Source organism: Salipiger sp. PrR007 (assembly GCF_010499845.1).
GTDB lineage: Bacteria > Pseudomonadota > Alphaproteobacteria > Rhodobacterales > Rhodobacteraceae > Salipiger > Salipiger pacificus_A.
On the sequence record NZ_JAAGOZ010000061.1, the window covers coordinates 1 to 107,750 of the forward strand.

A 107,750-nucleotide genomic window follows, 5' to 3' on the forward strand; every position below is an offset into this window, starting at 1 on the left:
CAACATCCCGATGGCGGCGTCGTGCAGGAAATCCTCGTCGACGAGGGCGACACCGTCGAGGAGGGCGAGGTTCTGGTCAAGCTCGACCCGACCCTGCTGCAGTCCGAGTTGAACATCGTCGAGGGCCAGTACTTCGAGCTCGTCGCCCGGCGCGCCCGCCTACAGGCCGAGCGCGACAATGCCGACGAACTGGCCTTTGACGAGACACTGCTCAAGGTGGCCGAATACGACGACGAGGTCGAGGATCTGATCGAAGGTCAGCGCAATCTGTTCTTCGCCCGGCTGGAGTCGCTGCAGCGCGAATCCGATCAGCTGGCCAAGCGCCGCGACCAGATCGTCAACCAGGTCGAGGGCATCGACGCCCAGCAGACCGCACTGAAAAGCCAGCTTGCGCTGATCGAGCGGGAACTTGGCGACCAGCAGTCGCTGCTCGACCGCGGCCTCGCCCAGGCCAGCCGCGTGCTTGCCCTGCAGCGTGAAGAAGCCCGGCTCGCTGGCGAGGTCGGCGATCTCACCGCCCAGAAGGCCGAAGCCGAAGGGCGGACCACGGAGATCGACATCGAGATCCTGAAGCTCTCGACCACCCGCCGCGAGGAGGCGATCACCCAGCTGCGCGACATGCAGTACCGCGAGCGCGAGCTGGCCGAGCAGCGCTCCGCCCTGCTCGAGAAGCTCAAGCGGATGGAGATCCGCGCCCCGGTGAGCGGCGTGGTCTACGGGCTGACCGTCTTCGCGCCGCGCTCGGTGATCCGGGCTGCCGATCCGGTACTCTACCTGATCCCGCAGGACCGTCCGCTGGTGATCACCGCCCAGGTGCCGCCGATCCACATTGACCAGGTCCATGTCGGCCAGCAAGTGACCTTGCGGTTCTCGGCGCTCGACCAGCGCCGCACGCCCGAGACGTTCGGCACGGTGACGCAGATCTCGGCGGATGCCTTCACCGACCAGAACACCTCGTCCAGCTTCTACCGCGCCGAGATCATGCTCGACGAGGGCCAGATCGAAAGGCTGCCCGAGGGCTCGACCCTGGTACCTGGGATGCCGGTCGAGGCCTTCCTGCGCACCGCGGATCGTACGCCGCTCGCCTACCTGGTGAAACCCTTCACCGATTACTTCTCGAAGGCGTTCCGCGAGTAACCTCGGGAAGAACTTTTGATCAGGGGCCGCATCCATCTGGATCGCGGCCCCTTTTCTTTGCCACCGCTCGGGTCTAGCGTCCGCTCACATCCAAAGGAGGCCCCCATGACCGACATCACCGCCCGCCTTGAAGAGCTCGGCCTGACCCTGCCCGACGCCCCTGCCCCCGCGGCCAACTACGTGCCCTACGTACAGAGCGGCGCGATGCTCTACGTTTCGGGACAGATCAGCATGGACGAGAGCGGGCTGATCACCGGCAAGCTTGGCGAGACGCTGGATGTCGAGGCCGGCGCCAAGGCTGCGCAGCGCTGCGCCCTGGCGCTCATCGCCCAGGCCAAGGCGGCCTGCGGCGGCGACCTGTCGAAGCTCAAGCGCGTGGTGAAGCTGGTTGGCTTCGTCAACTCCACCCCCGAGTTCACCGACCAGCCCAAGGTGATCAACGGCGCCTCGGACCTGATGGTCGCGGTCTTCGGCAAGGCCGGCAAGCACGCCCGTTCCGCGGTCTCCGCGGCGGCGCTGCCCATGGGGGTGGCGGTCGAGATCGAAGCGGTCTTCGAGCTCGCCTGATGGCCGGACTGCCCGCCGCCTTCCTCGAGCGGCCCATCGCGCACCGTGCCCTGCACGACCTCGGGGTGGGCCGTCCCGAGAATTCCCGCGCCGCCATCTCCGCCGCCGTCGCGGCGGGCTACGGCGTCGAGATCGACCTGCAGCTCTCCTCCGACGGGGTGGCCATGGTGTTTCACGACGAGCGGCTCGAGCGGCTGACCGGCGCGCGCGGCCTGCTCGGCGCGCGAAATGCGGCCGAATTGTCCTCGCTGACGCTCAAGGGCGGCGAGGAGGGCATCCCGACGCTCGTCGAAGTCCTCGAGCTGGTCGCCGGCCGCGTGCCCCTGCTCATCGAGATCAAGGACCAGGATGGCGCGCTCGGTCCGGACGTCGGCACGCTGGAGAAGGCCGCGGCGGACGCGCTGCGCGGCTACGAGGGGCCCGTGGCGGTGATGTCCTTCAACCCCCACTCCATGGCCCGGATGGCGCGGCTCGCGCCGCAGGTGCCGCGCGGTTTGACCACCGACCGTTTCGACCCCGAGAACTGGTCCGGCGTCCCCGGCTGGCGTCTCGAGGAGCTGCGCGGCATCCCCGATTACGCCCGTACCGGTGCCTGCTTCATCTCGCACAGCTGGAAGGACCTCGCCGCGCCGCGCGTCGCCGAGCTGAAGGCACAAGGCGCCGCGATCCTCTGCTGGACCATCCGCACGCCCGAGCAGGAGGCACAGGCCCGCGCGGTGGCCCAGAACGTGACATTCGAGCAGTATCTCGCGTGAGCGTGTCTTGATCCCGGCCCCGCCGGGGTCAGATACTCCCGCAGATGACCCGAGCCGAGATCACCATATGACCGATCAGAGCCCCAGCCCGACCTCCGAGCCGACAGCGGGCGATACCATCGCCGTCAATGTTCTGACCTCGCTGGACCAGATCGCCGAGACCGACTGGGATGCCTGCGCCTGCCCCGAGGCGGCGGCGGGCGGGCGCCCCGACGATCCGTTCACCACCTGGCGCTTCCTGCGCGCACTTGAGCGCTCGGGCTCTGTCGGGCGCGGCACCGGCTGGGACCCGCGCTACCTGGTGGCGGAAAAGGCGGGGCGGATCATCGCCGTCGCCCCGCTCTACGCCAAGGGCCACAGCCAGGGCGAGTATATCTTCGACCACAGCTTCGCCCATGCCTACGAGCAGGCGGGCGGGCGCTACTATCCCAAGCTGCAGATCGCCGTGCCCTTCACCCCTGTCACCGGGCGGCGCTTCCTCACCCGCCCCGGTCACGAGGCCGAGGGCATGATGGCGCTGGTGCAGGGCGCGGTGCAGCTCACCGCCGAGAACGACCTGTCGTCATTGCACGTCACCTTCTGCACCGAGGGCGAGGCCATCGCCGGCGAGCGCATGGGCCTTTTGCGCCGCGTCACCCAGCAGTTCCACTGGCTGAACCGGGGCTACGATGATTTCGATGGTTTCCTCGCCGATCTCAGCTCGCGCAAGCGCAAGGCGATCCGCAAGGAACGGGCGCGGGCGCAGGCGTTCGGCGGCACCATCCACATGCTCACCGGCGATGAGATCGAGCCCGAACACTGGGACGCCTTCTGGGCCTTCTATCAGGACACCGGCGGGCGCAAGTGGGGCACGCCCTACCTCACCCGCGCCTTCTTCGACGAGGTCCATGAGACGATGCGCGGCGACGTCGCGCTGGTGATCTGCGAGCGCGAGGGGCAGCCGGTGGCCGGGGCGCTCAACTTCATCGGGCGAGACGCGCTCTTCGGCCGCTACTGGGGCTGTACCGAGGATCACCCCTGCCTGCACTTCGAGGCGTGCTATTACCGGGCCATCGATTTCGCCATCGCCCATGAGCTGTCCCGCGTCGAGGCTGGCGCGCAGGGCGAGCACAAGTTGGCGCGCGGTTACCTGCCGAGCCAGACGCATTCGCTGCACTGGTTCCCCGACAAGGGGTTTGCCCGCGCCGTCGCGCACTATCTGGAGGCCGAGGCACGGGCCGTGGACGAGGACATCGAGGTGCTCACCGCCTACGGGCCGTTCCGGAAAGACCACGGGAAGGACACCCAATGACAGAGAAACTCTCCGACACCGGCCGTGCGACCATGCTCGCCCCCCTGCTCGAGAACGGATGGGAGATGAACGCAGCGGAGGACACCCTCTGCAAGACCTTCGAATTCGCGGATTTCACCGAGGCGTTCGGTTGGATGACCCGCGCCGCGCTCTGGGCCGAGAAGTGGAACCACCACCCCGACTGGCGCAACGTCTACAAGACCGTCGAGGTCACGCTCACCACCCATGACGTGGGCGGTCTCAGCGCGCTCGACGCCAAGCTCGCGCGCAAGCTCGATTCGCTCTGAGCCATGGAGGAGAGGTGCTGCCATAGCGCCTCTCCCGCCGGAAAGGTCCCGACATTCGCATTTGGAACGAGAAGAAGGCCGGTTGCGCGTCTCCTCTTCCCAGATACGCAAATCCGGCGGCGGCAGACCCGCCGCCGGATGCTCTATTGCTCAGATCGCCGCCAGCAGCGCTTCGCCGCCGGACACCTCGCAGGTGCCGCGCCCGGTCTCTTCGTGGAACACTTTCACGATGCCATCCTCGACATACATCGCGTAGCGCTTCGAGCGGCGGATCAGCCCGGCGGGCTCGGCGGTGAACTCCATGCCGATGGCCGAGGTGAAGGCCCCCTCCGCATCCGCGAGCATGGTCAGCCCGGCCTCGGTCGCACCGGTGGCCTCGCCCCAGGCCTTCATCACGAACGGATCGTTCACAGAGATGCAGATGATCTCGTGGACGCCCTTTTCATCGAAGCCCCCCTTGGTGCGGATGAAGCTCGGCACATGGGCCGACGAACAGGTCGGGGTGAAAGCGCCCGGCAGCGCGAAGATCACCACATTGCGGCCCGCTAGCTTCTCGCCAAGCGATACCTGTTCGGGGCCGGCCTCGCCCAGCGTCAGCAGCTCTGCCTCGGGCAGCCGGTCTCCAGCGGATAGCGCCATGCCGTTTTCTCCATCATTTGCGTTTCCGACAGGGCGAGATATAGGTTTCGCGCAAATCACGGGAAAGCGGAAAAGAGGCCAGCCATGGGGCATGTTGTTGTGATCGGTGCGGGACAGGCCGCGGCCTCGCTTGTGGCGCGTCTGCGCGGCAAGGGCTTCGAGGGCGAGATCACCGTGATCGGCGCCGAGGCCGAGCCCCCCTACCAGCGCCCGCCACTGTCCAAGGCCTACCTGCTGGGAGAGATGGAGAAGGACCGGCTCTATCTCCGTCCGCGGACCTATTACGACGAGCAGACCATCTCGCTGATGCTGGGCGAGCCCGCGGTGTCAGTCGACACCCGGGCGCGGCATGTCATCGCCGGCGGCCACGAGATCGGCTATGACGAGCTGGTGTTCTGCACCGGCTCCGCCCCCCGCCGCCTGCCTGCCGCGATCGGCGGCGAGCTGGACGGCGTCTGCGTGGTGCGCGGCATTGCCGACGTGGACGCCATGCGCGCCCGTTTCACGGCAGGCGCCCGCGTGCTGATCGTCGGCGGCGGCTACATCGGCCTCGAGGCCGCGGCGGTGGCCTCCAAGCTCGGCCTGCAGGTGACGCTGGTGGAGATGGCCGACCGCATCTTGCAGCGCGTCGCCGCCCGCGAGACCTCGGACTGGTTCCGCGCCCTGCACAAGGGCCATGGCGTCGACCTGCGCGAGGGTGTCGGCCTCGGCAAGCTGGTCGGCGAGGACGGCAAGGTCACCGCGGCGGAGCTGACCGACGGCACCAGCTTGCCCATTGATTTCGTCATTGTCGGCGTCGGCATCCTGCCCGAGACCTCGGTCGCCGAGGCCGCGGGCATCGAGATCGAGAACGGCATCCGCACCGATGCCTTCGGCCGCTGCTCGGCGCGGCATGTCTGGGCCGCGGGCGATTGCGCCTCTTTCCCGATGGGCGATGCGCAGCTGCGGCTGGAAAGCGTCGGTAATGCCATCGACCAGGCCGAGGCGGTGGCGGACAACATCATGGGGGCCGAGGCGCCTTACCAGCCCAAGCCCTGGTTCTGGTCCGACCAGTACGACGTGAAGCTGCAGATCGCCGGGCTGAACGCCGGCTACGACAAGGTCGTGGTGCGCGATGGCGGCGCCGGGCCCGTCTCGCACTGGTATTACCGCGAGGGCCACCTCATCGCCCTCGACGCGATGAACGATCCGCGCGCCTACATGGTCGGCAAGCGACTGATCGAGGCCGGCAAGAGCGCCGATCCCGAGGTGGTTGCCGATGCGGGCAGCGATCTAAAGGCTCTGTTGAAGGCATGAGGATCATCGCCGGAGACTGGCGCGGCCGCGCGCTCACCGCCGTCGGCAAGGGCGATCCGGGCGCGCATCTGCGCCCCACCACCGACCGGGTGCGCGAGAGCCTGTTCAACATGCTCGGTGGCGGGCGCTTCGGCGAGCCCTTCGAGGGGGCGGTGGTGCTCGACCTCTTTGCCGGCACCGGCGCGCTGGGGCTCGAGGCGCTCTCGCGCGGTGCCACCTCGGCCACCTTCGTCGACGACGGGCGCGTTGCGCAGAAACTCATCAAGCAGAACATCCGCCTGCTCGGCTGCGCGGACCGTGCCCGGACGCTCTCGTGCAACGCCACCCGGCTGCCCCCGACCGACGCGCCCGCGACTCTGGTCTTTCTCGACCCGCCCTACGGGTTGAACCTCGGCGCCAAGGCGCTGGAGGCCGCGCGTGCGCAGGGCTGGCTTGCCCCCGAAGCACTGATCGTCTGGGAGGAAAGCGGCCCGCAAGAGGCGCCCGGAGGCTTTACCCTGCTCGACAGCCGCCGCTATGGCGACACCACGGTGACGCTGCTCGAAGCGCCCTGAAACCGCGCCTAAACTCTGCATCTGATCCGGGCTCAGTGGCCCGGCGGCGGGCCTTTGCCGCGAATTCGCGACCACTTGTCGCGCGGCCCCTGCGTTTCTATAACCGCGGCAACTCAAGGGGAGCCGTTTCATGCGTTTCGACCAGCGCCACCTTCTGGGCATCGAGCCCCTTCGTCCGGATGAAATAACAACGCTGCTCGATCTGGCCGAGCGCTACGTCACCCTGTCGCGCGCCCGCGACAAGCACGCCAATGCGCTGGCCGGGCTCACACAGATCAACATGTTCTTCGAGAACTCCACCCGCACCCAGTCCAGCTTCGAGCTGGCGGGCAAGCGGCTCGGGGCGGACGTGATGAACATGTCGATGCAGGCCAGCTCTATCAAGAAGGGCGAGACGCTGATCGACACGGCGCTGACGCTGAACGCCATGCACCCCGATCTGCTGGTCGTCCGCCACCCGCATTCCGGCGCGGTGGACCTGCTGGCGCAGAAGGTGAACTGCGCGGTGATCAACGCCGGCGACGGCCGGCACGAACACCCGACGCAGGCGCTTTTGGATGCGCTGACCATTCGCCGCGCCAAGGGCCGGCTGCACCGGCTGAACATCGCCATCTGCGGCGACATCGCCCATTCGCGCGTCGCGCGCTCGAACCTGCTGCTGCTGCACAAGATGGAGAACCGCATTCGTCTGGTCGGTCCGTCGACGCTGATGCCCGCAGGCATCGCCGACTTCGGCGCCGAGGTCTACGACGACATGGCCGAAGGGCTGAAGGACGTCGACGTGGTGATGATGCTGCGCCTGCAGAAGGAGCGCATGGACGGCGGTTTCATTCCGTCGGAGCGCGAATACTACCATCGCTGGGGACTGGATGCCGAGAAGCTGGCCCATGCCAAGCCCGACGCCATCGTCATGCACCCCGGTCCGATGAACCGCGGCGTCGAGATCGACGGCACCATCGCCGACGACATCAACCGCTCGGTGATCCAGGAACAAGTCGAGATGGGCGTCGCGGTGCGCATGGCCGCCATGGACCTTCTGGCCCGCAACCTGCGCGCCCGGCCCACCGAGCTGGCCGTCTGAGCGGGGCGCGGCATGACCAAGATGCACATCAACGGTTCGGTGGACGGCGAGGTTCGCCTCTTCCACCTCGATCTTCCAGCGGAAGCGGTCGAGCGCTTCACCACCCAGGCTGGCACCGGGGAGTTTCCGCTGCAATATGCGCTTGGCGCGCGCAAACTCCGACCCTCGCGGATCGACGTCGTCTCTATCCGCGATCTGGGAGAAATGCCCCTCTCGACCTATCTCGCCGAGGCCTATCAGGTCGGCGGCGAGGACTTTCGCCAGATGAAGCCGCGCATCGATGCGCTGAAAGGCCACGTGGTGGTCCTGCCGAGCGCGGCCTTCGATCACACCTCGCAGGACCTGACCATCTCGACCCCGCTGCGCTGGATCGGCACCTTCAAGGAAGCCGAAGGCGCGAGCCCGCGCGCTGGCAAGCTGCGCAGCGCCGGAGCGCGCGGCAGCATGGATCGTCCCGGCCCCGCCGCCCCCGAGCCGCGCAGCCGCGCGCTGACTTATGCTCTTCTGGGGCTCGGCGTGCTGGTGGTGCTGGTGCTTGCCGCCCTCTTCAGGGCCAACTGATGCGCCCCTCCACCGCCCTGCAAATGACCCCGCTTCCCGGAGCCCCCGAATGAAAGACACGCTGCTCTACAACGCCCGGCTGATCGACCCCGAGGCCGGGACCGTCGCGGAAGGCGCGCTTCTGCTTTCAGGCGGTCGCATCAAGGCCGTGGTCACCTCTGCTGACGAGATCACCACGCTGATCGGGCAGACCGAGGCGCAGGACCTGAACGGGGCCCATGTCGCGCCGGGCATCGTCGATCTTGGCGTCAAGGTGGGCGAGCCGGGCGAGCGCCACAAGGAGAGCTTCAAGACCGCGGGCATGGCCGCCGCCGCCGGCGGCGTGACCACCATGATCACCCGCCCCGACACCGCGCCGGCGATCGACACGCCCGAGGTGCTGGAGTTCATCCGCCGCCGCGCCAATGAGACCGCGCCGGTGAACGTGCTGCCGATGGCCGCGCTGACCAAGGGCCGCGAGGGGCGCGAGATGACCGAGCTCGGCTTCCTGCTCGACGCCGGGGCCGTGGCCTTCACCGATTGCGACCGCGTGGTGACCGACACCAAGGTGCTCTCGCGCGCCATGGGCTACGCCCGCTCGCTGGGCGCGCTGGTCATGGGCCACCCGCAGGAGCCGATCCTGTCGAAGGGCGCCGCCGCCTCCTCAGGCAAGTTCGCCTCGCTGCGCGGCCTGCCCGCCGTGTCGCCGATGGCCGAACGGATGGGCCTTGACCGCGACATCGCGCTCGTCGAGATGACCGGCGTGCGCTACCACGCGGATCAGATCACCACATCGCGCGCGCTTCCCGCGCTGGAACGCGCGAAAAACAACGGCTTTGACGTGACGGCGGGCATCTCGATGCACCACCTCACGCTCAACGAGATGGACGTCGCCGACTACCGCACCTTCTTCAAGGTCAAGCCCCCACTGCGCTCCGAGGACGACCGGCAGGCGGTGCTCGAAGCGCTGCGCAGCGGGCTCATCGATGTGATCGGCTCGTTCCACACCCCGCAGGACGAGGAATCCAAGCGCCTGCCCTTCGAGGAGGCCGCCTCGGGCGCGGTGGGTCTCGAGACCATGCTGCCGGTGCTCCTGCGGCTCTACCACGCCGGCGAGATCGACCTGCCGACGCTCTTCCGCGGGCTGTCGCTGAACCCGGCGAAACGGCTTGGCCTCGACTGCGGCCGCCTGAGCGCGGGCGCCCCGGCCGACCTTGTGGTCTTCGACGCCGACAAGCCCTTCATCCTCGACCGCTTCAAGCTGCAGTCGAAATCCAAGAACACCCCCTTTGACGGGGCGCGGCTGCAGGGCAAGGTGCTGCAGACCCTCGTCGCCGGAACCCCTGTCTGGAGCGCCTGACATGCTGCCCGAGATCACCTCTTCGGCCCCCGTGCTGATCCTCTGGGCTGTGCTGGGCTATCTGCTCGGCTCGATCCCCTTCGGCCTGCTGCTCACACGGGCAATGAACCTCGGCGATCTGCGCGCGATCGGCTCGGGCAATATCGGGGCGACCAACGTGCTGCGCACCGGCAACAAGGCGGCGGCGGCGGGCACGCTGATCCTCGACGGGGGCAAGGGTGCGGTGGCGGTGCTGCTGGCGCGCTGGCTGGCGGGCGAGGACGCGGCGCAGCTCGCAGGGCTTGCCGCGTTCCTCGGCCATTGCTTCCCGGCATGGCTCAAGTTCAAGGGTGGCAAGGGGGTGGCGACCTTCATCGGCCTTATCCTCGCATTGCACTGGCCGGTCGGGCTGATCACCTGCGCCACCTGGCTTGCGGGCGCGGCGATGTCGCGAATCTCGTCAATGGGCGCGCTGATCGCGGCGCTGCTCTCGACACTCTGGATGGTGCTTTTCGGCCAGATCGAGATGACCGCGCTGACGCTGGTCCTGACCGTGCTGATCTTCTGGCGCCACCGCGAGAACATCGACCGCATCCGCAAGGGAACCGAGTCGAAGATCGGCCAGAAGGGCTGATCCTCGGCAAGGTCGGCGTGGCCCGGCTTCGCGCCGGGCCGGCTTGGTCAGAGCTTCCCGCTCAGGTGCAGGTCGAGGTCCTCGATCCGGTCCTGCCCCCAGAACTTCTCCCCCTCCCCGGTGATCCAGAAGGGCGAGCCGAAGACTCCGGCGCCCACGGCCTCTTCGAGGTTGGCCGCATAGGTCTCGGCCCCGACCAGAAGCCCGCTGTCGGCCAGAGACGGATCGAAGCCATTCTCTTCTAGCGCGGCCCTGATCACCACATCCTCGGCGATGTCCTTCTCCTCGGCCCAGCAGTTTCGCAGCAGCGTCTGGATCAGACCGCCGACATCCCCGCCCCCAGCCTTCGCCGCCGCGATGATCGCATAGGACGAGGGCGCCGCGTTGGTCGGCCAGAACATCGGCTTGAGGTTCAGCGGCAGCCCGGCCTTCTTCGCCTGCCGCGGCAGGTCGAGGTTGCGGTAGTCGATCCGGGATTGATGGCGCTGCGCCAGAGGCGCGCCACCGGTGCGCGGAAACAGCGCCGTGATGTCGAAGGGCTTGTAGACCACTTCGGCACCATGCTTCGCCACGACCTCTTCGAACCGCGGTCCGGCGAGGTAGGCAAAGGGCGACAACATCGAAAAATAGTACTGGATTTGTGCCATGGGGTCACATGCCCTTCCGTGTATCTTTGCCCCACGCTAACTGCGTGTTAAGGCGACCGCAACGTCACGAATCTGTCATTCCGTAGCGCCGGAGCCTCCCAAATGCCCACTGTCATCGAACCCAAGCTCATCGCGGGTAATGCCAACAAGCCGCTGGCAAACGCCATCGCCCGCCGCATGTCGCTCTATCGCGGAGGCGCAGTCGGGCTCGTCGATGCGCGCGTCGAGCGGTTCAACGACCAGGAGATCTTCGTCGAGGTCTACGAGAACGTCCGCGGCGAGGACATGTACATCCTTCAGCCGACCTCGAACCCGGCGAACGACAACCTGATGGAGCTGCTGATCATGGCCGACGCGCTGCGCCGCTCCTCGGCCGCGCGGATCACCGCCGTCATTCCCTACTTCGGCTATGCCCGTCAGGACCGCCGCACCAAGGCGCGCACCCCGATCACCGCCAAGCTGGTCGCCAACATGATCCACGAGGCCGGCGTCGAGCGGGTGCTGACCATGGATCTCCACGCCGCACAGATCCAGGGCTTCTTCGACATCCCCGTCGACAACCTCTACGCCTCGCCGATCTTCGCGCTCGACATCGAGCATCAGTTCAAGGACTCGCTGCAGGACGTCATGGTGATCTCGCCGGACGTCGGCGGCGTGGCCCGCGCGCGCGAACTGGCCAAGCGGATCAACGCGCCGCTCGCCATCGTCGACAAGCGCCGCGAGAAGCCGGGCGAGATCGCCGAGATGACCGTGATCGGTGACGTCACCGGCAAGAAGTGCATCATCGTCGACGACATCTGCGACACCGCCGGCACGCTGTGCAAGGCCGCCGAGGTGCTGATGGACCACGGCGCCACCGAGGTGCACGCCTATATCACCCACGGCGTGCTGTCCGGCCCCGCCGTCGAACGCGTCACCAAGTCGGTGATGAAGTCGCTGGTCATCACCGACTCGATCGCCGCCACCGACTCCGTCGCCGCGGCGCCGAACATCCGCATCCTGCCGACCGCGCCGATCTTCGCGCAGGCAATCCTGAACATCTGGAACGGCACTTCGGTGTCCTCGCTGTTCGAGACCGAAGTGCTCGGCCCGATCTACGAAGGCATCCTCTGATGACCTCGCGCCCGCCGCTATTCCGGCGGGCGCGCCCCTCCGACCTTGATCAGATCGAAGCGATCATTGAGGCGGCCTATTCCCCCTACATCCCGCGCATGGGGCAAAAGCCCGGCCCGATGCTCGACGACTACGCGGCGCTGACCGCCGCCGAACGCGTCCACGTGGCCGAGCTGGACGGCGCAGTCGCCGGGGTGCTGGTGCTGCTGCCTCAGGCCGACGCGATGCTGCTCGACAATATTGCCGTTTCGCCGCAAGCACAGGGCAAGGGCCTCGGCCGCGCTCTGATGGACTTTGCCGAGGCCAAGGCGCACGCGGCGGGGCTAAACCGGATCCGGCTCTACACGAACCTGCTGATGACCGAAAATCTCGTGCTTTACCCGCGGCTCGGGTACCGTGAGACCGGTCGGGTCCACGAAAACGGTTTTGACCGGGTCTATTTCGAAAAACCTATCTAGGCGCCGCACCACGGTTTTTTCCCGACATGCAGAGCCTGCAAGGCGGGCTTCTCCTGATGTGGCTTGTGACTCGGGCCGGAAATCCCGATGTCAGCGCCACCACAAAATACCACGAAATCAGGAGGCCATCATGGCAACGACCGATATTCACAGTCTTCCGACCGAGACCCACCGCGGTGCGCTTGCCCGCATGATCGAACGCTTCACGCTCGCCCGCTCGCGCCGCGCCGAATACCATCGCGTTGTCCGCGAACTCGACGCCTTCAGCGACCGCGATCTGGCGGACATCGGGTTTCACCGCGCCAATATCCGCGACATCGCCTGGCAAGCCGCCTACGGCCGCTAAAGGCCGTAGCCCCTCTGCCGCGGGCTAGTCGATGAGCCAGTCATCCTCGCCCCGCACCTCTCCGATCGCCATCCAAGACAGACGCACGCGCGCCACGCGCGTGTCGGACCATGTGCGGAACACCATGTCGAACCCGGCTTCCGAGACGTTCTCGGCACCGAGATCGGCGCGGATGTTCCCGCCATTGTCGATATCCCAGAGCGACAGCGCGACCTGAACGTTCGGCGGGCTGGCGAAGCGCTCGGAAAAGGCAACCCAGCGCCTCCGTTCTCGTTCGCCCGAGCCGGTCCACATGTCGCCGCCGCTCTCGAACTCCGAAAACAGGTCTTCGTTGCCCTGCTCGATGCCGACCCAGGCGCCGCGCAATTTCCGCATCAGGTCTTTCCTCGTTCCACCGCCCCGCAGTCTTGTGCAACGGCGCTCGAAAGAAAACGGATATTCCTCCGCATCACGCTGTTTCCCCTGCACAAAAGCAAAAGGCCCCGCTCGCGCGGGGCCTTTGCTTGTCTCGAACGCCAGGCTCAGTAGTTGAGGTTGGCCGCTTTCGGGTCGAGCCCGATGTGCGTGCCCACCGCCACCATGTCCTGAAGCAGCTTGGCCGCCTCATCCACGGGGCCCGGCTCGTTCTCGGGAGCAGCTTCCTTCGCGGCCTTGTAGGCCATGACAGCTTCTTCCACGAGCGCGTCGTAGGTCGCCTGGTCCATGTCGCCATGCGGCACGGCCTTTTCGGCCAGCACGCTGACCGACTGACCGATCTCGGCAAAGCCGCCGGTGACGACGAACTCTTCGGTGCCGGTCTCGGTCTCGACCTTGAGGATGCCCGGACGCAGCGTGGTGATCATCGGCGCATGGTTGGGCATGGCCGTCAGATCGCCCTCGGTGCCCGGAATCTGCACTGCCTTGACGGCAGCCGACATCAGGTTGCGCTCGGGGCTCACCAGGTCGAATTGCATCGTTTCAGCCATTTGGGCCTCCGGTTACTGGGGGGCGCGAGGCCCCCCTCTGGTCTCAGGCTGCGTCAGCCGCCATTTTCTCGGCCTTCGCGAGCACCTCGTCGATGCCGCCGACCATGTAGAAGGCGCCTTCCGGCAGGTGGTCGTACTCACCGTTCACCACGGCCTTGAAGGACGAGATGGTGTCCTCGAGCGGAACCTGCACACCGTCGGAGCCGGTGAACACCTTTGCCACGTCGAACGGCTGGCTGAGGAAACGCTGGATCTTCCGGGCGCGGGCCACGGTCAGCTTGTCCTCTTCCGACAGTTCGTCCATGCCGAGGATCGCGATGATGTCCTGCAGCGACTTGTAGCGCTGGAGGATACCCTGCACGGCAAAGGCCACGTCGTAGTGTTCCTGGCCGACGACGGCCGGGTCCATCAGACGCGACGAGCTGTCGAGCGGGTCCACGGCGGGGTAGATGCCGAGTTCCGAGATGGCACGGTTGAGAACCGTCGTCGCGTCGAGGTGCGCGAAGGTCGTGGCCGGTGCCGGGTCGGTAAGGTCGTCCGCGGGAACGTAGACGGCCTGGATCGAGGTGATCGAGCCGTTCTTGGTCGAGGTGATGCGTTCCTGCATCGCGCCCATGTCGGTTGCCAGCGTCGGCTGGTAGCCCACAGCGGAGGGGATACGGCCGAGAAGTGCGGACACCTCGGAGCCGGCCTGCGTGAAGCGGAAGATGTTGTCGACGAAGAACAGAACGTCGGTACCGGACTGGTCACGGAACTGCTCGGCCAAGGTCAGGCCGGTCAGGGCGACGCGGGCACGGGCTCCCGGTGGCTCGTTCATCTGACCGTAGACCAGCGCCACCTGCGACTCCGACAGATTGTCGGGCTTGATGACGTTGGATTCGATCATCTCGTGGTAGAGGTCGTTGCCCTCACGGGTCCGCTCGCCAACACCGGCGAACACGGAGTAGCCCGAGTGCACCTTTGCGATGTTGTTGATCAGTTCCATGATGAGAACGGTCTTGCCCACGCCGGCGCCGCCGAAGAGGCCGATCTTGCCGCCCTTCGAGTAGGGCGCCAGCAGGTCGATGACCTTGATGCCGGTGACCAGGATTTCCGACTCGGTCGACTGTTCGTCGAACAGCGGAGCGGGCTGGTGGATGGCACGGGTTTCTTCGGCGTTCACCGGGCCCTGCTCGTCGACCGGCTCGCCGACGACGTTCAGGATGCGGCCGAGGGTCGCGTTGCCGACCGGCACCGAGATCGGGCCGCCGGTGTCTGCCACGGCCTGGCCGCGGACGAGACCTTCGGTTGCGTCCATCGCGATGGTGCGGACGGTGTTCTCACCCAGGTGCTGGGCGACTTCAAGAACCAGTTTCTTGCCGTCGTTTTCGGTGGTCAGCGCGTTCAGAATCTCGGGCAGGTGGTCGTCGAACTTCACGTCGACCACGGCGCCGATGACCTGGGTCACTTTGCCTTTTGCGTTTGCCATTTATCGTCTCCGGTTCTTAGAGCGCCTCGGCGCCCGAGATGATTTCGATCAGTTCGTTGGTGATGACCGCCTGACGCGAGCGGTTGTACTCGATCGTCAGCTTGTCGATCATCTCGCCCGCGTTGCGCGTGGCGTTGTCCATGGCGCTCATCCGAGCCCCCTGTTCCGAAGCCGCGTTCTCCAGCAGAGCCGAGAAGATCTGGGTTGCGACACCACGGGGCAGAAGATCGGCAAGGATGGCTTCCTCACCGGGCTCGTATTCGTAGAGCGTGGACCCGCCAGCATCTCCCTCGGGCGCGTCGAACTGCGCCGGGATCACCTGCTGCGCCGTCGGGACCTGAGAGATCACCGACTGGAACTTCGAATAGAAGATGGTCGCCACGTCGAATTCCTCGGCGTCGAAACGAACGAGGATGTCCTTCGCGATGTTCTGAGCATCGGCGTAACCGATTTTCTTCACTTCGCTCAGGTCGACGTGACCGACGAACAGATCGCCGTAGTCACGCTTGAGCTGCTCGCGGCCCTTCTTGCCGACGGTGAGGATCTTCACCGTCTTGCCTTCGGCCTTGAGCGTTTCGATATGGGTCCGCGCCTTCTTCACGATGGAGCTGTTGAAGCCCCCGCAAAGCCCGCGCTCGGCGGTCATGACGACGAGCAGCTGCACGTCGTCCTTCCCGGTGCCCGAGAGCAGTTTCGGCGCCGTTGCGCTACCGCCCACCGACGCAGCCAGCGACCCGAGCACTTCGTTGAAGCGCTCGGTGTACGGCCGCGACATCTCGGCCGCATCCTGTGCCCGCCGCAGTTTTGCGGCGGCCACCATTTGCATGGCCTTGGTGATCTTCCGGGTCGATTTGACCGAGGAGATGCGGTTCTTGAGGTCCTTGAGGCTAGGCATAATCCTGTCCTTTCAGGGCGCTCAGGCGTAGGTCGCGGCGAATTCGTCGAGCACTGCCTTCAGCTTGTCCGCGGGTTCACCCTTGATTTTCGGATCGTCGTTTTCGATCCACTCGAGGATGTCCTTGCGCTGGCCGCGCAGGAACGCGAGCAGGGCAGCTTCGTACTTGCCGACTTCCTTGACCGGAACGCTGTCCAGATAGCCGTTGGTGCCTGCGAAGATGATGCAGACGATCTCGGCGTTGGTCAGCGGCGAGTACTGCGGCTGCTTCATCAGCTCGGTAAGACGTGCGCCCCGGTTCAGCAGCTTCTGGGTCGAGGCATCGAGGTCCGAACCGAACTGGGCGAAGGCCGCCATCTCGCGATACTGCGCGAGCGACAGTTTCACCGGGCCGGCAACCGAAGACATCGCCTTGGTCTGAGCCGAAGAGCCGACGCGCGACACCGACAGACCGGTGTTCACGGCGGGGCGGATGCCCTGGAAGAACAGTTCGGTCTCGAGGAAGATCTGGCCGTCGGTGATCGAGATCACGTTGGTCGGGATGAAGGCAGACACGTCGCCGCCCTGGGTCTCGATGATCGGCAGCGCGGTCAGCGAGCCGGACCCGTGATCTTCGTTCAGCTTTGCCGAACGCTCGAGCAGGCGCGAGTGGAGGTAGAACACGTCGCCCGGATACGCTTCGCGGCCCGGCGGACGACGCAGCAGCAGCGACATCTGGCGGTAGGACACGGCCTGCTTGGACAGGTCATCGTAGATGATGAGCGCGTGCTTGCCGTTGTCGCGGAAGTACTCGGCCATCGCGGTCGCGGTGTAGGGCGCGAGGTACTGCATCGGAGCCGGGTCGGACGCGGTTGCGGCCACGACGATCGAGTAATCGATCGCGCCGGTGGCTTCCAGACGCTTCACCAGCTGCGCAACGGTCGAGCGCTTCTGGCCGATGGCCACGTAGACGCAGTACAGCTTCTTGCTGTCGTCATCGCCGGCAGCGTCGTTGTACGACTTCTGGTTCAGGATGGTGTCGAGCGCGATCGCGGTCTTGCCGGTCTGGCGGTCGCCGATGATCAGCTCGCGCTGGCCACGGCCGATCGGGATCATCGCGTCGACCGACTTGAGGCCGGTTGCCATCGGCTCGTGCACCGACTTACGCGGGATGATGCCCGGTGCCTTCACGTCTGCGACGCGGCGCTCGGAAGCGGCGATCGGGCCCTTGCCGTCAAGCGGGTTGCCAAGGCCATCGACCACGCGGCCAAGCAGGGCTTCGCCCGCCGGCACGTCCACGATCGAGTTGGTGCGCTTGACGATGTCGCCTTCCTTGATGTCCCGGTCGGAGCCGAAGATCACCACACCGACGTTGTCCGATTCCAGGTTCAGCGCCATGCCCATGATGCCGCCCGGGAATTCGACCATCTCGCCGGCTTTCACGCTGTCGAGACCGTGGACACGCGCGATGCCGTCACCGACGGAGAGCACGCGACCCACTTCTGCGACTTCGGCCTCCTGACCGAAGTTCTTGATCTGCTCCTTTAGGATCGCAGAAATCTCGGCTGCTTGGATACCCATTTATCCGACCTCTTTCATTGCATTCTGGAGGGAGTTGAGCTTCGCGCGGATCGACGTGTCGACCATCTTCGAGCCCACCTTAACAACGAGACCGCCGATGAGGCTCTCATCCACGGTCGATTTGATCTTCACATCCGAGCCGATCTGCGACTTCAGCGTCGCGGCAAGCTCGGAGGCCTGAGCCGGGGTCAGCTCGATGGCGGAGGTCACCTCGGCGGTCACCTCGCCCTTCTCTGCCGCGATCATCTCGCGCAGGTGAGCGATCAGCTGCGGCAGCGCGAAGAGACGACGCTTGGAGGCCATCAGGCCCAGCGTATTCGTCAGCACGGGCGCGAGGCCCATCTTCGCGGCGACAGCCATGATTGCCTTGCCCTGCGCTTCGCGGGTGTAGACCGGCGAAGAGATCAGATCCTTCAGCTCGGCGCTCTCGTCGAGTGCGGCGGACAGATCGTCGATACCGCTCTCGAGCTTGTCGAGCGCCTTTTCCTCTTTGGCGATCCCAAAGACCGCCGTGGCATAGCGCGCCGCGATGCCGCTGGAGATCGAAGCTGGTTCAGACACGTCCACCCTTCCGATATGAGGCCCCCGCGACGCACGGAAGTGATCCGGCGTCCGGAGGCGTTGTCCCTGCCCTGATGCCCTCAGGGCGTCGAAATCGCCGACGATCTATCAGAGCCATGGGGACCTCGCAACATGCTAACGGCCATTTAACCGTCTGCTGAGCGTGGGTTTTCCGGCTTCTGATCGGTCCCGCGCGGCACTGCGGCAGACAGAGCTATGGAATGTCTCGCTTTTTCGTGAGCAACGGAAATAATGCGGCACGAGGGCGCAGGTTTTGATCCCGCGTCACGCTAGCGCAAACGTATCAACCAAGTCACAATCTGAGGGAGATATGCACCATTGAGCGCATCTGAGCGAATCTTTTTCGCCGCAAATCGCCCTCAGACCGGCTTTGGCTCCTTGCTTGGCACCGGGCTCAGGACCTCCAGCGGGTTCGGCACGCGGACCTTCTCGCCGATCCCCTTGCGCTGCGGCGGGTAGCGCTTCGAGGCGCGCACCATAAGGACCCCTCCGGCCATCACCGCCGGCACCGTGCGGCCGATCCGCTCCCAGACCGGGGCGGTCTTCATCCAGAAGCGGCGGGTCGAGGGCGGCTGGTAAAGCACCGAGGCGTTCGAGACCCGCAGGAAGTCATGCGCCCGGAGTTGCGTGTCGAGCTGGCTGAGCGAATAGGGGCGGCCCTGACCGAAGGGCGTGGTTTCGGAGCGCGCCCAGAGGCCCGAGCGGTTGGGGACGATGAACAGCACCTCTCCCCCCGGCCCCAGCGTGCGGTAACACTCGTCGAGCAGCGCGGCTACATTTGTGCAGGTCTCGAGACCATGCATGACCACCAGCCGGTCGAGATGCCCGGTCTCCACCGGCCAAAGCATCTCTTCGGCCAGCACCGAGACGTTCGGCATCCCCGCCGGCCAGCGCATCACCCCCTGCGGCGCCGGCATCAGCGCCATGACCCGGCGCGCCTGCGCGAGATAGGGGCGCAGCACCGGCACCGCAAATCCGTAGCCCGCCACGTTGAGCCCCTGCGCCTCGGGCCAGAATCGCAGCACCTGGTCGCGCAGCGCGCCGCGCGCCGCGCGGCCAAGCGCGCTGCGATAGTAGAAGTCGCGAAGCGCCTGCACGTCCGGATGCATTGCGGGCCGTCGTCCCTTGCGTCACTCTGGGTCACTCTCGCGAGTCACTCTGTCAAAGCCTTGAAGGAAAAGCCATGCCCCTCGAGATCGTCACCGTCCCCTGCCTGAGCGACAACTACGCCTATCTGGTGAAGGGGCCCGAGGGCGCGATCCTGATCGATGCCCCCGAGGCGGCACCGATCGAGGCGGCCCTCGATGCGCGGGGCTGGACGCTGGACGCGATTCTCATCACCCATCACCACCATGACCACGTCGGGGGAATCGCGGCGCTGCGTGCGCGCTACGGCTGCACCGTGATCGGCCCGCGCGCCGAGGCGGCAAGGATCGACGGGCTCGACCAGCTGGTCGGCGGCGGCGACGAGTTCTCGATCGCGGGCATCGGCGTGCATGTGATCGACGTGCCCGGCCACACGTTGGGCCACATCGCCTTCTATATGCCGCAGGCGCAGGCCGCCTTCACCGCCGACAGCCTCATGGCATTGGGCTGCGGGCGACTGTTCGAAGGCGATGCCGCGATGATGTGGGCGTCGATGCAGCGCCTGATGGCGCTGCCGGCGGACACGATGATTTGCTCGGGCCACGAATACACTTCCGCCAACGCAAGATTTGCGCTTACTATTGAACCTCAGAACGCCGAGCTTAAATCTCGGAGTGACGCCATCGCCAAAGCCCGGACAGAGGGGCGAGCTACCGCCTCCTGCGCGCTGTCCGAGGAACTGGCCACCAACCCTTTCCTGCGACCGGACTCCCCCGAGATCCGCGAGCGGCTCGGCTTGACCGAGGCGACGGACGCCGTTGTCTTTGCCGAAATCCGCGCCAGGAAAGACCGCTTCTAGGCCGCCGCTTTTCACGCCACGTTGCACCCCCCATGGCAAATGTGAGCGCCGCAAGCCTAGAAAACACTTGAAGGATGGTCCTGATCGACCAAACTTTAACGGTAAGAGGCAATGTTGGGCCCAGTGCCCGACGCAGACAGGAAGGAGCACGCCGTGCCTTCATTCTCGAACTCTCTTGAGCAGGCAATTCACTCGGCCCTGGCGCTGGCGAACTCCCGCAGCCACGAATTTGCGACTCTTGAGCACCTTCTCCTGGCCCTCATCGACGAACCCGACGCCGCCCGCGTGATGAAAGCCTGCTCGGTCGACACCGAGGAGCTGCGCACCACGCTTGTTGAATTCATCGACGAAGACCTTTCCAACCTGGTCACCGACATCGAGGGATCGGAGGCCGTGCCGACGGCCGCGTTCCAGCGCGTGATTCAGCGCGCCGCGATCCACGTCCAGAGCTCTGGCCGCACCGAGGTGACCGGGGCCAACGTGCTCGTCGCGATCTTCGCCGAGCGCGAGAGCAACGCCGCCTACTTCCTGCAAGAGCAGGACATGACCCGTTACGACGCAGTCAACTTCATCGCTCACGGCGTGGCGAAAAACCCCGCCTACGGCGAGAGCCGCCCGGTCACCGGCGCGCAGGAGTCGGAGGAAGAAACGAAAACCGAGAGCGCACAGGCCTCCGACAACAAGGAGTCGGCACTGGCCAAGTACTGCGTGGATCTCAACGCCAAGTCCCGCAAGGGCGACGTGGACCCGCTGATCGGCCGCGAGCACGAAGTGGAGCGCTGCATCCAGGTGCTCTGCCGCCGCCGCAAGAACAATCCGCTGCTGGTGGGTGACCCCGGCGTCGGCAAGACCGCCATCGCCGAAGGCCTGGCGCGCAAGATCGTCAGCGGCGACACCCCCGAGGTGCTCTCGAACACCACCATCTACTCGCTCGACATGGGCGCGCTTCTCGCCGGCACCCGCTACCGCGGCGACTTCGAGGAGCGGCTCAAGGCGGTGGTGACCGAGCTCGAGGAACACCCGGACGCGGTGCTCTTTATCGACGAGATCCACACGGTGATCGGCGCTGGCGCAACTTCCGGGGGTGCCATGGATGCCTCGAACCTCCTGAAGCCCGCGCTTCAGGGCGGCAAGCTGCGCACCATGGGTTCGACCACCTACAAGGAGTTCCGCCAGCACTTCGAGAAGGACCGCGCGCTCAGCCGCCGGTTCCAGAAGATCGACGTGAGCGAGCCCTCGGTCGAGGATGCGGTGAAAATCCTCAAGGGCCTCAAGCCCTATTTCGAGGAGCACCACTCGGTCAAATACACCCAGGACGCGATCAAGACCGCGGTCGAACTGTCGGCTCGCTACATCAACGACCGCAAGCTGCCCGACAAGGCGATCGACGTGATCGACGAGGCCGGCGCCGCGCAGCACCTGGTGGCCGAGAGCAAGCGCCGCAAGACCATCGGCACCAAGGAGATCGAGGATGTGGTCGCCAAGATCGCCCGCATCCCCCCGAAGAACGTGTCGAAGAACGACGCCGAGGTGCTCAAGGATCTCGAGGCGACGCTCAAGCGCGTGGTCTTTGGTCAGGACAATGCCATCGAGGCGCTGTCCTCGGCGATCAAGCTGGCACGCGCCGGCCTGCGCGAGCCCGAAAAGCCGATCGGCAACTATCTCTTCGCGGGTCCCACCGGCGTCGGCAAGACCGAGGTGGCCAAGCAGCTCGCAAGCTCGCTCGGGGTGGAACTGCTGCGCTTCGACATGTCCGAGTACATGGAGAAACACGCGGTCAGCCGCCTGATCGGCGCCCCGCCGGGCTATGTCGGCTTCGATCAGGGTGGCCAGCTAACCGACGGCGTGGACCAGCACCCGCACTGCGTGCTCCTGCTCGACGAGATCGAGAAAGCGCACCCGGATGTCTACAACATCCTGCTGCAGGTGATGGACCACGGCGCGCTGACCGACCACAACGGCCGGACCGTGGACTTCCGCAACGTGATCCTCATCATGACCTCCAACGCCGGTGCGGCGGAGCAGGCCAAGGCGGCCATCGGCTTCAACCGTGACCGCCGCGAGGGCGAGGACACTGCCGCCATCGAGCGGACCTTCACGCCGGAATTCCGCAACCGTCTGGACGCGGTCATCAGCTTCCAGCCGCTGCCGAAAGAGGTCATCCTCTCGGTGGTCGAGAAGTTCGTGCTGCAACTCGAGGCACAGCTCATGGATCGCAACGTGGCCATCGAGCTCACCAAGCCGGCAGCCGAATGGCTGGCTGAAAAGGGCTACGACGACAAGATGGGCGCCCGCCCGCTGGGCCGCGTGATCCAGGAGAACATCAAGAAGCCGCTGGCCGAGGAGCTGCTCTTCGGCAAGCTGGTCAAGGGCGGCGTGGTCAAGGTCACGGTCAAGGACGACAAGCTCGTGCTGAAGACCGAAGGCCCGGACAAGCTGCGGCTCTCCTCGCGCAAGCCGCCTCTGCTGACCGCCGACTGAAACGACGGCCTGATCAAACGAAACCTCCCCGCCAGGGCCCTGGCGGGGAGGTTTTCTTTTCTGAGTGCCGCAGGTTCGGTGTGGATGCCGGCAGGCCTGCCCCGCGCCCCGGGCGCTCTCCGCTACTTCTCGGTCAGCTTCAGCTCGATCCGGCGGTTCTGCGCTTTGGCCTCGGCGGTGCCGTCGGTGTTGATCGGCTGGAACTGACCAAAGCCGTTGGCCGAGAGCCGCTGCGGCGGGATGCCCTCCTCCTCGACCATGTAGCGCACCACCGACAGCGCGCGCGCCTGGCTGAGCTCCCAGTTGTCGGCAAAGGGCGCGCCCGGGCGCAGCGGCGTGTCATCCGTATGCCCGTCGACCCGCAAGATCCAGTTGATGCCCGGCGGGATGTCCTGCGCGATGGTACGGATCAGGCCGGAGATCTTGTCGATCTCACGCTCGCCCGCAGAGGAAAGCGTCGCGCCGCCCGGCGGGAAGAGCACCTCGGAGGAGAAGACGAAGCGGTCGCCCTCGATCCGCACGCCTTCCTGCTGGCCCACGACCTCGCGCAGCCGACCGAAGAACTCAGAGCGATAGCGTTCGAGGTCCTGTGCCTGCGCCTCAAGCCGCTGACGCTCGGCTTCCTCGAGCTGCCGGCGCTTGCGCTCTTCGGCGGCGACCCGCGCCAGCGCGGCATTGAGGTCGGAGCCGAGGTTCTGGATTTGTACCTGCGCCTCGGCATCCTTCTCGCGGCTGTTGTCGAGCAGGCCCTGCAGCTGCGAGAGCTGCGTGCGCAAGGCCGCGACCTGCTGGTTCAGAAGCTCCGACTGTTTCTGCGCGGCGCTGGCCCGCTGATCGCTGGCCTCCAGCTCCTTGCGGGCCTGCGCCAGAAGCGCCTGCTGGCGCTCGTCATCGCTCAGCCCTTCGGCCAGTTGCGCTTCGGCCGCGGCCTTGGCTGCCAGCGCCGCAGCCAGACGGTCGCGCACCTGCTGTGCGTCGAGCTCGACGTCGCTCTGGGCGGCCAGCGCCTCGGCCAGCTTCACCTGCGCCGCGTCGCGCTCCGCGCGTGCCGCCGCAAGCTCGGCGCGCAGGTCGGTCAGCTGCCCCGACTGGGCCTCTCCGCTCTGCTGCGCCGCCGAGAGCTGGCTTTCCAGCTCGGCGATCTGTGCCTCAAGCTCGTTGCTGTTGTCGGCTGCCAGCGCCGCCGCAAGCCGGGCATTCAGCTCCGACTCGCCCTCGCGGGCAGCGGCGAGCAGAGTGAGCGTGTCCTCGGCCTTCTTGCGCTGCTGCTCGAGCGCGAGCGTCATGGCGGTCAGCTCGGCCTGTGCGCCCTCGAGCCGCTTGCGCAGCGCCGCAGCGGCCTCGGACTCTGCAAGTCGGCGCTGTTCCTCGTCGGTGAGATCCTGCTGCAGGGCCTCGACCTGCGCCGAGAGCCCGCCCATCTGCACGTCCCGTTCGGCAGCCTTTGCCCGAAGGTCGGCGATCAGCGCGTCCATCGCCTCGCGCTGCGCGGCGGCGAGCCGGGCCGCTTCGGTTTGCGCATCCATCTCGGACCGTGCCGAGGCCAGCGCCGTCTGCAGCGCATCGCGATCCGAGGTCAGGGCGTCCTTCTCGGCCGTGAGCTCGGCAACGGTCTGCTGCGCTCCGTCCCGCTGCGCGATCAGCGAGGCGACCTGTTCCTCGAAGGACGCGATCCGGCCCTGTTGCTCGTCGCGTTGCGCGGTGAGCGCAGCAATGATCGACTGCTGCTCGGCAAGTTGCGTGGCATTGTCCGACAGTGTCGCCTCCAGCTCGCCAAGCTGGTTGGTCAGCGCGGTGTTCTTGCGCTCCTGAACGCCCAGTGCCTGCGCCAGCGCCGCCAGTTCGCCAGAGAGGCTGCTGAGTTCGGTTTCCTGACCGGTGATCGTCTCGCGTAGGACGAACTGGATCACCATGAAGATGGTGAGCACAAACATCAGAACCAGCAGAAGCCCGGTCATCGCATCGACGAACCCGGGCCAGATATTGGCCTGAAGGCGGGCTCCGGTGCGGCGCGAAAGAGCCATCGATCAGCCCTCGGAGCCGCCGGAGCGGGCGGGATTGGGGCGAACGGCGCGCACCTGCGGCGGCTGCGGGCGGGCGATCTGCCCAAGCACCCGGGTCAGCGTCGCAAGATCGGTGCGCAGCTCGGCCATGCTCTCTTGACGTCCGGCAGCGACCTCTTCGAGAAGTCGCAGCATCTGCACGTCAATCGAGCGCAGGCGCATCCGGCTCTCGGCGTCCAGCCCTTCGGCGGTCTCGCGGGTCTCCAGAACCTCGATCAGTCGCTCTTGCCCTTCGGCGATGCGTGCCAGCGAGTTGTTCGAGGGCGCCGTGGCCTCGAGCCGCTCGGTCATCCGCTCGATGGAATCGGCCAGCTGCCCGAGCCGCCCCTCGATCTCCATCCGGCCCTGCTCGCTCTCGGAATAGAGCGCGGTCATCCGCTCCATCTGTTCGTTCATCTGGTCGAGCACCATGCCGATCAGCGCCTCGTCCCCGCTGCCCTCACCCTCGCCCGAGCTGAAGCTGAGCTTGGTGATCGAGCTCAGCCATTCCTCGAGCTCGCGGTAAAAGCGGTTCTGGCCATGCCCGGCGAAAAGCTCCAGCAGGCCGACGATCAGCGATCCGGCAAGCCCCAGCAGCGAGGAGGCGAAGGCCACGCCCATGCCGCCAAGTTGCCCCTCGAGCCCGCTCATCAAACGCGAGAAGGTCTGCACCCCGCTCTCGCCCTCTGCGGGCACGAGGCTGCGGATGGTGTCGACCAGCGCCGGCACGGTCGTCGCGAGCCCGTAGAAGGTGCCCAGCAGACCCAGGAAGATCAGCAGCGAGGTGATGTAGCGGGTGATCTCGCGCGCCTCGTCGATCCGCGTCGCAACGGAGTCGAGGATCGAGCGGGTCGAGGTCGTGGTGATCTGCAGCCGCTTGTCATGCCGCCGCAGCAGTGCGGCCAGTGGCGCCAGCAGCCGCGGCGGGCGTACTGCGGCCTCGCGGCCCGAGGCAAAGCCCTCGATCCAGCGCACCGAGGTGATCAGCTGCGCAACCTGCAAGAAGCAGGCGAGCACGCCGAGCACGAAGACGAAGAGGATGAAGCCGTTGAGGTAGGGGTTGGACTCGAAAACCGGCAGCACCCGCGGCAGCACCAGCACCGCGCCAGCACCGCACAGCCCGAGGACCGCCAGCATCAGGAGGATCTGGCGGACCGGCTGACTGAAATGGGCCTCTGCCTCGAGGTCGCGTCGGTCCATTCTGGGCACCTAAATTAGCACAATTCTGCGGGGCAGCGTATGCCCTCGCCCCAATCAAGCCAAGCCGTTATCGGTCAGCCCCCGCACGCGGTGGGCCAACCAGTGCAGCTCGGCATCAGGAATGCCCAGATGTTCGAGATGCGAGGCGGTGTTGTAGAGATATTCGCTGTTCGGCCCGCGTCCGCCGATGGCCTGCGCGATAATGCGCGCCTGCTCTTCGAGATCGAGCCCGCCGCAATATTGCACGTGATCGGGGTCGATGATGTAGGTCACCGCCTCGACCTCGCGCCCGTCCTGCAGCGTGAGCGGCAGCCGGGCCTCGTAGTAGGCCGCCGAGACAAGTTCGCGCTCGCGCAGGTAGGCCAGGGTCGTCTCCTCGGTGCCGGGCTGCGCGCGCAGCGCCAGCCCGTCGCAGGCGGCCTCGTGCTCCTCGTCCAGCGCCAGCACCAGCCCTGGCGCCTCGGGCGTGCCGCGGTGGTGGATCGAGCGCATGCAGAAGGACCGCCGGTACCCGGTCAACGTCGCATGCACGCTCTCGGCCACGGGGAAGCCGGGATTCCAAAGAAGTGAGCCGTAGCCGAAGACCCAAAGCGCCATCATTCTGGTCCTTTCCGCATGGCGGCTGTAAACACCAATCCTGTCCGTCAGAAAAGGGGCGCGTGGTGAAGAAACTGTTGTTTGCGGTGATCGTGGCCGCACTGGCCTGGTCCGGCTTCTGGTTCGTCTCGGTGCATTTCGAGCGCAAGGCCATCGATAGCTGGATGGAGGCGCGCCGGACCGAGGGCTGGACCGCCACCTACGAGGACATCTCGTTCCAGGGCTTTCCCAACCGCGTCGATGCGCGGCTGAGCGGGCTGGTGCTGGAAAACCCCGAGGGGCTGCGTTGGGAGACGCCCTTCGTCGACATCTACCGGCTCGTCTACAACTTCGGGCATGAGATCGTTGCCTTCCCGCCGCAGATGAACCTGACCACCGAACTTGGCGAAACCGAGATCACCTCGGACGGGATGCGCGCCAGCTTCATCCACGAGGGTGACATCGTGGTGCGCGCCAATTTCGAGAGCAAGACGCTCAACCTCACCGGCGCCACCACCGCGGCGCTGGCCGGGCTGACGGCCGCGCTCACCCGCGACGAGGGGGAAGAGACCAGCTACCGCATTGCCGTCGGCGCCGATGCAATCGCCGGCTCGGGCGGGCGCGTGGCCGATGCCATCCGCCTCGACGCGGGGTTCGACACGGACTTGCCGCTGCGCGTCGGCAAGCAGGCCGGCCCGCACCCCCAGCCGATGCGCGTGGACCTCAGGCTCGCCGAATACAAGGTCGACGACCTGCAGCTCAAGGTGGCGGGCGATGTCGACGTGGATGATGATGGCCGGCTCGACGGGCAGGTCACCGTCAAGGCGGTGAACTGGCGCGAGATGATCGACATGGCGCGGCAGAGCGGCCAGCTGCCCGAAGGGATGGCCGCGGCATTGGAGGACGGGCTCGGCCTCGTCGCCGGCCTCTCCGGCAACCGCAACACGCTCGATCTGCCGCTGACCCTTGACCGGGGCGTCGCCCGGCTCGGACCGATCCCGCTCGGCGAGGCACCCCGTCTGCGCTTCCCCTGAACAGGCACCCCCACCGCGCCGCCACGCTTGCGCGGCGCGGCAAAGCCGGGAAGAGTGCTGGCATGACCGACGCACTCGCCACCCGCCCAATGGATGCCCTCGCGCGCCGCATCGACGACAAGCGCGACGATCTGATCGCGCTGACGCAGGATCTCGTCCGCATCCCGACGCTGAACCCGCCCGGGCAATATTACCGCGATATCTGCGACTACCTTGAACGCCGACTCTCGGCGCGCGGCTTCGCCTGCACGCTGGTCCGCGCCGAGGGCGCCCCAGGTGACAGCGAAACCTACCCACGCTGGAACATCGTCGCCCGCAGCGAGGGCGCCCACCCCGGCGAGTGCGTGCATTTCAACTCGCATCACGACGTGGTCGAGGTCGGAGCCGGCTGGACCCGCGATCCCTTCGGCGGCGCGCTCGAGGGCGACCGCATCTACGGCCGCGGCACCTGCGACATGAAAGGTGGGCTCGCCGCCTCGATCATCGCCGCCGAGGCCTTTCTCGAGCAGCACGCCGATTTCGCCGGCGCGGTGGAGATCAGCGCCACGGCGGACGAGGAATCCGGCGGCTACGGCGGCGTGGCCCACCTCGCGAAAGAGGGCTGGTTCTCGCCCGAGCGGGTGCAGCATGTGATCATCCCCGAACCGCTCGACAAGCACCGCATCTGCCTTGGCCACCGCGGCGGCTGGTGGGCCGAGATCAAAACCAAGGGCGAGATCGCCCATGGCTCCATGCCCTTCCTCGGCGATTGCGCCATTCGCCACATGGGCGCCGTGCTCGACGCCTTCGAGGAAACGCTCTTCCCCGCCATGGCCGCGCGCGTCACCGAGATGCCCGTGGTCCCCGAGGGCGCGCGAAACTCGACGATGAACATCAACTCGATCCACGGTGGCCAGGCCGAAGAGCATGACGGCCTGCCGGCCCATTGCGTGCCCGACAGCTGCCGCATCGTGATCGACCGGCGATTCTTGATGGAAGAGACCGTCGAGGGCGTTCAGGAAGAGGTCGTGGGCCTGCTCGAAGACCTCAAATCCCGCCGCCCGAACTTCGAATACGAGATCCGCGAACTGAACCGCGTCATCCCCTCAATGACCGAGAAGAGCGCCCCTGTGGTCACCACCGTGGCCGAGGCGATCCGCGAGGTTCTGGGCCAGGACGCCACCTATGTCGCCTCGCCCGGCAGCTACGACCAAAAGCACATCGATCGCATCGGCAAGCTGAAGAACTGCATCGCCTACGGTCCGGGCGTGCTGGAGCTGGCGCATAAGCCCGACGAGTGGATTGGCATCACCGACATGCTCGACAGCGCCCGGGTCATGGCCCGCAGCCTCGAGCGGCTGCTTCTGCGCTGAGCGCCGCGCGTCTGGTCAAGCGCAGGAACGCCTCCCGCGGGAATGTTCCTGCCTGGAAGAATGCAATGCCTGAAGGATCAGAGCGCCGCGCCATCCGTTCTTATGAGCTGGAGTATCCCGGGCGTGAGGGGGCGGATCGCCCCACACTCTTCCCTGCTGATCACTTTTCCCAATAAACCCCGGTGAGATCGGTGGCCTGCGTCGGCTGGTTCTTCCACAATCCGTGCAGCTTGGCATCCGCCACTGTCGGGAAGGCGAGCTGGAAGAGGAAGGCGTTGACGTGATCCTCGGCGATGATCTGCTGTGCCTGCTTCAACATTTCCGAGCGGGCCGCCGGATCGGTGGTCGCGGTCAGCTTCGCCATGAGGTCCCGGACCTCCGGGTTGTCATACTGGAAGTAATAGTCCGGCCGCGCGTAGATATTGATGTCCATGGGCTCGGTATGGCTCACGATGGTCAGGCCGAAGTCCTTGCCGCGGAACACCTCTTCGAGCCATTGCGCCCATTCGAGGTTGGTGATCTCGGTCTGGATGCCAACCGCACGCAGCTGCGCCGCGATGATCTCGCCGCCGCGGCGGGCGTAGGAGGGCGGCGGCAGTTTCAGCGTGGTGGTGAAGCCATCGGGATAGCCCGCGTCGGCGAGCAGGGTCTTCGACGCTTCGGGATCGTAGTTCGACAGGTTGGTCAGGTCGACGTAGTCTGGGTTATGCGGCGCGAAATGCGTGCCGATCGGCGTGCCGAGCCCGAACATTGCCCCGTCGATGATCGCCTGCCGGTCGATGGCGTGGGCCACCGCCTCGCGCACCAGCGGATCGTCAAAGGGCTCGAGCGCGTTGTTCATCGCCAGGATCGTCTCGCCCTCGGTCGAGCCGACAAGGACTTGGAAGCGCGGATCGGCCTCGAACTGCGGCAGGTTCTCCGGCGCCGGGAAGCCGGCATAGGCGTCGATGTCCTGCGCCATCATCGCGGCAAAGGCGGCGGTCGGGTCCGAGATGAAGCGGAAGGTGGCGCGGCTCAGCGCCGGCGCCTCGCCCCAGTAGCTCTCGTTGCGGGTAAGACTGATGCTGTCGCCCTGCGTCCAACTGGTGAAGGTGAAGGGGCCGGTGCCGACCGGGTTCGATTTGATCCCCTCGATGCTCTCGGGCGCGACGACCACCGCGTCTCCCCAGGCCATGTTGAACAGGAAGCCGCCGTCGGGTGCCTTGAGCGTGACCTGCACGGTCAGCGGGTCCAATACGGTAACCTCGTCGATCCCGGCAAAGAGCGCCTTCTGGGCGTTCTGGCTGTCCTCGGCGCGGGCGCGGTCGAGGCTGAACTTCACATCCTCGGCGTCCATCGTGGTTCCGTCGTGGAAGGTGACGCCCTCATGCAGGTGGAAGGTGTAGCTGGTGCCGTCCTCGGAGATATCCCAGCTCTCCGCGAGGCCCGGGTGGATGGAGCCGTCCTCGGCGAATTTCGTCAGCCCTTCGAAGACGTTGCTGTAGAGCACGGAATCGATCGCCCCGGCGGCGGCGGAAGTCGGGTCGAGATGCGGCGGCTCGAGCTGCAGCGCGATGATCAGATCGTCCTGCTGGGCAAGGGCGGCAGCGGAGCCGAGCAGCAGCGCGGCGAGGGAGAGGCTGAAACGGGTGATCGGTCGGGTCATCGGCAAGGCAACTCCTGTGTCGGGGCCGGGCGGGCGGAACTCCGGCAAGACTGCGCGCAATTGCCCCGTTTGTGCAAGCGGCGACACGGTTTGCGGTCTGGATCGGATCCCCTCGGGCTGCTAAAGGGCCCCATCCCGCGCGAGGATCCGCAGACGAGAGGAGACGTCCATGAGCGCCACGGCCCGCAGGAGCGCCCCGCTGCCCGAGGACATCCGTGCCCGCAAGGGCGGCGTGCCGCTGGTCAGCCTTACCGCCTATACGACCCCGATGGCGCAGGCGATGGACGCCCATTGCGATTTCGTGCTGGTCGGGGATTCCGTCGGCATGGTGCTGCACGGGCTACCCTCGACCCTTGGCGTCACCCTAGAGATGATGATCCTGCACGGTCAGGCGGTGAAGCGCGGGCTCGACAAGGCGATGATGGTCGTCGACATGCCCTTCGGCAGCTACGAGGAGAGCCCGCAGCAGGCCTTTCGCGCGGCTTCGCGGATCATGGCCGAGACCGGCGCTGCGGCGGTGAAACTCGAGGGCGGGGTGCATATGGCCGAGACCGTCCGCTTTCTGGTGCAGCGAGGCATCCCGGTGATGGGGCATGTCGGGCTGACGCCGCAGTCGATCCACACGCTGGGCGGCTACAAGGTGCAGGGACGCGGCGCGGCGGCAGAGGCGCTTGTGGCGGGGGCACGCGCCGTGGCCGAGGCCGGCGCCTTTGCCGTGGTTCTCGAGAAGGTCCCGGCGGCGCTGGCCGACCGGCTCACCGCCGAACTGCCGATTCCCACGATTGGCATCGGCGCCTCGGCGGGCTGCGACGGGCAGATCCTTGTCGTCGACGACATGCTGGGGGCCTTCACAGCCTTCAAGCCGAAATTCGTGAAACGCTACGCGGCGCTCGGCCACCAAGCCGAGGCAGCGATCGAGGAATACGCGGCCGAGGTGCGCGCCCGGGAGTTTCCCGGGGCCGAGCATGTCTTTGCCGAAGATGCACCGGAGAAGACGAGATGACCGCGCCCATCCTGCGAACAAAGGCGGCGCTGCGCGACGCCGTGCTGGGCTGGAAAGCCGCTGGCGAGAGCATCGGCGTGGTGCCCACAATGGGCGCGCTGCATGCCGGGCACCTGAGCCTCGTGGATGCCGCGAAAACCGGCTGCGACCGGGTGATCGTGACGATCTTCGTCAACCCCAAGCAGTTCAATACGGCCTCTGACCTCGAAAAATACCCGCGCACGGAAGATGCCGATGCTGAAAAGCTGGCGCCCCATGCGGTCGATGCGATCTATGTGCCGGCGCCGGAGGAGATCTACCCAGAGGGCTTTGCCACCTCTGTGCTCGTCTCGGGGCTGACCGACGGTCTGTGCGGCTCGCATCGACCAGGACACTTCGACGGGGTTACCACGGTCTGCGCGAAGCTCTTCCTGCAAACCCTCGCCGACCGTGCCTATTTCGGCGAGAAGGATTTCCAGCAGCTGCAGGTGGTCACCCGCATGGCGCGTGATCTCGACCTGCTGACCGAGGTCATCGGCTGCCCGACCGTGCGCGAAAAGGACGGGCTGGCGCTCTCCTCCCGCAACGTGCTTCTGCCCCTCGAGACCCGCGCGGCCGCTCCCGCGCTGCACCGGGTGCTGCGGCAGGTGGCCGAGCGGCTGGTCGAGGGCGAGAGCCTCGGCCCGGTGCGCTTCCAGGCCGAGGCAGCGCTGCGCGAGGCGGGGTTTTCCGAGGTCGAATACATCGAGCTGCGCAGCGCGGACGGGCTCGCCCCGCTGGAGCATCCCTCGCGGCCGGCCCGCCTGCTCGCCGCCGCCTGGCTGGGCGGGGTGCGGCTGATCGACAATATCGCGGTAGGCTGAGGGCAGACCCGGGACTCTGTCCCGGCCCCCCGGGATATTCGACCTCGAAAGAGGCAGGGGGCGCTTCGGCGTGCCGTAAACTCGAAATGGCCCGCCGGTGGCATCCGGCATGGCCCGCCCGCAGCCCGCCTCGTCAGGCGACCAGACGCTCGGCTTTTTTCAGGTCCACCGAAACGAGCTGGCTGACGCCCTGCTCCTGCATAGTCACGCCAAAGAGCCGGTCCATCCGGCTCATCGTCACCGCGTGGTGGGTGATGATCAGGAAGCGGGTTTCCGTACGGCGGCACATCTCGTCGAGCAGGTCGCAGAAGCGCGTGACGTTGGCGTCGTCGAGCGGCGCGTCGACCTCGTCGAGCACGCAGATCGGTGCCGGGTTCGCAAGGAACACCGCGAAGATCAGCGCCAGCGCGGTCAGCGTCTGCTCGCCGCCCGAGAGCAGCGAGAGCGTCGAGAGCTTCTTGCCCGGTGGCTGGCACATGATCTCGAGCCCGGCCTCGAGCGGGTCGTCGCTCTCGACCATCACGAGATTGGCCTCGCCGCCGTTGAAGAGGTGGGTGAACAGCAGCCGGAAGTTGGCATTCACCTGCTCGAAGGCGGTCAGCAGCCGCTCGCGGCCCTCGCGATTCAGCGAGGAGATGCCTGCGCGCAGCGTGCGCACGGCTTCCTCGAGATCGGTCTTTTCCTGCGCCAGCGTGTCGTGCTCGCTGCGCACCTCTCGGGCGTCCTCCTCGGCGCGCAGGTTCACCGCGCCGAGGGCGTCGCGCTGGCGCTTGAGGCGGTTCACGTCGGCCTCGACCGCCTCGGAACTCGGCATGTCGGAGGGAGCCACATCGAGCCGAGCGAGCAGCTTCTCTGGGGTGGTCTCCTGCTCGTCCTCGATGCGCTCGGCGGCGGCGGCGACGGTTTCGCGCGCGGCCTCGACGCGCGCCTCGGCGCCAGCACGGGCCTCCCGCGCCTCGGAGGCTGCGCGTTCCGCGTCGCGCTCGGCGGCAATGGCGGCGCGCATGGCGCTCTCGGCGGCGGACAGCAGATCGGCGGCGGCGCTGCGGCGCTCCTCGGCCTCCTCGATCGAGCGAGCGAGTTCGTCGCGCTTGCCGGCGAGCGCGTCCGGCACAGCGCGCGCCTCGGCCAGCTCGCGCTCGTGGGTGGCCTTGCGTTCCGAGAGCTCGGCGCTGCGTTTCTCGGCCGTCTCCAGCCGGTGGCGCCAGCCCGAAAGCTCCTTGGTCACGGTTTGCTGGCGGCCCTTGCGGGCCTCTCCCTCGCGGCGCAGCTCGTCATGCGCCGAGCGGCGGGTCATCATGGTCATGCGGGCCGCCTCGACGGTCATCCGCACGTCCTCGGCCAGCGCCCGGGCGTTTTCCAGATCGCCCAGTTCCGACAGGGCGCGCTCGGCCTCGAGCACCTGCTTGCGCGCCGCCTCGGCCTCACCCTCGTGGCGGCTCACCGCCAGCCCGAGGCTCTCCAGCCGGCTCTCGGCCATGCTGCGGTCGCTTTCGGCCCGGTTGAAGGCACGCATGGCCTCGTTCACTTCGCGGTCGGCCTCGCGCCGGGTCTCGCGCGCCACCTTGTCAGCGCGGGTGAGATCCGCGAGCCGGGCGACCAGAGCATCATGCGCCACACGCATGGCCTCGACCTGTGCCTCGGCGCGGGCCATCTCGCTCTTCAACACCTCGCGCCGGTTGAGCTGCTCGAGCCGCAGGGCGGCGGCAGAGGGCGCATCCTCGGCCCCGGCACGGAAGCCATCCCAGCGCCACAGGTCACCCTCGCGGCTGACGAGACGCTGGCCGGGCTTCAGACGCGGCTGCAGGCGGGTGCCCTCGGCGCGCTCAACGAGACCGATCTGGCTCATCCGGCGCATCAGCACGCCCGGCACCGTGACATGCTGCGACAGCGCGCTCACCCCCTCGGGCAGCAGCTGCTGACTTTCATAGCGCGGCAGTTCGACCCAGCCCGAGGCCGCGCCCGCACCCACTTCGGGCGCGCGCAGGTCGTCGGCGAGCGCGGCGCCAAGCGCCTTTTCGAAACCCTGCGCCACCAGCAACTGGTCGAGCACCTGTCCGCCCTCGGAGGTATCGCGGTCGAGCAGCCGGGTGAGCGCGCCAACCTCGGCGCGCAGAGCGCTCGCCTCGCCCTCGGCCTCGGAGCGCTCGGCCCGGGCCTCGGCCTCGCGCGACTGACAGTCGGTTCGCGCTTCATCGGCCTGCGCCAGGAGTTCCTCGGCGCGGGCGGCCATGGCCTGCGCGTCCTCGGAGCGCGCCTGCGCGTCTTCCATGGCGCCGGTCGCCTCGGCCAGCTTGCCGCGCGCCTCGGCCACGGCGTCTCGCGCTTTTCCGGCCTCGCCCTCGTGGCGAAGCAGCGCCTTGCGCAGGTCGGCAAGATAGCGGTGCGCCGACTGGTGGCGAGCGGCGAGCCGCGCCACGTCCTCGGTCTGCTGGGTCAGCGCCAACTCGCGGTCCTGCAGCACGGCAGATGCCTCGGAAGCCGCGTCGGCGGCCTCGGCCAGCCGCTCGTCATGGCCCTCTGCGGCCTTGGCCAACTCGCGGGCTTCCCATTCAAGCTGGGCGATCGTCTCGCCGGCGTCGCGGTTGAGCGCGCCTTCCCGCTCGATGTCGAGGGCGATCTGCTCGATCCGGCGGGTCAGCGTCTCGATGGTGTCCTGCGCACGGGTCTCCTGTTCAGACAGCGCGTCGCGCTGCACCGCGAGGCGCTGCAGAATGGCGGCGGCAATGGCCTCTTCCTCGCGAAGGGGCGGCAGCGCCTCGTCGCGCTCGGCGCGCGCGCGTTCGGCCGCCCGGGCGGCGTTCTCGGCCTGAGCGGCGGCAGTGACGAGACCGCGGAGAACGTTTTCCGCCGCCTGACGCGCCTCCTCGGCCTCCATCCAGCGGCGGTAGAGCAGCAGCCCCTCGGCCTGCCGAAGCTCCGCGCCGATGGCGCGGTAGCGCTGCGCCTGCTTGGCCTGCCGGTCGAGCGTTCCGAGCTGTGCCGCAAGCTGCTCGATCACGTCGTCGACGCGCAGCAGGTTCGCCTCGGTGTTGTTCAGCTTCAGCTCCGCCTCGTGGCGGCGCTGGTAAAGGCCCGAGATGCCCGCGGCTTCCTCGAGGATCCGGCGCCGGTTCTTCGGCTTGGCGTTGATCAGCTCGGAGATCTGCCCTTGCCGCACCAGCGCAGGCGAATGCGCCCCGGTCGAGGCGTCTGCGAAGAGCATCTGCACGTCGCGCGCGCGCACGTCCTTGGCGTTCACCTTGTAAGCCGAGCCAACGTCGCGGGTGATCCGCCGGACGATCTCGAGCTGGTCCTGATCGTTGAAACCCGCCGGGGCGAGCCGGTCGCCGTTGTCGATGGTCAGAGCCACCTCGGCGAAGTTCCGGGCGGGGCGCGAGTGGGCGCCTGCGAAGATCACGTCTTCCATGCCCGCGCCGCGCATCGCCTTGGCGCGGTTCTCGCCCATCACCCAGCGCAGCGCCTCGAGCAGGTTGGACTTGCCGCAGCCGTTCGGGCCGACAACCCCCGTCAGCCCGTCGGCAATGACGAGATCCGTGGGATCAACGAAGCTCTTGAAGCCCGTCAGTCGAAGCCGTGTGAACTGCACTGCCGTGTCCTGATTCCGAAGTTAGCCCCGAATTTGCCGCCCCGCCGCGATCCAAGTCAAACGGTTTGCACCGGATGTGGCGGGCGCTTGCCAGTTGTCCACAAGATATTGCGGAAACTCCGCCATATTTGTGGGTTGACCATGGCGCAGGCCCGGCCAATATCCCAAGCGATGCCCAGAGGAAAGCTTTGATGTCGGTGACCATTCGTCCAGTTTCGCCCCGCGATCCGCGCGCCGAGGCGCTGCTGATAGCCAGCCATGCGCTGATGGAGTCGCTGTTCCCGCCGGAAGAGAACTACTTTCTCGACATCGACGCGCTCTGCGCCCCCGAGATCTCACTTTTCGGCGCCGAGGAGAACGGCGTGTTGCTGGGCTGCGCCGCCATCGCCCGCAAGGACGGCTACGCCGAGGTGAAATCGATGTTCGTCAGCCCCGAGGCGCGCGGCCTAGGCTTGGCACGCCGGCTGCTCGATCACCTCGAGCGGATTGCCCGCGACGAGGCCATCCCGCTGCTGAGGTTGGAGACCGGGGACAAGCTCCCTGCGGCCGTCGCGCTCTACGAGCAGACCGGCTTCGTCCCGCGCGGACCTTTCGGCGCTTACGTCGAGAACAGCTCAAGCCTGTTTTACGAAAAGGCGCTCTGAACGGCGCGGTCGCGGCAAGTCGCTCGCCCGGGTCCAAGGGTGCCGCAACCTGCCCCCGCTGCCAGCAATGCGAAGCTAAGGCAGGCTGGCGCGACCGCGGAAAAACGCCCGCCCCATGGCAAGTTCGTGCGCAAAGTCTTGTGCGTATGTATGAAACTCTCGCGATCTTCGCCGCGGTGCGGTTGCCAGAGACCCGTCCAGCGCTCAGACTTGTCCCGGTTCGCGCAGCGCTCGTGCCCTGTGCCCAAATGGAGCCTCGCCATGTCCCACGGCCCCCTGCCCTCCGATCCGCGCAAGAAATGGGGCTGGATGCTCGTTCTGGGGATCATCCTAATCCTCGGCGGCATTGGAGCCTTGGTGCATCCCTTTGCCGCCTCGCTCACCGTGCTGACGATTTCGGCGATCGCCTTTGTCGCGGCGGGGGCCTTGCAGCTCTGGATCGCCTTCAACGCGCAGGCCAGCACCGGCGCGCGGCTCGCCGAGGCCATTCTCGGGCTGCTCGTGCTGGCTTTCGGGGTCTTCCTGCTGGCCAACCCGGAGCGCGGGCTCGTCTCGCTGACCTGGCTGATCGCGCTATTCTTCCTCGCCCTCGGCGTCGTGCGCATCGCCATCGGCTTCGCGCTTCGTCAGCGCTCGGGATGGATTTGGTTGGTCTTCGCCGGGCTCGTGTCGGTGGTCCTCGGGGTCCTGATCATGGCGACGCTGCCAGACTCGGCGATGGGCCTCCTGGGCTTCTTTCTCGGCATCGACCTGCTGAGCTCCGGCATCGGCGCAACGCTCATCGCGCTGCACATGCGCACCCATTAGCGGCCTGCAGCCTCAGAAATTCACCTCGACGCCGGGCAGGTCCAGCGCCGAGACCAGCTCGCGCAGTTCCTGGCGCGCGGCGACATTCGAGATGTTGAGGTTGCCGACCCCGATGTCCTTGAGGTCGAGCAGCGTCAGCCCGCGCGGGAACAGCTCGCGGAAGATCACCCTCTCGTTGAAGCCGGGCGCGATGCGGAAACCGATGCGCTTCGAGAGCTTGGTCAGTGCCTTTTCCATCTTCATCTTGTTGACCATGTTCTGCGCCCCGAGACGGTTGCGCAGCACCACCCAGTCGATTGGCTGCAGCCCGGCCTGGGCCCGCAGCTGGCGGGCGTTCCAGACCATCTCGGAATAGACCGAAGGGCCAAGGATCTTGTCGCCATCACTATCGACATGGGCGAGCAGGTCGAAATCTATGAAGCTGTCGTTGAGCGGGGTGATCAGCGTGTCGGCCAGCGAATGCGCCACCTGGCTCAGGCGAGTGTGCGAGCCGGGGCAGTCGATCAGCACGAAGTCGCAGTCGGTCTCGAGCTGCGCCACCGCCTTGGACAGCCGGTGATCAAAGGCGTTCTCGCCGGGCGCCAGCGCCTCGGGCGCGACCTCGGGCAGGTCGAGGTAGAGGGGGATCGGCAGTTCGAGCCCCTCGCGCTTGCAGAAGGCGCGGCGGTTCTCGATGTAGCGGCCCACCGAGCGCTGCCGCAGGTCGAGATCCAGCGCGCCGGTGCGGTGCCCCATGCGTGCCAGAGCGGTTGCCACGTGCATCGAGACGGTGGACTTCCCCGCCCCGCCCTTCTCGTTTCCTACGACGATGATATGTGCCACGCTGTCCCCTCGTGCTGCCGCCCACATGTTTGGCTGTGCTTGCGGTATGCACACACTATATGGGGTCAACTTCAAGGAAAAGACTTCTGAGGGCCCCGCGTCCCAACCTTTTGGGGCGTTGCGGCCCTGCCGCGCCCCCCAAAAGCAAAAGCCCGGCCATGGGCCGGGCTCTGCAAGCATCTTTGGGTCGGAAAGATCAGTGCAGCTTGGCACCGATTTCCTTGATCGACGCGTCCACGAGGGCCGCCTTGTCCTTGGCGCCGAGCTGCGTCGCGATCACGTCGCGGGCAGCGTCCACGGCCACGGCAATCGCGCGGTCGCGCACTTCCCGGACAGCCGAGTTCTCGGCGGACTTGATCTGCTCCTCGGCAGCCGCGAGGCGGCGGGCGATGGAGTCGTCGAGGTCCTTGCGGGCCTGCTCGGCAGCGCTTTCGGCGTCGACCTTGGCCTGAGCCACGATCTTCTCCGCCTGCTCTTGCACTTCCCGCTGCTTGCGCTCGTAGGAGGCCAGCAGGGTCTGTGCTTCTTCGCGCAGCGCGCGGGCTTCTTCAAGCTCGTTGCGAATGCCTTCGGCACGGCGATCGAGCTGGCCGCCCAGCATCTTCGGCACTTTGAAGTACACGAGGACGGCAAGGAACAGCAGGAAGCCGAGCAGCACCACGAAGTCGGTGTTGCGCAGCGAGAAGAACGGGCCGGAGGCGGCCAGCGCGGGGCTGGCCATCAAGGTGCCGAGCGCGCTCAGGGTCATGAGTTTGCGCATGGGATCAGCCTTTCATCCGGTTGGCCACGGCCGCGTCGATCGCGGCCTGGTCGGCAGAGGTTCCCAGGGCCGCCACGATGGCTTCCGCGGTTTCCTTTGCAACGGCCTCGACGCTTTCCACGGCAGAGGCGCGGATCCCGGCGAGGACCTTCTCAGACTCGGCCGACTTCTCGGCGATCTTGGCGTCTGCCTCGACCGTTGCGGCGTCGAGCTTTGCCTTGATCTCGTCGCGGGTCTTCTGCGCGATGGCCTGTGCCTCGGTACGGGCATCGGCAAGCGCCTTCTCGTAGGCCGCTTCCGCGTCCTTCGCCTGGCGCTTCAGTTCTTCCGCGGCGGAGATGTCGTTCGTGATGGTGCCCTGACGCTCGGCCAGGACGGATGCGATCCGCGGCAGAGCGATGCGCGACAGCACGAAGAAGATCACCACCAGAGTGATGATGAGCCAGAAGATCTGGTTCGGAATCCACTCGCCGCAAAGCTGCGGCATCCCGATGGCGGAGCCATGGGCGTCGACGCAGACACCGGCCATTTCTTCCTGAATGGGTTCGACCGCCATGTCGTCCTCCGTCGGAACGTTGTCTCTACTTGGGGCGGCCCGTCAATGACGGCGCCGCCCCCGCGTAAGGATAAGGTCCCGAAGGATTAGACGGCGAACATCAGCAGCAGAGCGACGAGGAACGAGAAGATCCCCAGTGCTTCTGCGAATGCGATGCCGATGAAGAGGGTGGCGGTCTGCGATGCAGCTGCCGACGGGTTGCGCAGGGCGCCGCCCAGGAAGTTTGCAGCAACGTTACCCACGCCGAGGGCTGCGAGGCCCGAACCCAGGCCTGCGAGGCCGGCGCCGATGAACTGACCGAGGTTTGCGATATCGCCTTCCATTTGAGTCTCTCCTTACGATGGAATTGGATGGATAGAGGTTGTCCGGACCGGCCTGCCCTTAGTGGGCAGGGTGCAGCGCGTCCTTGAGGTAGACGCAGGTCAGGATGGTGAACACGTAGGCCTGGATGAAGGCCACCAGAACTTCGAGCCCGTAGATCGCGGTGATCGCGACGATCGACACCGGCGAGACGACGGCCAGCGCGGCGAAGCCTGCGAAGACCTTCATCACGGCGTGACCGGCCATCACGTTGCCAGCAAGACGGATCGAGTGGCTGACCGGGCGGACGAAGTAGGAAATGATCTCGATCACGGCGAGGATCGGGCGCAGCGCCAGCGGCGCCGAGGTCACCCAGAACAGGCCGAGGAAGTGCACGCCGTTCTTGACGAAGCCGAGGATGGTCACACCGAGGAACACGCAGAGCGCCAGCACCCAGGTCACCGCGATGTGCGAGGTGGTGGTGAAGCTCATCGGGATGAGACCGAGGAAGTTCGAGAAGACGATGAACATGAACAGCGTCATGATGTACGGGAAGTACTTCAGGCCATCCTTGCCGGTGACGTCCTCGACCATCTTGTAGATGAAGCCATAGGCCAGTTCGGCGACCGACTGGCTGCGCGAGGGGATGATCGCGCGGCGCGAGGTGCCCAGCACCATGACGCCGATGATCGCGAGGATGCAAAGGAACATCCACAGCGTCGCGTTGGTGATGGTGAACATGCCCACGTCACCGGCTCCGAAGAGCGGTTTGATCATGAACTGGTCCATCGGGTGGAAGGACAGGCCGCCTTCTACCGCGTGTTCTGCCATATCAGCACCGTGAGCCGCTTCAGTCGCCATCGCCGCGATCCCTCTTCTCGTCATCTCCGGGCGTGCCGGAGGATTGTCCCTCTCCGGCGCTGCCGGAAGTTTGTTTTGCCTGGATCTCGGCGGCGGTCCGCAGCATCACGCGGATGCCCGCCACGAGGCCCAGCAATGTGAAGAGCACCATGAGCCACGGCATGGTCCCCAAGAGGATGTCCAAGCCGTAGCCGATGCCGAAGCCGATCCCGAGACCGGCCACCATTTCCGTCACCATCCGCCAGGCGACATTGGCCTGAGAATAGTGTTCCTCCTGGTGCGACTTCCGGGTCTCCCGGGCAGCCTTGGCCGCCGCGATCTTCGCCTCCAGCGCGTCGAGTTGCCGCTTCGGATCGGGATCGCCCACCATTTCGCTCCATTCGGACGTTCGAGGGAGTTGCTATGCGGAGGGGGGCTCTAAGTCAACCCGCCGTGAACGCCTGAAATATGACCTCAAGTCATTGATTTCCCTCAGTCTGTTAAGGAAGCCCCAGCACAGCAACCGCGCGCTAGCGCCAACATCGGCGCGAAACCATATTCAACCCCGGGGTTGAGTATGTCGAAACCGCCGCCACGGCGCGGCTTGACGCCCTGCCCCACTCCGGCGCTTATGAGCGCATGCAACCCGATCTCGACATCGTCTTCGCCGCCCTGGCCGATCCCACGCGGCGACGCATCCTCGCCATGCTGCTCGAGGACGACATGGCGGTGACCGATGTGGCCGAGCCCTTCGAGATGTCATTGGCGGCGATCTCCAAGCATCTGGCGATCCTCGCCACAGCCGGGCTGATCAGCCAGGAGAAACGTGGCCGGGTGAAATGGTGCAAACTCGAGCCCGATGCCCTGCGAGAGGCCTCGGTCTGGATGCAGGGGTTCGGGCAGTTCGAGGCGATCAATCTCGACGCCTTCGAACGCTTCCTGCGGGTCGAGCTGAGACCGGATGATCCCGCGCATAACGACTTGGCCCGCGACGACGTTCCGTAACGTCCGAGACCGTCGAACGCATTTGCCCCCTATCCGTCCCGCAGCAGCAACAGCAGCGCCACGACAGACAGGCCGACTCCGACAAGGATCAACGCCGGCGGCGCGCCCCGGCCAAGGCCGATCTCCCACAGGATCACCCAGCTCGGGATAAGGTAGGTATAGGCCATGACCTTGGCGCTCGGCAGGCGCATCGCGGCGAATTGCAGCAGCGCGGTGCTCAGCGCGGTCGCTGCGACCGTGGTGTAGAGGATCGTCACCCAGACGATGCGCGGCAGCGCGCTCCAGTCGGTGTCCAGGATGTCGCGCCAGCCCCAGAGGATCAGCACAAGCGTGCCGGCCACCATCGTACCGAGCGCAAAGACCAGCCCCGGCTCGCCCCGGTTCAGGCGCGGCACCAGCGGTGCATAGACGGCATGGGCGGCGCAGCCGACGAAGAAGATCATCTCACCGCGTCCCGGCGCGAAACGCAGCAGCGCCTCAAGGTCAGCACGGAAGATCACCCAGAGCGCGCCCGCCCCGCCGATGGCCAGCGCCAGCGCGATGCGCCGGCTCATCCTCTGGCGCAGCAGCAGCCAGCCAAAGCCTGCCGCCATGACCGGGGTCAGCGTGAAGACCGCCGACATGCTCACCGCCTCGGCGGTCTTCAGGCCTTCGAACATCAGCACGAAGTAGACGGCCATCAGCCCGCCAATCAGCAGGTATCGCCAAGGCGCCGTGAGCGCTGCGCGCTGCACGCCGCCGCGTGCCTGCACGACAAGGAAAAGCAGCGCGGTCGCCATGAGGAAGCGTGTCGCGTTCAGCGCCGCCGGGGCGATATGCGGCGCCGCCATGGAGCCGAGCGAAAACGACCCGGCGACAAGCGCCGAGAAGGCCAGCATCGCGAGATGGCCACGTCCACTTTCAGTAAGGGTCACGCCGCGTCCTGCTCCGCGGCATAGGCCTTCAGGTGCTTGAGAAAGGCTTGGACCTTGGGCGTGCGGTGCAGATCGACGTGGGTCACCAGCCAAAGAGGCGACGACCAGTCCTCCTGCGGCGGCAGCACCTGCACCAGTTCGGGGTCCGTCTCGCCCTCGGTCACCGACATGAACCCCATGCCCGCCCCGGCGCGGATCGCCTGCAACTGCACCCGGTCGTCAGAGGTCCGGAAGACGATGCGCTCCTGCGGCACATGCCCCTTCATCCAGCGGTTGGAGGGCGCTCGGGAATCGAGGTCGTCGAAGCCGACAAAGTCATGCGTTGCCAGGTCCGCCGCGCCCTCGGGTTTGCCTTTGCGCGCGATGTAGGATTTCGCGGCGTAGAGCGCGACCGACTGGCGGTCGAAAGGTTGGACGACGTTGTCCGGCTCTTGCGGCGCGGCCCCGGCGCGCAGCGCCACATGCGCCTCGCCGTACTCGAGCCGGAACAGGCGCGAGCCGGTCAGGTAGCGCACCGTGACATCCGGGTAGGCCTCGCGGAAGGAGGTCAGCGCGCCGATCATCAGCGTCGAGAAGTTGACCAGCGAGGTGACCAGTAGCTCTCCCGACACCGCCTCGCCCCGACCCTTGATTCGGCCGACAAGCTGCTGGAACTGGTCGTCAGTGCATTGCGCGACCCGCGATAGGTCGCTGCCCGCCTCGGTCGGCGTGTAGCCGCGGGCGTGCCGCTGAAACAACTTCACCCCAAGCCGCGCCTCGAGCGCATCGATATGCCGGATCACCGTGGCGTGGTGCACCCCGAGGACCTCGGCGGCGCCGCTGACGGTGCCCAGCCGCGCCACATGGTAGGCGGTGCGAATCTCGTCCCAGTTGTCCATCGGTCTCTCCTGTGCACCCGCTCACGCTGTGGCGCTAGAAAGCGCGAAGCGGTGCGGGAATGCAAGGCACCAGCGCGGCAAACGCCACGAACGCGCGGATCCGAAACGACAAACGCCCGGCCGAGGCCGGGCGTTCTCAGGCCACGCCGGGGCGCGGCTCCTGTCCGAAAGGATCAGTCCGAAGTGTCCGAGCTGTCGTCGCCGTCCGAGGCAGCAGCGATCAGCGCGATGGCTGCCAGGCCACCGGCCACGGCCAGAGCTGCACCGCTCGACGGAGCAGCAACCGGAACCACAGCATAGGGCTCGTCTTCAACGACGACCGGTGCCGGCGAGCCGGCCAGAGCTGCGGAAGCGCCGATCATGGAGATGACGGCTGCGGAAGCAAACAGTTCTTTGAGTTTCATATTCGCACCTATCAATTGAGCGTCTTCAGACTTTGACATAGCGTCATTCTGGGCACCGGGCCAGAAATAAATAAGAAAATATGCTTGATAGGCGGGCATCGGCACGAAGTGTGCCCATTTTGCAAACGCTCCGCCGCGTTGCGCTGCCGCTAGGGCAACTCATCTTGCGGTTTTTGCCCGCTTCTCACCCGCTCCCGCACGGCACCCCTGCTTTGCTTGACTCGCCGCACCTGGAGGCGTACATCGCGCGCAATCCACCGGGAGTCCCATCGCTTCCGGTCCCTTGGGCCTATGCCCGGGATCGCCCTCCGTCAGCGCGTTGCGCCCACGGAGGCGTTTTCGCATTGGCGCACGGGCCCGACAAGACGGCGCTTCCGGCGTCACATTTGATTCTACGCCGCGCGGCCCCCATCTCGGGTCTGCACACCAGATACGGACCAGAGAAGAAGGAGCCAGACGGCCCATGTTCGAATCTCTTTCCGAACGCCTCGGCGGCGTCTTCGACCGCCTCACCAAGCAGGGCGCCCTCTCCGAGGATGACGTCCGCACCGCCCTGCGCGAAGTGCGCGTCGCCCTGCTCGAGGCCGACGTCTCGCTGCCCGTGGCGCGCCAGTTCATCAAGGCCGTCGAGAAAAAAGCCACCGGCGCCGCGGTCACCAAGTCGGTGACCCCCGGCCAGCAGGTGGTGAAGATCGTCCATGACGAGCTGATCGCCACACTCGCCGGTGAAGGCGAGCCCGGAGCGCTGCGCATCGACAACGCGCCCGCGCCGATTCTGATGGTCGGCCTGCAGGGCTCGGGCAAGACCACCACCACCGCCAAGCTTGCCAAGCGCCTGAAAGAGCGCGACCGCAAGAAGGTGCTGATGGCCTCGCTCGACGTGAACCGCCCGGCGGCCATGGAGCAGCTGCAGATTCTCGGCCAGCAGATCGGCGTCGACACGCTGCCGATCGTCAAGGGCGAGGACCCGGTCGCCATCGCCAAGCGCGCCAAGACCCAGGCCAGCCTTGGCGGCTATGACGTCTATATGCTCGACACCGCGGGCCGCCTGCACATTGACGCCGAGCTGATCCAGCAGGCCGCCGACGTGCGCGACGTGGTGAGCCCGCGCGAGACGCTGCTGGTGGTCGACGGTCTCACCGGTCAGGACGCCGTCAACGTCGCCACCGAGTTCGACGACAAGATCGGCGTCTCGGGCGTGGTGCTGACCCGGATGGACGGCGACGGCCGCGGCGGCGCCGCGCTTTCGATGCGTGCGATCACCGGCAAGCCGATCAAGTTCGTCGGCCTCGGCGAGAAGATGGACGCGCTGGAGACCTTCGAACCCGAGCGCGTCGCCGGCCGCATCCTCGGCATGGGCGACATCGTCGCGCTGGTGGAAAGGGCGCAGCAGACGCTCGAGGCCGAGCAGGCCGAGCGCATGATGAAGCGCTTCCAGAAGGGTCAGTTCAACATGAACGACCTGAAGATGCAGCTCGAGCAGATGATGAAGATGGGCGGCCTCGGCGCGATGATGCAGATGATGCCCGGCGCCGCGAAGATGGCCAAGCAGATGGACGAGGCCGGTCTCGACGACAAGATCCTGCGCCAGCAGATCGCGCTCATCAACTCCATGACCAAGAAGGAGCGCGCCAACCCGCAGCTCCTGCAGGCCTCTCGCAAGAAGCGCATCGCGGCGGGCGCGGGCATGGAAGTGGCGGATCTCAACAAGCTGCTGAAAATGCAGCGCCAGATGTCCGACATGATGAAGAAGATGGGCAAGATGGGCAAAGGCGGCATGCTGAAGCAGGCCATGAAAGGCATGTTCGGCGCAAAAGGTCCCGGCGGCATGCCCGAGGGCATGGACCCCTCGCAGATGGACCCCAAGCAGATCGAGGCCGCGGCCAAGGCGATGGGCGGCAAGATGCCCGGCGGACTCGGCGGTCTCGGCGGCATGCCCGGCATGGGCGGCGGCGCGCTGCCGCCGGGCCTCGGCGGCTTCGGCAAGAAAAAATGAGCGAACTGCACCCCCTCCCCCTTCCCTCGCAAGAGGTGACGACCCCGAGCGCCGAACAGGCAGCCGGCACGGAGGGCGTGCGCGCCGCCAAGGCCCTCGCGGGCGACCCCTTCGCGCTCTATGGCGCGCCAGAAGACGATTCGGATGGCAGCGTGGAGGCCTACGCATGAGCCTTGTCACCGCCCCCCGCCTCGAAACCGAACGACTGATCCTGCGCGGCCCCGAAGCCGGTGACGCAGAGGCGATGATCGCCTTCCTGCTCGACCGCGAGCGCTCGGAGGGATTCGGCGGCTACGACCATCGCGGCGATGCCTGGCGCTGGTTCGCGCTGAACGTCGGCCACTGGCACCTGCGCGGATACGGCTATTTCACGATCGAAGAAAAGGCGACCGGCACGCCCGCTGGCATCTGCGGCATCTGGAACCCCGAGGGCTGGCCCGAACCCGAGATTGGCTGGGTCGTGTTCGAGGGCTACGAAGGTCGCGGCATTGCCAGCGAGGCCGCGCTGCGCGTGCGCCGCTATGCCTACGAGGACCTCGGCCTCAAGACGCTGACGTCGAATATCGTGCCGGGCAACACGCGCTCTGTCGCGCTGGCCGAACGTCTGGGCGCGATCTACGAGCGCACCTACAAGAACTACCACATGGGCGAGGACATGCTCTATCGCCACCCTCCCGCCGAGGAGGTGCTGGCATGAGCGTCGTGATCCCCACCATCGAGACCGAACGCCTGGTCCTGCGCGCTCCGCAGTTGGATGATCTCGAGGCGATGTGCGCCTTCTATGCCGAGCCGCGCTCGCATTTCGTTGGCGGCCCGGTCGACCGCGGCCACGTCTGGCGCACGCTGCTGCGCTCGGCCGGCCACTGGCAGATCCGCGGCTACGGCATCTGGCACGTCACCGACCGCGAGAGCGGCAGGATGGCCGGCTTTACCGGGCCGCTCAACCACATCGAATGGCCCGAACCCGAGCTCGCCTACTCGATCTTCTCTGAGTTCGAAGGCCGCGGCTACGCCTATGAGGCGGCCTCCGCCGCCCGTGCCGCCGCCGCGACGCACTTCGGACTGACCCGACTGATCAGCCTCGTCGACCCGGGGAACGACCGCTCGCGCGCCTTGGCCCTGCGCCTTGGCGCCAGCTTCGAGCGCGAAGAAATGGTATTGGGCCACGTCGCCCACATCTATCGCCACCCGGAGATCGACGGATGAGCCTCGCGATGCAGCCCCAAACCGCTCCGGCGGTGCCCGCAGCCGTGCTGCAGGGAATTCCCGAGCTGGAAACGGCCCGGCTGGTGCTGCGCGCGCCGAAGTCCGAGGATTACCCGGACTTCAAGGCCACCTTCGCCTCCTACCGCTCGCGCTTCATGGGCGGGCCGCTCAATGCCTACGAGACCTGGATGCTCTACGCCGCCGAGATCGGTCACTGGCAGATCCGCGGCTTCGGCATGTGGATGATCCACCTGCGTGAGACCGGCGAGACCGTGGGCATGGCCGGCGGCTGGTTCCCGGCCAAATGGCCCGAGCGCGAGATCGCCTGGATCATCTGGCCGGACCGCGGCGGCAAGGGCTACGCGCTCGAGGCCACGCAGCGCGTGCGACAGTATTTCTACGACGAGGCCGGATGGGATGGGGCGGTCAGCTACATCGACCCCAAGAACCTCGATTCCATCCGTCTTGCCGAACGGCTCGGGGCCCGCAAGGATCCCGCGGCCGCAACCGTCGATGGCAGCGACGCCGTCTACCGCCACCCGGCGCCCGCGGCGCTGCGCGGCAGCCAGCTCGCGCATGGCATCGACATGGAGATCGCCAACTACATCGATCCGCTCTTCAAGCCGAAGGGATGGGCCGTTGACTGACGCGATTTCCCCCAAGTCCCGGCGCGCGGTTCCTGCCGCCTCCGATGCACGCGTCGTGCATGGGATGTGCACGGAGTGTGCCCCCTCTTTCTTGTTCAAAGGAGTCGAGCATGAGTGATCCCGCCGCCCGCGCCGCAGACCTTCTGAAAGAACACCGCGAAAGCATCGACCGGCTGGACGCGATCCTCGTGTTCACGCTCGCCGAGCGGTTCAAGCACACGCAGTCCGTGGGGGTCCTCAAGGCCACCCACGAGCTGCCCCCCTCCGACCCCGCGCGTGAAGAGCAGCAGATCGCGCGGCTCAAGGACCTGGCGGAGAAAGCGGATCTCGATCCGGCCTTCGCCGAGAAATTCCTGAACTTCATCATTCAGGAAGTCATCAAGCACCACGAAAAACACCAATCCTGACAGGGCTTTGCCCGTCACGAAACGCCATACTCAAGGAGATACCCCCATGGCCATGAAAATCCGTCTTGCCCGCGGTGGCTCGAAAAAGCGCCCCCACTACGCAATCGTCGCCTCCGACTCGCGCATGCCGCGTGACGGCCGCTTCCTCGAGAAGCTGGGCACCTACAACCCGCTGCTCGGCAAGGACGATGAGCGCCGCGTGGTCATGAACGTCGAGCGCATCCAGTACTGGCTCGGCCAGGGCGCCCAGCCGACCGACCGTGTTGCACGCTTCCTCGAAGCGGCAGGCGTCGTCGAGAAGAAAGAGCGCAGCAACCCCAAGAAAGCCGTCCCGGGCAAGGCAGCCACCGAGCGCGCCGAAGCCAAGGCAGCAAAAGCAGCAGCAGCCGCCGAGGCCGCAGCAGCACCGGCAGAAGAGACCGCAGAGTAATTCTCCGCGGCATCAATGCCACAATAAGGGGTGCGCAGGAGAAATCCTGCGCACCCTTTTTGGTTGACGCTTGGATAACTTGCATCCGCGGCCTACCATCAGTCCGGTACTGCCTTGCGAACACCGGGATATCTGCCATGCCGCTGCTCCGCCCCCTTGCTGCCAAGACCGGCGCGCTGACGCTCGTGACCCTGCTGCTCGCAGGCCCGGCGCTGGCGCAGGACTTCGTGACACCCGAGACGATCGGCGACGGCGCCCCGGTGACCCAGCCGGTCACCTCGACCCAGTCCCCGGGCAACAGCTTCACCTTCACCCTGCGCGCCGGCGTGGCCACCCAGCCGAAGTTCTTCGGCTCGGACGAATACGACGTCGGCCCCGACATCGGCTTCCGCTTCCGCCACCTGCGCCTGCGCGGCCTGCCCGAGGTCGGCGACACCGACCCCTGGGCGGAAGATTACGGCTGGGACTTTCACGGCTCGTTCCGCTACCTCGGCGAACGCGACGCCAGCAATGACCCGGACCTCGAGAGCCTGCACGACATCGATCCGAGCTACGAACTCGGCTTCGGCATCGGCTTTGCCGGACCGAACTACGAGGCATTCGCCGACATCCGCCGCGGATTCGGCGGTCACGAGGGCTACGTCGGCTCGGTCGGGCTCGACTATGTCGCTCGCCCCGACGACCGCTGGCGGCTGACCGTCGGCCCACGCTTCATCTGGGCCAACGACGCGTTCATCGACACTTACTCTGGCGTCGACCCCGACGAGGCCACCGCCGATCTACCGGCCTACGATCCTGAGGGAGGGCTGATCAGCGCCGGCATCCAGGTCGGCGCGCGGTACAAGATCAACGACCTCTGGGGTGTCGAAAGCGCGCTGAACTGGGACAACCTGCAGGGCGACGCCGCCGACAGCCCGATCGTCGACACCGGCGACAATGACCAGTGGCGCTTCCGCATTGGGGTGACCCGGGTCTTCAACCTGCGGTTCTGAGCCTTTCGGAGATTGCACAAGCGGGCCGGGTCGCGCTATCCCCGCCCTCACCGGCCCCGGCGCCCCGCGCACCGGGCCGGGCAAGCGCAATGACGGGAGGCGCATCGAAGTGGACGAGATGATCTGTGTCGGCGTTCTGGGCGGCGCCTTCGGCGTGCATGGCGAGGTGCGGCTAAAGAGCTACACCGCTGACCCCGAGGCGATTGCCGATTATGCCCCGCTCACCTCCGAGGACGGCAGCCGCAGCTTCGATCTGCAGATCACCCGCCCGCTGAAGGACGGCTTTGCCGCGCGACTCTCGGACGTGCGCACCAAGGAAGAGGCAGACGCCCTGAAGGGGCTGCAGCTTTTTGCGCCCCGCGACCGGCTGCCTGACCTTCCCGACGACGAGTATTACTATACCGACCTGATCGGGCTGACCGTTCTCGACACCGGCGGCGCCGAGATCGGCAAGGTGAAGGCGGTGCTCAACCACGGCGCCTCGGACCTGCTCGAGCTGATCGTGCCCGGCGCTTCCTCCACGGTCCTGCTGCCCTTCACCCGCGCAGTGGTGCCGACCGTCGACCTTGCCTCTGGCCGGATCATCGCAGACCCACCCGAGGGGTTGCTGGAATAACCCTGCACCGGGCTGCGACCGGACACCGAGAAGTCCCGCGCCCCGGAAACGAGGAGGCCGAAACTCACCGATTGTTCCCCAAAAGGTGATGATTCCGGGTCTTTGGTGAATTCTGTCCAGATTCCCAAGGGGCTATGCTAGGCTTACGCCAGTGTTCTTAACCCAATGTTTCGTCCCGAGGTTTGGTGTTGTGTTTTCAGTGGTCCGTCTTGGCCTGCGGGCGCGGTATGCGCCGTTTCTCCTCCTTTGTCTTATCGCCAGCCTGAGTGTTGCAGCCGTTGCGCCGGCCCTGGGTCATGAGCGGCTTTTCCTTTTCGCCGCGCTTTGGCTGCTTGGCGTGTTGGCGGCGCTCGCGGCGCGCGCCTCGCTGCGCCGGTTCCGCGCTGCGCGGCCCGTCCTGCTGACCCGCCGCGCGCTGCGCCGCCCGCCCCTGCCGCTCCCGCCCGTGCGGCAGATGCGCGCCGAGCTGGCGCGTCTGCTGAGCAGCCCGGCGCCCCTTGGCACGCAACCGGAAAGCCCCGAATACGCGCTCCGGCGCATTCTCGAACGCGGGCTTGCCTGCCACCGTGCCCGCAGCGCCGCCGAGCTCACCCCTCGCGGGGTTACCGAGTTGTGGCTGCTGGTCACGCTCCTGCGGGCGACGCCCGAGCGCGCCGGGGGCCTCGCCCGGTGCTTCCGGCTGCCGGACATGGTGCTCGACCTGCACGACCGGCTGCGCCGGATTGCGGTCCAGCATGCCGAGGCCACCGCGCACACGCCCCTCTCGACCGGCGGCTGATTCCAGCGGCCCACACCCTGCTATCCGGCCGGGTCCGAACTCCATGGCTTGAGCCGCGGACGCTCCGCCGCTAGACGGGGGGCGCGATCCAGAGGGGCGCGAAGGATACCCGACATGACCGACACACCGCAGCGCGCCTCGGGCCGCAAGACCATCCGGCCCAGCCTGACGCCGCGCGAGCTGATGACCGAGGCCCCGGAGCTCGCCCGCGCCTTTCAGGCGCAGGTGATCACCCTGCTGCCCGATGCTTTCCCCGGCGTGCTGGGCCATTCGCTTACCGGCCGCGCCTTGCAGGATGGGCTGTGGCAGCTCAGCACAGTCGCGCTGCGCGAGTTCGGCGAGGGCAGGCACCGCAATGTCGACGACACCCCCGCCGGCGGTGGCGCTGGCATGGTGCTGCGCCCCGACGTGATGGGCCGTGCCATCGAACACGCCCGCGCCCGCATGCCCGCCCGCGCGCCGCTGATCTACCTCAGCCCGCGCGGCCGCCGCTTCGACCAGCAGATGGCGCAGCGCCTGGCGCAGGAGCCCGGCGTCACGCTGATCTGTGGCCGTTTCGAGGGTCTCGACCAGCGGGTGATCGACCATTACCAGATCATCGAGGTCTCGCTCGGCGACTTCGTCCTCACCGGCGGCGAGATCGCCGCTCAGATGCTGCTCGACGCGACCATCCGGCTGATCCCCGGCGTGCTCGGCAATGCCTCCTCGACCGAGGAAGAGAGTTTCTCCAACGGGCTGCTTGAGCATCCGCAATACACCCGACCGGCCGACTGGCAGGGTCACCGCATCCCCGACGTGCTGCTGTCGGGCAACCACGCCGCGATCGAGGCCTGGCGCCGCGCGCAATCCGAAGATATCACCCGCGCCCGCCGCCCCGATCTCTGGCAGGCGCACGAGGCGCGCGCCGCCCAAGACAAATCCTGACCGCGCCGCCCCTCTTCTAGACCCAAATATCCCGTGGATCGCGAGGGGCAGCGCGCCTCGCTCCTGCCCGCGCTCACGCGGGCCCAAACCCGCAGTTTTCCCTTGATCCAGCGCCCTTCCGCGCCTATATGGCGCCAATCCACGACGCCGCTCGGCGACTCGTGGAGTCGTCCGTTCCCGCCTCTCGCGTTTCTTCGGCGCGGCCCGAGCGGTCCGGACGCGGCCTCTGGCCACCCAGAAGACAAAGATGTTGTTACCTCCCGCGGGCGCCAAGGCGGACCCGGTCGAAGACACGGAGCTCTGAGAACGCGACACCTTCACGGGAAAAACCGTGAGCAGATAGGAGAGCGTCAGATGGATCTGATCGCACAGCTCGAGGCGGAGCAAATTGCCGCCCTGGGGAAAACCATCCCTGACTTCAAGCCCGGCGACACCGTGCGCGTCGGCTACAAGGTGACCGAAGGTACGCGTACCCGCGTGCAGAACTACGAAGGCGTCTGCATCAGCCGTAAGAACGGCAAGGGCATCGCCGGCTCGTTCACCGTCCGCAAGATTTCCTTCGGTGAGGGCGTCGAGCGCGTCTTCCCGCTCTATGCCACCAACATCGACTCGATCGAGGTGGTGCGCCGCGGCAAGGTCCGTCGCGCCAAGCTGTACTACCTTCGTTCGCGTCGCGGCAAATCCGCCCGTATCGCAGAGCAGACCAACTACAAGCCGCTCGCCGGCGCCGACGCATAAGGAGAGCCGTTATGAAAAAGGGCATCCACCCCGACTATCACGTCATCGACGTCAAGATGACCGACGGCACCATCTACCAGACCCGTTCGACCTGGGGCAAGGAAGGCGACCAGATGTCTCTCGACATCGACCCGACCGTGCACCCGGCCTGGACCGGTGGCTCGTCGCGTCTGCTGGACGCCGGCGGCCGCGTGTCGAAGTTCAAGAAGAAATACGAAGGCCTGGGCTTCTGATCCCATCCCTTCCGGATTTCGGAAAACGCCGTCCCTCGGGGCGGCGTTTTTCTTTGCGGGTTCCGGACCCGAGAATCTCCCCTGATACACCGTGATCGGGCAGCCTGCGCCGAGCCACAACCACGGGTATCTTGGACGTCTGTGCTTCTTGCCGATCCGCTTGGAAAGACACCTACACCTCGCCGACATTCGCAAGACACCAACGACATTGCCGAATGACAGGCCCAAGCCGGCGCGCACGGCTAAGCTGGTTAGGAGAAGACACTGCCGCTGGTGACCTGGACGGTCTCGCTGGGCAGGAGAACGTGGCTAGCAAGCTCCCAGACCGTCAGGCGCTAGGCAAGATATTCTTCTGGAAATTAAACCGTTACGCGGACAATGTTCTTCGCGATGGAATTTCCGCGGAACATGAGTTTCGCTCTTCACAAATTCCCTTTATTGAATATATAGGTGTCACATCCCCGACTCCTCTTGGGGAACGCGCAATTCAGGACCTTGCCCATGCGACTTCCCCGCCTGACCCGCTACCTGCCGATCCTCGACTGGGCGCGAACCTACGATCGAGACACTGCGACCTCGGACCTCGTGGCCGCGGTCATCGTGACAGTCATGCTGATCCCGCAGTCGCTGGCCTATGCCCTGCTTGCCGGGCTGCCCGCCGAGATGGGGCTTTATGCCTCGATCCTGCCGCTGGTGGCCTATGCGATCTTCGGCACCAGCCGGGCGCTGGCCGTGGGCCCAGTGGCCGTGGTCTCGCTGATGACCGCCGCGGCGATCGGGCAACTCGGGCTCAGCGATCCCGCGCAGATCGCGCTCGCCGCGGTCACACTGGCCTTCATCTCCGGCGTCTTCCTGGTGGCCATTGGTGTGCTGCGCCTCGGCTTTTTGGCCAACTTCCTCAGTCACCCGGTGATCGCTGGTTTCATCACCGCCTCGGGCGTGCTGATCGCCGCCTCGCAGCTCAAGCATATCTTCGGCATCAGCGCCGAGGGCCACACGCTGGTCGATCTTGTTGGCGCGCTGATTGCCCACCTGCCCGAGACCAACGGCATCACACTGGCAATCGGGGTCGCCGCCACGGCCTTCCTGTTCTGGGTCCGCAAGGGGCTGAAGCCGATGCTCCGCAAGATGGGGTTCGGTCCGCGGATGGCCGATATCCTCGCAAAGGCCGGACCCGTCGCCGCGGTTGCTGTGACCACGCTGCTCACCTGGGGTCTTGGCCTGAACGAGATGGGTGTGAAGGTCGTGGGAGATGTGCCGACGGGCCTGCCGCCCTTCTCGGTGCCCTCCTTTGACCTGGGCATGTGGAAGACGCTGCTGATGCCGGCGATCCTGATCTCGATCATCGGCTTCGTGGAATCGGTCTCGGTCGCCCAGACCCTCGCCGCAAAGCGCCGCCAGCGGATCGATCCCGATCAGGAGCTCATTGGCCTCGGCGCCTCGAACATCGGCTCGGCGCTCTCGGGCGGTTTCCCGGTCACGGGCGGCTTCTCGCGCTCGGTGGTGAACTTCGACGCGGGCGCCGAGACTCCCGCCGCGGGCGCCTATACCGCCGTGGGGATCGGCCTTGCGACGCTGCTCCTGACGCCGCTGTTGTTCTTCCTGCCCAAGGCCACGCTGGCCGCTACGATCATCGTCGCGGTGCTGAGCCTCGTCGATTTCTCGATCCTCAAGAAGACCTGGACCTACTCCAAGGTCGACTTCACCGCCGTTTCAGCCACCATCGTGCTGACCCTGCTTGTCGGCGTCGAGGTCGGCGTCTCGGCGGGTGTGCTGCTGTCGATCCTTCTCCACCTCTACAAGACCTCGAAGCCGCATGTGGCCGAGGTCGGTCTGGTGCCGGGCACACATCACTTCCGTAACGTGCTGCGCCACGAGGTCGAGACCCTGCCGGGCGTGCTGACCCTGCGGGTGGACGAGAGCCTCTATTTCGTCAACGCGCGCTTTCTCGAGGAATACGTGCTGAGCCGCGTCGCCGAGTGCCAGAACCTGCGCCACGTGGTGCTGATGTTCCCGGCGGTGAACGAGGTCGACATGAGCGCGCTGGAGACGCTGGAAGAGATCAACCGGCGCCTGTCGGAACAGGGTATCACCCTGCACCTGACCGAGGTGAAGGGCCCGGTGATGGACCGGCTCAAGCGCTCTCACTTCCTGCACGAACTCTCCGGGCAGGTGTTCCTGTCGCAATACGAGGCCTGGTGTGCCCTAAAGCCGGAGGCGTCCTCCGGGGCCGAGCACAAAGGCCTCGCGGCCCAGTAGCAGACCCGGTCGGAGCGGGCGCCCGTAACCCGCTCCGCCATCCATGTTGAGACGGTTCGAATAGAGCTGCGGCGCATCGAGCGCCGTATGGCCATGCACCACCAGCCGCCCCCAATCGCCCTGCCAGTCGAGGAAGGGCGCGCGGATCCACACTAGATCATCCTCCTTCTGGTAGTTGAGCAGCACCCCCGGTCGCAGCCCAGCGTGGACGAAGATGTGATCTTCGGTCTCATGCAGACGCGGCAGGTTCGCGATCCAGTCGCGGTGGGCCTGTGGGACCGCCTCCAGCGCATCGGCATGGATGTCGTGAAGGTCGCGCCCCTCGCTCACGTCCACCCCGTAAGAGGCCAGCGTGCGCGCCCCGCCCAGCGGCGGATCGGTCCAGAGCAGCGGACGCGAAACGTTGGGGTCCATGTAGCGCGGATTGCCCAGGTAGCGGAGCAGGAAGCGGTCGTGGTTGCCCATCAGGCAGGTCCAGGGCCGACCCTCGGCCTGTCCCTGCATCAGCAACTCGATCACCGCGCGGGAGTCGGGTCCGCGGTCGACGTAATCGCCCAGGAAGACGATGGGCGCGCCGGCGTGGGCGTCGTTTGCGATGTACTCGAGCGCTTCATGTAGCCGGTCAATCTGGCCATGAATGTCACCGATGACGAATATGGGCATGATGAGAGGTCCTTTCCGTAGGGTCTACTTGGACCCCGGCGCCGGGGGAGGCAAGGGCGGGCGCACCGCTAAACCCGCGCAGCGGCGCGACCTCACGAAAAAGGGGCGCCCCGCGAGGCGCCCCTGTCTTCTCTGTCCCTGTCGTACCTTCGGCCTTTGGCCTTCTTATCAGGCGACGTCGAATTCCAGCGGTTTGACCTGCTGGAAGAGGCCAGTATCGCGCAGCGCGGACACCACGCCCTCGTCGATCGCCTCGTCGAGGTAGGCAATGGCGATCGCCTCGCCCCCCGCCGCGGCGCGGCCGAGAGTGAAGTTCGCGAGGTTGACCTTGTGGTCGCCCAGCATCGAGCCCAGCTTGCCGATGATGCCCGGCACGTCCTTGTTGGTGGTGTAGAGCATGTGCTCGCCCACCTCGGCCTCGATGTTGATGCCCTTGATCTGGATGAAGCGCGGCTTGCCATCCGAGAACACGGTGCCCGCGACCGAACGCTCGCGCTTTTCAGTGACCACGGTAACCTTGATGTAGCCGTCGAAGGCGCCCGACTGTTCCTGGTTGGTGGTCGAGATCTGGATGCCGCGCTCCTTCGCGATCACCGGGGCCGAGACCATGTTCACCTCGGGCGAGATGGTCTTCATGATGCCTGCGATCAGCGAGCAGTTCAGCGCCGGCAGGTTCATCTCGGCAACAGAGCCATCATAGAGGATGTTGATCGCGGTAATCGCCTCGTCGGTCATCTGGCCGATGAAATTGCCGAGGTGGCCAGCAAGCTTGATCCACGGTCCCATGACCTTGGCTTCCTCGGCGGTCACCGAGGGCATGTTCAGCGCGTTGGTCACGGCACCCGTCAGCAGGTAGTCGGCCATCTGTTCGGCCACCTGCAGCGCGACGTTCTCCTGCGCTTCGGTGGTCGAGGCGCCGAGGTGCGGTGTGCAGACCACATTGGGCAGATTGAACAGCGGGTTCTCGGTGGCGGGCTCCTGGGCGAAGACGTCGAAGGCGGCGCCGGCCACGTGGCCCGACTTCAGCAGCTCCGCCAGCGCCTCCTCGTCGACGAGACCGCCGCGGGCGCAGTTGATGATCCGCACGCCCTTCTTGGTCTTCGCGAGGTTCTCGCGCGCGAGGATGTTGCGGGTCTGGTCGGTCAGCGGCACGTGCAGCGTGATGAAGTCGGCACGGGCGAGCAGCTCGTCGAGCTCGACCTTCTCCACACCCATCTTGTCGGCCTTCTCGTGGCCCAGGAAGGGATCATAGGCCACGACCTTCATCTTCAGGCCGCGGGCGCGGTCGCAGACGATGCCGCCGATGTTGCCGGCGCCGATCACGCCGAGGGTCTTGCCGGTCAGCTCGACGCCCATGAACTTCGACTTTTCCCACTTGCCTGCGTGGGTCGAGGCGGAGGCCTCCGGCAGCTGCCGGGCGACGGCGAACATCATCGCGATGGCGTGCTCGGCAGTGGTGATCATGTTGCCGAAGGGGGTGTTCATCACGATGACACCCTTCTTCGACGCGGCTTCCTTGTCGATGTTGTCGGTGCCGATGCCCGCGCGGCCGACGACCTTCAGACGGGTGGCATTCTCGAGGATCGAGGGCGTCACCTTGGTGGCCGAGCGGATGGCGAGACCATCGTAGTCGCCGATCACGGCGGCGAGCGCCTCCTTGTCCTTGCCCAGCTCGGGGCGGAAATCGACCTCGATGCCGCGATCGCGGAAGATCTGGACGGCAGCGTCGGAAAGCTTGTCGGAGATGAGAACCTTGGGAGCCATGACAGCGGTCCTTTCGGGGGAAAATCTGGATGCGAGGAGAGACGGGACCGCCCGTGCGGTCCCGCGATTTCGTCAAATCTTGGGGATCAGGCCGTCTCGGCCTGTGCCTCGATCTCGGTCTCGAAGGCCCATTCGAGCCACAGCGTCAGCGCCTCGATGTCGGCGCTTTCCACGGTGGCACCGCACCAGATGCGCAGGCCCGCCGGGGCGTCGCGATAGGCACCGATGTCATAGGCGACATGGTAGGTCTCGAGCTTCTTGGCCACCGCCTTTGCAAAGGCCGCGCCATCCTTGATCCGGTCGTCGGTGAACTTCAGGCACACCGAGGTGTTGGACCGGGTGGCATCATCCTCGGCGAGGTTGGCGATCCAGTCGTGACGGTCGCAGAAGTCCCAGAGAACCTTTGCGTTGGTGTCCGCGCGCTCCTGCAGCCCCTTGAGGCCACCGACCTTGCGCGCCCACTCGAGCGCGACGAGGTAATCCTCGACCGCCAGCATCGACGGGGTGTTGATCGTCTCGCCGACGAAGATGCCCTCGATCAGCTTGCCGCCCTTGGTGAGGCGGAAGATCTTCGGCAGCGGCCAGGCGGGGGTGTAGTTTTCCAGCCGCTCGACGGCGCGGGGGCTCAGCACGAGGATACCGTGCGCCGCTTCACCGCCCATCACCTTCTGCCAGGAGAAGGTGGTGACGTCGAGCTTGTCCCAGGGCAGGTCCTGCGCGAAGGCGGCCGAGGTCGCGTCGCAGATGGTCAGCCCGTCGCGGTCGGCGGGGATCGCGTCGCCGTTGGGAACGCGCACGCCGGAGGTGGTGCCGTTCCAGGTGAAGACGACGTCATTGTCGAAGTTCACCGTGGCGAGGTCGACGATCTGGCCGTAGTCGGCGGTCTTCACTTCGGCGTCGATCTTGAGCTGTTTCACCACATCGGTGACCCAGCCCGCGCCGAAGGATTCCCAGGCCAGCATCTCGGCCTTGCGGGCGCCGAGCATCGACCACATCGCCATCTCGACCGCACCGGTATCCGAGGCGGGGACGATGCCGATCTTGTAGTCGGCGGGAATGTTCAGGATCTCGCGGGTGCCTTCGATGGCAGCCTTCAGCTTGTCCTTGCCGACCTTGGCGCGGTGCGAACGACCGAGCGGGGCATCGGACAGCATGTCCAGCGAGAAATGGGGGATCTTGGCACAGGGGCCGGAAGAAAAGCGCGGGTTTGCCGGCCGCGCGGACGGTTGGGGTCTAGCCATTTATCTCTAACCTTACAGATAGTCGCCCTTCGTTGGGGAAGGGTGTCCCGCTGCTGCGTCTATGGGAGCGCGCGGATTCGAGCAAGACGTGAAATGAACCCATTGCGTCGCTTTTTGGTGATTGCTTGCGCGGCGTGGAGCGGATCGGAAACTTTCGTGTCCGCGCAGCGATGAGTGCCCTCTGTTCTGGGGCTCGACTCCCACCAGCTGCGCAGCCTCCGCGCGCATATCTCTGACGAGAAGAACGCGCGTCTTTCCCCTCTGCGCCGGCTCGGCTAGGTGTGCAGCAGACCAAAGCGGGGAACGAGCGATGTTGTGGACCGAGCTTCTTTGCGCCGAACGGCTGCGCGATCCGAGCTATATCGAGGGGCGCAACCGGTCGATCTTCGTGCAGGACCATGACCGTATCGTCTTTTCGGCCCCCTTCCGGCGTCTGGCCAACAAGACCCAGGTTCACCCGCTCTACGAAAACGACCACATCCACCACCGGCTGATCCATTCGGTCGAGGTTGGCAGCGTCGGTCGATCGCTCGCGATGCACATCGGGCAGTGGCTGATCGAACAGGGCGAGATCGCCCCGCATGAGGATCACAGCCTTGCAAACGTGGTGCAGGCCGCCTGTGCGGCGCATGACATCGGGAATCCGCCCTTTGGCCATTCCGGCGAGGACTCGATCGGCACCTGGTTCGCCGAGCGCTTCGACGCGGGACGTGGGCTCTGCGGCGCGCTCGACCCCGCGCTCCGCCCGGAGTTCACCGCCTTCGAGGGCAACGCGCAGGGCTTCCGCATCGTCTCCCGGCTGGAGATGTACCGCAATGCCGGCGGCATGCGCCTGTCAAAGGCCGTGCTGGGCGCCTTCATGAAGTATCCGGCCACTGCCGCCACGCGCGCGGACCTGCCCGAGGCGGTGCGCAAGGGCTACGTGGGTCTGAAGAAATTCGGCGTCTTCGCTGGCGAGGAGCCGCTCTTTGCCGAGGTCGCGCAGAGCTGCGGCCTGCCAATGGAGCAAAGCGCCGCGGGCCGCTGGTGGCGGCGCCACCCGCTGGTCTTCGTCGTCGAGGCGGCGGATGACATCTGCTACAACATCGTCGATCTCGAAGACGCCTACACCTCGGGCGACCTGCCCTTCGACGTGGTACGCGACGCGCTCACCGAACTGGCCGGACGGCCCAATCGCGACACCACTGGCTACACCCGGGGCGAGGAGATCGCGCTGCTGCGCGCGCTGGCCATCGGCCGGGCTATCGAGGCCTGCGTCGCCGCTTTTCGCGCAAACTACGCGGCGATCATGGACGGCAGCTTTTCCGGCGCTCTGGTGGAGGTCTCGGAGTGTGGCACGAGCTTCGCGCAGATCGGCACGCTCGCGCAGGAAAGGATCTTCACCTCTGGGCGCAAGACCGAACTGGAAATCTCGGGCCGCCAGGTGATCCGCAATGTGCTGGACGGGGTGCTGCCTGTCTTCGAAGCGCTGGCTGCGGCGGGATGGGATGAGACCGCGCTCAAGGGCCACCCGGCGCAGATCGCCCGAGCGCTCTCTCTCGATCTGCGCGCCATCGAAGGACCCGAGGCTGCGTTGCACGGGCTGGCGGATTTCGTCTCCGGCATGACCGACCGCTACGCGCTGTCCATCTCGCGGATGCTCTCGGGAACGTGAAACGCGCCGCGACAGGCGGCGCGCTGACACAAGACAACTTGCACCGCGCGGAATAATCGGACCCAAAAGAAAGGCTTAAGCGCCCAAGCGACGCGCGGGGTCTTGATTTGTGACCACATCGGGCGCAGCTTTGAGAGATGAACAGCCTGACACCCTTTCCGGGACAGGGCAGCGATGTGGTTGCCTTTCACCGGACCGAGCTGAACGTGATCCTCTCGCTCTATGGCCGCATGGTAGCGGCCGGGGAATGGCGAGACTATGGCATCTCCTCGCTCAGGGACGTGGCGGTGTTTTCCGTCTTCCGGCGCACCGCCGAACATCCGCTCTACCGCATCGAGAAACGCCCCAAGCTGCGACAGCGGCAGGGCGAATACGCGGTGATCACCATGGAGGGGCAGGTCCTCAAGCGCGGGCACGATCTGAAAACCGTGCTGCGCGTGCTCGAGCGCAAGCTGATCCGCGCGGTGGAATGATCCGCGCGGTGTGACCGCGCGGACCGGATGCCTCAGCTGCCCTTGCCGACCATGGCGCAGAGCAGTTCGAACATGATCGTCACGCCAAGGAAAGCGGTGCCGCCCGAGGCGTCGAAGGGTGGCGAGACCTCGACGAGGTCCGCACCCACGATGTTCAAGCCCATCAGCTCGCGCACGACCTGCAGTGCCTGATAGGAGTTCGGCCCGCCGATCTCTGGCGTGCCGGTGCCGGGGGCGAAGGTCGGATCGACGAAATCGATGTCGTAGCTGACATAGGTGGGCAGGGTGCCGACGATCTCGCGCGCCTCGGCCATCACGTCGGGCACGCCGCGGGCGTGGAACTCCTCGATCGGGATGATGCGGATGCCCTCCGCCTTGGCGAAGTCGCGGTCCTCGTGGTCGTACATCGGGCCGCGGATGCCGATCTGCACGATGCGCTTGGAGTCGAGCAGCCCCTCTTCCACCGCGCGGCGGAACGGCGTGCCATGGGTGTACTTGAAGCCGCCGAAATAGCTGTCCCAGAGGTCGGTGTGGCTGTCGAAATGCACCATGCCGAGCGGCTTTGCCTTGCCGAGAGCGCGCAGGACAGGAAGCGAGCAGAGATGATCGCCGCCGCCGGTGAGCGGTCGGATGCCCCCGGCAACGATCTTATCGTAAAAGGCAGTGATGCGCGCCATGCTGTCCTGGACGTCGACAGGGTTCGGGCCGACGTCGCCGAGATCGGCGCAGGCCGCGGCCTCGAAGGGGCGGATGCCGAAATGCCCGTGCTCGGCGCGGATCATCGTCGAGGCGTCACGCAGCTGGCGCGGGCCGTGGCGCGGGCCGGGGCGGTTGGTGGTGCCGCTGTCCCAGGGCACGCCGACGAGGCCGATCTCGACCTCCTTGAAACGTGCGTGGTCCGGCTGCACCAGCGGCAGGCGCATGAAGGTGGGGATGCCCGCGTAGCGCGGCAGGTCCATGCCCGAGACGGGGTGGAAGAAGGGATCGCTGGTCATGTCAGGCTCCGGTCGGGGTCAGGCGGGCGTGGCGGGTGACTTCGCCGTCGCCCTGCGTCACGATGCGCGTCAGCGCGCTGGCGATGGGCTCATGGGCGACGGCCATGTGATAGGCGTTTGCGTGCAGCAGGGTCTGCGGATCGGCGACCCAGGCAACGTGCCCTTTCCAGAACAGCAGATCGCCGCGCTTCGGGGCGGTGCCGGGCGCGAGGGTCTCGCCAAGCGCCCGCTCCTGCAGGTCGCTGTCGCCGGGGCAGTCGATACCGCAGGCGTGCAGGCCGGCCTGCACCAGCCCCGAGCAATCGATGCCCATCGCCGAGTTGCCGCCCCAGAGGTACGGCGTGCCGAGCAGTCGTTCCGAGACGGCGACCGGGTCGGGCTCCGGGCGATCCAGCGGCAGCAGGTGACCGGCGGGGACGAACCCTGCGTCGGTCTCGAGGAAGCTGCCCGATTGGCCGGTGACGCAAAGCCGCGCGCCAAGGGTCAGGAAGGCACGGTCGGGCGTCTTGAGGTTGGCCTCGGCATAGGCGTGGGTGGCGCGGGTGGCGACGCGGTGCGTGGGCGCAGTGCGCGGGCCAAGCGCCTCCTCCGAGACGTAGCCCACGAAGCCATCGGCCTGCGCCTGCACGAAGGCCCAGCCCTCGTGGCGCTCGTAGACGGTGACGGCAGCCCCGTAGGTCAGCTGCCGGTCGCGCGCGCCGCCCGGGGACTTGAGCAGGTCGGCGACGGCGGCGCTGACCGACGCAGGCTCGCCTTCGCTGAAATACTGCGCCTCGACCTGCCCCTGCAGGCGTGCGGCGGCGACACGGCCGTTAGCGGGAGTCAGGCGGCGGTCCATCAGCATGCTGTCCTTCACAGGCCCAGCACCTGCGGCAGCGCACCGAGGATGGCGCGCGGCCCCTGCCCCAGCCCCCCCTTGGGCCGCGCCGGGGCGGGAGAGGGATTCCAGGCGTAGATGTCAAAATGCGCGTAAGGCGTGTCGGTCACGAAGCGGCGCAGGAAGAGCGCCGCGGTGATCGAGCCCGCCATGCCGCCCGCCGGGGCGTTGTCGAGATCGGCGATGCCGGGCTCGATCTTGTCCTCGTAGGGCTCCCAGAAGGGCAGGCGCCAGACCGGGTCAGCAGCCGGGCCGCTGGCCTTGGTGAGCGCGGCCGCAAAGCCTTCGTCATCGGTGTAGAAGGGCGCGAGATCGGGGCCGACCGCAACCCGGGCGGCGCCGGTGAGCGTCGCCATCGACAGGATGAAGTCGGGCTTTTCCTCGTCCGCCAGTGCCAGCGCGTCGGCCAGCACAAGCCGGCCCTCGGCATCGGTGTTGTTGATCTCGACCGTCAGCCCCTTGCGCGAGGTGAGGATGTCCTGCGGGCGGAAGGCATCCCCGCTGACCGAATTCTCCACCGCCGGGATCAGCACCCGCAGCTGCAACTGCAGCCCCAGAGCCATGATCATCCGGGCAAGACCCAGCACGTTGGCCGCGCCGCCCATGTCTTTCTTCATCAGCCCCATGGAGCTGCCGGGTTTGAGGTTAAGACCCCCGGTGTCGAAGCAGACGCCCTTGCCGACCAGCGTCAGCCTCGGGCCGGTCGTGCCCCAGCGCATGTCGATCAGCCGCGGTGCGCGCGGGCTGGCGCGGCCGACGGCGTGGATCATCGGGAAATTCTTCTCGAGCAGCGCCGCGCCGGTGGTCACCTCAATCTCGGCCTCGAACTCAGCGGCGAGGCTACGCGCCGCAGCCTCGAGCTGCTCCGGCCCCATGTCGGAGGCGGGGGTGTTCACCAGGTCGCGGGTCAGCGCCTCGGCGGCTGCGAGAACTTCGAGTTTTGCCGCATCGACCCGCTCGGGGGCGACGAGGCGCGGCATCTCGGGCGCCTCTCCGGCGTAGCGCGTGAAGCGATAGCCCGCGAGCAGCCAACCGAGCGCCTCTTCCTCGGCGGCAGCGGCCGGCAGGCCCGAGGCGATACGATAGGTCCCGCAGGCAAGCCGGGTGACGCCTGCGGCCAGCACAAAGCGGGTACGGCGGCGGCGCGCGGCGGTTCCGTAGCCGAGCAGCGCTGCCTCGGGAGCGCCGCTTTCGCCGGGAATCATCAGTGCATTGCCGATCTCGCCCGCGAAGCCACTGGCCTCCACCCAGGTGCGCACGCGTGCGGGCTGGTCTGCCAGCCAGCTCTCCAGCGCCTCGGCCTCGATCACATGCAACGGCAGGGCGCCGGCGTCGGCGGGTGCGAAAGTCAGGTTCATGAAGGTCCCCTTGGTCGGTTTGCGCCGAGCCTATCGGAGCCAGCGGCACCCGCAAGGGGGCGGGACGCCGGGACGTTCGGCGGTGACGCTTGCGTGAGGAGACAGCGGCCGATCTGGGGCTGGACAGCGCACGCCGGATGTCAGCCCCCCTGGTCCTCCATGTCCCAGATGGCGTAGAGCGAGCGCTCCCCCACCCGGCCGAGCCGCGCCACGGTGGCTGCAAGCGCCACGGCGTCGCCATCGCCAAGACAGGTCAGCACGTCCTCGGAAATCCGCGCGACCGACTGCATCCCGAGACATCTCGCGATGCCGCCAAGCTCGCGCGCATGGCGGGAGGCATCGCGCCAGCGGCCCTGCGCATGGACGCGATCAAGCTCACCAAGACGGTAGGCCAGCTCCTCCATCGCGCGGCAGAGCGCATTTTCCGCCTCGGAGGGGCCGAGCCGAGCGAAGATCTCCTCGAGCGGCTGCGGGTCGAGTCCGGCCTTCTCGAAGGGTGCGAGCACAGCGATCCGGGACACCGCCCTGGCGCCTGTCGGGCCGGACGTCAGCGATTTGGTCACCGCCCTCTCCTCATCTCTGCGCCCCCACGGCAGCGCTGTCATAGCGGACCCCGGTTCCCAAAAGGTTAGATGATGGCGTTTCTTCTCTCGAATTCCGCGACAATCCCGCGTATCCCGTCAAAGGCTTCAAGTTGCTTGGAGGATCGAGATGCACAACGCCAAACCGCTACCCGCCTACCTGGTGCAGAGGTTCCAGGGCTGGAAGGCAACCAGCTATGCAGAAAATTCCTCGTGGTACCGACGCCTCGCCTCCGAGGGCCAGCACCCGCGCGCCATGATCATCTCGTGCTGCGACAGCCGGGTGCATGTCACTTCGATTTTCGGGGCGGATACCGGCGAGTTCTTCATTCACCGCAACATCGCCAACCTCGTGCCGCCCTACAAGCCCGACGGGCAACAGCACGGCACCTCGGCGGCGGTCGAATACGCGGTCACCGCGCTCAAGGTCGCCCATGTCATCGTCATGGGCCACTCGAGCTGCGGCGGCGTGAAGGGCTGCCTCGACATGTGCTCGGGCAATGCGCCCCAGCTCGAGGAGAAGTCGAGCTTCGTGGGCCGCTGGATGGACATCCTGCGCCCCGGCTACGAGCGGGTGGTCGAGCGCAAGCCTGAGGACATGGCCCGCGCGCTCGAAAAGGAATCGGTGCTGGTCTCGCTCGAGAACCTGATGACCTTCCCCTTCGTGCGAGAGGCGGTCGAATCGCAGCACCTGACGATCCACGGCCTTTGGCACGACATCGGCAGCGGATCGCTGGAATGCTACGACCCGAAAGCCGGCGACTACGTCGTCGTCTGAGTGGCCCCGCGGCTCAGCCCTGAAGCCTTGCGCTCAGCCCGTCGCGGCTGAGCCGAAGCGCCGGGCGCCCGAGCCGCGCCGCCAGACCCCGCAGGGGCGCGCCGAGGCTGCGCCCCGTGCAAATCTCCGCCCCGCTGTCGAGCCGGTTGAGAATCATCCGCCCGGCGCGAAAGCCGAGACCGAATCCCTTCTCCCGCAACCGCATCACCAGATCGCCCCAACTGGAGGCGGCTTCGATCTGCGGCAGCACAACCATGCGAAGAAGCGCCGCGGTCTCGGAATCGAGATCGCCCGGCAATGTGTCGGGCGCGCGCGGTTTCTCAGGGTCGAAGGGGGGCAGGACTGGCGAAGAATCGCCGAAACGTGGCGCTGGCAAGGCGCCGGAACGATCAAAACTATCCATTGCTCAAATCTCGTCCATACTGAAAACACGTCGAGTGTACCACGGATCATCCCCCGACCGGATCACGATTGGCGACGGCATGTGACGAGGGGACTGTGACGGGCATCGTTCGGCGGATGGATCGGCGGCCGTCAGCCGAGCGTCAAAGAACCAGCGGGGCCCGCGACCACCCGACCACGCGCCCCGCCATTACTGGTACAACACACACTCCGAAACACTCGGAGACCCCCGCGTCCATGCCGGCACTCAAAACAACGCCGCCGGCGAAACTCAACGCGACACGAGGGTCGATGGGGGCTCGAAACTCCCCGCCCCCGGGGGATAACTCGCCTTGTTACGTGGCGACCTCAGGTCGCCGAGGCGGCACTCGTAAAAATCCCTTGGTCCCTTCAGGCCGGCAGGCGGAAGCCGCGCAGCAGGCGCGCCATCAGGGTGGGAATAGGACGGCTCCGCCGGCTCAGCAGCGACATGTCGCGGGCAGCAACGGCAACGATGCGGCGGCCACGGGCGACGTCTGCGAGATCGATGGTCATGTCGGCACTCCTTTGACTGGCTGCGCCTTCTGGCGGGTGCGGCGGAAACCGTCGCTGTTGATGCACCTTTTCTACCAAGGGCTGCATTGCCCGCCCATCCTGACGGCGGAGTAGGTGCTGCTCCCAGTGGGCGAGGCCCACCTATCCCAATGGATGGGGTGTGATCCGAATTTCTGGGAAATGCTTATAAACATGACAAAAACCCGCCCCCTTTCGGGGACGGGCGTTAACGATTTGTTAGTGATTTGAGAGAGCCTCAGCCCTTCTTGAGCACTTTTTGCCCAAGCACCTCTGCAATCTGAACGGCATTGAGTGCCGCGCCCTTGCGCAGGTTGTCCGAAACGCACCAGAGGTTCAGGCCGTTCTCGATCGTGCTGTCCTGGCGGATCCGGCTGATGAAGGTGGCGAAATCTCCAACGCATTCCTTCGGCGTGATGTAGCCTCCGTCTTCGCGCTTATCGATCACCATGATGCCCGGCGCCTCGCGCAGGATGTCGCGCGCCTCGTCCTCGTCGAGGAAGTCCTCGAACTCGATGTTGATCGCTTCCGAGTGACCGACGAAGACCGGCACGCGCACGCAGGTCGCGGTCAGCTTGATGGACGGGTCGATGATCTTCTTGGTCTCGGCGACCATCTTCCACTCTTCCTTGGTCGAGCCGTCTTCCATGAAGACGTCGATGTGCGGAATGACGTTGAAGGCGATTTCCTTGGGGTATTTCTTCGGCGGCACCTCGGAGACCGGGTTGTAGACCGACTTGGTCTGCTCCCAAAGCTCGTCCATGCCTTCCTTGCCCGAGCCCGAGACCGACTGGTAGGTCGACACGACGACGCGCTTGATCTTGGCGCGGTCGTGCAGCGGCTTCAGCGCCACGACCATCTGCGCGGTCGAGCAGTTCGGGTTCGCGATGATGTTCTTTTTCGAATAGCCGTGCACCGCGTCGGCGTTCACTTCCGGCACGATCAGCGGAACGTCCGGGTCGTAGCGGTAAAGCGAGCTGTTGTCGATCACCACGCAGCCCGACGCCGCGGCCTTGGGGGCGAACTCCTTGGTCGGACCCGAGCCCACGGCAAAGAGTGCAATGTCCCAGCCGGTGAAGTCGAAGGTGGCAAGATCCTGGGTCTTGAGTGTCTTGTCGCCGAAGCTCACCTCGGTTCCCAGAGATTTTCGCGATGCAAGCACGGCGATCTCATCGACCGGGAACTCGCGCTCGGCGAGGATGTTCAGCATTTCACGGCCCACGTTCCCCGTGGCGCCGGCAACAACGACCTTGTAGCCCATGGTTCTGGCTCTCCTTCCTGGTTGCTGCGCGCGAGTGGATCCCGCGATGCAGGCTGGCGCGCGTCATATCGCATGCCACCTATATCGGGAAGGGCTGTTTTCCACTGCGCCGCGGCGACCGGCGGGCCCATGCTGCGAAATAACCACGCTTCCGGCAAACTTTGCCACAAAACCCCGGAATGCCGGGGGTTTTCCTTCTCCGCCGCCGATTTTCGTGGCATTGAAATCGCATTCTAGGGAAGAAATCCGCTCTTCCGCGCGCAAGCAGCATCTCCGCCCTTGTCCAATGTTTAGGCAGGTGCGTAGATCATGAACGTATTTGAAGACTATTTGGGCAGAAGCAACAATGCGGCGAACGACTAAGAGGCAGCAGAATTCCCAAAGCCCCTCCGGTGCCGCCAAGACGCGATCACGCCCCAGCAAGACAAGGCTGCGCTTTTACCGTTCTGCCATCTCGCTGTCTCGCCCCCAGAAACAAGTCATCTTCCTAAGCCTCGATATCTTCATGGTCGCCGCGGCGCTCGGTCTTGCGCTGATGCTGCACGCGATGGTGCGCGCCGGCCTGCCAAGCGCCGCGCAGCTGACCCCGCTGGTCATCCTGATCATGCTGGCGGGCGGCGCGATCTCCTGGCACCTGCAATTGCCGCGGATCAAGCTCAACGCCTTCGAGACCCGCGCGATCACCCGCACCGCGCTCTTCTCGGTGCTGACCGCGGTGGCGGCGCTGGTCATCGACGCGCTGCTCTCGCCGGGGCTCGCGATTCCGGTCTATTTCAACTTCGGCATCCTGCTCATGGTGCTCAGCGCCTTCTGGCGGATCGCGCTGCGCCACGTCACCATCGTCGCCTACCGCCGCACCAAGCCGCGGATGCGCGTGCTGATCTACGGCGCCGGCAAGACCGGCCAGCAGCTGGTCGCGGCGCTGCGCCAGGACGAAGCCATCGAGCCGGTTTGCTTCGTCGACGACAATCCGACGTTGCAATCGCTGGTGGTCTCGGGGCTGCGCGTGCATGCGCCCTCGACGGTCAAACACCTGATCGAGACCCGCAACATAGACCGCGTGGTGCTCGCCATGCCCTCGATCCGCCCGCCCGAGCTGGCGCGGATCGCCCACCGGCTTCGCGCCATCGGCTGCGAGGTCCACGCCCTGCCCTCCTTCGCCGAGTTGGTCGGCGAGGGCGAGTTGCGCAAACGCGTCTCGCCGGTGTCGCTCGATGACCTGCTTGGTCGCGGCCGGCTCGAGAGCGAGCTGCCGGGCGTCAGCCACGCCTACTCCGGGCGCCGCATTCTGATCACCGGTGCCGGCGGCTCCATCGGCTCCGAGCTCTGCCGTCAGCTGCTCGGTTGCAAGCCCGAGTGCATCGTCGCGCTCGATCACTCCGAACTGGCGCTCTACAACATCGACAAGGAGCTGCGCGACCTCTCTGGCCACGGGCTCAAGATCACCCCCGTGCTCGGCTCGGTGCTTGACGAGACGCTCGTCGCCCGCGTGCTCGAGCAATACCGCATCGACGTGGTGCTGCACGCCGCCGCCTACAAGCACCTGCCCCTGGTCGAGAACAACGTCATCGCCGGCATGCGCAACAACGTGCTGGGCACCAAGGTCATCGCCGAGGCCGCCCGCGAGGCCGGGGTCGAGCGCTTCATCCTCGTCTCCTCTGACAAGGCCGTGCGCCCGACCAACGTCATGGGCGCCTCGAAGCGCCTCGCCGAACTGCTGGTGCAGGATCTCGCCACCCGCAGCAGCGACACCCGCTTCTCGATGGTCCGCTTCGGCAACGTGCTGGGCTCTTCCGGTTCGGTGATCCCGCTCTTCGAGGAGCAGATCGCCCGTGGCGGCCCGGTCACCCTCACCGACACCCGGGTCACCCGCTACTTCATGACCATTTCGGAAGCGGCACGCTTGGTGTTGCTGGCCGGATCCTTTTCGCGCGGCGGCGACGTCTTCGTGCTCGACATGGGCGAGCCGGTGCCGATCCACAAGCTGGCCCGCCAGATGATCGAGGGCGCCGGCTACACGGTGCGCGACGACAAGACCCCCGACGGCGATATCGAGATCAAGGTAACCGGCCTGCGCCCGGGCGAGAAGCTGCATGAAGAGCTGCTGATCTCGACCGACATGCTGACCACGCCGCACCACAAGATCCTGCGCGCGCAGGAGAGCTACCTGTCGGAATTCGAGATCGCCACTGCCATGAAGGATCTCCGCCAGGCCATCGGCGAGCGCGACGAGGCATTCGCCCGTGAAATCATCGCGCGCTGGGTCGAGCGCAGCGAGGAGGTGCCGGCCAAGGCGGAAGAGAAACAATCTCTCTGACCGCAGCCCCGGCAGCGTTTGCGACGGGACGCACGAAACGGCAGACATCGAAAAGGGGCGCGGATCACGCGCCCCTTCTTCGTGTCTTCTGGAGGCTCGCGCCCTAACGGCCGGGGATGTCGCTGCGCGCCGGGGCCGGGTCCCATTCCTCGATGAGATGCGCCGCTTCTTCCGCGCTTTCGACGAAACGGAAGAGATCGAGATCCTCGGGGCTGATCGTTCCCGCCTCCTGCAGCGCCTCCCAGTTGATGATCGTCTCCCAGAACTCGCGGCCGAAGAGCAGGAAGGGCACCCGCTCCATGCGTCCGGTCTGGATCAGAGTCAGCGCTTCGAACATCTCGTCGAGCGTTCCGAAGCCGCCCGGGAAGACGCAGATGGCGCGCGCGCGCATCAGGAAGTGCATCTTGCGGATCGCGAAGTAGTGGAAGTTGAAACACAGGTTCGGCGTCACATATGCGTTTGGCGCCTGTTCGTGCGGCAGCACGATGTTGAGCCCGATGGAAACGCCCCCCACCTCTTCGGCGCCGCGGTTCCCCGCCTCCATCACGCCCGGCCCGCCGCCGGTGGTGATGACGAATTCCCGGTTGCCGGTGGCCAGCGACTTGCGAGTCATCACCTGCGCGAAGAGCCGCGCTTCCTCGTAGAAGCGCGACAGGTCCGCCAAGGTCTGCGTCCGCGCGCCGTCCTTGTGTTCCGGCGCGGGAATCCGCGCCCCGCCGAACAGCACGATGGTGCTTTCGATCTGCCGCTCGTCGAGCTCGAGCTGCGGCTTCAGCAACTCGAGCTGCAGCCGGACCGGGCGCAACTCCTCGCGGCACAGGAAGGCCTCGTCGGCAAAGGCGAGTCGGTAGGACGGGGCGCGCGTCTGCGGCGTGTCCGGGATCTGCTCGGCAGTGCGGCGGTCACGTCCCGCGTCGCGGAAAATGGAATGGCGTTCGTCGTTCATGTCGGCCGTCCTTGTTCTGCTCAGACTCTGAATATAGCGTGCGCAGCGCCAAGAGCATCAGGGGAAAACGGAAAATGGACTGGAAAGCCGAGATCGCCGCCGCCGCAGACCGCAGCAGCGCCCATGTGCAGCGCACCCCGGTGATGCGCAGCGCGGTACTGTGGGATCAGCCGATCGACCTCAAGCTCGAGCAGATGCAGCACACCGGCAGCTTCAAGGCGCGCGGCGCCTTCAACACGCTGCTCAGCCTGCCGGTGCCGGGCGCCGGGGTGGTGGCGGCCTCCGGTGGCAACCACGGGGCCGCAGTTGCCTACGCCGCCACGCAACTCGGCCACCGCGCACAGATCTTCGTGCCCGAGATGGCAGGCCCTGCCAAGATTGCCCTGATCGAGCGCACCGGCGCGGCGCTCACCGTGGTGCCCGGTGAGTACGCCAATGCACTGGAGCAGGCCCGCGCCTATGAGGCCGAGACCGGCGCGATGCAGGTACACGCCTATGACGCCGTCCCCACCCTTGCCGGGCAGGGCACCGTCATGCGCGAGTGGGAACAGCAGGGGCTTGCGGCCGACACGGTGCTGATCGCCGTGGGTGGCGGTGGGTTGATCGGCGGCGCGCTGGCCTGGCTGCAGGGTGCGCGCCGGGTCATTGCCGTCGAGCCGGAACAGGCCCGCACGCTGGATGCCGCGCTGCAGGCCGGCGCGCCGGTCGATGTCGAGGTTTCCGGTGTCGCCGCCAATGCCCTCGGCGCCCGGCGCATCGGCAGCCTCTGCTTCGAGCTGGCGCAAAGGCACCTCACCCGTCGCGTCACCGTCACCGACGAGGCCATCACCGAGGCGCAGCGCGCGCTCTGGCAGGCTCACCGCCTGTTGGTCGAGCCGGCCGGGGCCACCGCCCTTGCCGCGCTCCGCTCGGGCGCCTACCGCCCCGAACCGGGCGAGCGCGTCGCCGTGCTGCTCTGCGGCGGCAATATAGCGCCCGACCCGCTCGGCTGAGCCCGCGCGCGTCTTCGGGATATAAGTCTCCGGGGGGGCGGCGGCAGAGCAGAGGCAGAGCCCCCCCTCTTCCTCCGCCCTGCCGCGCCGGTCAGCGGATCAAGAGAATCGCCCGCTGCGCTCCAGAACCTCGATCTGGTAGCCATCGGGATCGGCGATAAAGAAGAACCGGCCCACCACCTCGCCCGCGGGGGCAAACTCCACCAGCTTCCGCGGCGCAAGGCCCGCCGCAGTCAGCCGCGCATGCTCGGCCTCGAGGTCCGCGACCGAGACCGCGAGATGCCCATAGCCATCGCCGATCTCGTAGGGCTCGGTCCGCCCCTTGTTCACCGTCAACTCGAGCTCGAAATCGCTCTCGGGGGTACGGAGGTAGATCAACGTGAAGTCCGGGAAATCCAGACGGTCCGCCACCTTCAACCCGAAAGCGGTGTCGTAGAAGGCCAGCGAGCGCGCCTCGTCGAGCACGCGGATCATGCTGTGGATTGGTTTTGCCATCGGTCTCTCCTGTCTTGGCCTGCCCTGCAGGCGCCGCACCTCGACGGCTCGCCCATGGGGAGCATAGGGGGCTGCCCACGGTTCGGATTGTCGCGGCGGCACCCTGCCGCTATAGGGCAGTAAACCCGCACGAGAGGAGACGCAAATGTCCAACGCCCAGCTCGAGACCGCCATCGAAGCCGCCTGGGAGGCGCGCGACACGATCACCCCCGCAACCACCGGCGAAACCCGCGACGCCATCGAGGACACGCTCAACGCCCTCGACAGCGGCACGCTGCGCGTGGCGGAGAAACAGGCGGACGGCAGCTGGCACGTCAACCAGTGGGCCAAGAAGGCGGTGCTGCTCGGCTTCCGCATCAAGGACATGGAGCAGCACGACGGCGGCCCGCAGGGCTCTGGCTGGTGGGACAAGGTCGACAGCAAGTTCAAGGGCTGGGGCGACAACCAGTGGAAGGCCGCGGGCTTCCGCGCCGTGCCCAACGCCGTTGTGCGCAAGTCGGCCTATATCGCGCCGGGCGTGGTGCTGATGCCGTCGTTCGTCAACCTCGGCGCCTATGTCGACAGCGGCACCATGGTGGACACCTGGGCGACCGTCGGTTCCTGCGCGCAGATCGGCAAGGGCGTGCACCTCTCGGGCGGCGTCGGCATCGGCGGCGTGCTCGAGCCCATGCAGGCCGGCCCGACCATCATCGAGGACAACTGCTTCATCGGCGCGCGTTCGGAAGTTGTCGAGGGCGTGATCGTCCGCGAGGGCTCGGTGCTCGGCATGGGCGTCTTCCTCGGCCAGTCGACCAAGATCGTCGACCGCGAGACCGGCGAAGTCATGTACGGCGAAGTGCCGCCCTACTCGGTGGTCGTCGCGGGCTCGATGCCCTCGAAGAACGGCGTCAGCCTCTACTGCGCGGTCATCGTCAAGCGCGTCGACGAAAAGACCCGCTCGAAGACCGGCATCAACGAGCTGCTGCGCGACTGAGCGTGCGGGCCCCGGCCCGGCAGACCATTCGGAACGGGGCGCCGCGCGGCGCCCCTTTTCTTTGCGTCCCCCCACACATCGAACGCCGCCGGGCCCCGGCGCGCCCGATCTCGGAACCATTCTCCGCCCAAGGCGTTCTCCCTGCGTCACTTTTCCAAATGAGGGATACGCACCATGGGTCTCGGAATTCTTGCGTCCATTATCGTCGGCGGGCTTGCAGGCTGGATTGCCTCTATGATCATGAAGGCCGACACCGGCATTCTCACCAATGTCATCCTCGGAATCATCGGCGCGGTCGTGCTGAACCTGATCCTGTCGCTGGTCGGCATTTACGCCGCCAACACCTGGATCCCGCAGCTCTTCGTCGGCATCATCGGCGCCTGCCTGCTGATCTGGGGCTACCGCAAGCTGCGCTGACCTCTTGATCGCCTCCCTCTCCCTGCCCTGGCTGCTGGCCATCTTCGCGGTGGCCGGCGCCATCGTCCTGGCGGTGTCGGTGCGCGCGACCTCGCTTGCCGACCTCATCGCTGATCGCACCCGCATGGGAGAGGCACTGGCGGGCGGTGTTTTGCTCGGCGGTGCCACCTCTCTTTCGGGGGTCGTCGTATCTGTGACCGGCGCGGCGAGCGGGGACGCCAGCTTTGCCGTCTCCAACGCGGTGGGCGGCATCGCCGCGCAGACGTTGTTCCTTGCCATAGCCGACCTGCTGCACCGCCGTGCCAATCTGGAGCACGCCGCCGCCGAACCGGCGAACCTGTTCCAGGCAGTCATGCTCATGCTGCTGCTTTCGCTACCCTTGGCCGCGATGGCCGGGCCGGAAATCACCCTGCTCGGCATCCACCCGATCTCACCGCTCATGCTCATTGCCTACATCGCGGGCGTGAAACTCTCGGCCTCGGTACGCGAGCAACCCATGTGGCAGCCGGTGGAGACTTCCGACACCCGCCACGACGAACCCGACGACGAGAACGACCCCCAAGCCCCGGTGATGAGGCCGGCGTTGATCTTCGCGGCGCTGGTGGCGATCATGGGGCTCTGCGGATGGGTGATCTCACAGGTCGGCAGCACGTTCATCACTCGCTTCGGCCTCGGCTCCAGCCTCGTCGGCGCGCTGATCACCGCCACTGTCACCTCGCTGCCAGAGTTGATCACCACGCTGGTCGCCGTGCGCCGCGGCGCATTGCAGCTTGCCGTGGGCGGGATCATCGGCGGCAATACTTTCGACACGCTGTTCCTTGTCTTCTCCGACGTCGCCTACCGCGAAGGCTCGCTGTTCCACCACATGACCCAGACAGATGTGTACTGGCTGGCGACGGGCCTCATCATGACCGCCATCCTGCTCGGCGGGCTGATCCTCCGCCAGCGCGAGGGTCCGGCCCGGATCGGCATCGAGAGCGTGTTGATGATGGCGGTCTACGCCTGTGCCGTGGCGGTCGCCGTGATCGCCCCCTGACGCGGCTTGCTTGACATGTCCGTGCCGCTTGCGCATTGCGGACGGCAACCATCGCGGAGCGAGAGAACATGGGCAAGAAACCGTCGAAACAGCAGGTCTACACGCTTCTGGTCGAGGTCGGCCGCAAGGATGGCGACGGTCTGCCCAAGGGCGCGACCGGCGCCGGGCTGCTCTGCTACGCCTCCGGCGTGGACGAGGCAGAGGCAGTGCGCGAGACCGTGGCGATCCTCAAGCAGGCGGACATGAACCCGCTCGACGTGACCGGCTACGGCACCGAGGAAGAGCGCGTCGCGCAGGGCATGGAGATCGACGACGCGGAACGCGAGCTGATGGGCCGCGCCCTCGAGGAGAACTCGGTGATCGTCGCCCAGGTCACCCCGTTCTACGACGATGACGAGGACGACGACGAAGAGTGATCCCGCTCAGCCGGGGATGATCTCGAATTTCGTGACATCCACCATGCCGCGGTCGGTGATCTTCAGCGCGGGGATCACCGGCAGCGCAAGGAAGGCGAGCTGCAGGAAGGGCTCCTCGAGCGTCACCCCCAGACCGCGCGCCGCGGCGCGCAGCTCGACCAGCCGGTCGCGCACCTCCTCGAAGGGCAAGAGGCTCATCAGCCCCGCCACCGGCAGCGCCAACTCGGCGATGATTTTCCCCTCCGCCGCCACCACGAAGCCCCCCTCGATCTCCGCCAGACGGTTCGAGGCCAGCGCCATGTCGGCGTAGTCCGCCCCGACACAGGCGATGTTGTGGTGGTCGTGGCACACGGTCGAGGCGATCGCCCCCTTCTGAAGCCCGAAGCCGCGCACGAAACCCGTGGCGATATTGCCGTTCTTGCCGTGCCGCTCGACCACCGCGATGCGGATCAGATCCCGCGCCACGTCGGGCGCCTTGTCACCGTTCTCGATCTCGACGGTCTCGTGCAGGTGATCGGTGAGGATCTGCCCCTCGCGGATGCCGATCACATCGGTCTCCTCGCGATTGGCCGTGGCGCGGAAGCTCTGCGCATCAAGCTTCGGCGCATGCACCGACCCGCGCCCAACCTCGGGGATCGTCTCGCGCGCGGCAAAGGCCGCGTCATCCACCACCACGCCGCCCGCCAGCACGAGCTGCGCGTGGCACCCTTCAAGGCTGTCGATCGCCACGATGTCCGCCCGCTTGCCCGGCGCGATCATGCCGCGGTCCTTGAGGCCAAACGCCTCGGCCGCCGACAGCGACGCCGCGCGATAGGCGGCCAGCGGCGGCGTGCCCAACGCGATCAACGTGCGGATCATGTAATCGAGATGCCCATGCTCGCCGATGTCCAGCGGGTTCCGGTCGTCGGTGCAGAGGCACATGTAGGGCGAGGTGCGCTCGCTGAGCAGCGGCTGCAGCGCGTGCAGGTCCTTGCTGACGGACCCTTCGCGGATCAGCACACGCATTCCCTTGCGCAACTTCTCCAGCGCCTCCTCTGCGCTGGTCGCCTCGTGCTCGGTACGGATGCCCGCCGCGACATATGCATTGAGATCGCGGCCCGACAGCAGCGGACAATGCCCGTCGATATGCGCGCCCTCGAAAAGCTTGAGCTTCTTCATCGCCTCGGGATCGCGGAAGATCACTCCGGGGTAGTTCATGAACTCCGCCAGTCCGATCCCCGAGGCATGGCCCATCAGCGCGGCGATGTCCTCGGCCAGCAACTCCGCGCCGGCGGTTTCCATGTGGGTCGACGGCACGCAGGAAGAAAGCTGCACCCGAATGTCCATGAGCGTATGCGCCGAGGCCTGCTGGAAATACCGGATGCCCTCGGCGCCGATCACATTGGCGATCTCATGCGGGTCACAGATCGCCGTGGTCACCCCGCGCGGCGTCACGCAGCGGTCGAACTCGAACGGGGTGACCAGAGAGCTCTCGATGTGCAAATGCGTATCGATGAACCCGGGCACGAGGATCGCGCCCCCGACGTCGATCTCCTCACGCCCCGCATAACTTTCGTAAACTCCGACGATCGTGTCGCCGCAGATCGCCACATCGCCCGCGATCAGCTCGCCGGTGACCAGATCGAAAATCCGCCCCCCCTTGAGCACCAGATCCGCCGCCTCGTCCCCGCGCCCCTGCGCGATCTTCGTCTCGAGTTCCGCCATGCCTGTCTCCGTCCGCCGCTCTTCGTTGTGTCTTGCTGTCGTGTTTTGCGAAGCCTGCCACAGCCCGCGCCAGAAAGGCGAGAGGCCTTGCGCCCGGAGCCGTTGCAAAGCATTGGCGAAAGGGGCTTACTTGCGCGCACAAAAAACCAACAGGGGACAAGATCATGACCATCTCCCGCCTCGCGCTTCTCACCGCGCTCGCCACGGCCGGCGCCGCCCATGCGGATTGCGACAGCGTCACCTTCTCGGACGTCGGCTGGACCGACATCACCGCCACCACTGCCGCCACCACCGTGGTGCTGCAGGCGCTTGGCTATGACACCGACATCAAGGTGCTTTCGGTGCCGGTCACCTATACCTCGATGGACCGCGGCGACGTGGATGTCTTCCTCGGCAACTGGATGCCCACCATGGAAGGCGATATCGCCCCCTATCGCGAGAAGGGCTCGGTCGACACGGTTCGAGCCAACCTCGAAGGCGCAAAGTACACGCTGGCCACCAACGCCGCCGGGGCTGCGCTCGGCATCGCCGATTTCGCCGACATCGCCGCCCATGCCGACGAGCTCGACGAGACCATCTACGGCATCGAACCGGGCAACGACGGCAACCGGCTGATCCTCGACATGATCGAGGCCGATGCCTTCGGCCTCAAGGCGTTCGACGTCAAGGAAAGCTCCGAGCAGGGCATGCTGGCGCAGGTCGACCGCGCCACCAAGCGCGATGAGCCGATCGTCTTCCTGGGCTGGGAGCCGCACCCGATGAACGCCAATTTCGACCTCACCTACCTGTCGGGCGGGGACGACTGGTTCGGCCCGGATTTCGGCGGTGCCACGGTCTACACGAACACCCGCGCCGGCTACGTTGAAGAGTGCCCCAACGTCGGCAAGCTGCTGGAGAATCTCGAATTCTCGCTGCAGATGGAAAACGAGATCATGGGCGCGATCCTCAACGACGGCACCGATCCCGACAAGGCCGCCGCCGCTTGGCTCAAGGCCAACGCGGGCGTGCTCGACGGCTGGCTCGAGGGCGTCACCACGCTTGAGGGGGGCGATGCCAAGGCCGCCGTGACCGCGGCCCTGAACTGACGCCGACCTCCGGCGCCCCGCCGTGATCAGGCGGGGCGCCGCGAAGCCAATCAATTTCGCGACATATTTCCGCTCGCGCCTTCGCGCCGTTCAGCAAGTGTTCACCCCTCCGGGTCCACAAGGTCCAAGCTTGCACTTCTTGGACGGACCCTTGCCAATGAGCCTGCGACTGATACTTCTGGGCGCGCTCGGCCCCCTTCTGGCGCTGGTGCTCTATTTCTCCGGGCAGGAGTTGCTGCGCCTGAACCGCAATGCCCAAGCGCTCGAGCGGGTCGCACGCATCGCGACCGAGGCCGAGGTGTTCGCGGATCTCGTGCACGCGCTGCAGAAGGAACGCGGCTATTCGGCCGGCTTCACCTCGTCCCGCGGCAAGAATTTCGCCGCCGATCTCGCGGCGCAGCGCCAGGCTACCGACGCCCTGCTCGCCAAGTTCTTCGATGCGGTCCCCGCGGCCGAAACCGCCGCCCCCATGACCATGGCCACCCTCCGCGAGCAGACCGACGCCCTGCCCGATCTTCGCGCAAAGATCGACCGCTTTGCCCTGAGCGTGCCTGAACTGGCCGGGACCTACACCGGGCTGGTGGATCTGCTGCTCGCCGCGGGACGGCAGATGCGCGACTTCGCACGCTCCCCGGCGACGCGCGCCCTCATGGAGGCGCGCGAGGAAATCGGCCTTGCCAAGGAAAGCGCCGGGCTGGCCCGCGCCATGGGCGCAACCGGGCTCGGAACCGATGTCTTCCCGCCGCAGGTGCACCGCCGCTTCATGGAACTCACCGCGCGCGAAAACGCCTCCCTCGCGCGCGCGGCGCTTGTACTGCAGCGGCCAGCCCTGCTCGACGAGCTGCGCGCCACCCCTGCCGCGCAGGCCTTGGCGCCGATGGTCGAAACGATCTCGGCGCTGCCCTACGGGGGCGCGCGCGGCACGCTGACCGCCCCTGCCTGGTTCGCCGCCTCGACGGCCTGGATCGATGCGCTCCGCGAAGTCGAGACCGGCCTCAGCACGCAAACCTCGGCGCTGGCGCTCGCCACCGCGCAAGAGGCGCGCAGGGCCCTGATGATCACAGGCGCGCTGACGCTCCTGGTCGCCCTCGCCACGGCCGGAACCGGGGTGCTGATCGCCGAGTTCGTCACGCGGCGGCTCGGGCGGCTCACCTCGGTGATGATGGATTTCGTCGAGGGCCGGTTCGAGGCCTGGGTGCCCTACATCGACAGCCGCGGCGAGATCGGGCACATGGCGCAGTCGATCTACCGCTTCAAGCAACTCTCGCGCGCCGCGATCGAAAAGCGCGCCGAGGACGAGGCCCAGCTCAATGCCCGCCACCAGCAGGTCGTCGATCTCGTCACCGAGGGTCTGAACGCGCTGGCCCGCGCCGATCTGACCCTGCGCTTTGACGAGCCTCTGGCCGAGGAATACGACGCGATCCGCAACGACTTCAACACCGCCACCGCCCGTCTGCGCGAGGTGATGCGCGCCGTCTCCGGCACCGTCGGAGAGATCGAGGAACGCTCGCGCGGGTTGCGTGGCTCGGCCGCCGATCTCTCCGAACGCACCACCGCCCAGGTCGAGACCATCAGCAGCACCGCTGAGACGGTCTCGGGGCTGACCAGCACCCTGGCCGAGACCAATGGCGCGCTGAAGGACGTGAAGGACCTCGCCGATGAGGCCAAGGGCCGCGCCGACCGCTCGGGCGAGGTGGTGCGCAATGCGGTGGCCGCCATGGATCGTATCGCCGAGAGCTCCGGGCGTATCGCGCAGATCACCGCGGTGATCGAGGACATTTCCTTCCAGACAAATCTCCTAGCGCTCAACGCCGGGGTCGAGGCCGCACGCGCAGGCGAGTCGGGCCGGGGCTTCGCGGTGGTCGCCATGGAGGTGCAAGGGCTCGCCAGCCGCTCCGCCGATGCCGCGCTCGAGATCAAGGGCCTGATCGAGGAAAGCGCCCGGGAGGTCAGCGGCGGCGTCAACCTCGTGGGAGAGACCGGCGAGGCGCTGCAGGCCATTCTCGAACAGATCCTCCGGGTCGACGAGGTCCTCTCGAATATCAGCGCCGCCGCCGAGGCGCAGAACCGCGAGCTTCAGGGGGTGAACAACGCCATGACCCGGCTGCGCGACCTTACCTCCCAGAACATCGAGGTCGCCGATGCCAGCCGGGACGCCTCCACCGAGCTCGCTGAGGGGGCGCAGAGGCTTTCAGCACTGGTAAGCGAATTCGACCTGCGCGCCCCGCAGGACGCCCATCCACCGCAAAGCCGCGCGGCCTGACGGATCGGCGGTGCGCGCGAAACCCCTCGCGCAGGCCATCCCTGCCGGGTGAACGGCGCGCGCGCATCGTCGCCTGGCGGGGGGCGCCTTAGCGGATCAGCGCCTTGATGGCGGCCGCATGCGACGGGTCGGCCGACAACATGTCCTCGGCCAGCGCGCGCGCCGTGACCAGCAGATCCTCTGGCGCCACGATGCGGTCGATCAACCCCCAATCCCGCGCCTCTTCCACCGGCACCTTCTGCCCCGCCATCAGGATCATCTTGGTCCGCGCCGGGCCGACCAGCGATGCGAGCCGCGCCGGGTCCGACGGCTGCGGCAGAAAGCCCAGCGCCATCACCGGGTAGAAAACCTTGGCTCCTGGCACCGCGATACGCAGATCGCAGGCCAGCGCCATGCCCATCGCTCCGCCGGCCACCGTGCCGTTGAGCGCGCAAATGCTCAGCCCCGGCAGTGCCGCGAGGGCGCCGGAAAGACGCTCCCAGAGCGGCGAGGTCGCGAGCCCCGCCCGCGCCACCTCGAGGTCCGCACCGGCCGAGAACACGCGCCCGGTGCCGGTGATCACCAGCACCTGCGCTTCGCGCGCCGCCTCGGCGATCTCGCACAGGCGCTCGAGCATCTCCGGGGTGAGCGAATTGGCCTTCTCGGGACGGTCGATCACCGCCAGCCAGTAACCGCCCTCCCGCGCGAGCGAGATCATGCGACGCCGATCGCGCGGCGCACCGCCTCATCGCGCAGCGAGATCTCGCTGCCGAGGTAGTCGTCGGTCTCGGACCCGCACATCCAAAGCAGCGCCTTTGCCACCCACTCGGGCGGAATGTGGTCTTCCCAGTCCAGCTCGCTGACCGGGTTCACCCCCGAGGCCTTGATCGTGCGCTGCATCTGCGTGGCCACCGTGCCGGGCGAGAGCGAGATCGCGCGGATGCCGCGATCTCGGTACTCGGCATCGGCCATGCGGGTCAGCATCAGCGCCCCCGCCTTCGAGGCGCAATAGGCCGACCAGCCTTCGAGCGGGTGATGTGCAGCGCCGGAGCCGATGGTCAGCACCGTGCCGCTCCCCGCCGCCAGCATCAGCGGCAACGCGGCGTGCATTCCGTGGTAAACGCCCTTGAGATTCACGTCGACGGCCTGCCCCCAGGCGCCGGGGTCGGCGCCGGCCAGCGGCGCGATCGGCTCGATCACCCCGGCATTGTTCACCAGCACGTCGATCCGCCCGAAGGCCGAGACGCAGGCCTGCACCGCCTGGTCGACCTCCCAGTAGCGCGAGATGTCGCAGGGGATCGCAATCGCCTTCGGCCCGATCTCGCCAGCCAGCTCGGCCACCGCCTCGCGGCCGCGCGCCACCAGCGCGACATTTGCCCCGGCTTCGGCAAAAAGACGCGCCGCCGCTGCGCCAATGCCCCGGCTCGCGCCGGTGATCAGCGCGGTTTTCCCCGTCAGGTCCATGGTTTGCCCCATCGCTAGCAGAATCCCCCTCTTGGTAAACACTGGCTTACCCACGGTCCAGCCTCTTGACCCCAACGCGGGGGAAGGCGAACTCTAGGCCATTGTTTACGGCCTACGTCTGAAAGGATTGGATATGCGGTTTCTCACTGGGGATCTCGGGGCAAGATTGGGGGTCGGCGCAACAGCGCTGACCCTGGCGCTGCCCGCCCATGCCGATGTCACTCCCGCCGAGGTCTGGGACGACCTGTCGGAGCTGCTCGAAGGCGTCGGCTACGAGGTCTCGGTCACCGAAAGCGAGAGCGGCGGCAACCTGATGTTGGGCGATCTGACCTTGCGCATGGCGATCCCCGAGAGCGAGGGCCAGGCGGCCGGCGATGTCACAGTTGGGCTTGCCGACCTCACTCTGGAGGATCTCGGCGACGGCACCGTCGGGCTGCGCTTTCCGAGCCCCATGCCGATCGAGGTGCGCGTCTCCGAAGAGGGCACCGAGCCGGTCGAGATGACGCTCGAGCTGGCGCAGCAGGCGCTCAGCCTCGTCGCCTCGGGCGATCCCGACGCCCTGAACTACACCTACAGCGCCGAGGCCACCAAGCTCGAGCTGATCCGCCTTCTGGCCGAGGGCAAGGAGCTTTCCCGCGACGTATTCAGTGCCAGTCTCGCCACCGGCCCGCTCTCCGGCAGCTCCCAGGTCGCCACGGCAGACGGCAAGCGCCGCTACAGTCACAGCTACCAGGCGGATGAGCTGCGCTACGACCTCTCGGGCAGCGATCCCGAGCAGCCAGGCAGCACCGGACAGGTCTCGGGTCGGGTGACCGGCCTGACCAGCCGCGGCGAATCGGTGATCCCCGAAGCTGCGCCCGGCAGCGATGCCGTCGCGATCATGGGCGCCGGTTTCGAGGGCAGCGGCACAATCACCTTCGACAGCGGCCAGACCACCTTTGCCCTGACCGACGGCGGCGAGACGATGACCGGCAGCAGCAGCTCTCAGGGCGGCTCGCTCGAAGGCGCGATCGACAGCACCCGGATGAGCTATGCCTTCGGCCTCAAGGCGCTCAGCTACGAGGCCGAGGGCGGCGATCTGCCCTTCCCGATCAGTGCCGCGATCGATCAACTCAGCCTGAACCTATCGATGCCGCTGGCGAAATCCGACACACCGCAGGACATGGCCCTCGGGGTGACCCTCGGCGGGCTGACCCTGTCGGATGCGATCTGGGGCATCTTCGATCCCGGCGCCACGCTGCCGCGCGATCCGGCCACGCTGGCCTTCGACCTCACCGGCAAGGTGACACCGTTGGTCTCGCTCTTTGACCCCGCCGGGCTGACAAAGCTCGAGGAGGAAGAGACCCCGCCGGCGGAGCTCAACGCGCTCACGCTGAACAGCCTGACGGTCTCGGCTGCGGGAGCGGAAATCACCGGACAGGGCGATTTCGCCTTCAACCAGGAGGACACCCAGAGCTTCGGCGGCATGCCTGCGCCCGAAGGCGAAGTGACCTTCAACATCAGCGGCGCCAACGGGCTGATCGACAAGCTGATCGCCATGGGGCTGCTGAGCCAGCAGGACGCCATGGGCGCACGGATGATGCTGGGCATGTTCACCGTGCCGGGCTCCGAGCCGGACACCCAGACTTCGACCATCGAGGTGAACGAGCAGGGTCAGATCCTCGCCAACGGCCAGCGGATCAAGTAACGCCCCTAGAAAAGCAGCGGGCGGACCGATGCATCCGCCCGCTGTTTCTTATGCTCCCGCGCAAATCTCTACGAAGGGATTTGCGAGCTCCCTCGAAGGAATTTGGCTAGCCCGCCCTATTTCGCCATGAGATCCGGCAACTCGCCAGTAAGCCCCGCCGCCTCGCGCACGAAGTTGCGGCGCAGGCCGGGGACACCCTGCACCAGCGCCATGCCAAGGTCGCGCCCGGCGCGCAGGATCGGGTTGTCGTTCGAGAAGAGCCGGTTGAACAGATCCGTCGCCGCCGCCAGCGCCGCCGTGTCGAAGCGACGCCAGCTTTGGTACCGCGCCAGCACCAGAGGCGAGGCCACATCCTCGCCGCGCCGCTGCGCATGGGTCAGAACATGCGCCAGCGCCGCCACGTCGCGCAGCCCGGCGTTGAGCCCCTGCCCGGCGATCGGGTGCATGCCATGCGCCGCGTCTCCCACCAGCGCCAGCCGATCGGCGATGAAGGCATTCGCCAGGGTCAGCCCCAACGGGTAGGTGTAGCGCGGCCCGGCGAGGGATATCTCGCCGAGGAAGTCGCCGAAACGCGGGCGCAGCACCTGCAGGTATTCCTCGTCCGGCAGGGCGTGGATGGCACGGGCCAATGCGTCCTTCTCGCTCCAGACGATCGAACTGCGGTTGCCGGTGAGCGGCAGGATGGCGAGCGGCCCGCTCGGCATGAAGAACTGATGCGCCACGCCCTCGTGCGGCAGTTCGTGCGCGATGGCGCAGACCAGCGCGGTCTGCCCGTAGCTCCAGCCCATGCGCCTGATCCCGGCGCGCGCGGCGGTGCCGCTGCTGCGCCCGTCCGCACCGATCAGCAGCCGCCCGCGCAGGGTGCCGCCATCCGCCAGGGTCACCGTGACCCCCGAGACGTCCACCGCCTGCCCGACCACCGTCGCCGAGGCGCGATGGGTGACCAGCGGCTCGGCGGTCATCGCCTCGAGCAGAGCGCGGCGCAGGAAGCGGTCTTCGACCATATGGCCCATCGGGCCTTCCTCGATTTCCGCCGAGGCGAAATCGAGCCCGAGAAAGACCTCCGCCTCGCCAACCCGCCCGTCGGTGACACGGATCGCGCTCATCGGCTGGGCGTCGGGGGAAAGCTGCTCCCACAGCCCGAGATTGGCCAGCAGCCGCACCGAGGCAAGCGCCAGCGCGTAGGCGCGGCCATCGAACTCGGGGTCGGCCCGCATCTCGGCGGGCAGGGCGTCGATGACGGTGGCGCTGAGGCCGGCCTTGGCCGCCGCCAGCGCAAGGGCTGGCCCGTTGAGGCCGCCGCCGATAATGAGCAGATCGCTGTCCTGTGTCATGGGGCGTACTATGGTCCTGCGGGTGGGATTGTCCATGCGCCGCCGTGCCGCTACCGTCGCGCCAATCGAAAAAAGCAAAGCCGCCCAGGATGGAAGGCGGCCTCAACAAGGAAAGCGGCATGACGGACTGGACAGGGAAAAGCGCGGCAGAGCTGGGGCGGGCGATCGGTGCGGGCGAAGTCGACCCGGTCGATCTGGCGCAGGCCTATCTCGACAAAATCGCGGCGCACCCGCTGAGGGATCGCATTTACGCGCGGGTGACGCCTGACCGCGCACTGGCCGAGGCGAAAGCCGCTAGCGCCCGCGCCAAGGCGGGCATGCGCCTCTCGCCGCTCGACGGCGTGCCGGTGAGCTGGAAGGACCTCTTCGACACGGCCGGCGTGGCGACCGAGGCGGGCTCGAAGCTGCTTGAGGGCCGGGTGCCCGAGACCGACGCCGAAGTGCTGCAGACCGCCACCGCCATGGGGCTGGTCTGCCTCGGCAAGACTCACTTGTCGGAGCTGGCCTTCTCCGGCCTCGGTCTGAACCCGGTCACCGCGACCCCGCCCTCGGTCAATGACGCCGAGGCGGTGGCGGGCGGGTCCTCCTCGGGCGCCGCGGCCTCGGTCGCCTTCGGCCTTGCCGCCGCCGCGGTCGGCTCGGACACCGGCGGCTCGGTGCGCATCCCCGCGGCCTGGAACGATCTCGTCGGCCTCAAGACCACCGCGGGGCGCCTGTCGCTGGTCGGCGCGGTGCCGCTGGCCTCGCGCTTCGACACGGTCGGCCCGCTGTGCCGCACCGTCGAAGACGCGGCGCTGATGCTTGCCGCCCTCGAGGGTCGCCGTGTCCCCGACCTGACCGGCGCCTCCCTCGAAGGCGTGCGCTTCGCCGCGCTCACCACCATCGTCATGGACGGGCTGCGCCCCGAGCCGGCCGCCGCCTACCATTCGGCGCTTGAGCGACTGGGAGCCGCGGGCGCCGAGATCGTGCCGCTCGACGTGCCCGAGGTCGCCATCCCCATGGGCGACGCCGCCGTGCTCTACACCGCGGAAGCCTGGGCCACCTGGGGTGATGACATCACCGACCGCGGCGATCTGATGTTCGCGCCAATCCGCGAGCGTTTCGAGGGCGGCAAGGCCTTCACCGCCGCCGAGTACCTCCGTGCTTGGGAGCGGATGATGCAGGCCCGCGCCGCCTGGGCCGAGGCCACCGCGGGCTTCGACGCGGTGCTTTGCCCCAGCGCCCCGAACCTGCCGCCCAAGGTCGACCGGCTGCTCAGCGACGACGACTACTACGTGACCGAGAACCTGCTCACCCTGCGCAACACTCGGGTCGGCAATGTCATGGGGCTCTGCGCGACCACGCTGCCCACCGGCACGCCGAGCTGCGGGATTTCGCTGATGGCCGCGCCGATGGAGGAGGACCGCCTCCTGCGCCTCTCCGCCGCCGCCGAAACCGCTCTCGCCTGATCGGAAAACACCAAGGCCGGGCGTTGTCCGCCCGGCCCTTTCCGCAGGCCTGCAGCATTACGTTCAGAAGCCCTGCAGCAGCTCTGCCGTTGGCCAGCCATCGACAGCAAGGCCCATCTCGGCCTGCACCTTCCGCACTGCGCTCCGCGTCCCCGCGCCGAGGATGCCATCCGCCTCTCCGACGTCGAAGCCGCGCGCCTGCAACTTGCGCTGCAACTGCTGCATCTGCGGCCCCGAAAGCCCCGGCGCAGGGCTGCCCGCGTCGTAGACCGGCGCGCCCTCGAGCCTTGTGGCGAAGTACCCCGCGGTCAGCACGTAGGTGAAGCTCTGGTTCCACTCGAAGAAAACCCGGAAGTTCGGATAGGCGATGAAGGCAGGACCGCCCCGCCCATGTGGCAGGATGATCGAGGCCTGCAACCGCCCGTCATCCAGCGCGCCATTGCGCCCGGCAACTCCCAGCCGCTCCCATTCGGCGACGGTCAGGCTCGTTTCCAGGCCGGTCATCGACCAGTCGAACTCCGCCGGTAGAGTGATCTCCTGCAGCCAGGGCTCGTTGGGACGCCAGCCAAGGCCCGAGAGCATCCGTGCGCCCGACATCAGCGCATCGGGCACCGACGCCTTGAGCCGCACATGCCCGTCGCCATCGCCGTCGACGCCGTTCTCGATGATGTCCCGGGGCAGCATCTGTACCATGCCGATCTCGCCCGCCCAGGCCCCGGTGGTGGTCGCAGGGTCGAAATCGCCGTGCTCGTAAAGCTCGAGCGCGGCGATCAACTGCGGGCGGAACAGCTCGGGCCGACGGCAATCATGCGCCAGCGTGGCCAGCGCATTGGCGGTGTTGAAGTTGCCCTGGTAGCCACCGTAGTCGGTCTCGAAAGCCCAGAAGGCCAGCAGCACCCCGCGAGAGATGCCGTAGTCGCGCTCGATCCGGTCAAAAACGGCATCCCACTCGTCGGCCTTGCGGCGCCCCTTGTCGAGCCGGTCCTGCGAGATCAGCTTGCGCGAGAACTCGATGAAAGGGGCCTGAAAGATGCCCTGCGCCCGGTCGGCTTTCAGGACCTTGGGGTCCTGCCTGAGGCCGGAGAAGAAGCGCTCTGCCATCGCCGGGTTCGCGCCTTGCGCCACGGCCTCTTCGGACACGCCGCGCAAGAAGTCGCGGAAGTCGCCGCCGCAGGGCACCGATTGCGCCTGCGCCGCCACGGGAAGCAGCAGGGCGGTCAGGAAGGGCAGGACACGCATCGACACCTCGCACAAAGACTGCCCCCACCCTATCAGCCCGCGACCGGCAGGCAAGCGGTCCGGGCTCCGCACCGATCACGCCCGGTTGCAGGCCCTGTGAGCGAATATTCATCGCTGCCGGGCAAAATTAATGTTTTGTTTAGGAAGCCGCCCGAAAACAGTGGAGCAGGACAAATCCGGCTAAAATCGAGAACAGATCACGGTCAGCTGCGGTCAAGGGGAAGTGTCCACCGGGAGATGATGAATGAAAGTCCTCATCGTACAAGGTGACCAGACCCTCGCCCGGATTTGGAGCCGCCATCTTGTAGGCAACGGCGCCAACGTCCTCGTCGCGCAGGACCAAGAGGGCGCAACCCAGATGCTCCGCGGCGAGGACATCGACGTGATCGTGCTCGACCTGATGCTCGCCGCGGGCAGCGCACTTGCGGTCGCGGATTTCGCCTCTTACCGGCAGCCCAACTGTCGCGTCGTCTTCGTGACGAACGCGCCAGTCTTTTCTGACGGCTCGATCTTCCGTCACTGCGCCAATGCCTGCGCCTACCTGCCAACGGCGACGGCCCCCGCGGACCTGGCCGCCATGGTCGAACATTACGGCGCGCCGCGCCGTCTGAGTTCTCAGCCCGCGCTTTAGAGCGCGTCGCGCCCATGCGGCGCATCGAGCTCGAGCACCGGCCCGATCGGCACGATGCGGTGCGGATTGATCGTGTCGTGGCTGTAGTGGTAGTGCCGCGTGATGTGGTCGAGCCGCACCGTCTCTGCCACGCCCGGCCATTGGTAAAGCTCGCGGACATAGGCCCAGAGCGCCGGGTAGTCGACGATCCGGCGCCGGTTGCACTTGAAATGGCCATGGTAGACCGTATCGAAGCGGATCAGCGTGGTGAACAGCCGCCAATCGGCCTCGGTGATCCGGTCGCCCATCAGGTAGCGCTGGCCGGACAGGCGCGCCTCGAGCCAGTCGAGCGTCTCGAAGAGCGGCAGAACCGCTGCCTCGTAGGCCTCCTGCGAGGTCGCGAAGCCCGCCTTGTAGACGCCGTTGTTGACCGTGTCGTAGATGCGCGCGTTCACCGGCTCGATGGCCTCGCGCAGCGCCTCGGGCCAATAGTCATCCGTGTTGCCGGTCAGCCCGTCGAAGGCAGAGTTGAACATGCGGATGATCTCGGCGCTCTCGTTGGACACGATGGTCTCGCGCTGGCGATCCCAGAGCACCGGCACGGTCACCCGCCCCGAGATCTCCGGATCGGCTTTGAGATAGATGTCGCGCAGGAAGGGCAGATCGTGCAGCCGGTCGCCGGTGGCACCCTCGAAGTCGGTGCGGAACTCCCAGCCTTCGGACAGCATCTCGGGATGGACGACGCTCACGGGGATAAGGTCACCGAGCCCTTTGAGAGCCCGGAAAATCAGCGCTCGATGCGCCCAGGGGCAGGCATAGCTGACGTAAAGATGATAGCGGTCCGGCTCGGCCTTGAAGCCGCCCTCGCCCGAGGGTCCTGCGCTGCCGTCCGCAGTGATCCAGTTGCGGAACTTGGCAGTGGACCGGACAAATTTCCCGCCGGTCTTGCTGGTGTCATACCAGGTGTCCTGCCATTCGCCGTCGACCAGTTGGCCCATGATGTGCGCGCTCCCTGCGTTTTCTTTCAAGAAATACGTAGGGGAGCTGCCTGTCCCGGCAAACAGGCACCCGCGCGCAGCCCCTCCGGCATGAGCGCACAGCCGGGGCGTGCTAGCTCAGCGCGACCCGAACCTCTGAAGGATCCAGATCAGCAGCATCGCGCCCAGCACCGCGCCGATGAGCCCGGCGAGCGCACCGGTCACCGCGATCAGCCCGCGCAGCACAAGCCCGCCGATGAGCGCGCCGCCCATGCCGAGGGCCACCGTCTGCAGCACGCCAGTCCGCACCTGCATGACTCGCGTGGCAAAGAAGCCCGCCGCGGCGCCGATGATCAGAAGCCAGAGAATGCCCATGCCGTGTCCTCCCGCTATGCGCCGCCCAGCACCGTGCCGGCGGGAACCTTCATGCCGCGCAGGAAGGTCTCCGCATCCTGCGCGCCCTTGCCCGCGCGCTGCGCCCGGGTGATCTGCACCGCGCCCGAGCCGCAGGCGATGACGAAGCCCCCGTCCAGCGCCTCGCCCGGCGCGCCCTCGCCCGGAACCACCCGCGCGCCGAGGAGCTTGACGCGCTCGCCATCCACCATGGTCCAGGCCCCCGGGAAGGGCGCCAGCCCGCGGATTCGCCGCGAGACCTCCTCGGCGGGCAGGCTCCAGTCCAGCACCGCCTCGGCCTTGTCGATCTTCTGCGCATAGGTCACCCCCGCCTCGGGCTGCGGCACTGGCTCCAGCAGGTCCAGCCGCTCGAGCGCGGTGACGATAAGCCGGGCGCCCATCTTGGAGAGCCGGTCATGCAACTCCCCGGTGGTCTCCTCGGCGCCAATGGTGAGCGCCTCGCGCAGCAGCACCGGACCGGTGTCGAGCCCCGCCTCCATCTGCATGATGCACACGCCGGTCTCCGGGTCGCCGGACAGGATCGCCCGGTGGATCGGCGCCGCCCCGCGCCAGCGCGGCAGCAAGGACGCGTGGATATTCAGACAGCCGCGCGCAGGCGCATCGAGGATCGCCTGCGGCAGGATCAGCCCGTAGGCCACGACCACCGCCACATCGGCCTTCAGCGCGGCGAATTCCGCCTGCTCGTCAGCCCCCCGCAGGCTCGCCGGGTGGCGCACCTCCAACCCCAGCGCCTCGGCGCGGGCCTGCACCGGCGAGGGCCGGTCCTTCTTGCCGCGCCCGGCGGGCCGCGGCGGCTGGCTGTAGACCGCGGCGATCTCGTGTCCGGCCCCGACCAGCGACTCGAGCACCGGCACCGAAAAGTCCGGCGTTCCCATGAAGACCATGCGCATCCGCCGCCCCTTTCCTGTTTCCAAAGATACCCCAAGGGTAACGGCTCGCCCGACAGCGCCCGCCCCTTCTTCACTTTGACAAATACGCAAATTCCGCCCTCGCCGCCAGCGCAGCCTCGGACAAGGGCGTGCGTCAGCCGCGCTTCTTGGAGCGGCGGATCAGCATGTCGCGCTTCACCTTACCGAGATGATCGAAATACATCTTGCCGTTCAGGTGATCGACCTGGTGCTGCACCGAAGTCGCCCAGAGCCCGACGAAGTCCTGCTCCTGCATCTCGCCCTCGGCGTTCATGAAGCGCACGGTCACGCCGCGCGGGCGCTCGATCTTGGCCCAGACGCCGGGCAGGTTCGGGCTCGCCTCTTCATGGCTGTTCATCTTCACCGAGGCGTGCAGGATCTCGGGGTTGGCCATGCGGATCGCCTTGCCGCGCTCCTCCGAGGCATCGACCACGGCGAGCCGCAGCATCACCCCGATCTGAGGTGCAGCAAGGCCAACGCCGGGCATCGCCTCCATCGTGTCGATCATGTCGTCCCAGACGCGGCGAATCTCGTCGGTGATCGCCTCGACCGGCGCGCCGGGCGTGCGCAGGCGCTTGTCGGGCCAGGGAATGCAGGGGCGTGCGGTCATTGGCAGCTTCCTTGCGCCAGCGCCTCGTAGTCGGCGACCAGCGCGCTACGCGCCTCGGCGTCGAGGCGGTCAAAATGCACCAGACCGTCCAGATGGTCGTACTCGTGCTGCGCGACGATCGCCTCGGCACCCGCCAGATCGACCTCCTGCACCTCGCCGGTGAGATCGGTATAGGCCAGGCGGATGCGGGCGTGACGCGCGACCTGCGCGGTGACACCGGGGATCGACAGGCAGCCCTCCGGGCCAGTCACCCGCTCGTCCGAGGCCCAGGTGATCTCGGGGTTGATGCAGGCGCGCGGCGTCATCTCGCCGTCCTTCCAGCCCGCGTCCATGACGAAGACCCGCACCATTGCGCCCACCTGCGGCGCGGCGAGGCCGCGGCCGGGGGCATCGTACATGGTCTCGAAAAGATCGCTGACCAGCCCGGCCACATCGGTCACCGAGCCGACCTCGGCGCAGCGCTGCGACAGACGCGGGTCGGGCCAGCGCAGGATCGGCAGCAGGCTCAAATCCGTGCCCTCTCGCGCTTCAGCTTGACCATCTTGCGGGTGATCATCTGGCGCTTGAGCGGCTTGAGGTAGTCGATGAAGAGCTTGCCGTCGAGGTGGTCGATCTCGTGCTGCACGCAGGTCGCCCAGAGACCGTCGAACTCTTCCTTCTGCAGCTTCCCGTCGCGGTCCAGCCATTCGACTTCGACAATCTTCGGCCGCTCGACCTCGGCATATTGCTCGGGGATCGACAGGCAGCCTTCCTCGTAGACGTTGCGTTCGTCCGAGCTGGCGATCACCCGCGGGTTGAACATCACCAGCGGGCGCGGCGTGTCGCCGTCATCGGGGCGCGTGCAATCGAGCACGATCAGCCGTTCCAGCACGCCGATCTGCGGCGCCGCCAGCCCGATGCCCGGCGCGTCATACATAGTCTCGAGCATGTCGTCAGCCAGCACGCGCAGCTCGTCCGACAGGTCGGGCACCGGCGCACAGAGCTTCTTCAGCCGCGGATCGGGGTGGATGAGGATGGGGCGTTTCATGCGCTTCACTTAGGCAAATGCGCGTGAGCGCGCAAGATGCCCGCGCCCCCGCCCCTTGCACTCGGGCGCCAAGCCGCTAGCGTCCGCAGCAGCATTCCGGCAGTTCCAGAGCAGAAAGTGACAGTGAGACCATGAAAGACCTCTTCGACCAACCGATCGACCGCCGCGGCACCGGCTCGGCCAAGTGGGACCTCATGGAGAAGCTCTTCGGCGTGCCGCAGGAGGACGGTCTGGCGATGTGGACCGCCGATTCCGATTATCCCACCGCACCCTGCGTGCGTGACGCGCTGCAGGCGCAGGTCGATCTGGGCGTCTTCGGGTATTTCTCGGCGATGGGGCTCTACACCAGCGCGGTGCAATGGTGGATGAAAGAGCGCCACGGCTGGCACATCGAGCAGGAGTGGATCGTGCCGGTGCACGGGCTGGGCAACGGCGTGGCCATGTGCCTCGACGTTTACACCGCCCCGGGCGACCACGTGGCGATCTTCTCGCCGGTCTACCACGAGTTCGCCGCCAAGATCCGCCGCGCCGACCGCGTGGTCACCGAATGCCCGCTGAAGCGCGAGGGCGACCGCTACGAACTCGACCTCGAGGACGCGCAGGCGCGGCTTACCGGCAAGGAGACCATGCTGATCTGGTGCTCGCCGCAGAACCCCTCGGGCCGGATCTGGACCGCGGACGAGCTGCGCGCAGTTGCCGAGTTTGCCAAGCGCAACAACCTGATGCTGTTGTCGGACGAGGTGCACCACGATCTCGTCTACAAGGGCGAGACCTTCGTGCCGATGGCCGTGGCGGCCCCTGAAAGCGAAGACCGTCTGATCACCCTCACCGCCGCGTCGAAGACCTTCAACATCGCGGGCCAGCGCGTCGGGGCGCTGACCATCAGCGACGCCGGGCTGCGCCAGCGGATGGAGCACCGCCTGACCGCGCTCGACAGCAAGCCCAACGCGCTCGGCCTGATCATGACCGCGGCCGCCTATTCGCCCGAGGGCGCGGAATGGGTCGACGCGCAGATCGCCCATCTCGAGGGCAACCGGGCGCTCTTTGACGAAATGGTCAACGCCATCCCCGGCCTGCGCTCGATGCCGCTGCAGGCGACCTATCTCGCCTGGGTGGACTTCTCGGGCACCGGCATGGACTTCGAGGAGGTCAACGCGCGGGTGCGTGATATCGCCAAGATCGCCGTCAGCCCCGGCCCCTCCTTCGGCACCGGCGGCGAGACCTTCCTGCGGATCAACCTTGCCGCGCCCCGCGCCACCATCGCCGAGGCCGGAAGCCGCCTGCAGAAGGCCTTCGCCGACCTGCAGTGACCCGGATCGGCTGCGGGCGCCGCAGGCGCCGCGCCCCCAGCCGTCTTGATTCCTTCCCTTCTTCTCTTTGAAACTACGCCCGGGGCGCACAAGGGGCAGCGCCCCTCGCCCTACAGGGCGACCGTCAGGCCCGCGGCGGGCGCGACTTGTAGACCGGGATGCCCCAGCCAAAGGCCAGGGCCGAGGCGCGCAGGGCAAAGGTCACCCCGGCGCAGACCAGCGCCGCCGAGAAGGGCGTCAGGCCCAGCCAGCCAGCCGCCAGCAGCGCCAGCGCGCCGCAGAGCGCGCAGGTGGCATAGGGCTCGCCCTGCTTGAGCAGCAGCGGCACCTCGTTGGCCACCACGTCGCGCATCAGCCCGCCGAGGCAGCCCGTCATCACCCCCATCACCAGCACCACGCCCCAGGCCGCGCCCTCGGCCTGCGCGATGGAGCTGCCCGCGGCCACCGCCACCGAAAGCGCCGCGGCATCGAGCCAAAGGATCGCCTTGGCCCGGCTCTCCAGCCGGTGCGCGGTGAAGAAGACCAGCAACGCGGCGGCGCAGGCGATGGCGAGATAGGTGGGCTCGGCGATCCAGAACACCGGGTGGCGGTCGAGCAGCAGATCGCGCGTGGTGCCGCCGCCGACGGCGGTCAGGCAGGCGAGAAAGGCAAAGCCCACCACATCGAGCTGCGACCGGCTGGCGACGAGCGCCCCGGTGAGCGCGAAGATCAGCACCGAAGCATAGTCGAGCAAGACCAGCGGCGACATGGCGTCAGCCCTTGAAGGGCGCCATGCCCGCCCGCGCCAGCTCGTCCGCGCGCTCGTTCTCGGGATGGCCGGCGTGGCCCTTGACCCATTCCCAGGTGACGTCGTGGCGCTTCTGCGCCTCGTCCAGCCGCTGCCAGAGCTCGGCATTCTTCACCGGCTTCTTGGCGGCGGTCTTCCAGCCGTTGCGCTTCCAGCCGTGGATCCAGCCGGTAACGCCGTTCTTCACGTAGGCGCTATCGGTGACGACGGTAATCCTCGACGGGCGCGACAGCGCCTCGAGCGCGCTGATCGCCGCCATCAATTCCATGCGGTTGTTGGTGGTCTCCGCCTCGCCGCCCTTGAGCTCGCGCTCCTTGGCGACGGTCTCGCCCTCCATCGCGCGCATGAGAACGCCCCAGCCACCGGGGCCGGGATTACCGGAGCAGGCTCCGTCGGTATATGCATATAGGTCAGCCATGGGCGAGCACGCTAAGCCATGGCTCGGAGGTGCCGTCAAGCCCGAGCGGCGACGCCCGGCACGCGTCGCTCACAGGAAGGCCTCGACCGACAGGCAGGCGACGACCGCGGCGGTCAGCGGCACGCGCAGCGCCAGCCACCAACGCGGAGTCAGCCCCCAGAGCTGGAAGAAGGCGTCGAGCAGCAGCAGGCCGAGGAAGCCGAAGACGAGGTTCGTCGCCGCCGCCACCGGCCCGCCGCCCACCATGAAAAAGGCCCAGAGCGCGGGCAGCACCGACAGCGCGTAGGCCGTCGCCGCCTTGGCACCGCCAGCCTTGGTCGCGAAGCCCCAGAGCACGCCCGACATGAAGCCGAGGATCACCGTGCCGTACGAGAGCTGCAGGTAGGGCGCAACGAAGCGGCTGCCGAGATGGGCCAGCGACCAATCGTAGAGCGCGCCGTTGAAATGCGTGGCCACCGACCAGAGGAAAGGCAGCAGGCCGGCGAGCGCGAGGATCAGCGGGGCGCGGGGCACGGAACTCATGCGCGGCTCCGCGAATGGGTTGGGCGGGGCATGGTCTCTCCTTCGGCGGGTGCTTGCGCCGCAAGGTTTCCGATTGGCCGCCCGCTGTCAACGCCGCGCACGGAACGCGCGGTGCGGAAGTGTCAGGCCGGCACGCGCAGCACGCGCGGCACCTTGAACTCGACGTTCTCCTGCGCGGTCTCGACCTTCTCGACGGTCATGTCGTAGCGCGCGCCGAAGGCGGCAACCACCTCGTCGATCAGCACCTCGGGGGCCGAGGCTCCGGCGGTCACGCCCACCGCGCGGATGCCCTCGAGCGCGCGCCAGTCGATGTCCTCGGCGCGTTGGACCAGCTGGGCGTAGCTGCAGCCCGCCTTGCGCGCCACCTCGACCAGCCGCTTGGAGTTCGAGGAATTTGGCGCCCCCACGACCAACAGCGCGTCGCAACCGGGGGCGATCGCCTTCACCGCCTCCTGGCGGTTGGTGGTGGCGTAGCAGATGTCTTCCTTGTGCGGACCGACGATGGCGGGGAAGCGGGCGCGCAGCGCCGCAACGATGTCCACCGTGTCGTCGACCGACAGCGTGGTCTGGGTGACGAAGGCAAGACGTTCGGGATCACGAACCTCGACCTCGGCCACATCCGCGACGGTCTCGACCAGCCGCACTTCGCCCTCGGGGAGCTGCCCCATGGTGCCGACGGTCTCCGGGTGCCCCTCGTGGCCGATCATGATCATCTGCAGGCCGTTGTCGTGGTGACGGGCGGCCTCGATGTGCACCTTCGAAACCAAGGGGCAGGTGGCATCGACGTAGACCATCTCGCGCCGCGCCGCCTCGGCGGGCACCGCCTTGGGCACGCCGTGGGCGGAAAAGATCACCGGACGGTCGGGCGGGCAGTCCTCGAGTTCCTCGACAAAGACCGCGCCCTTGTCACGCAGCCCGTCGACGACGAACTTGTTGTGCACGATCTCGTGCCGCACGTAGACCGGCGCGCCCCATTTCTCGAGCGCCATCTCGACGATCTTGATCGCCCGGTCGACGCCGGCGCAGAACCCGCGCGGCGCGGCGAGATAGAGGGTGAGAGGGGCTTTGGTCATGGCTTTGGTCACCGGTGCGTCTCCTGTTGTCCCAGACCTAGTGGCTCTGCGGGCGCGGGTCCAGAGGCTCAGCCCAGGGTCGCAGCGGTCAACCAGGCCAGTATGATATAACGCCCGGTCTTTGCCACGGCGACAAGCAGCACGAAGAGCCAGAGCGGGGTGCGCATGATTCCCGCGACCACGGTGAAGCCATCGCCCAGCGGTGCCCAGCTCAGCAGCAGCGACCAGATACCCCATTTGGCGTACCAGCGCTGCGCCCGCTCGAGCTGAGCCTCGGTGACGGGAAACCAGCGACGATGGCGGAAATGCTCGAGCCCGGCGCCAAGCGCGTAATTGACCACAGAGCCGAGCGTGTTGCCGATGCTCGCCACGAGCACCAGTGCCCAGATCGGCAGGTTCGAGCCGAGTTGTAAGCCGACGAAGATAAGTTCCGACTGGAACGGCAGGATTGTCGCGGCTCCGAAAGCCGCGACGAAGAGGCCGCCGTAACTGGCAGCCTCACCTAGCATGATCGGCGGACCTCATCCCCATAAGATCCGCCAGTCTTGGAAGGCACCAAGGGATCAGTTCCCGTTGGCGACCTCGAAATTGCGCTCCGCCTGTTGTTCACGCGGAGGGCGGCCGATCACTTCGCGCAGCTCGTCGAGCTCGATGAAGTTGTCGGCCTGGCGGCGCAGCTCGTCCGCGATCATCGGCGGCTGGCTGCGGATCGTCGAGACGACCGAGACCCTAACGCCTTGACGCTGCAGGCTTTCGATCAGCGGCCGGAAGTCCCCATCCCCAGAGAACAGCACGATGTGATCGACGCGCGGCGCCAGTTCCATGGCATCGACGGTCAGCTCGATGTCCATGTTTCCCTTCACCTTACGGCGGCCCTGCGCGTCGGTATATTCCTTCGCGGGCTTGGTCACCATGGTGAAGCCGTTGTAGTGCAGCCAGTCCACGAGCGGGCGGATCGGCGAGTATTCGTCATTTTCGAGAAGTGCCGTGTAATAGAATGCGCGCACCATCTTGCCGCGACGCACGAATTCTTGTCTGAGCAGCTTGTAGTCGATGTCGAAGCCGAGGGCTTTGGCGGCTGCGTACAGGTTCGACCCGTCGATGAACAGCGCCAACCGTTCGTCCTTGTAAAACATCAAATGTCCTTTCGAGCAATCAGGGCGCCGGATCCGTGAGTGGAAAAAATGGAATAAAGGGGCACCCGCCTTGAGAGTAAGCGTTTCAGGCAGCTTTTCAAGCAGCGCAATATATGCAGAAGGATAGTGTAAGGATGGGTTTACCTAAGAGTTTCCTGATTGCCCTGGGGTCAAACCTGCCTTCGGAGGTCGGCACCCCGCTACAAACTCTGGAGGCCGCACTGGCGGCGCTCGCGCGCGAGGGATATTCCGTAGAGAAGGTCAGCAGGTTCTACGCAACACCTTGTTTTCCTGCGGGACTCGGACCCGATTACTGCAACGCCTGCGCGATGCTGGACGGCCCTTCGGATCCCGCTTTGTTGCTTGCTGCGCTGCACCGGGTGGAGGCACAGTTCGGCCGCGAAAGAGAGCGCCGCTGGGGCAGCCGGACGCTCGACCTCGATCTTCTCGCCGCTGGCGAAACTGTGATGCCGAATGAGGCAGCCCAGACGCGCTGGCGGACCCTTGCCATGGAGAAGCAAACCGAGGTGTCGCCGCCCGAGCTGATTCTTCCGCATCCGCGGTTGCAGGACCGGGCATTTGTCCTTGTTCCCCTTTGCGATATTGCCGCTGATTGGCGTCACCCGCTCCTCGGGCGCACCGCGCGCGAACTGTGCGACGCACTGCCCGAGCAGGCCCGCGCCGAGGTCGTCCCAATGTGATCGAAGGAGTGACTGACGGGCGGCGATGGAACGCCGCGTTTGCGCTTGTCAATCCAGAAGCATCGCGGTAGGAGTCTCATTTCTTACGGTCAACCGAAGGTGAAACGCTCATGGCCCGCGTCACGGTAGAAGACTGCGTCGACAAGGTTCCCAACCGCTTCGAGCTGGTGATGCTCGCGTCCCATCGGGCGCGCGAAGTGGCTTCGGGTGCGCCGATCACCGTCGATCGCGACAACGACAAGAACCCGGTGGTCGCCCTGCGCGAAATCGCCGAGGAAACCCAGTCCGCCGACGAGCTGCGCGAGCGCCTGATCGAGTCGCACCAGACCCAGATCGAGGTCGACGAGCCCGAAGAGGACAGCATGGCGCTTCTCATGGGTGCCGAGCAGGACAAGCCCGCAGACGACGACATGTCGGAAGAGAAGCTCCTGCGCGCCCTGATGGAAGCGCAAGGAGAGAGCTGAGAGGCTCGCTTGTAGCGGGCCAGCGTAAGGATGGGCGCCCATGATCGCGGCGGAAGACCTTGTTGCCCTGGTCCGCAACTACAACCCGAAGACCAACGAGAAGCTGATCCGCGAGGCCTATGATTACGGCCTGCGGATGCATGAGGGGCAGTATCGCCATTCGGGCGAGCTGTACTTCACCCATCCCGTTGCGGTTGCCGCGATCCTGACCGAGCAGCAACTGGATGACGCAACCATCGTCACCGCCCTGCTGCACGACACGATCGAGGACACCCGCGCCTCGTACCAGGATGTCGCGGACCGGTTCGGAACCGAGGTGGCGGATCTGGTCGACGGGGTCACCAAGCTGACCAACCTGCAGCTCTCCTCGTCCGAGACCAAGCAGGCCGAAAACTTCCGCAAGCTCTTCATGGCGATGTCCCGCGACTTGCGGGTGATTCTGGTGAAGCTCGCCGACCGACTGCACAATATGCGCACGATCAAGGCCATGCGCCCTGAGAAGCAGGTGCAGAAGGCGCGCGAGACCATGGACATCTACGCGCCGCTGGCCGGCCGCATGGGCATGCAGTGGATGCGCGAAGAACTCGAGGACCTGGCCTTCCGGGTGCTCAACCCCGAGGGGCGCGCCTCGATCATCCGCCGCTTCATCAACCTGCAGAAGGAAGCCGGCGACGTGATCCACCGGATCACCGGCGACATGCGGCAAGAGCTGGAAGAGGCGCAGATCGAGGCCGAGGTCTTCGGCCGCGCCAAGAAGCCCTATTCGATCTGGCGCAAGATGCAGGAAAAGGGCATGGGCTTCTCGCGCCTTTCGGACATCTACGGTTTCCGGGTGATCACCCGCTCCGAGATGGATTGCTACCGCGCACTCGGGGTAATCCACCAGCGCTGGCGCTCGGTCCCCGGTCGCTTCAAGGACTACATCAGCCAGCCGAAATCCAACGGCTACCGCTCGATCCACACCACCGTCTCGGGCCGCGACGGCAAGCGCGTCGAGGTGCAGATCCGCACCCGGCAGATGCACGACGTGGCCGAGACCGGCGTTGCCGCGCATTGGTCCTACCGGGATGGCGTGCGCTCCGAGAACCCCTTTGCCGTCGATCCCGCCAAGTGGATCTCCTCGCTCACCGAACAGTTTGATGCCGAGGAGGATCACGACGAGTTCCTCGAGGCGGTGAAGCTCGAGATGTATTCGGACAAGGTGTTCTGCTTCACGCCCAAGGGCGACGTGGTGAAGCTGCCGCGCGGCGCCACGCCGCTCGATTACGCCTATGCCATCCACACCCGCATCGGCTCGGCTTGCGTCGGCGCCAAGGTCGACGGCATCCGCGTGCCGCTCTGGACCCGGCTGAAAAATGGCCAGTCGGTCGAGATCATCACCGCCGAGGGGCAGACCCCGCAGGCAACTTGGCTCGACATCGCCACCACCGGCAAGGCACGCAGCGCCATCCGCCGCGCCCTGCGCGAGGCCGGTCGTGGCCGCTTCATCAAGCTCGGACAGGAACTGGCGCGCTCCGCCTTCGAACACGTCGGCAAGAAATCCACCGACAAAGTGCTGGAAAAGGCGGCCAAGACGCTCCGACTCGAGGGGGCGGACGAAGTGCTCGCCCGCCTTGGTAGCGCGGAATTGACCACCCGCGAGGTGGTGCACGCGGTCTATCCCGACCTTACGCCGTCCGACGCCCATGAGGTCGAGATGCAGCGCGCGGTGATCGGCCTCGAGCCAGGCACCGGCTTCACCCGGGCGCGCTGCTGTCAGCCGCTGCCGGGCGAGCGGATCGTCGGCATTACCAAGCGCGGCAAGGGCGTCTTCGTACATGCCATCGACTGCGAAGCTTTGGCCAAATACGAGGAACAGCCCGAGCGCTGGGTTGACCTGCACTGGGCCGAGGGCACGCACCCCGCGGCCTATGACATGAGCCTTGACCTCACGGTCGGCAACGATGCCGGGGTGTTGGGGCGCATTTGCACCTTGATCGGCGAGCGCGGGGCCAATATCTCGGACCTGCACTTCATCGACCGGAAACCGGATTTCTTCAGACTCCAGATAGACGTGGAACTGAGAGACGCCGAGCACCTCCATTCGGTGATGTCTGCACTCGAAGCCGAAAGCGACGTGGCCTCGGTCAGCCGTCACCGCGATACCTCCCTGGCGGCCGTGCCTGCCGCTGCGGAATAGAGACAAAGGGGAAAGGCGCCATTGGTCTTCAAGCGGCGCGACAAACGGCCAGTCTGGAGGGCCGTGCTCGAATTCTTCTGGCCGCGTGGCGGCTGGGGGCGCGCCGCCCGTTATGTCCAATATCGCCTGCACCGGCTTCCCGATTCGCCTGAGACGATCGCCCGTGGCATCTTTGCCGGGGTCTTCACCACCTTCACCCCGCTCTATGGGCTACATTTCGTGGTGGCCGCCGCGCTCGCCTGGCTGGTGCGGGGCAATATCCTAGCCTCGTTGCTCGGCACCTTCTTCGGCAACCCGCTGACCTACGTTCCGATCGGCATTGTCTCGCTGGAACTGGGGTATTTCCTGCTCGGCATCGACCGCCGCTCGCCGCATCACGCCTCGCTGCTCGACAAGTTCGCCTACGCGGGCCAAGACCTCTGGCACAACGTCTGCGCGGTCTTCACCGGGGACCCGGCGGACTGGACCAACCTGCGGATCTTCTTTCACGAGGTCTTTTACCCCTACCTGATCGGCGGCATCCTTCCCGGCATCATTTCCGGGCTGGTGGCCTATTACCTTTCGGTGCCGGTGATCCGCGCCTACCAGAACCGCCGCCGCGGCGCGCTGAAGAAAAAGCTCGCTGCTTTGAAAAAGAAGCAGAAAGCGGCTGACGAGGGCGGCGCGCCGGACTAGGGTCCGGCGCGAAGAGACCCCTATCGTCGCCCGGAGGACACGCGATGACCCCCTATGCCGGCCGCCTGAGACTTGGCGTCAACATCGACCACGTCGCCACCGTGCGCAATGCCCGCGGCAGCGCCTATCCCGACCCCCTGCGCGCCGCCAGGATCGCCGAGGAGGCCGGGGCCGACGGCATCACCGCGCACCTGCGCGAAGACCGCCGCCACATCTCTGACGCCGACATCGACGGGCTGATGGGCGCGCTTTCGGTGCCGCTGAACTTCGAGATGGCCGCCACCGACGAGATGCAGGCCATCGCGCTGCGCCATAAGCCGCACGCGGTCTGCATCGTCCCCGAGAAGCGCGAGGAGCGCACCACCGAGGGCGGGCTCGAGGTGGCGCGCGAAGAGAACCGGCTGGCGCATTTCATCGCGCCCCTGCGCGAGGTGGGCTGCCGGGTGTCGATTTTCATCGCTCCCGACAAGCCGCAGATCGAGGCCGCGCATCGCATCGGCGCGCAGGTGATCGAGCTGCACACCGGCGCCTATTGCGACCTGCACGCCGAAGGCAGGTTCGACGAGCGCGACGCCGAGCTCGAACGCCTGCGCGAGATGGCCGCCTTCGCCCATGCGCTGGGGCTCGAGGTGCACGCCGGCCACGGGCTGACCTACGACACGGTGCAGCCCATCGCTGCCTTCCCCGAGGTCGTCGAGCTCAACATCGGCCATTTCCTCATCGGCGAGGCGATTTTCCTCGGGCTCGGCCCGGCGATCGCCGAGATGCGCCGCCTGATGGACGAGGCGCGGGCGTAACCGCCCGCGACCCCGGAGACCACGGATGATCCTCGGAATCGGCACCGACCTTGCGAATATCGAGCGCATCGAGGCGACACTCGCGCGCTTCGGTGACCGTTTCCGGAACCGCGTCTTCACCGAGACCGAGCAACGCAAGGCCGAGCGCCGCAAGGACGTGGCGGGCACCTATGCCAAACGCTGGGCGGCCAAGGAGGCCTGCTCCAAGGCGCTCGGCACCGGGCTGCGCATGGGCATTTCGTGGAAGGACATGGCGGTGAGCAACCTGCCGACGGGCCAGCCCGTCATGCAGGTGACCGGCTGGGCGAAGGAGCGGCTCGCGCTGATGACCCCGCCGGACCATGAGGCGATCATTCACGTGACGCTGACCGACGATCACCCCTGGGCGCAGGCCTTCGTGGTGATCGAGGCGAGACCGCTGAAAACCCCGATCACATCGGGGTAACGCCCGAGCAAAACCCTTCGACGAGTTTTGCAAATCTCTCCGAAGAGATTTGCCCGGCCTTTGCGCCGCCTTGACACTCTCCCCGCCCCCGCCCATGAAGCCTAGGAACCGAGGCACATCGAGGCACAGGGGCGGGTTTTCATGGCAAAAGAAGAGAAATCGGGCGGGATCTGGGAAACCGTCAAGACGGTGTTCTGGGCGCTGGTCATCGCGGGCGTCTTCCGCACGCTGTTCTTCCAGCCCTTCTGGATTCCCTCGGGCTCGATGAAGGACACGCTGCTGATCGGCGACTTCCTCTTCGTCAACAAGATGACCTACGGCTATTCCTATGCCTCCTGCCCGTCGATCCGCCTGAACTCCTTCGGCATCGACATCGACGCCAAGGATATCTGCGGCTTTCTCGACGGCGACAACACCCGGCTCTTCGGCTCTGAACCCGAGCGCGGCGACGTGGTGGTCTTCCGTCACCCGGTCAACGGCACGGACTTCATCAAGCGGGTGATCGGCCTGCCGGGCGACCAGATCCAAGTCAAGCAGGGGCTGCTCCACATCAACGGCACCCCGGTCGAGGTCGAGGCCAATGGCACCTTCACCGAGACTGCCGAACCGCAGGGGCCACAGGGGCTGCGCCCGCGCTGCGAGAACGGCCCCGTGGGCACCGGCGGCGTCTGCGAGAAATCGCGCTGGACCGAAACGCTGCCGAACGGCGTGAAGCATGATATCCTCAACATCGCCATGCAGGGGTCGGACAACACGCCGATCTACACCGTTCCCGAGGGTCACTTCTTCATGATGGGCGACAACCGCGACAACTCCGCCGACAGCCGTGTGCCCAACGCCGCGGGAGGCGTCGGCTTCGTGCCCTTCGAGAATATCATCGGCAAGGCAACCCGGGTGATGTTCTCCTCGTCCGGCCGGTCGATGCTGTTCTTCTGGACCTGGCGGTCGGATCGGTTCTTCCACAAGATCACATGAAGCGTTCTGCAGAAATAGAAGCACTGGAGCAGCGGCTGGGGCATCGGTTCGACCGGCCCGAGCTGCTGCGGCGCGCGCTGACCCATTCGTCGATGTCCGGCCCCGGCCGCGAGGACAACCAGCGGCTCGAATTCCTCGGTGATCGCGTGCTCGGCCTCGTCATGGCCGAGGCGCTGCTGTCCGAGGACCGCAAGGCCAGCGAGGGTCAGCTCGCGCCGCGCTTCAACGCGCTGGTGCGCAAGGAAGCCTGCGCCGAGGTCGCGCGCGAGGTCGACATCGGCGCCGCGCTGAAGCTCGGCCGCTCCGAGATGATGTCGGGTGGCCGGCGCAAGCAGGCGCTGCTTGGCGATGCCATGGAGGCGGTGATCGCGGCGGTCTACCTCGATGGTGGCTTCGAGGTGGCGCAGAACATGATCCTGCGGCTCTGGGGCGCGCGTGTCTCGACCGTCGAGCAGGACGCGCGCGATCCCAAGACCTCGCTGCAGGAATGGGCGCAGGCGCGCGGCATGACCCCGCCCGCCTACGTCGAGACCGCCCGCTCCGGCCCCGACCACGCGCCTGTCTTCACCATCGAGGTGCGGCTCGCCTCCGGCCAGAAAGCCGAGGCCACCGCCGGCTCGAAACGCAAGGCCGAGCAGGAGGCCGCCGCGTCGCTGCTGGCACAAGTCTCCGAAAATGGCTGACACCGCCGCGCCGCGGATGAGCGCGAACGCGACCGGCGCCGGCTTCATGGTGCTGGCGATGACGCTTTTCGCCATCGAGGACGCGCTGTTCAAATCCGTCGCCCCCGGCCTGCCACCGGGCGAGGCAACGCTGATCTTCGGCCTGACCGGCGTCACGCTCTACACCCTGATGACCCTGCGCGCAGGAGAGGCGGTGCTGCACCCGGCAATGCTGCGCCCCAGCCTGCTGCTGCGCACGCTCTTCGAGATCATGGGACGGCTCTTCTTCGCGCTGTCGCTGGCCTACACGCCGCTGTCCGTGACATCTTCGATCCTGCAGGCGGCGCCCTTGGTGGTCACCGCCGGGGCAGCGCTGCTGCTGGGCGAGAAGGTCGGCCCGCGCCGCTGGGCCGCCATGGCGGTGGGCTTCATCGGTGTGCTGCTGATCGTGCGCCCGACGCCAGAGGCGTTCCGGCTCGACGCGCTGCTGTCGATCGCGGCGATGTTCGGCTTTGCCATGCGCGACCTTTTCACCCGGGCCGCACCGCCCGCGGTCTCGGCGAAGCAGCTTGGCATCCTCGGCTTCGCCGTGGTCACCCTCGCGGGCCTCTTGCTGCTGCCCTTCGATCCCGCGCCGCCGCGCCTTCCGCAGGGCTCCGAGCTGCTGCGCCTGCTGGCCACCGGACTTGTCGGGGTCTGCGCCTATACCGCGCTCACCCGCGCCATGCGCAGCGGCGAGGTCTCGGTGGTCGCCCCCTTCCGCTACTCGCGGCTGCTAGTGGCGCTGGTCTTCGCCTATCTTCTTTTCGGCGAGCGCCCGGATCTCTGGACCCTTGCAGGAGCGCTGCTGATTGTCGTGTCGGGATGCTATACGCTGATCCGCAGCGGCCGCTCTGGCCCCGCGCCGCAAAAGCCTGTAAGGGCCACGGATCGTCAGTAACGGGAACGCCCCAATGACCACACGTGCCGGATTCATCGCCCTCATCGGCGAGCCCAACGCGGGCAAGTCGACGCTCACCAACCGCATGGTGGGCGCCAAGGTGTCGATCGTCACCCACAAGGTGCAGACCACCCGCACCCGCATCCGCGGCGTGGCCATGGAGGGCGAGAGCCAGCTGGTCTTCGTCGACACGCCCGGTCTGTTCCAGCCGCGCCGCCGGCTCGACCGCGCCATGGTCGCGGCGGCCTGGGGCGGGGCCTCGGATGCCGACATCATCGTGCTGCTGATCGAGGCGCACCGCGGCATGACCGATGGCGTGAAGCGCATCCTGGATGGGCTGCGGGACCTGCCGCGCGGCCGCAAGGTGGCGCTGGCGATCAACAAGATCGACCGGGTCAAGGCCGAGGACCTGCTGGCGCTGACCCAGAAGATGAACGAGGCCTACGCCTTCGCCGAAACCTTCATGATCTCGGCCGAGCGCGGCCATGGCGTCGACGCGCTGCGCAAGTGGCTGGCGGAACAGGTGCCCGAGAGCCCCTGGCTCTACCCCGAGGACCAGATCGCCGACCTGCCGATGCGCATGATCGCCGCCGAGATGACCCGCGAGAAGCTGACGCTTCGCCTGCACCAGGAACTGCCCTACCAGCTGACGGTCGAAACCGAGCAGTGGGAAGAGCGCGAGGACGGCTCGGCCCGCATCGACCAGATCATCTACGTCACCCGGGACGGCCACAAGGGCATCGTGCTCGGCAAGAAGGGCGAGACGATCAAGTCAGTCAGCCAGGCCTCGCGCGCCGAGCTCGAGGAATTCCTCGGCCGCAAGGTGCACCTCTTCCTGCAGGTGAAGGTCCGCGAGAACTGGCTGGAAGAGGCCGAGCGCTATTCCGAGATGGGCCTCGAGTTCAAGGACGGCAATGCCTGAGCCTCGGCTCGCCACCCACGTCTGGGTCGGCGCCTACCTGCGGCGGCTCTCGCTCCTGGACATCCCCGCCTATGTGACCGCCCATGGCGACGACACCGCCGGGGCGGTGATCGTCAAGCTCGCGACGCTCGACGGCAAGGCCGTGGCCTTCAGCCGCGAATGGGATTTGATGACCGGCGCCCGCCGGTGGGCCACGCTCGCCGAGGGGCCGGAACACGAGGTTGACGCGCGCGTCTCGAAGCAACGCGACTTCGACCCCGATCTCTGGGTCATTGAGCTTGAGGACCGTCAGGGGCGCCATCTGCTGGACGAGATGGACGGCTGAGCAGCCGTCCCAGCATCACCACCCCCAGACCGCCGAGCCAAAAGCTCACGCCCAGCGCCACGCACCAAAGGCCGACGCCGGACCAGCCGATCTCATGCGGGTCGATGAAGAAATACGGGTGACTCCCGTCGAGCTCGCCACGGATCAGCGCGTAGCTGACATAGATCAGCGGCCAGAGCAGCCACCAGAGCGCGTGCCGCGGCATCAGCCCGTCCTTCGGCGCCAGCGCCAGCCACCAGAGCCCGACGGCGATCGGCACGAAGGTGTGCACCGCCATGTCCGACCACCAGCGGATCCCGTCCAGCGGCCGCGCCAGCAGACCGTGGTAGACGATGGCGACGATGAGGATCCACAGAGCGACCGCGGCCAACCACCACGGCGGGCTCCGGTGCCCCGCCGCGATGCCGGCGAAGGTCACCGCGACCATCAGGTTGGTCAGGATGGTGAAGTAGCGCCCCAGCCGCCAGAGCTCTTGCCAGACCTCGTGATCCGGCCTGCGCACGAGCCCCACGTAGACCTGCAACCACAGTGCCCCCAAGGCGAGCAGGGCAATCAGCAGGGCGGTGAAGCGGTGAGTCTGGGTCATGGCATCTCCCGGGCCGACCATCCTACTTCAGGACGACGTTTATTGCGAGGCCAAGCAATGGGCGGCTCACACGGCGGTGTCCGCGTGCGAGCAGGCCGCCCCCCACCACCGGTCCATGCAATCGGCAGGCGGCCATGGAAGGCTCTGTGCCAACGCCCCCGCCCGCGCCCCTTGCCCCCACCCTCGCAAACTCCGAAAGTGCGCGCATGGAATGGCGCGACACCGGCATCCTTCTGACCTCGCGCAGGCACGGCGAAAGCTCGGCTATCCTCGAGGTCTTCACCCCCGGGCACGGGCGGCACATGGGCGTGCTGCGCGGCGGTGCCTCGCGCCGTGTCGCCCCCTTGCTGCAGCCAGGCGCGCAGCTCGACCTGACCTGGAAGGCGCGGCTCGAAGACCACATGGGCAGCTTCACCGCCGAGCCGCAGCGCTCGCGGGCCGCCAATGCGCTGGCGGACCGGCTGTCGCTGGCGGGGCTCAACGCGGTCTGTGCCCTGCTCGCCTTCTCGCTGCCCGAGCGCGAGGCGCACCCCAGGCTCTACGCCCGCACCGAGGCGCTGCTCGACCTGCTGCCCGAGCGTGAGCTCTGGCCCCTCGCCTATCTCCGCTGGGAAATGGCGCTGCTCGACGAGATGGGCTTCGGGCTCGATCTCTCGGCCTGCGCGGTGCGCGGCACCAACGAGGAGCTTTGTTTCGTCTCGCCGCGCACCGGCCGTGCCGTCTCGCGCCAAGCCGCAGGGGAATGGGCCGACCGGCTGCTGCCCCTGCCCGACATTCTGAAGGGCGAAGGCCCCGGCGGCGATGGCGAGATCCTCGAGGCGCTGCGCACGACGGGACACTTTCTCGAGCGCCACATGGCGCCCGCGCTGCGCGA

General features: G+C 66.7%; 117 protein-coding genes (1 of these 117 running past the window's edge). 64 read left to right on the forward strand and 53 right to left on the reverse strand.

The features are described 5' to 3' along the window. The 5 genes from G0Q01_RS20855 to G0Q01_RS20875 form a co-directional block, all read left to right on the forward strand. The coding region (locus G0Q01_RS20855) for an HlyD family type I secretion periplasmic adaptor subunit (RefSeq protein WP_164213837.1) at positions 1-1,137 on the forward strand (1,137 nt) is incomplete at its 5' end. A 105-nt stretch (positions 1,138-1,242) separates the two neighbouring features. Continuing rightward, the gene (locus G0Q01_RS20860; protein ID WP_164197555.1) at positions 1,243-1,704 is read left to right on the forward strand and encodes a RidA family protein; all 462 of its coding nucleotides are present in this window, start codon (positions 1,243-1,245) and stop codon (positions 1,702-1,704) included. Continuing rightward, a complete protein-coding gene (locus G0Q01_RS20865; protein ID WP_164197722.1) occupies positions 1,701-2,459 on the forward strand; it encodes a glycerophosphodiester phosphodiesterase family protein in 759 nt (252 codons plus the stop codon). The genes G0Q01_RS20860 and G0Q01_RS20865 overlap by 4 nt, the downstream gene beginning before the upstream one ends. A 67-nt stretch (positions 2,460-2,526) precedes the next feature. After that, positions 2,527-3,750, forward strand: coding sequence for a GNAT family N-acetyltransferase (locus tag G0Q01_RS20870; protein ID WP_164197556.1), 1,224 nt, complete (start codon positions 2,527-2,529; stop codon positions 3,748-3,750). Next, positions 3,747-4,037, forward strand: coding sequence for a 4a-hydroxytetrahydrobiopterin dehydratase (locus G0Q01_RS20875; protein WP_164197557.1), 291 nt, complete (start codon positions 3,747-3,749; stop codon positions 4,035-4,037). Before G0Q01_RS20870 ends, G0Q01_RS20875 begins: the two co-directional genes overlap by 4 nt. A gap of 150 nt (positions 4,038-4,187) precedes the next feature. Here G0Q01_RS20875 and G0Q01_RS20880 read toward each other — a convergent pair whose 3' ends face one another. Then, positions 4,188-4,676 (reverse strand): peroxiredoxin, encoded by a 489-nt coding sequence (locus tag G0Q01_RS20880; RefSeq protein ID WP_164213838.1) that lies wholly within the window; start codon positions 4,674-4,676, stop codon positions 4,188-4,190. 84 nt (positions 4,677-4,760) lie between these two features. Between G0Q01_RS20880 and G0Q01_RS20885 the strand changes: the two genes are divergently transcribed. The 6 genes from G0Q01_RS20885 to plsY all read left to right on the forward strand — a co-directional run bounded on the left by G0Q01_RS20885 (position 4,761) and on the right by plsY (position 10,120). Next, positions 4,761-5,972, forward strand: a complete 1,212-nt coding sequence (locus tag G0Q01_RS20885; RefSeq protein WP_164197559.1) for an NAD(P)/FAD-dependent oxidoreductase — start codon at positions 4,761-4,763, stop codon at positions 5,970-5,972. Then, positions 5,969-6,526, forward strand: coding sequence for a 16S rRNA (guanine(966)-N(2))-methyltransferase RsmD (gene rsmD / locus G0Q01_RS20890; RefSeq protein ID WP_108964468.1), 558 nt, complete (start codon positions 5,969-5,971; stop codon positions 6,524-6,526). Before G0Q01_RS20885 ends, rsmD begins: the two co-directional genes overlap by 4 nt. A gap of 130 nt (positions 6,527-6,656) precedes the next feature. Then, complete coding sequence (locus G0Q01_RS20895; protein ID WP_108964467.1) at positions 6,657-7,607, forward strand: aspartate carbamoyltransferase catalytic subunit; 951 nt, start codon at positions 6,657-6,659, stop codon at positions 7,605-7,607. A gap of 12 nt (positions 7,608-7,619) precedes the next feature. After that, positions 7,620-8,168 (forward strand): aspartate carbamoyltransferase catalytic subunit, encoded by a 549-nt coding sequence (locus tag G0Q01_RS20900; RefSeq protein ID WP_164197560.1) that lies wholly within the window; start codon positions 7,620-7,622, stop codon positions 8,166-8,168. A gap of 49 nt (positions 8,169-8,217) precedes the next feature. Continuing rightward, positions 8,218-9,507, forward strand: a complete 1,290-nt coding sequence (gene pyrC, locus G0Q01_RS20905; protein ID WP_164213839.1) for a dihydroorotase — start codon at positions 8,218-8,220, stop codon at positions 9,505-9,507. A gap of 1 nt (position 9,508) precedes the next feature. Next, on the forward strand, positions 9,509-10,120 hold the full coding sequence (gene plsY, locus G0Q01_RS20910; RefSeq protein ID WP_164197562.1) for a glycerol-3-phosphate 1-O-acyltransferase PlsY: 612 nt from the start codon (positions 9,509-9,511) through the stop codon (positions 10,118-10,120). Between the two features lie 47 nt (positions 10,121-10,167). Here plsY and G0Q01_RS20915 read toward each other — a convergent pair whose 3' ends face one another. Beyond that, positions 10,168-10,767, reverse strand: coding sequence for a 2-hydroxychromene-2-carboxylate isomerase (locus tag G0Q01_RS20915; protein WP_108964464.1), 600 nt, complete (start codon positions 10,765-10,767; stop codon positions 10,168-10,170). Positions 10,768-10,869: 102 nt separating this feature from the next. Between G0Q01_RS20915 and G0Q01_RS20920 the strand changes: the two genes are divergently transcribed. The 3 genes from G0Q01_RS20920 to G0Q01_RS20930 all read left to right on the forward strand — a co-directional run bounded on the left by G0Q01_RS20920 (position 10,870) and on the right by G0Q01_RS20930 (position 12,684). Next, positions 10,870-11,880: a ribose-phosphate pyrophosphokinase gene (locus G0Q01_RS20920; protein ID WP_164197563.1), complete on the forward strand. Its 1,011-nt coding sequence runs from the start codon at positions 10,870-10,872 to the stop codon at positions 11,878-11,880. Next, the gene (locus G0Q01_RS20925) at positions 11,880-12,338 is read left to right on the forward strand and encodes a GNAT family N-acetyltransferase (protein ID WP_164197564.1); all 459 of its coding nucleotides are present in this window, start codon (positions 11,880-11,882) and stop codon (positions 12,336-12,338) included. The genes G0Q01_RS20920 and G0Q01_RS20925 overlap by 1 nt, the downstream gene beginning before the upstream one ends. Positions 12,339-12,468: 130 nt before the next feature. Further along, positions 12,469-12,684: a DUF1127 domain-containing protein gene (locus tag G0Q01_RS20930; RefSeq protein WP_159099531.1), complete on the forward strand. Its 216-nt coding sequence runs from the start codon at positions 12,469-12,471 to the stop codon at positions 12,682-12,684. A 24-nt stretch (positions 12,685-12,708) separates the two neighbouring features. Here G0Q01_RS20930 and G0Q01_RS20935 read toward each other — a convergent pair whose 3' ends face one another. The 7 genes from G0Q01_RS20935 to G0Q01_RS20965 form a co-directional block, all read right to left on the reverse strand. Continuing rightward, positions 12,709-13,059, reverse strand: coding sequence for an H-type lectin domain-containing protein (locus G0Q01_RS20935; protein ID WP_164197565.1), 351 nt, complete (start codon positions 13,057-13,059; stop codon positions 12,709-12,711). A gap of 146 nt (positions 13,060-13,205) precedes the next feature. After that, positions 13,206-13,649: a F0F1 ATP synthase subunit epsilon gene (locus tag G0Q01_RS20940; protein ID WP_108964459.1), complete on the reverse strand. Its 444-nt coding sequence runs from the start codon at positions 13,647-13,649 to the stop codon at positions 13,206-13,208. A gap of 43 nt (positions 13,650-13,692) precedes the next feature. Then, a complete protein-coding gene (atpD, locus tag G0Q01_RS20945) occupies positions 13,693-15,117 on the reverse strand; it encodes a F0F1 ATP synthase subunit beta (protein ID WP_108964458.1) in 1,425 nt (474 codons plus the stop codon). A gap of 16 nt (positions 15,118-15,133) precedes the next feature. Beyond that, entirely contained in the window at positions 15,134-16,012 is an 879-nt protein-coding gene (locus tag G0Q01_RS20950; RefSeq protein WP_164197566.1) for a F0F1 ATP synthase subunit gamma, read from the reverse strand. 21 nt (positions 16,013-16,033) lie between these two features. Further along, positions 16,034-17,572, reverse strand: coding sequence for a F0F1 ATP synthase subunit alpha (gene atpA, locus G0Q01_RS20955; protein ID WP_108964456.1), 1,539 nt, complete (start codon positions 17,570-17,572; stop codon positions 16,034-16,036). After that, complete coding sequence (locus G0Q01_RS20960; RefSeq protein WP_164197567.1) at positions 17,573-18,139, reverse strand: F0F1 ATP synthase subunit delta; 567 nt, start codon at positions 18,137-18,139, stop codon at positions 17,573-17,575. A 374-nt stretch (positions 18,140-18,513) separates the two neighbouring features. Beyond that, complete coding sequence (locus G0Q01_RS20965; RefSeq protein ID WP_108964454.1) at positions 18,514-19,263, reverse strand: methyltransferase domain-containing protein; 750 nt, start codon at positions 19,261-19,263, stop codon at positions 18,514-18,516. 74 nt (positions 19,264-19,337) lie between these two features. Between G0Q01_RS20965 and gloB the strand changes: the two genes are divergently transcribed. Both gloB and clpA read left to right on the forward strand, forming a co-directional pair. Continuing rightward, positions 19,338-20,099, forward strand: a complete 762-nt coding sequence (gloB, locus tag G0Q01_RS20970) for a hydroxyacylglutathione hydrolase (protein WP_164197568.1) — start codon at positions 19,338-19,340, stop codon at positions 20,097-20,099. Positions 20,100-20,252: 153 nt separating this feature from the next. Further along, positions 20,253-22,580 carry an ATP-dependent Clp protease ATP-binding subunit ClpA gene (clpA, locus tag G0Q01_RS20975; RefSeq protein WP_108964452.1) on the forward strand — a complete coding sequence of 776 codons (2,328 nt, stop codon included), beginning with the start codon at positions 20,253-20,255 and terminating at the stop codon, positions 22,578-22,580. A gap of 122 nt (positions 22,581-22,702) precedes the next feature. Here the strand turns inward: clpA and G0Q01_RS20980 are convergent, their stop codons facing one another. The 3 genes from G0Q01_RS20980 to G0Q01_RS20990 are packed head-to-tail and all read right to left on the reverse strand — an operon-like array spanning position 22,703 to position 26,419. Continuing rightward, on the reverse strand, positions 22,703-24,604 hold the full coding sequence (locus tag G0Q01_RS20980) for a peptidoglycan -binding protein (RefSeq protein WP_164197569.1): 1,902 nt from the start codon (positions 24,602-24,604) through the stop codon (positions 22,703-22,705). A 3-nt stretch (positions 24,605-24,607) separates the two neighbouring features. Continuing rightward, positions 24,608-25,822 (reverse strand): biopolymer transporter ExbB, encoded by a 1,215-nt coding sequence (locus G0Q01_RS20985; protein ID WP_164197570.1) that lies wholly within the window; start codon positions 25,820-25,822, stop codon positions 24,608-24,610. A gap of 54 nt (positions 25,823-25,876) precedes the next feature. Beyond that, positions 25,877-26,419, reverse strand: a complete 543-nt coding sequence (locus G0Q01_RS20990) for a gamma-glutamylcyclotransferase (protein ID WP_164197723.1) — start codon at positions 26,417-26,419, stop codon at positions 25,877-25,879. A gap of 65 nt (positions 26,420-26,484) precedes the next feature. On the opposite strand from G0Q01_RS20990, the gene G0Q01_RS20995 reads away from it, so the two are divergent. Together G0Q01_RS20995 and G0Q01_RS21000 are read left to right on the forward strand one after the other, a co-directional pair. Further along, the gene (locus tag G0Q01_RS20995; RefSeq protein WP_164197571.1) at positions 26,485-27,432 is read left to right on the forward strand and encodes a DUF2125 domain-containing protein; all 948 of its coding nucleotides are present in this window, start codon (positions 26,485-26,487) and stop codon (positions 27,430-27,432) included. Positions 27,433-27,494: 62 nt separating this feature from the next. Further along, positions 27,495-28,784 carry an acetylornithine deacetylase/succinyl-diaminopimelate desuccinylase family protein gene (locus G0Q01_RS21000; RefSeq protein WP_203595114.1) on the forward strand — a complete coding sequence of 430 codons (1,290 nt, stop codon included), beginning with the start codon at positions 27,495-27,497 and terminating at the stop codon, positions 28,782-28,784. Between the two features lie 160 nt (positions 28,785-28,944). Here G0Q01_RS21000 and G0Q01_RS21005 read toward each other — a convergent pair whose 3' ends face one another. Further along, positions 28,945-30,429 (reverse strand): ABC transporter substrate-binding protein, encoded by a 1,485-nt coding sequence (locus G0Q01_RS21005; protein ID WP_164197572.1) that lies wholly within the window; start codon positions 30,427-30,429, stop codon positions 28,945-28,947. A 169-nt stretch (positions 30,430-30,598) separates the two neighbouring features. Between G0Q01_RS21005 and panB the strand changes: the two genes are divergently transcribed. Further along, the gene (gene panB / locus G0Q01_RS21010; protein WP_164197573.1) at positions 30,599-31,432 is read left to right on the forward strand and encodes a 3-methyl-2-oxobutanoate hydroxymethyltransferase; all 834 of its coding nucleotides are present in this window, start codon (positions 30,599-30,601) and stop codon (positions 31,430-31,432) included. Beyond that, positions 31,429-32,274, forward strand: a complete 846-nt coding sequence (gene panC, locus G0Q01_RS21015) for a pantoate--beta-alanine ligase (protein WP_164213840.1) — start codon at positions 31,429-31,431, stop codon at positions 32,272-32,274. The genes panB and panC overlap by 4 nt, the downstream gene beginning before the upstream one ends. Positions 32,275-32,407: 133 nt before the next feature. Here the strand turns inward: panC and smc are convergent, their stop codons facing one another. Then, entirely contained in the window at positions 32,408-35,863 is a 3,456-nt protein-coding gene (smc, locus tag G0Q01_RS21020; protein WP_164197575.1) for a chromosome segregation protein SMC, read from the reverse strand. Positions 35,864-36,054: 191 nt separating this feature from the next. Here smc and G0Q01_RS21025 point away from each other — a divergent pair, with 191 nt between their 5' ends. Both G0Q01_RS21025 and G0Q01_RS21030 read left to right on the forward strand, forming a co-directional pair. After that, complete coding sequence (locus tag G0Q01_RS21025) at positions 36,055-36,507, forward strand: GNAT family N-acetyltransferase (RefSeq protein WP_164197576.1); 453 nt, start codon at positions 36,055-36,057, stop codon at positions 36,505-36,507. A gap of 261 nt (positions 36,508-36,768) precedes the next feature. After that, positions 36,769-37,314: an HdeD family acid-resistance protein gene (locus G0Q01_RS21030; protein WP_164197577.1), complete on the forward strand. Its 546-nt coding sequence runs from the start codon at positions 36,769-36,771 to the stop codon at positions 37,312-37,314. 12 nt (positions 37,315-37,326) lie between these two features. Here G0Q01_RS21030 and G0Q01_RS21035 read toward each other — a convergent pair whose 3' ends face one another. The 6 genes from G0Q01_RS21035 to G0Q01_RS21060 all read right to left on the reverse strand — a co-directional run bounded on the left by G0Q01_RS21035 (position 37,327) and on the right by G0Q01_RS21060 (position 40,980). Then, complete coding sequence (locus G0Q01_RS21035) at positions 37,327-38,136, reverse strand: division plane positioning ATPase MipZ (protein WP_108964442.1); 810 nt, start codon at positions 38,134-38,136, stop codon at positions 37,327-37,329. 196 nt (positions 38,137-38,332) lie between these two features. Next, positions 38,333-38,896, reverse strand: a complete 564-nt coding sequence (locus tag G0Q01_RS21040; protein WP_164197579.1) for a F0F1 ATP synthase subunit B — start codon at positions 38,894-38,896, stop codon at positions 38,333-38,335. A 4-nt stretch (positions 38,897-38,900) separates the two neighbouring features. Then, positions 38,901-39,452 carry a F0F1 ATP synthase subunit B' gene (locus G0Q01_RS21045; protein WP_108964440.1) on the reverse strand — a complete coding sequence of 184 codons (552 nt, stop codon included), beginning with the start codon at positions 39,450-39,452 and terminating at the stop codon, positions 38,901-38,903. An 86-nt stretch (positions 39,453-39,538) separates the two neighbouring features. After that, the gene (locus tag G0Q01_RS21050) at positions 39,539-39,775 is read right to left on the reverse strand and encodes a F0F1 ATP synthase subunit C (RefSeq protein WP_092427884.1); all 237 of its coding nucleotides are present in this window, start codon (positions 39,773-39,775) and stop codon (positions 39,539-39,541) included. A 58-nt stretch (positions 39,776-39,833) separates the two neighbouring features. Next, positions 39,834-40,613, reverse strand: a complete 780-nt coding sequence (locus tag G0Q01_RS21055) for a F0F1 ATP synthase subunit A (RefSeq protein WP_108964439.1) — start codon at positions 40,611-40,613, stop codon at positions 39,834-39,836. After that, positions 40,603-40,980, reverse strand: coding sequence for an AtpZ/AtpI family protein (locus G0Q01_RS21060; protein WP_108967490.1), 378 nt, complete (start codon positions 40,978-40,980; stop codon positions 40,603-40,605). Before G0Q01_RS21060 ends, G0Q01_RS21055 begins: the two co-directional genes overlap by 11 nt. Positions 40,981-41,231: 251 nt before the next feature. Between G0Q01_RS21060 and G0Q01_RS21065 the strand changes: the two genes are divergently transcribed. Further along, positions 41,232-41,597: a helix-turn-helix transcriptional regulator gene (locus tag G0Q01_RS21065; protein ID WP_164197580.1), complete on the forward strand. Its 366-nt coding sequence runs from the start codon at positions 41,232-41,234 to the stop codon at positions 41,595-41,597. Between the two features lie 29 nt (positions 41,598-41,626). Here the strand turns inward: G0Q01_RS21065 and G0Q01_RS21070 are convergent, their stop codons facing one another. The 3 genes from G0Q01_RS21070 to G0Q01_RS21080 form a co-directional block, all read right to left on the reverse strand. Next, a complete protein-coding gene (locus G0Q01_RS21070) occupies positions 41,627-42,511 on the reverse strand; it encodes a DMT family transporter (RefSeq protein WP_370457326.1) in 885 nt (294 codons plus the stop codon). Beyond that, on the reverse strand, positions 42,508-43,389 hold the full coding sequence (locus G0Q01_RS21075) for a LysR family transcriptional regulator (RefSeq protein WP_164197581.1): 882 nt from the start codon (positions 43,387-43,389) through the stop codon (positions 42,508-42,510). The genes G0Q01_RS21070 and G0Q01_RS21075 overlap by 4 nt, the downstream gene beginning before the upstream one ends. A 173-nt stretch (positions 43,390-43,562) precedes the next feature. Continuing rightward, positions 43,563-43,793 carry a hypothetical protein gene (locus G0Q01_RS21080; protein WP_164197582.1) on the reverse strand — a complete coding sequence of 77 codons (231 nt, stop codon included), beginning with the start codon at positions 43,791-43,793 and terminating at the stop codon, positions 43,563-43,565. Between the two features lie 463 nt (positions 43,794-44,256). On the opposite strand from G0Q01_RS21080, the gene ffh reads away from it, so the two are divergent. From ffh to G0Q01_RS21150, 14 genes are all read left to right on the forward strand, one after another. Beyond that, the gene (gene ffh, locus G0Q01_RS21085; RefSeq protein ID WP_164197583.1) at positions 44,257-45,789 is read left to right on the forward strand and encodes a signal recognition particle protein; all 1,533 of its coding nucleotides are present in this window, start codon (positions 44,257-44,259) and stop codon (positions 45,787-45,789) included. After that, positions 45,786-45,959, forward strand: a complete 174-nt coding sequence (locus G0Q01_RS21090; protein ID WP_164213841.1) for a hypothetical protein — start codon at positions 45,786-45,788, stop codon at positions 45,957-45,959. The genes ffh and G0Q01_RS21090 overlap by 4 nt, the downstream gene beginning before the upstream one ends. Next, positions 45,956-46,486: a GNAT family N-acetyltransferase gene (locus G0Q01_RS21095; RefSeq protein WP_164197585.1), complete on the forward strand. Its 531-nt coding sequence runs from the start codon at positions 45,956-45,958 to the stop codon at positions 46,484-46,486. Before G0Q01_RS21090 ends, G0Q01_RS21095 begins: the two co-directional genes overlap by 4 nt. Then, positions 46,483-46,995, forward strand: coding sequence for a GNAT family N-acetyltransferase (locus G0Q01_RS21100; RefSeq protein WP_164197586.1), 513 nt, complete (start codon positions 46,483-46,485; stop codon positions 46,993-46,995). The genes G0Q01_RS21095 and G0Q01_RS21100 overlap by 4 nt, the downstream gene beginning before the upstream one ends. Then, positions 46,992-47,642 (forward strand): GNAT family N-acetyltransferase, encoded by a 651-nt coding sequence (locus G0Q01_RS21105; RefSeq protein ID WP_235940304.1) that lies wholly within the window; start codon positions 46,992-46,994, stop codon positions 47,640-47,642. Before G0Q01_RS21100 ends, G0Q01_RS21105 begins: the two co-directional genes overlap by 4 nt. 110 nt (positions 47,643-47,752) lie before the next feature. After that, positions 47,753-48,049, forward strand: a complete 297-nt coding sequence (locus G0Q01_RS21110) for a chorismate mutase (protein WP_092427867.1) — start codon at positions 47,753-47,755, stop codon at positions 48,047-48,049. 46 nt (positions 48,050-48,095) lie between these two features. Continuing rightward, positions 48,096-48,479 (forward strand): 30S ribosomal protein S16, encoded by a 384-nt coding sequence (rpsP, locus tag G0Q01_RS21115; RefSeq protein WP_164197587.1) that lies wholly within the window; start codon positions 48,096-48,098, stop codon positions 48,477-48,479. Positions 48,480-48,616: 137 nt separating this feature from the next. Continuing rightward, on the forward strand, positions 48,617-49,471 hold the full coding sequence (locus G0Q01_RS21120; RefSeq protein ID WP_164197588.1) for a MipA/OmpV family protein: 855 nt from the start codon (positions 48,617-48,619) through the stop codon (positions 49,469-49,471). A 109-nt stretch (positions 49,472-49,580) separates the two neighbouring features. Further along, entirely contained in the window at positions 49,581-50,087 is a 507-nt protein-coding gene (gene rimM / locus G0Q01_RS21125; RefSeq protein ID WP_164197589.1) for a ribosome maturation factor RimM, read from the forward strand. A gap of 337 nt (positions 50,088-50,424) precedes the next feature. Continuing rightward, positions 50,425-50,865, forward strand: a complete 441-nt coding sequence (locus G0Q01_RS21130; RefSeq protein WP_164213842.1) for a hypothetical protein — start codon at positions 50,425-50,427, stop codon at positions 50,863-50,865. Positions 50,866-50,979: 114 nt separating this feature from the next. Then, positions 50,980-51,789, forward strand: coding sequence for a tRNA (guanosine(37)-N1)-methyltransferase TrmD (trmD, locus tag G0Q01_RS21135; RefSeq protein WP_164197591.1), 810 nt, complete (start codon positions 50,980-50,982; stop codon positions 51,787-51,789). Positions 51,790-52,143: 354 nt separating this feature from the next. Further along, on the forward strand, positions 52,144-52,527 hold the full coding sequence (gene rplS / locus G0Q01_RS21140; RefSeq protein WP_095883016.1) for a 50S ribosomal protein L19: 384 nt from the start codon (positions 52,144-52,146) through the stop codon (positions 52,525-52,527). Between the two features lie 11 nt (positions 52,528-52,538). Beyond that, complete coding sequence (gene rpmE, locus G0Q01_RS21145; protein ID WP_095883017.1) at positions 52,539-52,760, forward strand: 50S ribosomal protein L31; 222 nt, start codon at positions 52,539-52,541, stop codon at positions 52,758-52,760. Between the two features lie 501 nt (positions 52,761-53,261). Further along, entirely contained in the window at positions 53,262-55,019 is a 1,758-nt protein-coding gene (locus G0Q01_RS21150; RefSeq protein WP_164197592.1) for a SulP family inorganic anion transporter, read from the forward strand. On the opposite strand, the gene G0Q01_RS21155 is transcribed toward G0Q01_RS21150, so the two are convergent. From G0Q01_RS21155 to G0Q01_RS21165, 3 genes are all read right to left on the reverse strand, one after another. Next, positions 54,966-55,682: a metallophosphoesterase gene (locus G0Q01_RS21155; protein WP_203595116.1), complete on the reverse strand. Its 717-nt coding sequence runs from the start codon at positions 55,680-55,682 to the stop codon at positions 54,966-54,968. The genes G0Q01_RS21150 and G0Q01_RS21155 overlap by 54 nt on opposite strands. 168 nt (positions 55,683-55,850) lie before the next feature. Next, the gene (gene serA, locus G0Q01_RS21160) at positions 55,851-57,446 is read right to left on the reverse strand and encodes a phosphoglycerate dehydrogenase (RefSeq protein ID WP_164197593.1); all 1,596 of its coding nucleotides are present in this window, start codon (positions 57,444-57,446) and stop codon (positions 55,851-55,853) included. 86 nt (positions 57,447-57,532) lie between these two features. Beyond that, a complete protein-coding gene (locus G0Q01_RS21165) occupies positions 57,533-58,687 on the reverse strand; it encodes a phosphoserine transaminase (RefSeq protein WP_164197594.1) in 1,155 nt (384 codons plus the stop codon). A gap of 310 nt (positions 58,688-58,997) precedes the next feature. On the opposite strand from G0Q01_RS21165, the gene dgt reads away from it, so the two are divergent. Further along, complete coding sequence (gene dgt, locus G0Q01_RS21170; protein WP_164197595.1) at positions 58,998-60,341, forward strand: dGTP triphosphohydrolase; 1,344 nt, start codon at positions 58,998-59,000, stop codon at positions 60,339-60,341. Between the two features lie 137 nt (positions 60,342-60,478). Continuing rightward, positions 60,479-60,814, forward strand: a complete 336-nt coding sequence (locus G0Q01_RS21175) for a DUF2794 domain-containing protein (RefSeq protein WP_095883024.1) — start codon at positions 60,479-60,481, stop codon at positions 60,812-60,814. A gap of 32 nt (positions 60,815-60,846) precedes the next feature. Here G0Q01_RS21175 and speB read toward each other — a convergent pair whose 3' ends face one another. The 4 genes from speB to G0Q01_RS21195 all read right to left on the reverse strand — a co-directional run bounded on the left by speB (position 60,847) and on the right by G0Q01_RS21195 (position 64,607). Beyond that, the gene (gene speB, locus G0Q01_RS21180; protein WP_164213843.1) at positions 60,847-61,809 is read right to left on the reverse strand and encodes an agmatinase; all 963 of its coding nucleotides are present in this window, start codon (positions 61,807-61,809) and stop codon (positions 60,847-60,849) included. 1 nt (position 61,810) lies between these two features. Continuing rightward, on the reverse strand, positions 61,811-62,650 hold the full coding sequence (locus tag G0Q01_RS21185) for a C40 family peptidase (RefSeq protein ID WP_164197726.1): 840 nt from the start codon (positions 62,648-62,650) through the stop codon (positions 61,811-61,813). 11 nt (positions 62,651-62,661) lie between these two features. Continuing rightward, a complete protein-coding gene (locus G0Q01_RS21190; RefSeq protein ID WP_164197597.1) occupies positions 62,662-64,044 on the reverse strand; it encodes a M17 family metallopeptidase in 1,383 nt (460 codons plus the stop codon). A 140-nt stretch (positions 64,045-64,184) separates the two neighbouring features. After that, complete coding sequence (locus G0Q01_RS21195; protein WP_370457327.1) at positions 64,185-64,607, reverse strand: hypothetical protein; 423 nt, start codon at positions 64,605-64,607, stop codon at positions 64,185-64,187. Between the two features lie 148 nt (positions 64,608-64,755). Between G0Q01_RS21195 and G0Q01_RS21200 the strand changes: the two genes are divergently transcribed. Next, entirely contained in the window at positions 64,756-65,403 is a 648-nt protein-coding gene (locus G0Q01_RS21200; protein WP_164197598.1) for a carbonic anhydrase, read from the forward strand. A 13-nt stretch (positions 65,404-65,416) separates the two neighbouring features. Here G0Q01_RS21200 and G0Q01_RS21205 read toward each other — a convergent pair whose 3' ends face one another. The 3 genes from G0Q01_RS21205 to G0Q01_RS21215 all read right to left on the reverse strand — a co-directional run bounded on the left by G0Q01_RS21205 (position 65,417) and on the right by G0Q01_RS21215 (position 67,618). Next, a complete protein-coding gene (locus tag G0Q01_RS21205) occupies positions 65,417-65,806 on the reverse strand; it encodes a hypothetical protein (RefSeq protein ID WP_235940305.1) in 390 nt (129 codons plus the stop codon). A gap of 389 nt (positions 65,807-66,195) precedes the next feature. After that, positions 66,196-66,339 (reverse strand): hypothetical protein, encoded by a 144-nt coding sequence (locus G0Q01_RS21210; RefSeq protein ID WP_159099528.1) that lies wholly within the window; start codon positions 66,337-66,339, stop codon positions 66,196-66,198. A 256-nt stretch (positions 66,340-66,595) separates the two neighbouring features. Beyond that, entirely contained in the window at positions 66,596-67,618 is a 1,023-nt protein-coding gene (locus G0Q01_RS21215) for an aspartate-semialdehyde dehydrogenase (RefSeq protein ID WP_164197599.1), read from the reverse strand. Positions 67,619-68,123: 505 nt separating this feature from the next. On the opposite strand from G0Q01_RS21215, the gene G0Q01_RS21220 reads away from it, so the two are divergent. Then, positions 68,124-69,935: a nucleoside-diphosphate sugar epimerase/dehydratase gene (locus G0Q01_RS21220; RefSeq protein ID WP_235940308.1), complete on the forward strand. Its 1,812-nt coding sequence runs from the start codon at positions 68,124-68,126 to the stop codon at positions 69,933-69,935. Positions 69,936-70,038: 103 nt separating this feature from the next. Here the strand turns inward: G0Q01_RS21220 and G0Q01_RS21225 are convergent, their stop codons facing one another. After that, complete coding sequence (locus tag G0Q01_RS21225; protein ID WP_164197601.1) at positions 70,039-70,881, reverse strand: LOG family protein; 843 nt, start codon at positions 70,879-70,881, stop codon at positions 70,039-70,041. Positions 70,882-70,955: 74 nt separating this feature from the next. Between G0Q01_RS21225 and G0Q01_RS21230 the strand changes: the two genes are divergently transcribed. Beyond that, positions 70,956-71,873 (forward strand): threonine/serine dehydratase, encoded by a 918-nt coding sequence (locus G0Q01_RS21230; RefSeq protein ID WP_164197602.1) that lies wholly within the window; start codon positions 70,956-70,958, stop codon positions 71,871-71,873. Between the two features lie 99 nt (positions 71,874-71,972). Here G0Q01_RS21230 and G0Q01_RS21235 read toward each other — a convergent pair whose 3' ends face one another. Further along, on the reverse strand, positions 71,973-72,368 hold the full coding sequence (locus tag G0Q01_RS21235) for a VOC family protein (protein ID WP_108964414.1): 396 nt from the start codon (positions 72,366-72,368) through the stop codon (positions 71,973-71,975). Positions 72,369-72,513: 145 nt separating this feature from the next. On the opposite strand from G0Q01_RS21235, the gene dapD reads away from it, so the two are divergent. From dapD to G0Q01_RS21255, 4 genes are all read left to right on the forward strand, one after another. Further along, positions 72,514-73,341, forward strand: a complete 828-nt coding sequence (gene dapD / locus G0Q01_RS21240; protein WP_164197603.1) for a 2,3,4,5-tetrahydropyridine-2,6-dicarboxylate N-succinyltransferase — start codon at positions 72,514-72,516, stop codon at positions 73,339-73,341. 174 nt (positions 73,342-73,515) lie between these two features. Next, complete coding sequence (locus tag G0Q01_RS21245; RefSeq protein ID WP_108964412.1) at positions 73,516-73,758, forward strand: GlsB/YeaQ/YmgE family stress response membrane protein; 243 nt, start codon at positions 73,516-73,518, stop codon at positions 73,756-73,758. Between the two features lie 4 nt (positions 73,759-73,762). Then, a complete protein-coding gene (locus G0Q01_RS21250; protein ID WP_164197604.1) occupies positions 73,763-74,794 on the forward strand; it encodes a sodium:calcium antiporter in 1,032 nt (343 codons plus the stop codon). A 68-nt stretch (positions 74,795-74,862) separates the two neighbouring features. Further along, positions 74,863-75,210, forward strand: coding sequence for a hypothetical protein (locus G0Q01_RS21255; protein ID WP_164197605.1), 348 nt, complete (start codon positions 74,863-74,865; stop codon positions 75,208-75,210). A 6-nt stretch (positions 75,211-75,216) separates the two neighbouring features. On the opposite strand, the gene ade is transcribed toward G0Q01_RS21255, so the two are convergent. Then, positions 75,217-76,914: an adenine deaminase gene (gene ade / locus G0Q01_RS21260; RefSeq protein ID WP_164197606.1), complete on the reverse strand. Its 1,698-nt coding sequence runs from the start codon at positions 76,912-76,914 to the stop codon at positions 75,217-75,219. 164 nt (positions 76,915-77,078) lie between these two features. Between ade and choX the strand changes: the two genes are divergently transcribed. Both choX and G0Q01_RS21270 read left to right on the forward strand, forming a co-directional pair. Continuing rightward, a complete protein-coding gene (gene choX / locus G0Q01_RS21265) occupies positions 77,079-77,999 on the forward strand; it encodes a choline ABC transporter substrate-binding protein (protein ID WP_164197607.1) in 921 nt (306 codons plus the stop codon). A gap of 157 nt (positions 78,000-78,156) precedes the next feature. After that, entirely contained in the window at positions 78,157-80,262 is a 2,106-nt protein-coding gene (locus G0Q01_RS21270) for a methyl-accepting chemotaxis protein (protein WP_164197608.1), read from the forward strand. An 88-nt stretch (positions 80,263-80,350) separates the two neighbouring features. Here the strand turns inward: G0Q01_RS21270 and G0Q01_RS21275 are convergent, their stop codons facing one another. Both G0Q01_RS21275 and G0Q01_RS21280 read right to left on the reverse strand, forming a co-directional pair. Next, entirely contained in the window at positions 80,351-80,959 is a 609-nt protein-coding gene (locus G0Q01_RS21275) for an enoyl-CoA hydratase/isomerase family protein (RefSeq protein ID WP_164197609.1), read from the reverse strand. After that, complete coding sequence (locus G0Q01_RS21280; RefSeq protein WP_164197610.1) at positions 80,956-81,705, reverse strand: SDR family oxidoreductase; 750 nt, start codon at positions 81,703-81,705, stop codon at positions 80,956-80,958. The genes G0Q01_RS21275 and G0Q01_RS21280 overlap by 4 nt, the downstream gene beginning before the upstream one ends. Positions 81,706-81,838: 133 nt before the next feature. On the opposite strand from G0Q01_RS21280, the gene G0Q01_RS21285 reads away from it, so the two are divergent. After that, on the forward strand, positions 81,839-83,392 hold the full coding sequence (locus G0Q01_RS21285; RefSeq protein WP_164197611.1) for a DUF2125 domain-containing protein: 1,554 nt from the start codon (positions 81,839-81,841) through the stop codon (positions 83,390-83,392). Between the two features lie 116 nt (positions 83,393-83,508). Here the strand turns inward: G0Q01_RS21285 and G0Q01_RS21290 are convergent, their stop codons facing one another. Next, positions 83,509-84,726 (reverse strand): UbiH/UbiF/VisC/COQ6 family ubiquinone biosynthesis hydroxylase, encoded by a 1,218-nt coding sequence (locus tag G0Q01_RS21290; protein ID WP_164197612.1) that lies wholly within the window; start codon positions 84,724-84,726, stop codon positions 83,509-83,511. Positions 84,727-84,845: 119 nt separating this feature from the next. Between G0Q01_RS21290 and G0Q01_RS21295 the strand changes: the two genes are divergently transcribed. Beyond that, positions 84,846-86,174 (forward strand): amidase, encoded by a 1,329-nt coding sequence (locus G0Q01_RS21295; protein WP_164197613.1) that lies wholly within the window; start codon positions 84,846-84,848, stop codon positions 86,172-86,174. 63 nt (positions 86,175-86,237) lie between these two features. On the opposite strand, the gene G0Q01_RS21300 is transcribed toward G0Q01_RS21295, so the two are convergent. After that, positions 86,238-87,413 (reverse strand): lytic murein transglycosylase, encoded by a 1,176-nt coding sequence (locus G0Q01_RS21300; protein ID WP_164197614.1) that lies wholly within the window; start codon positions 87,411-87,413, stop codon positions 86,238-86,240. A gap of 244 nt (positions 87,414-87,657) precedes the next feature. Between G0Q01_RS21300 and G0Q01_RS21305 the strand changes: the two genes are divergently transcribed. Continuing rightward, positions 87,658-88,044, forward strand: coding sequence for a response regulator transcription factor (locus tag G0Q01_RS21305; protein ID WP_164197615.1), 387 nt, complete (start codon positions 87,658-87,660; stop codon positions 88,042-88,044). Here the strand turns inward: G0Q01_RS21305 and G0Q01_RS21310 are convergent. From G0Q01_RS21310 to def (G0Q01_RS21335), 6 genes are all read right to left on the reverse strand, one after another. After that, positions 88,041-89,021: a glutathione S-transferase family protein gene (locus tag G0Q01_RS21310; RefSeq protein ID WP_164197616.1), complete on the reverse strand. Its 981-nt coding sequence runs from the start codon at positions 89,019-89,021 to the stop codon at positions 88,041-88,043. The two genes, G0Q01_RS21305 and G0Q01_RS21310, sit on opposite strands and share 4 nt — an antisense overlap. A gap of 117 nt (positions 89,022-89,138) precedes the next feature. Next, complete coding sequence (locus G0Q01_RS21315) at positions 89,139-89,375, reverse strand: GlsB/YeaQ/YmgE family stress response membrane protein (RefSeq protein ID WP_108964400.1); 237 nt, start codon at positions 89,373-89,375, stop codon at positions 89,139-89,141. Between the two features lie 14 nt (positions 89,376-89,389). After that, positions 89,390-90,304 (reverse strand): methionyl-tRNA formyltransferase, encoded by a 915-nt coding sequence (fmt, locus tag G0Q01_RS21320; RefSeq protein WP_164213844.1) that lies wholly within the window; start codon positions 90,302-90,304, stop codon positions 89,390-89,392. 133 nt (positions 90,305-90,437) lie between these two features. Beyond that, entirely contained in the window at positions 90,438-90,932 is a 495-nt protein-coding gene (gene def, locus G0Q01_RS21325; protein ID WP_164213845.1) for a peptide deformylase, read from the reverse strand. Then, a complete protein-coding gene (gene def / locus G0Q01_RS21330; protein WP_164197619.1) occupies positions 90,929-91,441 on the reverse strand; it encodes a peptide deformylase in 513 nt (170 codons plus the stop codon). The genes def (G0Q01_RS21325) and def (G0Q01_RS21330) overlap by 4 nt, the downstream gene beginning before the upstream one ends. Beyond that, entirely contained in the window at positions 91,438-91,959 is a 522-nt protein-coding gene (gene def, locus G0Q01_RS21335) for a peptide deformylase (RefSeq protein ID WP_108964396.1), read from the reverse strand. The genes def (G0Q01_RS21330) and def (G0Q01_RS21335) overlap by 4 nt, the downstream gene beginning before the upstream one ends. A gap of 131 nt (positions 91,960-92,090) precedes the next feature. On the opposite strand from def (G0Q01_RS21335), the gene G0Q01_RS21340 reads away from it, so the two are divergent. Beyond that, positions 92,091-93,269 (forward strand): MalY/PatB family protein, encoded by a 1,179-nt coding sequence (locus tag G0Q01_RS21340; RefSeq protein ID WP_164197620.1) that lies wholly within the window; start codon positions 92,091-92,093, stop codon positions 93,267-93,269. A 124-nt stretch (positions 93,270-93,393) separates the two neighbouring features. Here the strand turns inward: G0Q01_RS21340 and G0Q01_RS21345 are convergent, their stop codons facing one another. From G0Q01_RS21345 to G0Q01_RS21370, 6 genes are all read right to left on the reverse strand, one after another. Beyond that, entirely contained in the window at positions 93,394-94,017 is a 624-nt protein-coding gene (locus G0Q01_RS21345; protein ID WP_164213846.1) for a trimeric intracellular cation channel family protein, read from the reverse strand. Between the two features lie 4 nt (positions 94,018-94,021). Further along, the gene (gene rnhA, locus G0Q01_RS21350) at positions 94,022-94,474 is read right to left on the reverse strand and encodes a ribonuclease HI (RefSeq protein ID WP_108964393.1); all 453 of its coding nucleotides are present in this window, start codon (positions 94,472-94,474) and stop codon (positions 94,022-94,024) included. 69 nt (positions 94,475-94,543) lie between these two features. Further along, positions 94,544-94,996 (reverse strand): DUF3429 domain-containing protein, encoded by a 453-nt coding sequence (locus G0Q01_RS21355; protein ID WP_164197622.1) that lies wholly within the window; start codon positions 94,994-94,996, stop codon positions 94,544-94,546. A gap of 122 nt (positions 94,997-95,118) precedes the next feature. Then, the gene (gene ispH / locus G0Q01_RS21360) at positions 95,119-96,069 is read right to left on the reverse strand and encodes a 4-hydroxy-3-methylbut-2-enyl diphosphate reductase (protein ID WP_164197623.1); all 951 of its coding nucleotides are present in this window, start codon (positions 96,067-96,069) and stop codon (positions 95,119-95,121) included. Positions 96,070-96,137: 68 nt separating this feature from the next. Then, positions 96,138-96,578, reverse strand: coding sequence for a YqaA family protein (locus tag G0Q01_RS21365; RefSeq protein WP_164197624.1), 441 nt, complete (start codon positions 96,576-96,578; stop codon positions 96,138-96,140). Positions 96,579-96,632: 54 nt separating this feature from the next. Next, positions 96,633-97,205 carry an NYN domain-containing protein gene (locus G0Q01_RS21370; RefSeq protein ID WP_092427755.1) on the reverse strand — a complete coding sequence of 191 codons (573 nt, stop codon included), beginning with the start codon at positions 97,203-97,205 and terminating at the stop codon, positions 96,633-96,635. Between the two features lie 134 nt (positions 97,206-97,339). On the opposite strand from G0Q01_RS21370, the gene folK reads away from it, so the two are divergent. From folK to G0Q01_RS21425, 11 genes are all read left to right on the forward strand, one after another. Beyond that, complete coding sequence (gene folK / locus G0Q01_RS21375; protein WP_164197729.1) at positions 97,340-97,906, forward strand: 2-amino-4-hydroxy-6-hydroxymethyldihydropteridine diphosphokinase; 567 nt, start codon at positions 97,340-97,342, stop codon at positions 97,904-97,906. A 110-nt stretch (positions 97,907-98,016) separates the two neighbouring features. Further along, positions 98,017-98,370: a DNA-directed RNA polymerase subunit omega gene (rpoZ, locus tag G0Q01_RS21380; RefSeq protein WP_095883970.1), complete on the forward strand. Its 354-nt coding sequence runs from the start codon at positions 98,017-98,019 to the stop codon at positions 98,368-98,370. A gap of 40 nt (positions 98,371-98,410) precedes the next feature. Next, on the forward strand, positions 98,411-100,549 hold the full coding sequence (locus tag G0Q01_RS21385; protein ID WP_108964389.1) for a bifunctional (p)ppGpp synthetase/guanosine-3',5'-bis(diphosphate) 3'-pyrophosphohydrolase: 2,139 nt from the start codon (positions 98,411-98,413) through the stop codon (positions 100,547-100,549). Positions 100,550-100,570: 21 nt separating this feature from the next. Then, positions 100,571-101,224: a DUF2062 domain-containing protein gene (locus tag G0Q01_RS21390; protein WP_108964388.1), complete on the forward strand. Its 654-nt coding sequence runs from the start codon at positions 100,571-100,573 to the stop codon at positions 101,222-101,224. 44 nt (positions 101,225-101,268) lie between these two features. Continuing rightward, entirely contained in the window at positions 101,269-102,021 is a 753-nt protein-coding gene (locus G0Q01_RS21395; protein ID WP_164197625.1) for a pyridoxine 5'-phosphate synthase, read from the forward strand. 25 nt (positions 102,022-102,046) lie between these two features. After that, positions 102,047-102,466, forward strand: a complete 420-nt coding sequence (gene acpS, locus G0Q01_RS21400; RefSeq protein WP_108964386.1) for a holo-ACP synthase — start codon at positions 102,047-102,049, stop codon at positions 102,464-102,466. 141 nt (positions 102,467-102,607) lie between these two features. After that, positions 102,608-103,441 (forward strand): signal peptidase I, encoded by an 834-nt coding sequence (gene lepB / locus G0Q01_RS21405; protein ID WP_108964385.1) that lies wholly within the window; start codon positions 102,608-102,610, stop codon positions 103,439-103,441. After that, positions 103,438-104,124, forward strand: coding sequence for a ribonuclease III (gene rnc, locus G0Q01_RS21410; RefSeq protein WP_164213847.1), 687 nt, complete (start codon positions 103,438-103,440; stop codon positions 104,122-104,124). Before lepB ends, rnc begins: the two co-directional genes overlap by 4 nt. Beyond that, positions 104,117-105,043, forward strand: coding sequence for a DMT family transporter (locus G0Q01_RS21415; RefSeq protein WP_235940309.1), 927 nt, complete (start codon positions 104,117-104,119; stop codon positions 105,041-105,043). Before rnc ends, G0Q01_RS21415 begins: the two co-directional genes overlap by 8 nt. A gap of 13 nt (positions 105,044-105,056) precedes the next feature. Beyond that, a complete protein-coding gene (era, locus tag G0Q01_RS21420; protein WP_164197627.1) occupies positions 105,057-105,965 on the forward strand; it encodes a GTPase Era in 909 nt (302 codons plus the stop codon). Further along, positions 105,958-106,290 (forward strand): DUF1491 family protein, encoded by a 333-nt coding sequence (locus G0Q01_RS21425; RefSeq protein WP_164197628.1) that lies wholly within the window; start codon positions 105,958-105,960, stop codon positions 106,288-106,290. The genes era and G0Q01_RS21425 overlap by 8 nt, the downstream gene beginning before the upstream one ends. On the opposite strand, the gene G0Q01_RS21430 is transcribed toward G0Q01_RS21425, so the two are convergent. After that, entirely contained in the window at positions 106,235-106,876 is a 642-nt protein-coding gene (locus tag G0Q01_RS21430) for a Pr6Pr family membrane protein (protein WP_235940311.1), read from the reverse strand. The genes G0Q01_RS21425 and G0Q01_RS21430 overlap by 56 nt on opposite strands. A gap of 206 nt (positions 106,877-107,082) precedes the next feature. On the opposite strand from G0Q01_RS21430, the gene recO reads away from it, so the two are divergent. Beyond that, a protein-coding gene (gene recO / locus G0Q01_RS21435) for a DNA repair protein RecO (RefSeq protein ID WP_164197630.1) crosses the window boundary here: on the forward strand, positions 107,083-107,750 show its 5' portion. It continues 61 nt past the right edge of the window; the window shows 668 of its 729 coding nt (coding positions 1-668); its start codon is at positions 107,083-107,085; the stop codon falls past the right edge of the window.

Excerpts from the sequence above, each read along its gene's own strand:
- G0Q01_RS21245 (WP_108964412.1), top strand. The coding sequence starts at position 73,516 with ATGGGTCTCGGAATTCTTGCGTCCATTATCGTCGGCGGGCTTGCAGGC.
- G0Q01_RS21315 (WP_108964400.1), bottom strand. The coding sequence starts at position 89,375 with ATGGGCATTCTCTGGCTTCTGATCATCGGCGCCGCGGCGGGCTTCTTT.
- serA (WP_164197593.1), bottom strand. The coding sequence starts at position 57,446 with ATGGCTCCCAAGGTTCTCATCTCCGACAAGCTTTCCGACGCTGCCGTC.
- pyrC (WP_164213839.1), top strand. The coding sequence starts at position 8,218 with ATGAAAGACACGCTGCTCTACAACGCCCGGCTGATCGACCCCGAGGCC.
- G0Q01_RS21175 (WP_095883024.1), top strand. The coding sequence starts at position 60,479 with ATGAACAGCCTGACACCCTTTCCGGGACAGGGCAGCGATGTGGTTGCC.
- G0Q01_RS20965 (WP_108964454.1), bottom strand. The coding sequence starts at position 19,263 with ATGCATCCGGACGTGCAGGCGCTTCGCGACTTCTACTATCGCAGCGCG.
- G0Q01_RS21365 (WP_164197624.1), bottom strand. The coding sequence starts at position 96,578 with ATGCTAGGTGAGGCTGCCAGTTACGGCGGCCTCTTCGTCGCGGCTTTC.
- G0Q01_RS20935 (WP_164197565.1), bottom strand. The coding sequence starts at position 13,059 with ATGCGGAAATTGCGCGGCGCCTGGGTCGGCATCGAGCAGGGCAACGAA.
- ade (WP_164197606.1), bottom strand. The coding sequence starts at position 76,914 with ATGGCGGAACTCGAGACGAAGATCGCGCAGGGGCGCGGGGACGAGGCG.
- G0Q01_RS21220 (WP_235940308.1), top strand. The coding sequence starts at position 68,124 with ATGGTCGCCGCGGCGCTCGGTCTTGCGCTGATGCTGCACGCGATGGTG.
- G0Q01_RS21025 (WP_164197576.1), top strand. The coding sequence starts at position 36,055 with ATGTCGGTGACCATTCGTCCAGTTTCGCCCCGCGATCCGCGCGCCGAG.
- era (WP_164197627.1), top strand. The coding sequence starts at position 105,057 with ATGACCACACGTGCCGGATTCATCGCCCTCATCGGCGAGCCCAACGCG.
- G0Q01_RS20930 (WP_159099531.1), top strand. The coding sequence starts at position 12,469 with ATGGCAACGACCGATATTCACAGTCTTCCGACCGAGACCCACCGCGGT.
- G0Q01_RS21340 (WP_164197620.1), top strand. The coding sequence starts at position 92,091 with ATGAAAGACCTCTTCGACCAACCGATCGACCGCCGCGGCACCGGCTCG.
- G0Q01_RS20925 (WP_164197564.1), top strand. The coding sequence starts at position 11,880 with ATGACCTCGCGCCCGCCGCTATTCCGGCGGGCGCGCCCCTCCGACCTT.
- G0Q01_RS21080 (WP_164197582.1), bottom strand. The coding sequence starts at position 43,793 with ATGAAACTCAAAGAACTGTTTGCTTCCGCAGCCGTCATCTCCATGATC.
- G0Q01_RS21165 (WP_164197594.1), bottom strand. The coding sequence starts at position 58,687 with ATGGCTAGACCCCAACCGTCCGCGCGGCCGGCAAACCCGCGCTTTTCT.
- G0Q01_RS21205 (WP_235940305.1), bottom strand. The coding sequence starts at position 65,806 with ATGGATAGTTTTGATCGTTCCGGCGCCTTGCCAGCGCCACGTTTCGGC.
- dapD (WP_164197603.1), top strand. The coding sequence starts at position 72,514 with ATGTCCAACGCCCAGCTCGAGACCGCCATCGAAGCCGCCTGGGAGGCG.
- G0Q01_RS21120 (WP_164197588.1), top strand. The coding sequence starts at position 48,617 with ATGCCGCTGCTCCGCCCCCTTGCTGCCAAGACCGGCGCGCTGACGCTC.
- def (WP_164213845.1), bottom strand. The coding sequence starts at position 90,932 with ATGACCGCACGCCCCTGCATTCCCTGGCCCGACAAGCGCCTGCGCACG.
- G0Q01_RS21075 (WP_164197581.1), bottom strand. The coding sequence starts at position 43,389 with ATGGACAACTGGGACGAGATTCGCACCGCCTACCATGTGGCGCGGCTG.
- G0Q01_RS21225 (WP_164197601.1), bottom strand. The coding sequence starts at position 70,881 with ATGAACGACGAACGCCATTCCATTTTCCGCGACGCGGGACGTGACCGC.
- G0Q01_RS21270 (WP_164197608.1), top strand. The coding sequence starts at position 78,157 with ATGAGCCTGCGACTGATACTTCTGGGCGCGCTCGGCCCCCTTCTGGCG.
- def (WP_108964396.1), bottom strand. The coding sequence starts at position 91,959 with ATGAAACGCCCCATCCTCATCCACCCCGATCCGCGGCTGAAGAAGCTC.
- G0Q01_RS21385 (WP_108964389.1), top strand. The coding sequence starts at position 98,411 with ATGATCGCGGCGGAAGACCTTGTTGCCCTGGTCCGCAACTACAACCCG.
- G0Q01_RS21200 (WP_164197598.1), top strand. The coding sequence starts at position 64,756 with ATGCACAACGCCAAACCGCTACCCGCCTACCTGGTGCAGAGGTTCCAG.
- G0Q01_RS20980 (WP_164197569.1), bottom strand. The coding sequence starts at position 24,604 with ATGGCTCTTTCGCGCCGCACCGGAGCCCGCCTTCAGGCCAATATCTGG.
- G0Q01_RS21295 (WP_164197613.1), top strand. The coding sequence starts at position 84,846 with ATGACGGACTGGACAGGGAAAAGCGCGGCAGAGCTGGGGCGGGCGATC.
- G0Q01_RS21045 (WP_108964440.1), bottom strand. The coding sequence starts at position 39,452 with ATGGCGGTCGAACCCATTCAGGAAGAAATGGCCGGTGTCTGCGTCGAC.
- G0Q01_RS20915 (WP_108964464.1), bottom strand. The coding sequence starts at position 10,767 with ATGGCACAAATCCAGTACTATTTTTCGATGTTGTCGCCCTTTGCCTAC.
- speB (WP_164213843.1), bottom strand. The coding sequence starts at position 61,809 with ATGACCAGCGATCCCTTCTTCCACCCCGTCTCGGGCATGGACCTGCCG.
- G0Q01_RS21310 (WP_164197616.1), bottom strand. The coding sequence starts at position 89,021 with ATGGGCCAACTGGTCGACGGCGAATGGCAGGACACCTGGTATGACACC.
- atpD (WP_108964458.1), bottom strand. The coding sequence starts at position 15,117 with ATGGCAAACGCAAAAGGCAAAGTGACCCAGGTCATCGGCGCCGTGGTC.
- G0Q01_RS21055 (WP_108964439.1), bottom strand. The coding sequence starts at position 40,613 with ATGGCGACTGAAGCGGCTCACGGTGCTGATATGGCAGAACACGCGGTA.
- G0Q01_RS21415 (WP_235940309.1), top strand. The coding sequence starts at position 104,117 with ATGGCTGACACCGCCGCGCCGCGGATGAGCGCGAACGCGACCGGCGCC.
- G0Q01_RS21305 (WP_164197615.1), top strand. The coding sequence starts at position 87,658 with ATGAAAGTCCTCATCGTACAAGGTGACCAGACCCTCGCCCGGATTTGG.
- G0Q01_RS21345 (WP_164213846.1), bottom strand. The coding sequence starts at position 94,017 with ATGTCGCCGCTGGTCTTGCTCGACTATGCTTCGGTGCTGATCTTCGCG.
- G0Q01_RS21030 (WP_164197577.1), top strand. The coding sequence starts at position 36,769 with ATGTCCCACGGCCCCCTGCCCTCCGATCCGCGCAAGAAATGGGGCTGG.
- folK (WP_164197729.1), top strand. The coding sequence starts at position 97,340 with ATGGGTTTACCTAAGAGTTTCCTGATTGCCCTGGGGTCAAACCTGCCT.
- atpA (WP_108964456.1), bottom strand. The coding sequence starts at position 17,572 with ATGGGTATCCAAGCAGCCGAGATTTCTGCGATCCTAAAGGAGCAGATC.
- G0Q01_RS21105 (WP_235940304.1), top strand. The coding sequence starts at position 46,992 with ATGAGCCTCGCGATGCAGCCCCAAACCGCTCCGGCGGTGCCCGCAGCC.
- G0Q01_RS21370 (WP_092427755.1), bottom strand. The coding sequence starts at position 97,205 with ATGTTTTACAAGGACGAACGGTTGGCGCTGTTCATCGACGGGTCGAAC.
- G0Q01_RS21155 (WP_203595116.1), bottom strand. The coding sequence starts at position 55,682 with ATGCCCATATTCGTCATCGGTGACATTCATGGCCAGATTGACCGGCTA.
- rpsP (WP_164197587.1), top strand. The coding sequence starts at position 48,096 with ATGGCCATGAAAATCCGTCTTGCCCGCGGTGGCTCGAAAAAGCGCCCC.
- G0Q01_RS21110 (WP_092427867.1), top strand. The coding sequence starts at position 47,753 with ATGAGTGATCCCGCCGCCCGCGCCGCAGACCTTCTGAAAGAACACCGC.
- G0Q01_RS21230 (WP_164197602.1), top strand. The coding sequence starts at position 70,956 with ATGGACTGGAAAGCCGAGATCGCCGCCGCCGCAGACCGCAGCAGCGCC.
- G0Q01_RS21100 (WP_164197586.1), top strand. The coding sequence starts at position 46,483 with ATGAGCGTCGTGATCCCCACCATCGAGACCGAACGCCTGGTCCTGCGC.
- G0Q01_RS20880 (WP_164213838.1), bottom strand. The coding sequence starts at position 4,676 with ATGGCGCTATCCGCTGGAGACCGGCTGCCCGAGGCAGAGCTGCTGACG.
- G0Q01_RS21090 (WP_164213841.1), top strand. The coding sequence starts at position 45,786 with ATGAGCGAACTGCACCCCCTCCCCCTTCCCTCGCAAGAGGTGACGACC.
- G0Q01_RS20860 (WP_164197555.1), top strand. The coding sequence starts at position 1,243 with ATGACCGACATCACCGCCCGCCTTGAAGAGCTCGGCCTGACCCTGCCC.
- lepB (WP_108964385.1), top strand. The coding sequence starts at position 102,608 with ATGGCAAAAGAAGAGAAATCGGGCGGGATCTGGGAAACCGTCAAGACG.
- choX (WP_164197607.1), top strand. The coding sequence starts at position 77,079 with ATGACCATCTCCCGCCTCGCGCTTCTCACCGCGCTCGCCACGGCCGGC.
- G0Q01_RS21190 (WP_164197597.1), bottom strand. The coding sequence starts at position 64,044 with ATGAACCTGACTTTCGCACCCGCCGACGCCGGCGCCCTGCCGTTGCAT.
- fmt (WP_164213844.1), bottom strand. The coding sequence starts at position 90,304 with ATGCGCATGGTCTTCATGGGAACGCCGGACTTTTCGGTGCCGGTGCTC.
- G0Q01_RS21280 (WP_164197610.1), bottom strand. The coding sequence starts at position 81,705 with ATGGACCTGACGGGGAAAACCGCGCTGATCACCGGCGCGAGCCGGGGC.
- G0Q01_RS21005 (WP_164197572.1), bottom strand. The coding sequence starts at position 30,429 with ATGACCCGACCGATCACCCGTTTCAGCCTCTCCCTCGCCGCGCTGCTG.
- G0Q01_RS20920 (WP_164197563.1), top strand. The coding sequence starts at position 10,870 with ATGCCCACTGTCATCGAACCCAAGCTCATCGCGGGTAATGCCAACAAG.
- rnhA (WP_108964393.1), bottom strand. The coding sequence starts at position 94,474 with ATGGCTGACCTATATGCATATACCGACGGAGCCTGCTCCGGTAATCCC.
- acpS (WP_108964386.1), top strand. The coding sequence starts at position 102,047 with ATGATCCTCGGAATCGGCACCGACCTTGCGAATATCGAGCGCATCGAG.
- G0Q01_RS20940 (WP_108964459.1), bottom strand. The coding sequence starts at position 13,649 with ATGGCTGAAACGATGCAATTCGACCTGGTGAGCCCCGAGCGCAACCTG.
- G0Q01_RS20870 (WP_164197556.1), top strand. The coding sequence starts at position 2,527 with ATGACCGATCAGAGCCCCAGCCCGACCTCCGAGCCGACAGCGGGCGAT.
- plsY (WP_164197562.1), top strand. The coding sequence starts at position 9,509 with ATGCTGCCCGAGATCACCTCTTCGGCCCCCGTGCTGATCCTCTGGGCT.
- G0Q01_RS21430 (WP_235940311.1), bottom strand. The coding sequence starts at position 106,876 with ATGACCCAGACTCACCGCTTCACCGCCCTGCTGATTGCCCTGCTCGCC.
- G0Q01_RS20895 (WP_108964467.1), top strand. The coding sequence starts at position 6,657 with ATGCGTTTCGACCAGCGCCACCTTCTGGGCATCGAGCCCCTTCGTCCG.
- G0Q01_RS21000 (WP_203595114.1), top strand. The coding sequence starts at position 27,495 with ATGACCGACGCACTCGCCACCCGCCCAATGGATGCCCTCGCGCGCCGC.
- rpmE (WP_095883017.1), top strand. The coding sequence starts at position 52,539 with ATGAAAAAGGGCATCCACCCCGACTATCACGTCATCGACGTCAAGATG.
- G0Q01_RS20900 (WP_164197560.1), top strand. The coding sequence starts at position 7,620 with ATGACCAAGATGCACATCAACGGTTCGGTGGACGGCGAGGTTCGCCTC.
- gloB (WP_164197568.1), top strand. The coding sequence starts at position 19,338 with ATGCCCCTCGAGATCGTCACCGTCCCCTGCCTGAGCGACAACTACGCC.
- ispH (WP_164197623.1), bottom strand. The coding sequence starts at position 96,069 with ATGACCAAAGCCCCTCTCACCCTCTATCTCGCCGCGCCGCGCGGGTTC.
- G0Q01_RS21210 (WP_159099528.1), bottom strand. The coding sequence starts at position 66,339 with ATGACCATCGATCTCGCAGACGTCGCCCGTGGCCGCCGCATCGTTGCC.
- G0Q01_RS21065 (WP_164197580.1), top strand. The coding sequence starts at position 41,232 with ATGCAACCCGATCTCGACATCGTCTTCGCCGCCCTGGCCGATCCCACG.
- G0Q01_RS21290 (WP_164197612.1), bottom strand. The coding sequence starts at position 84,726 with ATGACACAGGACAGCGATCTGCTCATTATCGGCGGCGGCCTCAACGGG.
- G0Q01_RS20990 (WP_164197723.1), bottom strand. The coding sequence starts at position 26,419 with ATGGCGCTTTGGGTCTTCGGCTACGGCTCACTTCTTTGGAATCCCGGC.
- G0Q01_RS20875 (WP_164197557.1), top strand. The coding sequence starts at position 3,747 with ATGACAGAGAAACTCTCCGACACCGGCCGTGCGACCATGCTCGCCCCC.
- G0Q01_RS21040 (WP_164197579.1), bottom strand. The coding sequence starts at position 38,896 with ATGCGCAAACTCATGACCCTGAGCGCGCTCGGCACCTTGATGGCCAGC.
- G0Q01_RS21275 (WP_164197609.1), bottom strand. The coding sequence starts at position 80,959 with ATGATCTCGCTCGCGCGGGAGGGCGGTTACTGGCTGGCGGTGATCGAC.
- rplS (WP_095883016.1), top strand. The coding sequence starts at position 52,144 with ATGGATCTGATCGCACAGCTCGAGGCGGAGCAAATTGCCGCCCTGGGG.
- panB (WP_164197573.1), top strand. The coding sequence starts at position 30,599 with ATGAGCGCCACGGCCCGCAGGAGCGCCCCGCTGCCCGAGGACATCCGT.
- G0Q01_RS20885 (WP_164197559.1), top strand. The coding sequence starts at position 4,761 with ATGGGGCATGTTGTTGTGATCGGTGCGGGACAGGCCGCGGCCTCGCTT.
- dgt (WP_164197595.1), top strand. The coding sequence starts at position 58,998 with ATGTTGTGGACCGAGCTTCTTTGCGCCGAACGGCTGCGCGATCCGAGC.
- ffh (WP_164197583.1), top strand. The coding sequence starts at position 44,257 with ATGTTCGAATCTCTTTCCGAACGCCTCGGCGGCGTCTTCGACCGCCTC.
- G0Q01_RS21425 (WP_164197628.1), top strand. The coding sequence starts at position 105,958 with ATGCCTGAGCCTCGGCTCGCCACCCACGTCTGGGTCGGCGCCTACCTG.
- G0Q01_RS20950 (WP_164197566.1), bottom strand. The coding sequence starts at position 16,012 with ATGCCTAGCCTCAAGGACCTCAAGAACCGCATCTCCTCGGTCAAATCG.
- G0Q01_RS20985 (WP_164197570.1), bottom strand. The coding sequence starts at position 25,822 with ATGGACCGACGCGACCTCGAGGCAGAGGCCCATTTCAGTCAGCCGGTC.
- rsmD (WP_108964468.1), top strand. The coding sequence starts at position 5,969 with ATGAGGATCATCGCCGGAGACTGGCGCGGCCGCGCGCTCACCGCCGTC.
- G0Q01_RS21285 (WP_164197611.1), top strand. The coding sequence starts at position 81,839 with ATGCGGTTTCTCACTGGGGATCTCGGGGCAAGATTGGGGGTCGGCGCA.
- trmD (WP_164197591.1), top strand. The coding sequence starts at position 50,980 with ATGACCGACACACCGCAGCGCGCCTCGGGCCGCAAGACCATCCGGCCC.
- G0Q01_RS21255 (WP_164197605.1), top strand. The coding sequence starts at position 74,863 with ATGGGCAAGAAACCGTCGAAACAGCAGGTCTACACGCTTCTGGTCGAG.
- rpoZ (WP_095883970.1), top strand. The coding sequence starts at position 98,017 with ATGGCCCGCGTCACGGTAGAAGACTGCGTCGACAAGGTTCCCAACCGC.
- panC (WP_164213840.1), top strand. The coding sequence starts at position 31,429 with ATGACCGCGCCCATCCTGCGAACAAAGGCGGCGCTGCGCGACGCCGTG.
- G0Q01_RS21395 (WP_164197625.1), top strand. The coding sequence starts at position 101,269 with ATGACCCCCTATGCCGGCCGCCTGAGACTTGGCGTCAACATCGACCAC.
- G0Q01_RS21235 (WP_108964414.1), bottom strand. The coding sequence starts at position 72,368 with ATGGCAAAACCAATCCACAGCATGATCCGCGTGCTCGACGAGGCGCGC.
- G0Q01_RS21215 (WP_164197599.1), bottom strand. The coding sequence starts at position 67,618 with ATGGGCTACAAGGTCGTTGTTGCCGGCGCCACGGGGAACGTGGGCCGT.
- G0Q01_RS21300 (WP_164197614.1), bottom strand. The coding sequence starts at position 87,413 with ATGCGTGTCCTGCCCTTCCTGACCGCCCTGCTGCTTCCCGTGGCGGCG.
- rnc (WP_164213847.1), top strand. The coding sequence starts at position 103,438 with ATGAAGCGTTCTGCAGAAATAGAAGCACTGGAGCAGCGGCTGGGGCAT.
- G0Q01_RS21095 (WP_164197585.1), top strand. The coding sequence starts at position 45,956 with ATGAGCCTTGTCACCGCCCCCCGCCTCGAAACCGAACGACTGATCCTG.
- G0Q01_RS21150 (WP_164197592.1), top strand. The coding sequence starts at position 53,262 with ATGCGACTTCCCCGCCTGACCCGCTACCTGCCGATCCTCGACTGGGCG.
- G0Q01_RS21355 (WP_164197622.1), bottom strand. The coding sequence starts at position 94,996 with ATGAGTTCCGTGCCCCGCGCCCCGCTGATCCTCGCGCTCGCCGGCCTG.
- G0Q01_RS21050 (WP_092427884.1), bottom strand. The coding sequence starts at position 39,775 with ATGGAAGGCGATATCGCAAACCTCGGTCAGTTCATCGGCGCCGGCCTC.